The sequence below is a fragment of the Actinospineispora eucalypti genome, assembly GCF_039543365.1.
Lineage (GTDB): Bacteria > Actinomycetota > Actinomycetes > Mycobacteriales > Pseudonocardiaceae > Pseudonocardia > Pseudonocardia eucalypti.
In genome coordinates, this window is the sequence record NZ_BAABJP010000055.1 from 1 (window position 1) to 114,097 (window position 114,097).

Sequence of the window (114,097 nt, forward strand, 5' to 3'; positions counted from 1 at the left end):
GCCGGACCAGAGTGCCCGCGCTGACCAGCTCGGTGGTCAGCCGGCGCCACTCGTCATCCGACCCGTCACACCACACGACCCGGTCCGGGGTGGTCAGCTCGGCCACCTCGCTGACCCAGTCGAGAAGTTCTCGGTGTTCGGTCGGTGCCTGGTCGAGTCCGGAAACAAATGTCGCGGTCATCTCTAAATCTCCTAGTCGCGGCCGCGCCCGGTGCGGTCCGCGCATCTGCTCGATATCCGTGAGGGTAGTCGGTAGGCAAACTTGTGGTCCCTATCCTGTGTGCCCGTTAACGAACGGCGCAAGCATGGGAGACCAGGCTCATCCGTGAGATTGCCCAGGTCGGACCCCTGGCCGACGTCGCGGGTCAGCGCGCTGTGGCGAAGGTCGCCGAATAAACCGGTACTCCTTGTTAGTTAGGTCACGCCGCGTCGCTGTCGTCGATACGGGTGAATGTTTAACGATTCAGTCCCGCTATAGGACGATGCAATTCGCGATGGAATCTAACTAAGAGTTAACGCGATTGTTCCAATGACTGGTTCAGGACACTCATCCGTCGGCGCGGGCCAACCATGGCGAACAGCCGGTCCAGCAGCTCGCCGGGGGCGTCGGGCCGCTGCGCGTCCAGCCAGTGCCGGCACATCACGTCGAACGCGCCGAGCGCGGTCACCACCAGGACGTCGGCCTCCAGCGGTGAGGCGACGCGTTCGCGCAGGGCCTCGCCGAGCAGGCGTCGCCAGTGGTCCTGTTTGTCCTGCTGGCGGGCGCGCAGCGCGGGCGTGCCGTGGATGAGCCGGAGCAGGGCGCGCACGTCGTCCGGCCGGGCGTCGAAGCCGGCCAGCGGCACGGCGAAGGCGGCGCGAAGGGCGGTCCACGGGTCCTCGGCGGCCGGGCGGGCGGCCACCGCGTCGGCCAGCTGCTGACCCAGCTCCAGCACGAACCCGAGGACGGTGTCCTCCTTGGTGGGGAAGTAGCGGAAGAAGCTGCGCCGGGACAGCCCCGCGGCCGCCGCGATCTCGTCCACCGTGGTCCGCTCGAAGCCGTTGCGCAGGAACAGCTCCAGCGCCACGGTGGCGATCTCCGCGCGCACCGCCCGCCGGGTGCGCGACCGCAGGTCCTCCGCGCCACCGGTCGTCATGCCTCCGAGTGTAGGTGAGGGCACATTGCGCTGCACTTGGCACTCAGTGCCATACTCTGGGCAGCCCACTTCCATGGAGGACGACATGGCGCACTGGACGGCAGCGGACATCCCGGACCTGAGCGGCAAGGTCGCCCTGGTCACCGGGGCGAACACCGGGCTCGGGTTCGAGGAATCGCTGGAGCTGGCGAAGCACGGCGCGCGGGTGCTGCTCGCCGCGCGCAACCCGGAGAAGGGCGCGGCGGCGATCGCCCGGCTGCGTGACCGGGTGCCGGGGGCGAACGTGGAGCTGGTCAGCCTGGACCTGGCCGACCTGGACTCGGTGCGCGCGCTGGCCGCCGACCTGACCGGCCGGCTGGACCGGCTGGACCTGCTGCTGAACAACGCCGGGGTGATGGCCCCGCCCCAGCGGCGCACCACCGCGCAGGGCTTCGAGCTGCAGTTCGGCACCAACCACCTGGGCCACTTCGCGCTCACCGGGCTGCTGCTGCCGCTGCTGTCCGCCACCGAGGGCGCCCGCGTGGTGACGCTCAGCAGCTTCATGCACAAGCTGGGCCGGCTCAACTTCGACGACCTGCAGAGCGAGCGGTTCTACACCCCGTACTTCACCTACAGCACCTCCAAGCTGGCCAACGCGGTGTTCACGCTCGAGCTGGACCGGCGGCTGCGCGCGGCCGGCCTCGGCGTGCTCAGCGTCGGCGCCCACCCCGGCTACAGCGCGACCGAGCTGCAGACCAGCGGCCCGAGCCTGGCCGGGGGCGGCCCGCTGGCCCGGCTGAACGGCAAGGTCACCGGGCTGGTCACCCCGTTCGTCGCGCAGTCCGCGCCGCGCGGAGCGGAGCCGGCGCTGCGGGCCGCCACCGACCCCGCCGTGCGCGGGGGCGAGTACTACGGGCCGAACCTGGAGTTCCGGGGACACCCGGTGCGCGCCCGGTACATCTCCCGCGCCCACGACGAGTCGGCCGGTGAACGGCTGTGGGCCGCCTCGGCCCGGCTGACGGCGGTCGAGTACCCGCGGCCGGCGGCTCCCCGGTAGGTCGCTCCATCGGTTGCCGGTGGCCCTCGTACGTTGTACGTTCGGTCCGCCGGAGAAAACAGGCAGCGCTGTATGTGAATGCGCCCGGCCGAACCGAATGGAGCCGCCGACGTGATCGAATGGTCGGAGACCGAGCTGCTGGTGCGGGACAGCGTGCGCGCCTTCGTGGACAAGGAGATCCGGCCCCGCGCCGACGAGCTGGAGCACGGCGACCTGCCGCCGTACGACATCATCCGCAAGCTGGCCAAGAGCTTCGGCCTGGACGCGCTGGCCAAGGACCGCTTCGCCAAGTCGATCGAGCGGCAGAACGCCGGCACCGCCGGTGAACCGGAGAAGGACGACTCGGGCGGGTCGCTCAGTGCCGAGGACGCGGCGACCATGCTGGCCTACATCGAGATCTGCAAGGTGAGCCTGGGCATCACGGCGGCCATGGGGGTCAGCGTCGGCCTGGCCGCGCAGACCATCATGTCCAAGGGCAGCGTCGAGCAGCAGCAGCGCTGGGCGCTGGACCTGCTCACCTTCGACAAGATCGGCGCCTGGGCGATCACCGAGCCGAACTCCGGTTCCGACGCGTTCGGCGGCATGACCACCTCGGTCCGCTCGGTGGACGGCGGGGGGTACGTGCTGAACGGGCAGAAGACGTTCATCACCAACGGGCCGTACGCGGACACCATCGTGGTCTACGCCAAGCTGGACGACGGCTCCGAGCCGGACCGCCGGCGCCGCCAGGTGCTCACCTTCGTGCTGGACACCGGCATGCCCGGGCTGACCCAGACCAAGCCGATGCGCAAGATGGGCATGCACTCGTCGCCCACCGGCGAGCTGTTCTTCGACAACGTGCACCTGGACCCGGACCGCCAGTTGCTCGGCGGCAGCTCGGACGGCCGGGAGAGCGCCCGCTCCAACTTCACCGTGGAGCGCGTGGGCATCGCGGCCATGTCGCTGGGCATCATCGAGGAGTGCCTGCGGCTGTGCGTGGACTACGCGCGCAGCCGTGAGCTGTGGGGCCAGAGGATCGGCTCGTTCCAGCTGATCCAGCTCAAGCTGGCGCAGATGGAGGTGGCCCGGCTGAACGTGCAGAACATGGTGTTCCGGGCCATCGAGATGGGCCGGGCCGGCCGCCAGATGACCCTTGCCGAGGCGTCCGCGCTCAAGCTGTACTCGTCTACGGCGGCGACCGAGGTGGCCATGGAGGCCGTCCAGCTGTTCGGCGGCAACGGGTACATGTCCGAGTACCGGGTCGAGCAGCTGGCCAGGGACGCCAAGTCGCTGATGATCTACGCGGGGAGCAACGAGGTACAGGTCACGCACATCGCGCGCGGCCTGCTCAGCGACTAGGGAGGCGCCGTGCGGGACCGGGGAACGCTGCTCGAGCTGATCGACCGCAACGCCGAGGAATACCCCGGCGTGCTGGCCACGGTGGACGGGGACCGCCGGCTGACCTGGGCGCAGTACCGGGAACGCGCGCGGGCGATCGCGCTGGCCCTGCTGGACCTGGGCGTGCGGCACGGCGAGCTGGTCGGGCTGCACCTGGTCAACCGGGCGGAGCACGTGCTCGCGGATGCCGGCGCGCTGCTCGCCGGGGCCACCACCAGCAGCTACTACTACACGCTCGCGCCCGACCAACTGGCCTACGTGGCCGGTGACTCGGCCGCCGTGGTGGCCGTGGTGGACGCGGAGAAGCTGGACCAGTGGCTGGAGATCCGGGACGAGCTGCCCGCGCTGCGCCACCTGGTGGTGCTCGACCTGCCCGCCGACCAGCAGCCGCCGGCCGGGGTGTCCCGGTTCGAGGAGCTGGTGGAGAAGGCCGCCGCCCAGCTGGCCGACCGGGTCGGCGAGGTGGTCGAGGCGGGCGCGTCGACCACCAGGGACGACACGCTGACCATCGTCTACACCTCCGGCACCACCGGGCCGCCGAAGGGCACCGTGGTCACCCACGGCGGGGCGCGGTGGGTGATGGACGACGTGCGGCGCCAGCTCGAGGAGTCCTCCTGGGAGAGCCCGGTGGGCAAGGTCGCACTGTCCTACCTGCCGCTGGCGCACATGGCCGAGCGGATGTTCAGCCATTACCTGGCGATCGGCCAGGTGATCACCGTGCACTACGTGCGCGACCCCAAGCTGCTGCCCGAGGCGCTGCCGGTGGCCCGGCCGCACGTGTTCCTGGGCGTGCCCCGGATCTGGGAGAAGATCTACGGAACCATCGCCGAGCGGGCCGCCGCCGAGCCGAAGGCGGCGCGCCGGGCACTCGGCCAGCTGGCCATCCGGGTGGCCGTCTCGGTCGGCCGGGCCACCTTCGGCGGGCCGGCGCCGAGCCTGGTTGACCGGCTGCTGCACCCCCTGCTGCACCGGTTGGTCTACCGCCGGATCGCCGCCGTGATCGGCCTGGACCGGGTGGAGTACGCGGTGAGCGGCGCCGCTCCGCTCTCGGCCGAGGTGCTGGCCTTCTGGTCGGGCATCGGCATCGACATCTACGAGGCCTACGGCATGACCGAGACCACCTGCGTGCTGACCACCAACCCGGCCGACGCGCCCCGCCCCGGCACGGTGGGCAAGGCGCTGCCCGGGGTGGAGCTGCGCATCGCGCCGGACGGGGAGATCCTGGCCCGGGGGCCGAACATGACCCCGGGCTACCTGAACAACCCGGCGGCCACCGCCGAGCTGATCGACCGGGACGGCTGGCTGCACACCGGCGACATCGGCGAGCTGGACGCGGACGGCTACCTGCGGCTGACCGGCCGGAAGAAGGAACTGATCATCAACGCGGCCGGCAAGAACATCTCGCCGGCCAACATCGAGCAGGCGTTGTCCGGGGCGTCCGCGCTGCTCGGGCCGGTGTGCGTGTACGGCGACGGGAAGCCGTACCTGGTCGCGCTGCTCACCCTGGACCCGCTGGGCTGGCGGGAGTGGTGCGCCGCGCGCGGCATCGCGGCCGAGACGCCGGCCGAGGCGGTGGCCGACGAACGGGTGCGCGCCGAGGTGGACCGGGCGGTCACCGAGGGCAATGCCGGGCTGTCCCGGGTGGAGCAGGTGAAGCGCTGGACGCTGCTGGACCGGCTGTGGGACGTGCCGACCGGCGAGCTGACCCCCACCCTGAAGCTGAAGCGCCCGGTGGTCAACGAGCGCTACCGCGACGAGATCGAGCGGCTCTACGCGTAGGGCTCTTTTCGGGTGACGCATGTTTGAGCAGGGGTGATCGAGCCCATCGTCGTTCATGACCATTTCTCGTGTGGCAGTCATCGCGGGCGCGGCGCTGGCCCTCACGGCCTGCGCGGGCTCGAGCCCGGTCGCGGTCAACGCGCCGCCCGGCGCCAGCTCGATGAACGTGCGGATCGGCACCGACGGCGACGAGTCGAAGCCGATGAAAGTCAGCTACACCTGCCCGGGCTCCGGGACCGGGTCGGTGTGCGGGCCGGAGACCATCGAGGGGCACTGGGCGAAGACGCTCAACGCGCCGGTAGGCACCGCGCTGTGGATGCAGGTCGAGCGGGCCGATCCGAACTCGTCCGGGACGACACCCAACTGCTGGATCTCCGACGAGTCCGGCGGCAAGGTCTACATCAAGGACGCCAAGGGCACCTGCGTCCTCCGGGTGGAACCGGCCCCGCCTAGCTAGGCGGCTGGGCGAGGACGTGCTCGAACAGCACGCGCAGGTCGGCCTTGGCCCGGCGCCAGCGGGCGTCGTACTCGGCATCCGAACCGGGCAGCGCGAGCTTGCCGAGCATGATGCCCCGGACCGCGTCCCCGGCGGTGTAGACCGCGTGCAGGATGGCCGGGTCGTTGCCCCGGCCGAACAGCCGCCGGGTGAACTCGACCACCGAGCCGGAGGTGCTCTGCTCCATGATCTTCACCCGGCGGCCCAGGTCGGGCTCGGTCCGGGCGGCCACCCACAGCTCCAGTACCGCGGTGAGCACCGGCCCCTGGTGCAGCGACCAGATCAGGTCCAGGCAGGCCTCGATCGGGTCGTCGGCGGCTTGGGCCCGCTCGATCGCGCCGAGCAGCTCCTGGGTACGGGACGCGGCGATGTGGCCGACGGCGGCCACCACCATGTCGGTCTTGGACGCGAAGTGGTGGGCCAGTGCGCCCCTGGTCACCCCGGCCAGCTCGACCACCCGCACGGTGGTGGTCCCCCCGTAACCGTGCTCGGCCAGGCATCTCACCGTCGCGTCCAGGATCAGCCTGCGGGTGGCGGCGCTGCGCTGTTCCTGGGTGCGGCGGGGGGCGCGCGCGGAGGCCGGACTGCTCACCGGGCCAGGATAGCGCCGGCTACCGGCAGGCGTGCAGGTAAGTCTTCAGTGGCTGAAGGTCACCGGGAGCCGCTTGATCCCGTTGATGAACGCCGACTTCAGGCGGTCCGGCTCGGCGGTGGCGTGGATGTCCGGGATCCGGGTGAGCAGCTCGCGGAACATCACGGTGATCTCCCGCCGGGCCAGGTGGGCGCCCAGGCAGAAGTGCGGCCCCGGTCCGCCGAAGCCGATGTGCCGGTTCGGCGAGCGCCGGATGTCGAACTTTTCCGGCGCCTCGAAGTACTTCGGGTCCCGGTTGGCCGCCCAGTAGAACATCAACACCTTGTCGCCGGCCTCCAGGCGCTGCCCGGACAGGTCGGCGGGCTCGGCCAGCGTGCGCCGCATGTAGATCACCGGAGAGGCCCAGCGGACGATCTCCTCGACCGCGCCGGGGGTGTGCCGGTCCAGGTCGGCAAGCCACAGCGCGCGCTGGTCGGGGTGCTCGGTGATCAGCTGGATGCCCCAGCTGATCGCGTTGCGGGTGGTCTCGTTGCCGGCCGCGACCAGCAGGATGAAGAACGAGGCCAGCTCGTCCGGGGTCAGCGCCTCGCCGTCGACGCGGGCGTTCAGCAGCACCGAGGTGAGGTCGTCGGTGGGGTGTTCGGCGCGTTCCGCGGCCAGCTCGCGCATCAGGTTGGCCAGGTCGTTGGCCGCGTTGAAGGCGGCCAGGTAGAGGCCGTCCAGGTTCGGCACGTACTCCGGGTCCTGGGCGCCGAGCAGCAGGTTGGTGCGGTCGAACACCAGCCGGCGCTGGCTGTCCGGGATGCCCATCATGTCGCAGATGATGGTCAGCGGGAGCTTGGCCGCGATGTCCGCGACCGCGTCGCACTCGCCCCGCTCGATGACCTCGTCCACGATCTCGGTGGCCACCCGGGACACGTTCTCGGTCAGTGCGTCCAGCATCTTCGGGGTGAAGCCCCGGGACACGATGCGGCGCAGCCGGCCGTGCCTCGGGTCGTCCATATTGATCATTGACCCGGTGAACTCGAGCAGCTCGGGTGGCATGTCGGTGACCACGGTGCCGCCCTGGCCGGAGGTGTAGAGGGCCGGCGTCCGGCTCGCGGTCAGCACGTCGTCCATCCGGGTCAGCGCGTAGAAGCCGCGACCCGGCGGGAACATCGCGACCTTGGGTTCGGTGAAGAAGGGGAGCCCGGGGCGGTCGCGCAGCTCGGCGAAGCCGGCGTGCCGCCGCTCGATCGGTTCGGCCCAGAAGCTGATGTCCGAGAGATCGGCCGACATCGTTGTCATGGGTCGAGCATCCCCGCATTCAACGGGTGTGGACAATCCGCCGAACGTACGATGTACGTGCCCGGTGCAACAACTCAGCGTTATGACTTTGCGGTGACCGCACTAGGCTGCGGGCGTGCTGCTTCGCCAGCTGGAGTACCTCGCCGCGCTCGCCAAGGAGCGGCACTTCGCGCGCGCGGCGGACGCCTGTCACGTCTCCCAGCCCGCGCTCTCGGCGGGCATCCGGCGGTTGGAGGCGGAGCTGGGCGTGCAGGTGGTGCTGCGCGGCCGGCGGTTCGAGGGGTTCACCCCGGAGGGCGAGCGCGTGGTCGACTGGGCGCACCGCATGCTGGCCGACCAGGACGGCCTGCTGCAGGAACTGTCCGCGCTGCGCGAGGGGCTCACCGGCCAGCTGCGGATCGGGGCCATCCCGACGGCGCTCACGGTGTCCTCGCTGCTCACCGAGCCGTTCCGGCTGCACCACCCCCGGGTGCGGATCAGCCTGGAGTCGCTGTCCTCCCGGGAGATCGTGCGCCGGCTGGCCGAGTTCGAGCTGGACGTCGGGATGACCTACGTGGACGGTGAGCCCCTCGGCGCGGTGCGCACCGTCCCCCTCTACCGGGAGCGCTACCTGCTGCTCACCCCGGAGGACGGCCCGTTCGCCGGCCGGGCCGAGGTGGGCTGGGCGGACCTGGCGGACACCGAGATGTGCCTGCTCGCGCCCAACATGCAGAACCGGCGCATCCTGGACCGCAACTTCGCCGAGGCGGGGGCCAGCGTGCTGCCCTCGGTGGAGGCGGACGCGGTGTCCGTGCTGTACGCGCACGTGGGCACCCGCCGGTGGTCGACGGTCATCGCGCACGCCTGGCTGCACATGTTCGGCGTGCCGGCCGGCATGCGGGTGATCCCGATGGCCGCGCCGCCGCACTCCCACCGGGTCGGCCTGGTCCTCGCCGACCGCGACCCGGAGCCGATGCTGGCCCGGGCGCTGCTGGAGGTGGCGGCGGCGGTCGACGTGCGGGCCGAGCTGAACGCGGTGCTGCGCGGGCACCTGCGCCCGGTCGACCGGCCGGACTGATAAACCGCGTTTATCAACCCATAGCCAAGAGTGCTTTGACGGCGACTGTATACAACGGTCAGAGTTCGGCTATGACAGTTGGCCTCACCGGCGAGACCACCGAGCGGCGGGTGCGAGGGATCGTCGCCGAACACCGCGAAGAGCGGGGCGCGCTGTTGCCCATCCTGCACGCGGTACAGGCCGAGTTCGGCCACGTCGACCCGGCCGTGGTGCCGGTGCTGGCCGAGGAGCTGAACCTGTCGGTCGCCGAGGTGCACGGCGTGGTCACCTTCTACCGGGACTTCCGGCGGGAGCCGGGCGGCCGGACCACGGTGCGCATCTGCCGCGCGGAGGCCTGCCAGGCGGTCGGTGCGAACGAGCTGGCCGACCACGCCCGTGACCGCCTCGGCGTCGGCTTCGGGGAGACCACGGCGGACGGCGCGGTCAGCCTGGACGAGGTGTTCTGCCTGGGCAACTGCGCGCTGGGGCCGGCGGTTCAGGTGGGCGGCCGGCTGCACGGGCGGGTCGGCCCGGCCCGGCTGGACGCGCTGCTCGGGGAGGCCCGGTGAAGCTTTACGTACCGAGGGACTCGGCGGCGCGGTCGGTCGGAGCCGACGAGGTGGCCGAGCGGCTGGCGGCGCTCGTGCCGGACGCCGAGATCGTGCGCACCGGCTCGCGCGGCATGCTCTGGCTGGAACCGCTGGTCGAGGTGGAACTCGCCGGCGGAGCCGGCGCGCTGGGTCGGGCGCCCAGTTCGGCGCCCGACGGAGACACCGCCGGCGGAGCCGGCGCGCTGGGTCGGGCGCCCGACGGAAACATCGCCGGCCGCGTCGGCTACGGGCCGGTGCGGCCCGAGGACGTGGACGGCCTGGTCGCGGCCGGCATGCTGGACGGCGCCCCGCACGAGCTGGGCCACGGCCCGGTCGAGGAGCTGCCGTGGATGCGCGGCCAGCAGCGGGTGACCTTCGCCCGGGTGGGGGTGACCGACCCGCTGTCCGCCCGGGCGTACACCGAGCACGGCGGCATGGCCGGGCTGCGCCGGGCGCTGGAGATGACCCCGGCCGAGGTGGTCGCCGAGGTGACCGAGTCCGGCCTGCGCGGCCGGGGCGGCGCCGGCTTCCCCACCGGCATCAAGTGGAAGACGGTGTTGGGCGCGGCCGCGGACCAGAAGTACGTGTGCTGCAACGCCGACGAGGGCGACTCCGGAACCTTCGCCGACCGCATGCTGATCGAGGGTGACCCGTTCGCGCTGATCGAGGGCATGACCATCGCCGGCTACGCGGTGGGGGCCACCGAGGGCTACGTGTACGTGCGCTCCGAGTACCCGGACGCGGTGGCCACGCTGCGCTCGGCGATCGAGATCGGCTACGCGCACGGCTGGCTGGGGGAGCGGGTGCTCGGCTCGGACGCCCGGTTCGACCTGCACGTGCGGGTGGGCGCCGGGGCGTACATCTGCGGCGAGGAGACCTCCATGCTGGAGAGCCTGGAGGGCAAGCGCGGAATGGTCCGGCCCAAGCCGCCGATCCCGGCGCTGGAGGGCCTGTTCGGCCGGCCGACCGTGGTCAACAACGTGCTCTCGCTGGCCTCGGTGCCGGCGATCATGGCGGATGGTGCGGCGGCCTTCGCGGCGTTGGGCGTCGGCCGATCGAGGGGCACCCAGGTGTTCCAGCTGGGCGGGAACGTGGCCCGGGGCGGCGTGGTGGAGACCGCCTTCGGCGTGACCTTGGGCGAGCTGGTGGACACGTTCGGCGGGGGCACCGCGTCCGGCCGCCCGGTTCGCGCGGTGCAGGTGGGCGGCCCGTTGGGGGCCTACCTGCCGCCTGCGCAGTTCGGCCTCCCGATGGACTACGAGGCGTTCGCCGAGGCCGGGGCGATGGTCGGGCACGGCGGGATCGTGGTGTTCGACGACTCCGTCGACATGGCCGCCATGGCCAGGTTCGCCTTCGAGTTCTGCGCCGAGGAGTCCTGCGGCCGGTGCACCCCGTGCCGGGTCGGCGCGGTGCGCGGGGTGGAGACCATCGACCGCATCCGCTCGGGCGGAAACGATGCGGACCGGAAGAAGAACCTGGTGCTGCTGGACGACCTGTGCGAGCTGATGACCGACGGCTCGCTGTGCGCCATGGGCGGGCTGACGCCCATGCCGGTGCGCAGCGCCGTGCGGCACTTCGCGGAAGACTTCGCTGGAGCCGGTCTCGGCGCCGACCCCGTCGCTGGCCTGGGAGGAACAGTCCAATGAGCCTGCTCAAGGAACCGGACTACGGCACCCCGGCCCGCCCGGGCGCGGCCACCGTCGAGCTCACCGTGGACGGCATGCCGGTGAGCGTGCCGCCCGGCACCTCGGTGATGCGCGCGGCCAAGCACGCCGGCGTGGACATCCCCAAGCTGTGCGCCACGGACAGCCTGGAGGCGTTCGGGTCCTGCCGGCTGTGCGTGGTGGAGATCGACGGCGCGCGGGGCGTGCCGGCCTCCTGCACCACCCCGGTGGCTCCCGGCATGGTCGTGCGCACGCAGACCGAGAAGCTGGCCAAGCTGCGCCGGGGCGTCATGGAGCTGTACATCTCCGATCACCCGCTGGACTGTCTGACCTGCTCGGCCAACGGCGACTGCGAGCTGCAGGACATGGCCGGGGTGACCGGGCTGCGCGAGGTCCGCTACGGCTCCGGCTCCGGTGACGGCTCGGCGCCGGCCCACCATCTCGACGCCCCCAAGGACACCTCCAACCCGTACTTCGACTTCGACGCGTCCAAGTGCATCGTGTGTTCCCGCTGCGTGCGGGCCTGCGACGAGGTGCAGGGCACGCTGGCGCTGACCATCGACGGGCGGGGTTTCGACTCGAAGGTGGCGGCCGGCGCGGGCGTGCCGTTCATGGAGTCGGACTGCGTCTCCTGCGGCGCCTGCGTGCAGGCCTGCCCGACCGCCACGCTGCAGGAGAAGACGGTCGTCGAGCTGGGCATGCCCACCCGGAGCGTGATCACCACCTGCGCGTACTGCGGGGTGGGCTGCTCGTTCAAGGCTGAGCTGCGCGGGGACGAGCTGGTCCGGATGGTGCCGTACAAAGGCGGCGGCGCCAACGAGGGGCACTCCTGCGTCAAGGGCCGGTTCGCCTTCGGCTACGCCTCGCACCCGGACCGGGTGCTGGAGCCGATGGTGCGGGACTCGATCGCCGACGAGTGGCGCAAGGTCTCCTGGGAGGAGGCCATCGGGTTCACCGCCCGCCGCCTGCGGGAGATCCAGGCTTCCTACGGCCGCGACTCGATCGGCGCCATCACCTCGTCCCGGTGCACCAACGAGGAGGTGTACGTCGTCCAGAAGATGGTGCGGGCGGCGTTCGGCAACAACAACGTGGACACCTGCGCGCGGGTCTGCCACTCGCCGACCGGCTACGGCCTGAAGCAGACCTTCGGCACCTCCGCCGGCACCCAGGACTTCAAGTCGGTGGCCGAGGCCGACGTGATCATGGTGATCGGGGCAAACCCCACGGACGGGCACCCGGTCTTCGCCTCCCGGATGAAGCGGCGGCTGCGCGCCGGAGCGAAGCTGATCGTGATCGACCCCCGGCGGATCGACCTGGTCCGCTCGCCGCACATCCGGGCCGAGCACCACCTCTCGCTGGCCCCCGGCACCAACGTGGCCGTGGTGAACGCGCTGGCCCACGTGGTGGTCACCGAGGGCCTGGTGGACCGGGAGTTCGTCGACGCGCGGTGCGAGGGCGTCGCGGAGTGGGAGGCGTTCATCGCCCGCCCGGAGCACAGCCCGGAGGCGGTGGAGCCGATCACCGGCGTGCCGGCGGCCGAGCTGCGCGCGGCGGCCCGGCTGTACGCCACCGGTGGCAACGCGGCGATCTACTACGGCCTCGGGGTCACCGAACACAGCCAGGGCTCGACCATGGTGATGGGCATGGCCAACCTGGCCATGGCCACCGGCAACATCGGCCGGGACGGGGTCGGGGTGAACCCGCTGCGCGGGCAGAACAACGTGCAGGGGTCCTGCGACATGGGCTCGTTCCCGCACGAGCTGCCCGGCTACCGGCACGTGGCGGACGAGTCGGTGCGCGACATCTACGAGTCGCTGTGGGGCACGCCGGTGCTGGACGAGCCGGGCCTGCGCATCCCGAACATGTTCGACTCGGCGCTGGACGGGTCGTTCCGCGCGCTGTTCGTACAGGGTGAGGACATCGCCCAGTCCGACCCGAACACCCAGCACGTGCACGCCGCGCTGGCCGCGCTGGACCTGGTGGTGGTGCAGGACCTGTTCGTCAACGAGACCGCCAAGTTCGCCCACGTGCTGCTGCCCGGCACCTCGTTCCTGGAGAAGGACGGCACCTTCACCAACGCCGAGCGGCGGATCAACCGGGTGCGCCCGGTGATGACCTCGCGCACCGGCAAGCAGGAGTGGGAGATCATCTGCGAGATCGCCCAGGCGATGGGCTACCCGATGAGCTACGAGGACTCGGCGCAGATCATGGACGAGATCGCGCTGACCACGCCCACCTTCGCCGGGGTGTCCTTCGAGCACCTGGACCGGGTGGGCAGCGTGCAGTGGCCGTGCAACGAGAAGGCGCCGAACGGCACGCCGATCATGCACGTGGACGGTTTCGTGCGGGGCAAGGGACGGTTCGTGGAGACCGCCTACGTGCCGACCCGCGAGCGCAGTACCCGGCGCTTCCCGCTGATCCTGACCACCGGCCGGATCCTGAGCCAGTACAACGTGGGCGCGCAGACCCGGCGCACCGCCAACGTGGCCTGGCACCCGGAGGACCTGCTGGAGATCCACCCGCACGACGCCGAGGTGCGGGGCATCGAGGACGGCGACATGGTCACGCTGAGCAGCCGGGTCGGGCACACCACGCTGCGCGCCACGGTGGCCGACCGGATGCCGGTCGGCGTGGTCTACACGACCTTCCACCACCCGGTGACCGGCGCGAACGTGGTGACCACCGACCAGTCCGACTGGGCCACCAACTGCCCCGAGTACAAGGTCACCGCCGTGCAGGTGGCGCTGACCGGGGACCGGGAGGCCGCGCGGGCGGGCCGGGGGAGCAGGCCGATGGCGGTGGCCGGTGACTGAGCACGGCCCCGACCCGGTGCTGCGCCTGATGGACGACATCGCCCGGCACTTCGCGCACAAGCCCGCCGACCAGGCCGGCGCGGCGATCGCCGCGCACATCCGTTCGTTCTGGGACCCGCGAATGCGCCGCGCCCTGGACACCGCGTTCCGCCAGGGCGCCCTCACCGACCCCGGCGCCCGCTACGCCGCCGCCCTTCTCGGGGAGTAGGCCGGCCGCACCGGTGCTCGGTGCCGGTTCTGAAGATCGCTTGGACGGCGCGGCGGGGCATTCTGACGCCGGCGGAGCTCCGCCCGTTGCGTTCAGGCGGGTGGGCCGCTCTGGCGCTGGTGTAGCCCTCGACAAGGGAGTGGCTGTCGAGGAGTCTTCGGTTACCAACCGGTAGTTACCGTCCGTAACTGCTGGCCGTCCGCGCTCTGACCAGCCGCAACAGGCCGTCACCAACGGCGGAAGACCGCCCCGACTGCGCCGTCCAAGCAATCTTTGTAACCGGCCCCGCGCCGGTATTGGCCTCGTCGTCGCACCGCCGAGGTCGCGACCAAAGACGCCTTTCCTTGATCGAACGTCTGTCATCGCGACCTCGGCGCGGAGCCCAGGTGAGAAACAGGTAGACCTGCCGGTAAGTACGGCGTACGCTCGGTTTGATATCAACCGAGGAGGCAGCGTGGCCAATCGGGAGTTCGAGCTGGGCGGGATCAACCACCTTGCGCTGGTCTGTTCGGACATGGAGCGGACGGTCGAGTTCTACACGGGCGTGCTGGGCATGCCGCTGATCAAGACGATCGAGCTGCCCGGCGGGCGCGGCCAGCACTTCTTCTTCGACTGCGGCAACGGGGACTGCGTGGCGTTCTTCTGGTTCCCCGGTGCGCCGGACGGGGTGCCCGGCATTTCGGCGCCGCCCGGCCGGCCGGACCAGGGCGACATCACCAGTGCGGTCGGCTCGATGAACCACGTCTCGTTCAGCGTCCCGCCGGAGCGGTTCGACGAGTACTACACCAAGCTGCGGGGCAAGGGCGTCGCGGTCAGCCCGGTGCTGAACCACGACGACAGCGAGGCCGGGGTGACCAGGGACCTGCACCCCGGCGTGTTCGTCCGGTCGTTCTACTTCACCGACCCGGACGGCATCCTGCTGGAGTTCGCCTGCTGGCTGCGCGAGTTCACCGAGGCGGACGTGGCCCACCGGCCGAAGAAGGCCAGCGACCGAACCCTGCCGGCCGGCGTCTGACCGCCGGATGGCGGACGTCAGCCGGGAGTTCGTCGGGCTGGAGTCGCCGCTGGCGCCGAGGGCCGGGGCGGGTGGCCACCCGTGCCAGGGGCTCTACCACCGGCCGGCCGGGGCCTGGCCGCGCACGGCGGTGATCGCCTGCCACTACAACGTGGACTTCGCCGAGCACTACCTGGCCGAGCACCTGGCCCGGCGGGGCTACGGTTTCCTCGGCTGGAACACCCGGTTCCGGGGCAACGAGGCCTACTTCCTGCTGGACCACGCGCTGGCCGAGATCGGGGTCGGGGTGCGCTGGCTGCGCGAGCGGGCCGGGGTGGAACGGGTGGTGCTGCTGGGCAACTCCGGCGGCGGGTCGCTGATGGCCGCCTACCAGTCGCAGGCGGTGGCGCCGAACGTCACTCCGTCCGGCGACCGGGCGGCGGAGGCCATCGCGGAGCTGGCGCCGGGGGACTTCTACGTCTCCCTGGCCGCGCACCCCGGCCGGCCCGACGTGCTCACCGCGTGGCTGGACCCGTCGGTCACCGACGAGGCCGACCCGCTGTCCGTGGACCCGGCGCTGGACCCCTACGACCCGGCCAACGGCCCGCCGTTCGACGCCGGCTTCCAGGCCGCGTACCGGGCCGCGCAGCTGGCCCGCAACCACCGGATCACCGACTGGGCGGAACGGCGGCTGGCCGCGCTGCGCGGCGGCCGGGCGGCCGACCGGCTGTTCCACACCTACCGGTCCTGGGCCGACCTGAGGATGATCGACCCGGCCATCGAGCCCTCGTCCCGGCCCCCGGGACGCTGCTACGCCGGCGACCCGAAGGCGGCCAACTACGGGGTGTTCGGCATCGGCATGCAGTCCACCCTGCGCACCTGGCTGTCCATGTGGGGCATGCGCACCTCGCAGTGCCGGGCCGCACCGCACCTGGCCCGGATCACCCTGCCGGCGTTGGTCGTTCACGCCAACGGGGACAGCGGGGTGTACGAGAGTGACGCGCGCGGCATCCACGCGGGACTGGCCGGGGAGGACCGGGAGCTGCACCTGCTGGAGGGCGACCACTACTTCCGGCGCCCGGCCGGCGCCCGGGAGGAGCTGGCCGACCTGGTCGCCGGCTGGCTGGGCGCCCGGGGAGCCTGAGCGGGTGCTCAGACCGGTCGCCGCTGGTCGAGCGGTGCGGACCGGCCTTACCTGAGCCGTTATCACTATTTGCTGTCAGTTTCCTGTGCGATCGTGCCACGCTTGCCCCGACCCGCGACCGTGCCGACTGGTTGGGGCGACCAGATGGGTGATCAGCGCTGTGCGAATGAGCGAGACCGTGCCCGGGCCCCGGGTCGGACCGGCGCGCCCGATGCCCCGGCTGGGTGACAGCTGGTCCGATCTGGCGGTGCGCTCCGGGTTGCTGGTGGCGCGGCTGTCCCGCTCGCTCGGCCTCGGCGACGGCTCGAACGTCGGTGGCCGCGTGAGCCTGGCGCTGCATCCCGGCGCCCTGGGCCGGCTGGCCCAGGGCCGGCGGGTGGTGCTGGTCTCCGGCACCAACGGGAAGACCACGACCAGCCACCTGCTGGCCGAGGCGCTGGGCACCCTGGGCGAGGTCGCGCACAACGCCTCCGGCTCCAACATGGCCGAGGGCGTCGCCGCCGCGCTGGCCACCGCTCGCGACGCGGACCGGGCGGTGATGGAGGTGGACGAGCTGCACCTGGCCCGGGTGGCCAGGCAGTCCCACCCGGTGCTGATCGTGCTGCTCAACCTGACCCGGGACCAGCTGGACCGGGCGGCCGAGGTGCGGCGCACCGCCGCCGCGGTCGGCCGGGCGCTGGCCGAGCTGCCGCACACCACCGTGCTGGCCAACGTGGACGACCCGATGACGGTGTGGGCGGCCGGCCACGCCGCCGGGCCGGTGGTCTGGGTGGCGGCGGACACCGGTTGGCGGGCCGACTCGATGACCTGCCCCCGGTGCGGCCGGCCGCTGGCCGAACGGCGGTCCGCGTGGCGCTGCTCCTGCGGCCTGGCCCGCCCGGAGCCGGACTGGCGGCTGGCCGGGTCGGTGGCCATCGGGCAGGACTCGGCCACTCCGCTGACGCTGAACCTGCCCGGCCCGGTGAACCGGGCGAACGCGCTGATGGCGCTGGCCGCCGCCCGCCACGAGGGCGTGGAGCCGGTGCGGGCCGCCGCCGCGATGGGCCGGGTGGAGCAGGTGGCCGGCCGGTACGCCACCTTCGACGTCGGCCCGCACCGGCTGCGCCTGCTCCTGGCCAAGAACCCCGCCGGCTGGGCGGCCACGCTGGGCATGCTCCGTCCCGGCCGGCCGCTGGTGGTCGCGGTGAACGCGCGCGAGGCGGACGGCCGGGACACCTCCTGGCTGTGGGACGTGGACTTCGGCGCGCTGGCCGGCCGGCCGGTGGTGGCCAGCGGGGAGCGGGCCGCCGACATCGGGGTGCGGCTCAGCTACGCCGACCTGCCGCACCGGACCGAAGCGGACCCGCTGGCCGCGGTGGCCGGGCTGCCCGCCGGGGAGGTGGACGTGGTGGCCAACTACACCGCCTTCTTCACCCTGCGCCGTCGCCTGGCGGCGCGGGCATGACCCTGGACTCGTCGGTGCGCATCGGGCTGCTGCTGCCGGATGTGCTCGGTACCTACGCCGACGGCGGGAACGCCACCGTGCTGGCGCAGCGCCTGCGCTGGCGGGGCGTGCCCGCCGAGGTGCTGTCCTGCCCGGCGAGCGAGGAACCGCCGACCGGCTGCGAGATCTACCTGCTCGGCGGCGGCGAGGACGCGGCGCAGCTGTTCGCCGCCGACTGGCTGCGCGAGCGCCCGGCGCTGTGCCGCGCGCTGGCCGGGCCGGCGGTGACGCTGGCGGTGTGCGCCGGGCTGCAGATTCTCGGGCACACGCTGACCGACGCGGCGGGGCAACCCCGGCCCGGGGCCGGCCTGCTCGACCTGGCCACCCGCCCCAGGGCCGGCCGGGCGACCGGCGAGATCACCACGGAATGCCTGCTGCCCGGGGTCGGCCGGCTGAGCGGGTTCGAGAACCACCGGGGCGTGACCACCCTCGGACCCGACGCCCGGCCGCTCGGCCGGGTGCTGCGCGGGGTGGGCAACGGGGACCGGGGCCGGTGGGGCCGGGGCGGCGAGGGTGCCCGGGCCGGCCGGATCTTCGGCACCTACCTGCACGGTCCGGTGCTCGCCCGCAACCCGGCGCTGGCCGACCACCTGCTGACCCTGGCCACCGGCTCGGAGCTGGCCGAGCTGGAGGTGGCGGACCAGGCCGCGCTGCGCCGGCAGTACCTGGGCTAATCTGGACGGGTTCGCGCGGTTCGGCGCGTGGACCCGGACGAGAGCGCTGCCGTACCCGGCCGAGCAAAGACGGCGCGCGCCATCTGATGAACCTTCTGGACGTCGTTGAACTCGCCGGCTCGCTGCTCATCCTGACCGCCTTCGCGGCCGGCCAGATGGGCCGGCTGGACTCGCGCTCGCCGACCTACCTCACGCTGAACCTGGTGGGCTCGGCCGCGCTCGCGGTGATCGCGCTGCTGCACCACTCGTGGGGTTTCCTGCTGCTGGAGGGCACCTGGGCGGTGGTGTCGGCGGTCTCCCTGGCGCTGCTGCTCGGCCGGCGGGTGCGCGCGTAGCCCGGGACCCCGGAAAATGCGAACGGCCGGCCCCCCGGCCGGCCGTTCGGGTCACCCGTGCGCTCAGTGGTGCACGTCGTAGTCGTGGCTGTCCGAGAACCGGTCGCTGTTGTGCGACTCGTAGTCCTCGTGGCTGTCCACGCTCGAGTGGTCCTCGTAGTCGCTGCGTGAGCTGTTGTCGTGGTGGGTCTGGTCGGCGTAGTTGTCGGCGTAGCCGTGGTCGCCGGCCGCGTTCACCGAGGTGTCCCCGTCGCCCGAGTTGTGCACCCGGGTGAGGGTGTCGTCGTCCGAGCTGTGCCCGTAGGAGTCCGCGCCGGCGGACAGGGCGCTGCCGTCCCCGCCGTGGAAGCGCCCGATGTGCGAGCCGGCCGCGTCCCCGGAGCCGAACGCCGTGGAGTTGTCCCCGCCGGTCACGGCCTCGTTGTTGTGCCCGGAGATGTTGCGGTAGCCGGAGGTGACGGTGCTGTCGGTGAGGTCGCCGCCGGTGGCCACCGACTCGTCCCCGGAGGCGACGACCGGGTCGTTGTCCAGGGTCTGGTTGAAGTCGCCGTGGTCGTGCCAGTCGTTCCAGTCGTCGTGCCAGTGGTGGTCCCGGCCGTCGCGGGTCTCGATGTCCTGGTGGACCGAGTTGTCCAGGTCGGTGTCGCTGTCGAACGCGTTCCGGTTGTCGTTGAAGTAGCCGCGCAGGTAGTGCGAGCCGTCCTGGTCGCCGTTGCTCTGCCAGTGCTTGGGTGCCGGATAGTGGAGCCCGTTGCCGAGATGCGCGCCGTTGTCCGCGATCAGGTTCAGCGCATCGTGCACATCGGCGCTGGACAGATGGTCGAACCCGTGTTCCTTGGCGTATTGGTTCGGGTGCTCCAGAAACGCATCGCGCGCATCCGTGTCGCGCATCAGGTGCTCGATCCAGTCCAACAATGGTGTGGCCATGATCGATCAGATCCTTCCAACAAGTCGAAACCGCAAGCCCAGCAGCCACTATGACCCCACTGGCCCCAGTGACATCGAAAACGCGCCGACTTCGGCTCGACACGCATCCCCTTTACCGCATTAGGGGTATGACGGAAGAATTGAGTGCACGACATTCAGTAACGGGTTCTAATGATTCGTTTCCGGTGACGGTCTATGCATTTTAGGAACATATCGGGTGCTCGTACCTTTGGTCTCGGCGCGGGTTTGTCTCGGGCTGAGACGGCGCCGGCCGGGTGGCCTGCCGCGGCTCGGGTGCGGCCCGTTGCGTCGGCCCCCGTCGCGGCCGGCCGGCCCCCGGTTTCATGGTCATCAGGACATGGCGGCCGTTCCGCGGGCCTCCAAGCGACCACCATGCCCTGATGACCATGAAAGCACGGCCCGGGTGATCCAACGCCGGCGTCGACCATCACGCAAGGGCTGCGGACCCCCTTGCCGGTGGGGTCGCTGTTTCTGGCGGTCAAGCTGGGGTTAGGGCCTCCGAGCGGTCAGAAGCCGACGCTCACACAGGCGGCCCGGGCGCCCGCGGTGCCGGCCTTGCCGGGCGCGGTCTGGGTGGTCTCCGAGTGGATCACCACCGAGGCGGCGCGGGCGTTGGTGAACACCCACGGCACGGTGGTGGAGATGGTGGCGTTGCCCTGGGCGTCGGTCCGGAAGTCCAGCCAGATCTCGTTGGCCGGGTTGGCGTAGTTCGGGTCCACCGAAGGCTTCACCGGGTCCGCCTGGTGCTGGAAGTGCGGGCCGGCGTCGTCGCCCTTGGGGCCGCAGGGCTTGGCGTGGGCGTGCGCACCGTAGGCGCGGTTGGGCACCAGGCCGCGCACGTTCAGCGTGACCGTGGTGGAGCCCTCGTACACGTACTCGCCGACCAGCACCTTGGCGCCGTCCGGCACCAGCGCCTTGTCGTAGTTGGTCGCCGCGTCGTCCTTGCCGAAGCTGACGCCAACCACCGCCTGGCCCGGGTTGCTCGCCCCGGACGGCGCCTGCGCGCCGTGCGACTCGTTGTGCGGCTGGTTGGAGGGCTGCTGGTCGCCGGTGCCGCAGGCCGCGGTGGCGACGAGCACCAGACCGGCGAGGCCGAGGGCGGCGAAATGACGACTCAGGTAGTTGTGCGGACGCATAGGCACATCATCTAAGTGCCGCAACCTCGCGCTCGTGTTCTTATCCGAATCCACCGGATCGGGTCATGTGACTTGACGGCGGGGCATCGATCCGGCACCGAAACACGATTGATGCCGGATCGATCACCCACAGTTCGGTCTCAGCCGGTCGGAGGAGACGGGAAACCTCCGACCGCCTCCTCGTACGCGTGCGCCACCTGGAGCACCCGCGCGTCGTCGAAATGCTTCCCGATCAGCATCAACCCGGCCGGCAGGCCGTCCACCAGCTCGGTGGGCACGCTGATCGCCGGGTGCCCGCTGACATCGAACGGCGCGGTGTTGCCGATCATGGACAACGCGCGCGGGGCGTAGTCCTCCAGCGGCGCGTCCAGCGGCAGCAGTTCCTGCGCGGTGAACGGCAGGGTCGGCATGGCCAGCAGGTCGTAGGAGTCCAGTGCCTGGTCGTAGGCCTTGCGCACCTCGAAGACCAGGTTCCGGGCCATCGCGTAGTGCTTGCCCAGGCCGACCTCGAACCCGTGCCGGCCGGTCAGCCCGACCAGCTTGACCGTCTTGGACAGGTCGGCGGCCCGCTCCCGCCGGCGCCGGCCGTAGTGGTCGATCAGCTCCGGGTCGTAGAGGCCCTGGGAGTTCATGCCGAACGCGTTGCCGTCGATCATCTGGAACGCGCCGCCCTCGGTGATCACCACGTTCCACACCGCGAACGCGTCGACGTGCCAGGGGATGGACACCTCCTCGGCGGTGACGCCCCGGCCCCGCAGTACCTCGATCGCGTTGCGCACCGCGGCGTCCACCGCCGGGTCGGACACCGCCGTGCCGAAGCCCTCCCGGACGATCCCCACCCGGATTCCGGCTACTGGTCGGTCCAGGGCGGCCAGGTAGTCCACCTCGGGCAGCACCGACGGCTGGCGGGGGTCCAGCCCGTCCACCCCGGCCATCACGTTCAGCATCAGCGCCGCGTCGGCCACCGTGCGGGTGATCGGGCCGAGGTGGTCCACGGTCTGTTCGATGGGGAACGCCCCGGTGTACGGCACCAGGCCGTGCGTCGGCTTGTGCCCCACCGTGCCGCTGAACGAGCTCGGGATGCGCACCGAGCCGCCCTGGTCACCGCCGGTGGCCATGTCCACCACGCCGGCCGCGACCAGCGCCGCGCTGCCGCTGGACGACCCGCCGGCGTTGCGCGTGGTGTCCCACGGGTTGCGCACCGGCCCCGGCCTAGAGGTGAAGCTGGCGCCGGAGAAGCACAGGTCCTCACAGACCGCCTTGCCGCTGATGGTGGCGCCGGCGGCGAGCAGCCGGGTGATCACCGTGGCGTCCCGGAGCGGGGTGAACCCCTTCACCGTGGCCGACCCGTTCATCATCGGCACCCCGGCGACGCAGGTGTTGTCCTTCACCGCCACGGTCCGCCCGGCCAGCGGGCCGGAGTCGGTCTCGGTGATCGAGGTGGTGACGTACCAGGCGCCGAGCGGGTTCTCCGTGGGCAGCTGCCAGGCGCGGTCCGGCGGCTTCGGAGCGGAGTCGGCGTAGAGCCGCTCCACGGTCGACCAGTGGTCCAGCGAGCCGGCGATCAGCGGGGCGTACTCGGTCAGTTCCGACTCGGTCAGTGCGAAGCCGTAGTGGTCGTTCAGGGCGGCTAGCTGGTCCGGGGTGGGCGGGGGGATGGACACGGCGTGGCCTCCGTCTCGAAGTGAATGCTTGCGAATGAAAATATCCCGCTCGGGTGGCCGCCGATACCCCGGCGGGACGCGGGTTTGCGCCGTCGTGTCCCGCGACCGCCGAAGTGGGCGCACGCTCGGCGAGCGCGTTCCGCGCCGTATGCTCGGACCGTGCTTGCCGGTTCCCTGCTCGGTCGGATCCTGCCGGCGGAGGTGGTCGGCGTCGAGCTGCGGGGCGACGGCCCCTGCCCGGAGATGTTCCCCGAGGAAGCCGCCCAGGTGGCCAACGCGGTGGCCAAGCGCCGGATGGACTACGCCTCGGCGCGGCACTGCGCGCGCAAGGCGCTGGCCGAGCTGGGCATCGCGCCGGTGCCGATCCTGTCCGGGTCGCGCCGCGAGCCGCTCTGGCCGGACGGCGTGGTGGGCAGCATGACCCACACCGCCGGGTACCGGGCGGCCGCCGTGGCCCGGTCCGGCCGGGTGCACACCGTGGGCATCGACGCGGAGCCGGACGGCCCGCTGCCCGACGAGGTGCTGCCGGCGGTGACCCTGGAGGACGAGCGGGCGCACCTGGCCGAGCTGGCCGCCGCCCGCCCGGACATTCACTGGGACAAGCTGCTGTTCTCGGCCAAGGAGTCGGTGTACAAGGCCTGGTACCCGCTGGCCCGGGCGTTCCTGGACTTCGAGCAGGCGCGGCTGCGCTTCGACCCGGAGGGCGGGGAGTTCACCGCCGAGCTGCTGGTGCCGGGCCCGGCGGTGGCCGGCCGGCGGCTGACCGGGTTCACCGGCCGCTGGCTGGTGGCGGACGGCCTGGTCATCACCGCGATCGCCCTACCGGGGTAATCCGAATGTGCCGCGCTCACCGAGGCAACTACGCTGCCCCGACGTGAGACGGTGGTGGATCGGATCGGCGCTGGCCGCCCTGGGGGCGTGCGTGGTGCTGGCCGGCTGTGCCGAGGAACCGGTGGTGCGGCCGCCGGGCGCGGCGGCCGACCTGCCCGCGATCGCTCCCGGGCCGCCGGGCAACCCCGGCGTCGGCGCCCCGACGCCCCAGGCCAACTGCACCAAGTCGGCCAGCGACGCGGCCGGCATGGCCCAAGCGGTCGGCGGGGCCACCCCGGGTGAGCGGATCTGCGTGACCGGCAACATGGGCGCCGAGCGGCTCACCGTGCGCTCCTCCGGCAGCCCGGACCGCCTGATCACCATCCTGGGCGGCGGCAAGGCCACGGTCGCCGGGATCACCGTCGAAGCGGACAACGTGATCGTCGACGGGTTCACCGTGCAACAGCCGAGCGCCCCCGGCGCCTCGCTGACCGGCACCAACGTGATGCTGCGCAACACCGCGATCCGCAGCCCGCGCGGCGGCGACGGGGACGGCATCCGGTTCTGGGGCGACCAGATCCGGATCCTGCACAACACCATCTCGGACACCGTCGGCCAGGACCAGCGGCACGCCGACTGCATGCAGACCTTCGCCACCGACGAGCAGCACCCGGCCAGCACCGACGTGCTGATCGACGGCAACCGGTGCGAGAAGATCGACAACATCTGCCTGATCGCCGAGGGGCCGGCCAGCGAAGCGGGCGATGGCAGCGGGCAGGGCAAGTCGCGGCACATCGTGTTCAGCAACAACTTCTGCGAGAACCGGGCCGGACAGGCGCTGTTCGTGGACGACGTCTCGGACATGCAGGTGGTGGGCAACGAGATCGTCGGCGGCGTCGACAAGGCGTTCGCCTTCCAGAACGGTTCCACCGGCGCGAAGGTGAGCGGCAACCGCCTGGCCCAGGGCATCGACTACGAGGTCGGCATGGACGACTCCTCCCGCCAGGGCTACCAGGGCCCCGAACCCGGCGGCGGCCCCTAACCCCCGCCATGTCGCTGGTTTCACCACGCCATGTCGCTGGTTTCGCCATGCCATGTCGCGCTCTTCAACTGGACGCAATCCGCGACATGCCCTGGTGGAATCCGCGACATGGCTGACTGGCGGTTGGCGGGCGGGGGCGGGGGAGTCGTGGCACTCTGCCGGGCATGGATTTCGAGCTGCCGACAACGTTGACGGAGCGCCTCACCGAGCTTGACGACTTCATCCAGCGGGAGATCGTGCCGCTGCAGGAGCAGGACGACAACCAGCGGTTCTTCGACCACCGCCGGGAGTGGGCGCGCACCGACTTCGAGGCGGGCGGCACGCCCCGGCCCGAGTGGGAGGAACTGCTCGGCGAGATGAAGCGGCGCGCGGACCGCGCCGGCTGGCTGCGCTACGGCCTGCCCAAGGAGGTCGGCGGCTCGGACGGCTCCAACTTCGACATGGCGGTGATCCGCGAGCACCTGGCCCACAAGGGGCTGGGGCTGCACAACGACCTGCAGAACGAGTCCTCCGTGGTGGGCAACTTCCCGGTGGCGCACATGCTGCTCGGCTTCGGCAGCCCCGAACAGCTGGCCGAGTACATGGAGCCCATGCTGGCCGGACAGAAGCGGATCGGTTTCGGCCTGACCGAGCCGGACCACGGCAGCGACGCCACCTGGATGGAGACCACCGCCGTCCGGGACGGTGACGACTGGATCATCAACGGCAAGAAGCGGTTCAACTCGGGCATGCACTCCGCCACCGAGGACGTGGTGTTCGCCCGGACCTCCGGCGAGGACGGCGCCGCCCGGGGGATCACCGCGTTCTTCGTGCCGGTCGACGCGCCCGGGTTCTCGGTGGACTTCCACTGGTGGACGCTGAACATGCCCACCGACCACGCCGAGGTGACCCTGCGCGACGTCCGGGTGCCGAACAGCGCGATCTTCGGCGAGGAGGGCGGCGGGCTGGCGGTGGCGCAGACCTTCGTGCACGAGAACCGCATCCGGCAGGCCGCGTCCGGGGTGGGCGCGGCGCAGTACTGCATCGACCGGAGCGTGGAGTACGCCCGCGAGCGGGTGACCTTCGGCCAGCCGCTGGCCACCCGACAGGCCATCCAGTGGCCGCTGGTGGAGTTGCACACGGAGGCGGAGCTGGTGCGCGGGCTGGTGCGCAAGACCGCCTGGGAGCTGGACCGGGTACCGCACATGCAGATCAGCGACAAGGTCTCCATGTGCAACTACCGAGCCAACCGGCTGGTCTGCGACGCCGCCGACCGGGCGATGCAGGTGCACGGCGGGCTCGGTTACAGCCGACACACCCCGTTCGAGCACATCTACCGGCACCACCGCCGCTACCGGATCACCGAGGGCGCCGAAGAGGTGCAGATCCGCAAGGTGGCGGCGTACCTGTTCCGTTTCGCCGGCCCGGACAAGGCGGGCCGGTGACCTCGGCGCTGGCCGGCATCGACACGGCCCGGGTGGCGGACTGGCTGGCCGCGCACGTGCCGGGCCTGGTGGCGCCGGTGGAGTTCGAGCTGGTGGCGGGCGGCCGGTCCAACCTGACCTACCGGGTGACCGACGCCGCCGGCACCCGGTACGCGCTGCGCCGGCCGCCCACCGGCGGCGTGCTCTCCACCGCGCACGACATGTCCCGGGAGTGGCTGTTCGTCTCCGCGCTGGCCCCCACCGACGTACCGGTGGCGCCGCCGCTGGCCTACTGCGCGGACGAGTCGGTGACCGGCGCGGCGTTCTACGTGATGGGCTTCGTGGACGGGCTGGTGCTGGCCGACCAGGAGGCCGGGTTGGAACTGCCGGTGGCGGCGCGCGAGCGGGCCGGGATGGATGTCGTCGACGTGCTGGTCCGGCTGCACGAGCTGGACCCGGCGGCCGTGGGCCTGGGGGACATCGTGCGGTCCACCGGGTACGTGGAGCGCCAGCTGCGGCGCTGGCACCGGCAGGTGCAGCACTCGTCGGTCTCGTACCTGGACCTGCTGGGAGAGGTGCACGACCTGCTCGCGGCCAAGGTCCCGCCGCAGTCCAGCGGCATCGTGCACGGCGACTACCGGCCGGGGAACATGGCGTTCGACCCGGACGGCCGGGTGGTGGCGATCTTCGACTGGGAGCTGGCCACCTCCGGCGACCCGCTGGCCGACCTCGGCTGGCTGGTCTCCACCTGGCAGGAGCCGGGGGAGCCCACCCCGGGCACCACGGACGGCCCGAGCACCGCGCCCGGCTTCCCGGACCGGGCGGCGCTGGTGGCCCGCTACGCGCAGCGGTCCGGACGGGACGTGTCCGACCTGCCCTACTTCGTCGCGTTCAACCGGTGGCGGGCGGCCTGCATCGTGGCTGGGGTCAGCGCCCGCTACGAGGCCGGCGTGATGGCCGACGACGGCTACCGGGAGTCCGCCCGCGAGCGCGCCGAAGCGGCGCGCGAACTGGTCGAGCTGGCGCGGGAGGGGCTGCGCCCTCGGCGCTCGTGAGTGGCGAGTGTCGCTATGGCGTTACTCGCCACTCACGAGCCCCGCGCGTCCACGACGCGCAGGGCAATGTCGGTGTACCGGGCGATGAGCTCCTCCAGGTCCACCTCGCCGGCCGGGTCGTACCACTGCGCGATGGCGTTGCACGCGGCCACCACGGTGCGCCGGGCGTCCTCCGGGTGGGCGCAGTGGAACACCCCGCGCCGGATGCCGTCGGCGATGATGTCGGTCCACAGCCTGGTCGCGGCGTCGGCCAGTTCGTTCAGCCGCTCCTGGTGCTCCGGCTCCAGGTTGCGCCACTCCTGCGCGATGATCTTGCTCTCCACCCGCCGGCGCACCCGGTAGGCCACCGAGGACCGCACCATCGCGCGCAGCCGCTGGGTGGGGTCGTCGCCGGCCGCCGCCAGCTCCCGCTCGCAGGCCTCGAAGTAGTCGTTCGTGCCCTCCCACAGCAGCGCGGCCAGCAGGTCCTGCTTGCTGGAGTGCCAGTGGTAGAGCGCGGACAGGCTCAGCCCGGCGCGCGCCGCGATGTCCCGGATGGAGGTGCCGTGGTAGCCGCGTTCGGCGAAGATCTCCCTGGCCGCGTTGGTGATCGCGGCACGCCCGGCGCCGCGCGGCGGGCCGCCGGCGGCCGGGCCGCCGTCCGTCGGGGTGGGCTGCTGAGTGGGGGCGCTCACCCGGCAAGCATAGGGCCCATTGTGAACTTAACGAGTGATCGGTAAGTTCGGGCCGTGGACCAACGAGAGGAATACCGGGCCGCCGCGCGGACCTGGTTGCAAGCGCATGCGCCTCGTCCGGCCGACGGGCTGTCCGGTGAGGAGTACCTGCGCCGTGCCCGGGAGTTCCAGGCCGCGCTGTTCGCCGGCGGCTACGCCGGCATCACCTGGCCCAAGGACGCCGGCGGCCAGGGCCTCAGCACCGCCTACCAGCAGATATTCGGCGAGGAGTCCGCCGAGTACGAGCTGCCCACCGATCCGTTCATGATCGGCATGGGTATGTGCGGCCCGACGTTGGTCGACCTGGGCAGCGCCGAGCAGAAGCAGCGCTACCTGCCCAAGCTGCTCTCCGGCGAGGAGATCTGGTGCCAGCTGTTCTCCGAGCCCGGCGCCGGCTCCGACGTGGCCAGCCTGCAGACCAAGGCGGTCCGGGACGGGGACGGCTGGGTGCTCAACGGGCAGAAGGTGTGGACCACCAACGCCCAGTTCGCCGACTTCGGCGCGCTGCTGGCGCGCACCGACCCGGAGCGGTCCAAGCACGCCGGCATCACCATGTTCGTGGTGGACATGCACGCGCCGGGGGTGACCGTGCGCCCGCTGCGGGACATGTCCGGGCGTGCGCCGTTCAACGAGGTCTACTTCGACGACGTGCGCATCCCGGCGGACGCGGTGATCGGCGAGCTGAACCGGGGCTGGCAGGCGGCGGTGACCATGCTCAGCCACGAGCGGGTGTCCATCGGGGCCAGCCGGCGGTCCCGGAACAGCCCGCTGGAGTTCGGCGCGCTGGTCGAGCTGGCCCGGCGCAACGGCACGGACCGCGACCAGGGCGTGCGGGAGGCACTGGCCGAGCAGTACGCGCACGAGCGGGCGCTCGAGCTGTTCAACGTGCGGATGCGGCAGGAGACCGCCGCCGGCAACCCGCCAGGGGCGCGCGGCTCGGTGGCCAAGCTGGCCGGCGCGCTGCTGCTGCGCCGGGCGATCGAGACCGCCGGCCAGGCGGCCGGCGCCGGCGCGGTGGCCTGGGACCCGGAGGACCACGCCACCTCGGAACTGGTCAGGGGGATCAACTCGGTGCCGGCGTCCAACATCGCGGGCGGCACCAATGAGATCCAGCGGGGCATCATCGGCGAGCGCATCCTGGGCCTGCCCAAGGAGCCGCAGGTTGACCGGGACATGCCATTCCGCGAGCTCAAGGTCGGCACCCAACGCACCCCGGCCTGATCCGGAACACCCCTTGAGGAGAGATTCGTGCAGCTCATCCTGACCGGCGAGCAGCAGGAGCTGCGCTCGGCCGTTCGCAAGTTCCTGATCGACCAGGCTCCGCCGGCCAAGGTGCGCGAGGCGATGGCCTCCGACGCCGGCTACGACCGCGACCTGTGGCGCCGGCTCGGCAACGAGCTGGGCCTGCTCGGCCTGGTCGTGCCGGAGGAGCGCGGCGGCGCCGGGGCCGGCCACCTGGAGCGGGCGGTGCTGGCCGAGGAGCTGGGCCGGGCGCTGGTGCCGACACCGTTCCTCGGCTCCTCGGTGCTGGCCGTGGACACGCTGCTCGCGCTGGACGACGACACCGCGCGGGCCGACTACCTGGCCGAGCTGGCCAGCGGCGAGGGCATCGGCGCCGTCGCGGTCGCGGAAGACGCCAGCGGCTGGGGGCGCACCGGCGGGGCGACCACCGCCGCCCAGCGCGACGGCGGCTGGCGGCTGGACGGCACCAAGACCCTGGTGGTCGCCGGGGACGCGGCCGACCTGCTGCTGGTCTACGCCCAGACCCCGGACGGGCCGGGCTGGTTCGCCGTGGACGGTTCCGCCGCCGGGCTGACCCGGACCACCCTGGGCGGCATCGACCCGACCCGGCGGCTGGCCAGGCTGACCTTCGCGGGCACCCCGGCCCGCCCGCTGACCGCCGCCGACCCGGCCGCCGTGCTGGACGTGGTGAGTGACCTGGCCGCCGTGGCGCTGGCCGCCGAGCAGGTCGGCGGGATGGAGCGGGCCATCGAGCTGACCGTGGACTACGCCAAGGTCCGGGTGCAGTTCGGCCGGCCGATCGGTTCGTACCAGGCGGTGAAGCACGGCCTCGCGGACATGTACAGCGCCTGGGAGCACGCCGTCTCGGTGGCGCGCCACGCCGCGTGGGCCGCCGACCACGACCGCTCCGAGCTGCCGCTGGCCGCCGCGCTGGCTCGCACCTACATCGGCCCGGCGTACTTCGAGGCGGCCACCGGAATGGTCCAGTACCACGGCGGCATCGGCTACACCTGGGAACACGATGCGCACCTGTACTACAAGCGGGCCAAGGCCTCCGAGCTGCTGTTCGGCCCGCCCGCCACGCACCGGGCCAAGCTGGCCGACCTCCTCAAGATCTAGCGCGGCACGCGCCTGCCGAGCGCGTGCCCAGTTAGACACGCGCGGAAACGAAGGAATCGGATGACCGACGAGTCGACCCTGCTCTCCGAGCACGACAAGGCCGGCGGGGTGCTCACCCTGACGATCAACCGGCCGCACCGGAAGAACGCCATCGACCTGCCCACCTGGGGCCTGCTGCGCGCCGCGCTGACCGACGCGGCGGACAACCCCGACGTGCGCGCGCTGGTGCTCACCGGGGCCGGCGGCGACTTCTGCTCCGGGGCGGACCTGGGCGCCGACCGGGGGCCGGACCACCCGCTGGAGCGGATGCGCAAGATCAACCAGACCGGCATCGCGCTGCACGAGCTGCCGGTGCCCTCGGTGGCCAAGGTGACCGGCGTCGCGGTCGGGGCCGGGGCCAACCTGGCGCTCGGCTGTGACCTGGTGGTGGCCACGCCGAAGGCGCGGTTCTCCCAGATCTTCGCCAAGCGCGGGCTGTCCCTGGACCTGGGTGGCAGCTACGTGCTGCCCCGGCTGGTGGGCATGCAGCAGGCCAAGCGGCTGGCCCTGCTGGCCGAGATGGTCGGCGCCCAGGAGGCCAAGGAACTGGGCCTGGTCACCTGGGTGGTGCCGGAGGACGAGGTCGACGAGTTCACCGCCGACGTGGCCAGGCGGCTCGCCGCCGCCCCTCCGGTGGCGCTGGCGCAGACCAAGGCCATGCTGAACGCCAGCTTCGGCCGCACCATCCGCGAGGCGCTGGACGCCGAGGCCACGGCGCAGACCGTCAACTTCGGCACCGAGGACGCCAAGCTCGCCTTCCAGGCCTTCGCCGACAAGACCGAGCCGGACTTCACCGGCCGCTGGATGGACGGCAGTCCGAAGGGCTAGTCCCAATGCCGTTGAGTTAGTGGTTTGGGACTTGTCGTCAGCCCAGACGCGCCGGTTCGTCGCGGCTATTCGGCGTTCCAGGGGTCGATGAAGATCGACATCATCCTCACAGACGTTCTACTCGCGGGTAACGTCTCTATCGATGATGTTGATCTCCCACCATGAGCAGACCCCATTCCAGGATGCGCCGACCGATAGCCACAACAGACACGTGAACCACTTTTGACACTTCAGTCACAATAAGTGAACTCCGATTAGCCCAACCGCACCGTTGCCCAACCCCGAACCCGACCAACACCGGCCACGCTCCGCAATCCACACCGCCGGCCGGGCGCGCAAAGGTCGCCACCGCGCCGCCGTCCAGGCCATCTTTCGAAACCAACCCCCGCCGACACCGCACGCCGACATTGACGACGGGCGCGGCGCCTTAACTGAGCAGCACTGGGGCTAGTCCGGCGTGCTCTGGCTCGCCGGCTTGCCCGGGCCGGTGAGCTCGCCCGTGGGGCTGCTCGCCGCCCTGGCGTAGGCGTCCCGCAGCTGCTGCTCGGCGTCGTCCAGGTACTCGTGGAGCAGCCGTTCGGCGAGCAGCCCGTCGCCGTCGCCGAGTGCGGCCAGGATCTCCCGGTTGCGCCTCAGGTACGGCTCGTGGAACCAGCGCACGTCGGTCATCACGTGGAAGACCAGGCGCAGTTCGGCCAGCACGCCGCGCATGAGCTCGTCGATCCGGGGGCTGTCCGCGATGGCCGCGAGCGCCTCGTGGAACTGGATGTTGGCTGTGCCCAGCCCCCGCCAGTCCCGCTCGTCGATCGCGCGCTCACCCAGGCGGACGGCCTCGGTGAGGGCGCCGAGGTTGGCCGGCGGGCCGGTCACCGCGCGCACCACCGAGCACTGCACGTGCTTGCGCACCTTGTACAGGTCGAGCACGTCGACCAGGTCCAGCTTGCGCACGAACATGCCCTGGTTGAGCTGGTGCACGAGCAGCCGCTCGTGGGTGAGCAGCCGGAACGCCTCGCGCAGCGTGTTGCGGGACACCCCGAGGGCCTTGGTGATCTCGTCCTCGGTGAGCCGCTCGCCGGGCGCGAAGTAGCCGGCGCTGATCCGGGCGCGCAGGATCCCCGCCACTCGCTCGGCGGTGCTGGTGCGACCGAGCAGCGCGCGGTCCGCGCTCAGGTCCTCCGTACTGGTCACGAAACGAAGTCTAGCCTGCTTGAGGGATTGTTCAACAATCACCTATGGTGCCCGAATGCACATCCTGCGTTGCGGCGCCGAGGCCGTCCTGGTCGAGCTGGACGACCGGGAGCAGGTGCTCGGGCTGCGTGCGGCGCTGCGCGAGGCCGGGCCGGACGGTCTGCTCGAGGTGGTGCCCGGCGCGCGCACGGTCCTGGTGCGGTTCGACCCGGCGCTCACCGGCCTGGCCCGGCTGCGCGAGCTGCTCGAGAAGCTGCCGCTGTCCGTGCGCGAAGACGCGGAGCCGGACGAGGTCGTCGTGCCGGTCCGCTACGACGGGGCGGACCTGGCCGACGTCGCCGAGCTCACCGGGTTGACCGTGCCCGAGGTCATCGCCCGGCACATCCAGGGCGAGTACAGGGTGGCGTTCTGCGGCTTCGCTCCCGGGTTCGCCTACATCACCGGGCTGGACCGGCGCCTGCACGTGCCCCGCCGCGACAGCCCCCGCACCTCGGTGCCCACCGGCTCCGTCGCCCTGGCCGACGAGTACACCGGGATCTACCCGAGTCCCTCGCCCGGTGGCTGGCGGCTGATCGGCCGCACCGAGCTGCGGCTGTGGGACCTGGACCGAGACCCGCCGACGCTGTTGGTCCCCGGCACCAGGGTGCGCTTCGAGGAGGCCGGGTGACCCTGGCCATCTCGGTGTGCCGGAACCGCCCGGCGCGGTGAGACTGGGAGGGCAAGCTCAGCCAGCGGAAGGCGGTAATCGATGACCCAGGCGGCGAACGGGACGCGCGGGCCACTGGACGGCGTACTGGTCGCCGACTTCTCCCGGGTGCTCGCCGGTCCCTACGCCACCATGCTGCTCGCCGACCTCGGCGCCGACGTGGTGAAGGTGGAGAGCCCGGCCGGCGACGAGACGCGCACCTGGACGCCACCGGACCGCGACGGGGTGGCCACCTACTACCTGAGCATCAACCGGGGCAAGCGCTCCATCGCGCTGGACCTGCGTGACCCGGCCGATGCCGAGCTGGCCCGCGAGCTGGCCCGGCGCGCCGACGTGATGATCCAGAACTTCAAGCCGGGCGGGCTGGCCCGCTACCGGCTGGACTACCCGGGCGTGCGGGAGACCAACCCGAGCGTGGTCTACGCCTCGATCAGCGGCTTCGGCGCCGCCGGGGGAGCCCACGTGGCCGGGTACGACCTGATGGTGCAGGCGGCCTCCGGGTTGATGAGCCTCACCGGTGAGCCGGACGGGCCGCCGATGCGGGCCGGCATCTCGGTGATCGACGTGATCGCGGGCAACCACGCGGCGATCGGCATCCTGGCCGCGCTGCGCCACCGCGACGTCACCGGCGAGGGGCAGCATGTCGAGGTGAACTTGCTCTCATCGGCGCTCACCGGCCTGGTCAACCAGGGGTCGGCGTACCTGGCCGGCGGGGTCGTCCCGTTTCGCATGGGCAACCAGCACCCGAGCGTGTACCCGTACGAGCCGCTGCCCGCCGCCGACCGGCCGATCATCATCGCGGTGGCCAACGACGGGCAGTTCGCCAAGCTGTGCGGCGTGCTGGGCGTACCGGAGCTGGTCGACGACCCCCGGTTCCGGCGCAATGCGGACCGCACCGCGAACCGGGACGAGCTGCGTCCGCTGCTGGTCAAGGCATTGGCGGAGCGCACGGCGGGCGAGTGGTTCGACGCCCTGGTCGCGGTCGGCGTGCCGGCCGGTCCGATCAACACCGTGGACGGCGGGTTCGAGCTGGCCCAGCGGTACGGCCTGGACCCGGTCGCCCAGGCGGGGAAGGGGGACCGCGCCGTGCCCACCACCCGGCACCCCGTCACCTACTCGGCGACGCCGCCGCGCTACCCGCTCCCGCCGCCCGCTCTGGACGAGCACGGCACCGAACTGCGGGAGTGGTTGCAATCGCCGGGCGCCGTAACAGATCGTTCGACTTCGCGGAAGGGATAAACCGCCCGTTCGAGTGTCGGGTAAGTCAATGGTTCTCCGGGGCGAAAGGTGGTACTCGTGAAAGGGGGGCATGTGCGCGGGAGGAGACCAGATGCTCAGTGAGCGGGAACGTCAGGTTCTCGGCGAGATCGAACGGACGGTCACCGCGAGCGATCCCGCGCTGGCCAGTCTGCTCGGCGCCAGCCGCCCGCCCCGCGCGTTCAACTGGAACCGGATCGCGTACGACGCGGTGACGGTGCTCGCCGTGCTCTCCGCGATGCTGTGCATCGCTCTCGGCGCCTTCGGCGCCGGCATGGTGGCGACGTTGTTCGCCATGGTGGTGCTCAGCGTGCGGCGGCTTCGGTTCCCGAAGAACCCGGTGCCCCGGCCGCGTTAGCGGAGCCGGGCAGCCGGCCCAGCGACTCGTCGACCCGCTTGCGCACCTGTTTGAGGGTGACCGGGCAGGTCATCGGGTTGTCGGCCGGGCAGCGCAACATGTGGTCGAGTCGCTCCCGTGCCTCGGTCAGCCGGGCAATGCGTTCGGTCACATCCGCGCGCGCCCTTTCGATCAGCGAGTGCCGCTCCTCCCGGCTGGTGCTCGCCACGGTCGCGGCGGTGTGCTCGAGGCTCATCATCGCGTCCACGCACCACATCTGCACGTAGACCAGCTGCTCCAGCGCGGCGCGGTCGTAGTGGCGCACCCTCGACCGCCGTACCGGCGCGGTAACCAGGCCGATGTCGTCGTAGTAGCGCAGCGTGGACACCGGCAGCCGGAAGGCGGCGGCCACCTCGCCGATCGAATACAAACCTGAGGAACTCACAGCAAAATCCCTTGAACTCAAGCGCACTTGAGGTTCAAGGATAGGCATAGTGAGTTTGGGTAACGACTTGGTGGGTGACGATGACACGCGCGGTTGAGGAAGTACGACCGCCCGAAGGGGCGGCTGCCTCGGTATCTCCATCATCCCCGCCCGCCCGACCCTTCACGCCCCCGCCACCCGCGCCGCGCCCACCGGCCCCGGCCGCCGGGACCAACTGGCTGCTCGCGGTGGCCGTGCTGGTCGTCGGCAACTTCATGGCCGTGCTGGACATCACGATCGTCAACGTCGCGGTGCCGACCATCCAGAAGGAGTTCGGCGGCGGCCTCGACGACGTGCTGTGGATCGCCACGGCGTACACCCTGACCCTGGGTGTCGTGGTGCCGCTGAGCGGCTGGTTGGGTGACCGGTTCGGCCTGGTCAACGTGTACCTGGCGTCGCTGGCGGCGTTCGCGCTGGGTTCCGCGCTGTGCGGTCTGGCGTGGAACCTGGACACGTTGATCGCGTTCCGCATCCTGCAGGCGGTGCCCGGCGGGATCATGCCGGTGGTGGCGATGACCCTGGTGTACCGGATCGTGCCGCCCCAGAAGATCGGCAGCGCGATGGGGCTGTTCGGCCTCGGCGTGATCTTCGCGCCGGCCACCGGCCCGGTGCTCGGCGGCTATCTGGTGCAGTACCTGGACTGGCGGCTGGTGTTCTACATCAACGTGCCGGTCGGCCTGCTCGGCGCGTTGGCCGCGTTCATGGTGTTGCCCAAGCTGCCCGCCGCGATCGCCCGGCCCTTCGACTTCCTGGGCTTCGGCTGCATCGCGTTCGGCCTGTTCGCCATCCTGCTCGCCGCGTCCGAGGGGGAGGACTGGGGCTGGACCGGCTACCGGGTGCTGCTGCTGGCCGCCGGCGGGGTGCTGGCGCTGACGCTGTTCGTGGTGATCGAGCTCGAGGTGGAGCACCCGCTGCTGGACGTGCGGATGTTCGGGATATGGCCGTTCACCAACTCGCTGATCCTGATCTCCATCATCACCGTCAACCTGCTGGCGATCGCGTTCTACATCCCGGTGTTCCTGCAGCAGGGGCAGGGCAAGGAGGCCTTCGACGCCGGCCTGCTGCTGCTGCCGCAGGCGGTGGCGACCGGCATGCTCGCGCCGATCTCCGGCCGGCTGTACGACAAGATCGGGCCGCGCGCGCTGAGCGTGATCGGACTGATCGTCTGCGCCTTCGGGACGTACCTGCTTGCCGGCACCACCGCCGACCTGACCAGGGAACACCTGATCCTGTGGACCTGCGTGCGGGGCTGGGGCCTCGGCCTGGCCATGATGCCGATCATGACGGCGGGCATCGCGGCGGTGCCACCGAGCCGGACCAACCAGGCCAGCGCGCTGAACAACGTGGCCCGCCAGGTGGCCGGGGCACTGGGCCTGGCCGGCCTGGCCGCGCTGGCCAGCATCCAGCAGGCCCAGTTGATGGCCAACCGGGCGGCGCTGACCACGATCGGCCACGCAGGCGTCGACCCGGCCGCGCCCGGCGCCATGACCCAGCTCTACGGGCGCTACCGGGAGCTGTCCCTGCAGGTGCTGGCCACGTCCTACGCCAACATCTTCCTGGTGGTGGCCGGGATAACCGCGGCGGGCGTCGTCCTCGCGCTGGGCATGCGCCCGCCGCCCCGCCGCGGCGGCCCCGCACTACCTGACTAGTGCGACCTACCGGAGCACCCCGACCGCCCGGGCCAGGATCAGCGCCACGGTGACCAGCGAGATCATCGCCTGGGTGAGCGTGGTGAGCTTGGCCCAGCGCGACAGCGGCGCGTCGGCCGGGCTGAACGCGGTGGCGTTGGTGAACGAGACGTACAGGTAGTCCACCAACCGCGGCTCCCAGTTCGGGTCGACCAGGTCGGCGTTGCCCATCTGGGCGAACAGGAAGTCCGGGTTGCGTTTCCGGGCCAGCGCCCGGGCCGCCGGCCCGCCCCGGTCGAACTGCCAGTACCAGAGCGCGAACGCGATCACGTTGGTCAGCCAGATCGCCGCCCCCGCCGCCAGCAGCGGCCCCGCCTCCGAGCCGCCCTGTCCGGTGATCATCGAGGCGGCCAGCAACGCGGCGGACCAGCCGTTGGCCACGCTCAGCACGCCGGTCAGCGTGAGGCTGCCCAGCCGCAGCGCCCGGCTCTCCCGGTCGAACCGACTCGGGTTGGCCACCACCAGCGCAACCAGCAGCACCACCTCGATGCCCGGAAGCAGCCACCAGTGCGGCGGCAGCAGCCGGTCCGGCAGGGCCAGCTGCAGCCCGATGGCCAGCGCGATCATGGCCACCACCGGCCAGTGGCTCTCCCCGCGCGTCACCCGCAGCCAGGCCGGCAGGGTCTCGCCGTCGTTCGAGGTGATCGGCTCGGTGATCAGCCGTTCCAGGCGGTCCAGCTCGGTGCGCACGGTGTGCAGCTGTTGAAGGTGTTCGGTGCTCGTCACGGCGCCGATTTGAACCGTACCCATCAGCGCGCCGGCGGCTTGCCCAGCTCGCCGGCGTACAGGTCGTAGAACCGGGGGATGTCGATGCGCTGGACGATCCGCGCCGGCTGGGCGCCGGCCGGCGCGCGGCCGGGTTCGAAGCCCATCGTGCGGCCGTAGTTGACGCCGTACTGGGTGTACACCTGCACCTGCCGCACCACCGACTGGGTGATCAGGTCCGGCCGCAGGAACACCGCGGCGGCGATCTGGTCCCACAGGTGGGTGCGGCGCCCGGGGTCCTGGTCGAACTTGGGTCCGTGCAGGTCCTTGAACTCCTGCTTGATCGGGGTGTTCTCGCCGGCGACCAGCCGGTCGTACTCCGGCTTGCCGTACCAGACGGTGTCGGTCACATCCAGCGGCACCACCAGCTGGTCCGGGAACGGCGTGCCGAAGGCGATCCGGGCGGCCTCCGGGTCGAACCACACGTTGAACTCGGCGGCTGGCCCCTGGTTGCCCGGCACGTCGAACGCCCCGGCCATGTAGACCACCTGCTTGACCAGCGGCACGATCTCCGGGTTCTTCTTCACCGCCAGCGCCACGTTGGTGGCCGGTCCGAGCGCGAACAGGGTGACCTCGTGCGGGTACCGCTTGACCTGGTCCACGATGAAGTCGACCGCGTTGCCGTCGGCCCTGGCCGCCTTGGCGTAGCCGCCGTAGGGCGGCCGGGGGAGCTGCCGGTAGTCGGCCGGCTGGGGGTGTTCCCAGGCCCCGGCGTAGCTGATGTCCGCACCGAACCGCTGGGCCTCGGCGGCCAGCGTGGCCTGCCGGCTGCCGAACAGCGGATCGGCCGACCCCTGGTACACCGGGACACCCGGTTGGCCCTGCAGCTCCAGCTGGCGCAGGGCGTAAGCGGCGCCCTCCACCGACCAGGTGTTGCCGGACACCGTGGTCACCCCGAGCACGTTCACCCCGGCCTGCTGGAGCAGGAACAGGGCCTGGGAGTCGTCGTTGAGCTCGCCGAAGTCGGTGTCGAAGATGACCTTCGCCCCGGTCGGTGCCGGACCCGGTGCGGCGGGTGCCCGGGTGCCAGGTGGCTGTGCGGCGGACGGTTGGGCGGCGGACGGTTGGGCGGCCGGCGGCAGTGCGGGGCCGGCGCAGGCCGCCAGCGCCACGGCGGCGGCGAGCGCGGCACCCAGTACGGCGGAGGCCCGGCCAAGGGGCATCAGGCGGCCCCGGCGGGCCGGTCGGTGAGGAACATGTGGCCCGGCGCGTGGGTGATGGCGACCTCCGGGCGCACCTCGGCGAACACCGCCTGCGGGGTCACCCCGCAGGCCCAGAACACCGGCACCTCGCCCGGCTCCAGGGGCAGCGGGTCGCCCCAGTCCGGTCGCTCCACGTCCGCGATGCCCAGCTCGGCCGGGTCGCCCGCGTGCAGGGGCGCGCCGTGGGCCAGCGGCAGCCGCCCGGTGACCTCGGTGGCCCGGTCGACCTGGTCGGCGGCGATGGCCCGCATGGAGACCACCACCGGCCCGTGGAACCGGCCGGCCGGCGTGCAGCGCAGCGAGGTGCGGAACATCGGCACGTTGGTACCCAGCTCCAGGTGGCGCAGCCGCACCCCGGCGTCGTGCAGCGCGTCCTCCGCGCTGAAGCTGCACCCGAGCAGGAAGCCCACCGAGTCGTCCCGCCACAGGTCCTCGATGGAGGTCGGCTCGCCGGCCAGCTCGCCGTTCCGGTAGACCCGGTAGCGCGGCAGGTCGGTGCGCAGGTCCGCGCCGGGCGCGGTGGCCAGCCGGTCCGGCACCCCGGGCGGGGTGGCCTCCAGCAGCGGCAGCGGCTTCGGGTTGGCCGCGCAGAACTCGGCGAACTCCCCGGCCAGCTCGGCGGGCAGGATCGCCAGGTTGGCCTGCAGGTAGCCGGCGCACAGTCCGGTGGTGATCCCGGCCCACCGGCCTTCCCGGATGCGGGCCCTCGCCTCGGCGGGCGAGTCGGCCGCGGTGATCACGGGGTTCACTGGATGTCGACCTCCTTGGTCTCCGGGCCGAGCAGCGCGCCGGCCGTGCTCAGCGCACCGCCCAGCACGATGAGCACGATCGGCGTGTACTCGTAGGGCATCAGGTACCCCAACCCCAGCATGTAGAACGCGTAGAAGCCAGGGACGATCACCGCCAGGCTGTAGCCGATGCCGTAGCCGGACGCCCGCACGCCGGTGGCGAACCGCTCCAGGATGTAGGTCGAGACGATGCCCCACGGGGAGACCGTCAACACCAGCGCGGCGGTGGCGAACACCATCACCGGCAGCAGGCTCCCGGCACCGGGTGTCGCCGCGTCAAACCCGGCCCGGACCATGGCGAAGAACACGAACGGCGCCACCAGCACCGTCCACACCCCGGCCAGGACCAGCATCCGGCGCCGGCCGAACCGCTGGCCGAGCAGCGCCATCACCAGGTAGCCGATCGCCACGAACACGTTGGCCACCAGCAGCCCGGTGGTCACCGAGCCGCTGGGCAGCCCGATCACCGTGGTGAGCAGGGCCGGGGTGGCGGAGAGCGTGGCCTGCACGGTGAACCACATGCCGGTCATCAACAGCAGCACCTGCAGCAGCGCGCGCCGGTGGCCGCCGGTCAGCAGGTCCTTCAGCGGTTCGTTCGACGATTTCTCCCGTTGGCGCTGGGCCGCGCGGAACACCGCCGACTCCTCGACCCGGCGGTAGTAGAGCAGGAAGGCCACCGACAGCGCGGCGCCGACGAAGAACGGCACCCGCCAGCCCCACTGCACGTAGGGCGAGTCCAGGCCGCCGGCCGGGGTGAACTGGAACATGGTCGCCACCACCACCGAGATGGCGATGTAGCCGACCGGGTAGGAGGCGGCGATCAGCCCGCCGACCAGGCCGCGCAGCCGCTTCGGGCTGGCCTCCATGGCGAGCGGGTTGGCGCTGGAGTACTCGCCGCCCATGAACACCCCGCCGACGAACCGCAGCAGCAGCACCAGCCCGATCGCCGCCCAGCCGATCGCCTGGTAGCCCGGCAGCAAGCCCATGAGCAGGGTGCACGCCCCCGCGCCGGCCACGCTGATCAGGGTCGCCCGCCGCCGGCCGGTGCGGTCGGCGATCCGGCCGAACACCACGGCGCCGACCGGCCGGCCGATCAGCGTGACGGCCAGCGTGACGTAGGCCAGCGTGGCGGCGGTCGCGGGGGAGGTGTGCGCCGGTTGGAAGTAGGCGATCGCCGGGGTGAGCGCGACCACCGGCAGGTAGATGTCGAAGTAGTCGACGGTGAACCCGAAGCACGCCCCTCGGATGGCCCGTTTCGCGGTCGGCCCCAGCCGCTCCGACTCCACCACCGCACTGGTCATCTCACCCGCACCCCCTCGCCCCAAGGTGATTCAGGACACTAATAGATCGTCCGACGATCCGCCAGCCTTCTCAGGGGGGGTCGATGAAGTTGGTGAGGAGTTCGGTCTCGGCGTCGTGGAGGTACTGGGCGAGCATCTGGGCGGCGGCTTCGGTGTTGCCGGTGCGGAGGGTGTCGGCGATCTCGCCGTTGCGTTTGAGGAACGCGGAGTGGAACAGCTGGGTGTCCCGCATGTAGGCGTAGGCCAGGCGGAACTCGGCCAGCACGCCGGAGATGATGGTGTCCAGCCGTTCGCTGCCGGCCAGCGCGACCACCGCCTCGTGGAACCGGATGCTGGCCGCCGCGACCTCGTCCCAGCGGCCCACCTCGGCGGCCCGCTGGCCATCGGTGATCGCGGCGGCCAGCCGCCGCAGCCCCGGCACGCTCAGGCTCTCGATGCTGCGCACGGCGGCGCACTCGATCACCCGGCGGGCCTGGTAGAGGTCCGCCACGTCGGGCCGGGAGAGCCGGCGCACGAACACCCCTCGGCTGAGCTCGTGCACCAGCAGCCGCTCGCGGATGAGCAGCCGGAACGCCTCGCGCAGCGTGCTGCGGGACACCCCGTGAGCCTGCCGCGCCCGGTCCTCGGAGATCCGGCTGCCGGGCACCAGTTCGCCGGCCAGGATCTGGGCCCGCAGCGCGTCGGCGACCCGGCTGGCCGCCCCGTCGGACGTGGGTTCGGTCATCCGCTGCCCTCGCTCGTTGCTCGGTTGCCGTAGCCGGCCCAGCATACCGCCGATCGTCCGACGATCTGTTGCTCGATCGTCGGACGAAATGTACCGTCCGGGCATGGGCGAAGGCGGCGTGCTGCGGGTCGGCGTGGACATCGGCGGCACGTTCACCGACCTGGCAATCCTGGACGACGAGGGCATTCTGGCCATCGGCAAGACGCTCACCACGCCCCGGGACCCGGCCCAGGCGGTGCACACGGTGCTGCGCCGCGCGCTGGCCGACCACCGGCTGGACCCGGCCCGGGTCGGCCTGGTGGTGCACGGCACCACCCTGGTGACCAACGCCCTGATCGAGCGCCGGGGGGCGCGCACCGCGCTGATCACCACCGAGGGCTTCCGTGACGTGGTGGAGATGGGCCGGGAGCACCGTTACGAGCTGTACGACCTCAACCTGCGGCTGCCCCGCCCGCTGGCCGCGCGCCACCTGCGGTTCGGCGTGCGCGAGCGGCTGCTCGCCGACGGCACCGTGCAGACACCGCTGGACGCCGGCCAGGTGGAGCGGCTGGCCGGGGAGCTGGCCGCCGCCGGGGTCGAGGCGGTCGCGGTGTGCTTTCTGCACAGCCACCTCGACGACCGGCACGAGCGGCGCGCCCGGGAGATCATCAAGGCCGCCGCGCCGGGGCTGCGGGTGGCGCTGTCCAGCGAGGTGAACCCGGAGATCCGGGAGTACGAGCGGGCGTCCACCACGCTGGCCAACGTCTACGTGCAGGGGCTGGTCGAGGATTACCTGGACGACCTGCGCGGGCGGCTGCGCGGCCTGGGAGTGCCGGTGGACCCGCTGGTCATGCTGTCGCACGGCGGGCTGGCCACGGTGGACGTGGCGAAGCGGTTCCCGATCCGCATGCTGGAGTCCGGGCCGGCCGGCGGGGCGCTGGGCGCGGTGGCGTTCGGCCGCACCGGCGGGCGGCCGGACCAGATGTCCTTCGACATGGGCGGCACCACGGCCAAGCTGTGTGTGATCGAGCGGCACCGGCCGCTGGTGACCCACGCGTTCGAGGTGGACCGGGTGTACCGGCTGCGCGCCGGTTCCGGCCTGCCGGTCCGGGCCCCGGTGATCGACATGATCGAGATCGGCACCGGCGGCGGCTCGCTGGCCCGGGTGAACGCGCTCGGCCTGATCACCACCGGGCCGGACTCGGCCGGCGCCGAGCCGGGTCCGGTCTGCTACGGGCGGGGCGGCGAGCGGTGCACGGTCACCGACGCCGACGCGGTGCTCGGCTACCTGGACCCGGAGCGGTTCGGCGGCGGCGAGGTGAAGCTGGACGTGGCGGCGGCCGCCGAGGCGATCCGCGAGCAGATTGCCGGGCGGCTCGGGGTGGGCCTGGCCGAGGCGGCCTGGGGCATCCACGCCTGCGCCAACGAGAGCATGGCCAACGCGGCCAGGGTGCACGCCATCGAACGGGGCCAGGACCCGGCCCGGCTGCCGCTGTTCACGTCCGGCGGCAACGGGCCGCTGCACGGGCCGGGGGTGGCCGCCGCGCTCGGCTCGCCGGCGTTGGTGGTGCCCCCGGCGGCCGGGGTGCTGAGCGCCCTGGGTTTCCTGTCCGCCCCGATGTCCATCGACGTGGTGCGGTCCCGGCACGAGCTGCTGGACGAGCTGGCCCCGGAGGACGCCGAGCGGCTGTTCGCGTCGCTGGAGCGGGAGGGGGCCGAGGTGCTCACCGGCTCCGGGCTGGCCGCCAAGGAGGTCCGCTACGAGCGGAGCATGGAGATGCGGTTCGTGGGCCAGGGCAGTGAGATCGAGGTGCCGGTGCCGGCCGCGGGCCCGGACTGGCGGGCCGAGCTGGCGGAGAGCTTCCACCGGCAGTACGCCCGCCGGTTCGGGGACGTGGCTCCGACCGGGGTGGCCGTCGAGGCGCTCACCTGGCGGGTCACCGCCAGCGGGCCGGCGCCGACCGCCCGGCTGCGCTTCGACGGCGGATCCGGCACGGGGGACGCCCTGCTGGACCACCGCGAGGCCTACTTCCCGGACGGCGGCTACCGCCCGACCCCGGTCTACGACCGCTACCGGCTGGCCGAGGGGGCCGAGCTGACCGGGCCGGCGCTGGTCCAGGAGCGGGAGTCGACGCTCGTGCTGCCGCCGGGGGCGCACTGCCGGGTGGCCCGGGACGGCGGAATCGTGGTGACCCTGTGAGCGACCCGATCGTGGTCGGCCTGGTGGCCGACCGGCTGCACTCGCTGCTCGCCGAGCAGCAGGCCGCACTGGTGAACACCGCGTTCAGCCCGGTGGTCCGGGAGTCGCTGGACCTGGCCTGCGGGGTGTTCACCTCCACCGGCGAGATGGTCGGCCAGTCCACCGGCGGAACCCCCGGGCACATCAACGCGATGGCCACCGGCATGCGCCACATCGTGGCCCGCTACCCGGCTTCAGGGTTGGCCGACGGGGACGTGCTGATCACCAACGACCCGTGGATGACCGCCGGCCAGATCAACGACATCACCATCGCCACCCCGGTGTTCTCGGGCGGCGCACCGGTCGCCTGGTTCGCCAGCTGCTGCCACTCGCCGGACATCGGCGGGCGCATCCTCTCCGCCGCCGCCACCGAGGTGTTCGAGGAGGGTTTGCGGCTGCCGATCCTGAAGCTGCGCACGGCCGCCGGCCCGGACCGGACGCTGGAGGCGCTGATCCGGGCCAACGTGCGCACCCCGGACGAGACGATGGGGGACATCTACGCGCAGGTGGCGGCCAACCAGGTCGGCGGGCGCGGCCTGTTGCGCATGCTGGACGAGTTCGGCCTCGCCGGGATCGACCAGGTGGCCGGGGAGATCATGTCCCGCTCCGAGAACGCGCTGCGCGCGGTGCTGCGCGGGCTGCCGGACGGCGTGTACCGGGCGGAGATGACCTCCGACGGGTTCGGGGGCGCGCCGATCGAGCTGCGGGTGGCGGTCACCATCGACGGGGACGCCATCGGCGTGGACTACGCGGGCTCGTCGCCGCAGTCCCGGCACGGGGTGAACGTGGTGCTCAACTACACGACCGCGTACACCTCGTTCGCGGTCAAGGCGGCGCTGGCGCCGGACGTGCCGCACAACGCCGGCTCCTTCCGTCCGGTCACGGTGACCGCGCCGCGCGGCTCGGTGCTCAACTGCGTGGACCCGGCGCCGGTGGCCTCCCGGCACCTGGTCGGGCACTTCCTGCCCAGCCTGTTGTTCCAGGCACTGCGCGGCGCCGTGCCCGGCGGGCTGCCCGCGACCAGCGCGGATGCGCTGTGGATGACCGTGTGGCGGGGCGCCGACCTCGGCGAGCCGAGGCCGTTCACGCTGACCGTGTTCGGGGCGGGCGGCACCGGCGCCCGCCCGGACGCGGACGGGCTGAACACCACCGGCTTCCCCACCGGCGTGCGAGCCGCGCCGACCGAGGTGCTGGAGACGCTCACCCCGCTGGTGCAGCGCCGCCGCGAGCTGCGCCCGGACTCCGGCGGGCCGGGGCGGCACCGGGGTGGCCTCGGCCAGGAGGTGGAGGTCGGCCGGCGCGGCGGGCACGGCTGGACGGTGAACGCCAACATCGACCGGGTGGACCACCCGGCGACCGGGGCTCTGGGCGGGGGCGCGGGTGCGACCGGCGAGCTGGTGGAACCGGGCAGCGGGCGGGCGTTGCCGCGCAAGCGGCTGGTGCCGCTGGCCGAGGGGGAGCGGGTGCGGCTGCGCTTCCCCGGCGGCGGCGGGTACGGCGACCCGCTGACCCGGCCGGCCGAGTCGGTGCTGGCCGACGTGGTGGACGGCTACGTGAGCATCCCGGCGGCCGCCGAACGGTACGGCGTCGAGATCGAGTACGTGGGCGACCCGGACGCCCTGGTCCGCCCGCCCGAGTCGTACCGGATCAAGAGCGTGTCCCGCTGATCATCCGGCCAGGCCCAGCGTGACGCAGGCGCCGTCCACGGCGGCCGCGCGAAGATCGTCCATGGGCACCTCCGGGAACTGGATGGTGCAGTCCTGCAGCCCGCCCAGGGCGATCACCGCCCGCACCGACTGGTCCAGCGTCGGGTCCGGCCCGACCAGCAGCGTGGCCAGCCGCCCGCGCCAGTTGAGTACCAGCTCGACGAAGCCCAGCTCGGCCAGCGTGGTCAGCTCGGTGAACACCAGCATGATCTGGCCCCGGTGCCGGTAGTGGAAGTCGAAGTACTCCTCCAGCAGCGCGCGGGGCGACACGGTGCCGGCCGCCTCGTGCCGGGCCAGGAACGCCTCACCCTCCTCGATCAGCGGCGCCACGATGCTGCGTACCAGCTCATCGCGGGAGGTGAAGTGGTAGTACAGCGCCGGCTTGGTGATCCCCAGCCGGTCGGCGATCTCCTGCAGGCTGGTTCGCTGCACCCCCTTCTCGGCGAACAGCTCGCGCGCGACGTCCAGGATGCGCCGCTTGGTGTCGGAGGGCCGTTCCATGGCCGTGAGAATAGCTTACTTACCGGAAGGTAAGGTGATACGGTCGCCTTACCTTCCGGTAAGTAAGGAGAGTCGCCATGCGTGTCCTCATCTCCGGCGCCAGCATCTCCGGACCCGTGCTGGCCTACTGGCTGCGCCGCTACGGCTTCACCGTCACCGTCGTCGAGCGCTCACCGACGCCGCGCAAGACCGGCGGCCACGCGGTCGACCTGTTCCGGCCGGCGATGGACATCTCCGAGAAGATGGGCGTGCTGGCGCGCATCGAACAACTGGACGCCGGCATGGGCCGGATGAACCTGGTGCGCGAAGGTGCCCGGCGACCGGTGCCGGTGGACCTGGGCAAGGTGTACCGGGCCACCTCCGACCGGCACGTCGAGATCATGCGCGACGACCTGAGCGAGGTGTACTACGACGCCACCCGCGACGACGTCGAGTACCTCTTCGGCGACTCCATCGCCTCGGTCGACCCCGACGACGGCGCGGTCACCTTCGACCACGCCGCGCCGAGGCGGTTCGACCTGGTGATCGGCGCGGACGGGCTGCGCTCGAACGTGCGCCGCCTGGTCTTCGGCACGCTACCCGGTGACACCGTGTCCCTCGACGGCTACTTCGGCGTGCTCTCCGTGCCGAGGGAGTTTGGTGTCGTGGGCGAGTACATCGGGCACATGGGTCCGCGCCGCACGGTCGGGCTGTACGCGGCGCGGCACCTCCCCGACGCCCGCGCGGTCTTCCTGTTCCGCCCCGAGTCCGGACTGAGCTACCACCACCGCGACGTCTCCCGGCAGAAGCAGCTGGTGCGTGAGGCGTTCACCGGCATGCACCCGCGGGTGGACCGCTGGCTGGGCGAGCTGGACACCAGTCCGACCTTCTACTTCGACCAGATCAGCCAGCTCCGCATGGACACCTGGTCCCGAGGGCGGGTCACCCTCGTCGGCGACGCCGGCTACTGCCCCGGCCCGGTTGTCGGCGGCAGCACCAGCCTGGCCGTGCTCGGCGCCTACACACTGGCCGGCGAGCTCGCCCGGGCCGGCGGCGATCCCGCCCGCGCCTTCCCCGCCTACGAGGCCGCGATGCGCGAGCCCGTGCAGCGCAGCCGGGCCTTCGCGCTCGGCGCCGCGCACGCCATCCACCCCAACACCCGACTCGGGGTCTGGGCTCTGGTCCAGGCGGCCCGGCTGGTCACCGCGTTGCCCACCGCGATCAGCGCGCCACTGGCCCGCCTCAACACCAAAGGCCTGCGCATGCACGACTCGTTCCCGGTCCGCGAGTACCCGGCCCCGGTCCGCTAGCGGCTACGGGGGTGGCGGGGTCCCCTGGTAGATCGTCCTGAGCCAGACCTCGAGCAGGGTGTCCACCAGGTCGGCCTCGGGCAGCGCGGGCTGCTGGCCGGCCAGGACGGCGAACATCGAGCGCTCGTTCATGAGGTTCAGGACCAGCGCGATGTCCCAGGCCGGCGCACCTTGCGGCGCGGCGCCCCGGTCCCGTTCCGCCTGGATCCACTCGGCGGACCGGCGAACCCAGTTGGTCATGACCGCCGACCACAGCTGGGTCACTTCGGGGCTGACCCCGGTGGCCCGGGCGCAGGCCACGGCGACGGCCCGGTGCGCGTTGAACGTCTCGAAGTAGAAGTTGATCGCCTTCCGCCAATGCCGCGCGGTGATCTCGGTGCTGGCGTGGAACACCGCGTCGGCGGCCGTGTCGGCCTGTTGGACCACCTGGTCCAGCAGGGTGAGCAGCACGGCTTCCTTGGACCGGAAGTAGAAGTAGAACGTGGGCCGGGAGATGCCGGCACCCTTGGCCAGGTCGTCGATGGAGATCTCGGCCAGCGGGCGCTGGGCCAGCAGTTCCTCGGCGGTGGCCAGGATGGCCCGCTCCCGGTCGTCGCCGGACGGCCGCGCGCTGCGCCGCCCCCTGGTCGGGCGCGTCTGGTCCGGGGTAGATGCCTGAGCCACGCTGGCAGGGTACTCCTTCGTCGAACTTTTCAACACTACGTTGAGTTCGTCGACACATCGTCGACCGGTCGCGCGGTGAGCGCCCGGATCTCCGGCTCGGTGTAGCCCAGCTCGGCCAGGATCTCCCGGCTGTGCTCGCCCAGCGTCGGCGGGGCGGCGCCGAGCGCCGGGCGGTCGCCACCATAGCTGACCGGGAACCCCACCTGGCGCAGCGCGCCGGCCACCGGGTGCGGCACGGTGCGCACCATGTCCAGTGCGTCGGTGTGCGGGTCGGCGTACACCTCGGCCAGGTCCCGGATCGGCGCGGCGGGCACCCCGGCGGCGCGCAGCCGGGCGTGCCAGTGCGCGGTGTCCGCGCCGGCGAACGCCCCCGCCAGCTGGGCGTCCAGTGCGGCCCGGTTGCGCACCCGGTCGCGGTTGGTGACGTACCGGGGGTCCCCGGCCAGGTCGGGGCGGCCGAGCACCGTGCACAGCCGCTGCCACAGCCCGTCGTTGCCGACGGCCACCACCAGGTGCCCGTCCGAGGTCGGATAGGCCTGGTAGGGCACCAGGTTGGGGTGCCGCGAGCCCAGCCGGCCGGGAACCTCGCCGGTGGCGAACATGCCGGTTGCCCAGTTGATGTGCAGCGCCAGCTGGGACTCGTACAGCGAGGTGGTCAGGTACTGGCCCCGGCCGGTGCGCGTCCGCTCCAGCAGCGCGGAGAGCACGCCGATCACGCCGAACAGCGCCGCGCCCAGGTCGCCCATCGGGTATCCGGCCTTCACCGGCGGGCCGTCCGGCTCCCCGGTCAGCGACATCAGACCGGCGGTGGCCTGCGCGATCATGTCGTAGCCCGGTTCGTCCTTGAGCGGCCCGGTCTCGCCGAACGCGGAGATGTGCAGCACCACCAGCCGGGGGTAGCGCCGGCTGAGCTCGTCGTAGCGGAACACCCGGTGCAGCGAACTGCCGGGCCGGAAGTTCTCCACCACCACATCCGCGCCGGCGATCAGCCGGTGCGCCGCCTCCTGGCCCGCCTCGCTCTTCAGGTCCAGGGTCACCGACCGCTTGCCCCGGTTGGCGGCCAGGTAGTAGGTGGCGTCGCCGCCCTGGAACGGTGGCCCCCAGGCGCGGGTCGGGTCACCGCCGTCGGGGTGCTCCACCTTCACCACGTCCGCGCCGAGGTCGGCCAGCGACATGGTGGCGTACGGCCCGGCCAGGATCTTGGACAGGTCGACGACCCGCACGCCGTCCAGGGGTCGGGGGTCAGGCATGCACGATCTCCTCGTTCGTCACGGGTCCCAGCGCGCGCTGCGCGTCATCGGCCGGCACCGGCCCGCCGTCGGCCAGCGCGCCCAGGTGGCGCAGCGCCTCGGGGGCGGGTTCGCCGTCGCCGAGCAACCCGCGCAGGTAGGCGTGCGCCACCAGCCGCGAGCGGTGGTCGCCGGCCAGCCGCGAGCGGTGGTCGCCGGCGTGCTCGAGCAGCAGCGTGGCCATCACCGCGCGGCACAGCGCGTCGGCGTACCTCGGGGCGGCCACCTCCTGGGCGTCCGCCTCCCGGGCCAGCAGGCGAGCGCCGCGTTCGCGCAGCTCACGCCAGTGCCGGGCGAGTACCTTCGCCGCCGGCCCGGGAACCGCGTCCAGCCGGGCCAGGTAGGTGTCCGCGAGCAGCTCGTGGGCCGCGTCCCGGCGCACGCAGCGCAGCACGTCCAGGGCGATCACGTTGGACGAGCCCTCCCAGATGGACCCGAGGTGCGCGTCGCGCAGCAGCCTCGGGTTCACCCAGTCCTCGATGTAGCCGTTGCCGCCCCGGATCTCCATGGCCTCCCCGGTGACCGCGCGGGCCCGCTTGCACAGGGTGTGCTTGGCCAGCGGGGTGAGCACCCGGACCAGCCGGCGGGCCTCCGCGTCCCCGGCGTCCGCCCGGTCCAACGTGGCGGCCGCGTCCAGCACCATGGCCAGCGCGGCCTCGGCGTCCAGCAGCAGCGGCAGCAGGGTGGCCCGCATCAGCGGCTGGTCGAACAGCGCCTTGCCGAACACCACCCGCTGCCGGGTGTGGGCCACCGACTCGGTGACCGCCCGCCGCATCAGCGCCGCGGCGCGCATCGCGTTGGACAGCCGGGACACGTTGATCATCTCCGCCATCTGGCGGAACCCGTTGCGCGGGTCGCCCACCGGCTGGGCGTAGGCGTCCTCCAGCGTGACCTCCCCGCTGGCCATGGACCGCGCGCCCAGCTTGTCCTTCAGCCGGTCGATGCGCACCGCGTTGCGGGTCCCGTCCGGCCGGCGCCGGGGCACCAGGAACAGGCCCAGGCCCCGGGTTCCCTGGCCCTGCCCGGGCACCCGGGCCAGGGTGAGGACCAGGTCGGCGGCCACGTTGGAGGCGAACCACTTGCGCCCGCGCAACGTCCAGTGGCCGCCGTGGTCGGTGGCCTCGGTCTCGGTGCGGCCGACGTCGGTGCCGGCCTGCCGCTCGGTCATGAACATCGCCCCGGTGGCCCGCCCGGCCGGGTCGGTCGAGGTGAGCGCGGCGATCTCGGCGGCGAACCGGTCCGGGTCGAACAGCCGCAGCACTCGGGCCGCCGAGTCGGTCATCGACACCGGGCAGGCCAGTCCGAACTCGGCCTGCACGAACACGTAGGACAGCGCGTACTTGACCACATGCGGCACCCGGGCCGGCCAGCCGAGCACCCCGGGCCGGTGGGACATGGCGGCCAGCCCGTAGCGCTCGAAGGCCAGCTCGGCCATCCGGTGGTACGCCGGGTGGTGGTCCACCTCGTCGATCCGCTCGCCGGACGGGTCGAACTGGCGCAGGATGGGCGGGTTCGCGTCGGCGACGGCGGCCAGCCGGTCCAGTTCCCCGGCGGCCAGTGCGCCCAGCTCGTCCAGCAGCGGGAACAGCCGGTCCCGGTCCTCGGGCGCCAGCACGCGGTCCAGCATGGGGCGCAGCGCCGGGTCGGCGTGGGTGAAGTTCCCGGTCATGCCGTCACCTCCGTCGCCGCGCCAGGCCTGGGTTCCGACCGGAGCGCGCCCCGGCGCAGCAGCGCGAGCACACAGACCAGCGAGATGAGCACGTAGCCGAGGCCGACCGCGACCACCGACCAGATGGACCCGGTGGTGGCCAGCAGCGTCTGGCACAGCGCGGGCGCGGTGCCGGCGAAAAGCGTGGTGCACAGCTGGTAGCACAGCGACATGCCGGTGTAGCGCACCTGGACCGGGAACAGCTGGGCCAGCATGCCGGCCAGGGCCGCGTAGAACATCGCGTGCGGCACGGTGGCCACGGCCATGCCGAGCACCGCCAGCCCCATCGACCCGGTCTGGATGAGCAGGAACATCGCCGGCAGCAGCACCAGCTCGGGCAGCAGCATGCAGATCACCGCGCGGCGCAGGTCGAACCGGCTGGCCAGCACCGCACCGAACGGCTGGACCAACACCTGCACCACCAGCGCAATGGTGATCACGGTCAGGAACTCGGAGCGGTGGAACCCGAGCTCGGCCGTGGCCCAGGACAGCGCGAACGTGGTCTTCACGTAGGTCACCGCCACCCCGACGGCACCGGCGCCGACGCCCAGCGCCACCGGGACCGGGTACCGGGACAGCACCTCCCGGATCGGCAGCCGGGTCACCTGGTTGCGGGCCAGCAGCCGGTGCATCTCCGGTGTCTCGGCCAGCCGCAGCCGGATGAACAGGCCGATGAACACCAGCACGGCCGACAGCAGGAACGGCACCCGCCACCCCCAGCTGGAGAACGCCGGTTCGGTGAGCTGGGCGATGGCCAGGAAGGCCAGCGTGGCCAGCAGGTTGCCCACCGGAGAGCCCTGCTGCGCGAACGCCCCGTAGAGGATCTTGCGGCCGGGCGGGGCGTACTCGGTGGCGATCAGTACCGCGCCGCCCCACTCGCCGCCCATCGCCACGCCCTGCAGCATGCGCAGCGCGATGAGGATGATCGGCGCGGCCACCCCGATCTGCGCGTAGCCCGGCAGCAGCCCGACGCAGAAGGTCGCCGTTCCCATCATCAACAGGGTGATGACCAGCGCGTTCTTCCGGCCGAAGCGATCCCCGAAGTGGCCGAAGATCAGGCCGCCGAGCGGGCGGGCGAGAAAGCCGACCCAGAAGGTGCCGAACGCGGCGAGGGTGCCCAGGGCCGGCGACATGTCGGGGAAGAAGATCTTGCCGAGCACCAGCGCGGACGCCGAGCCGTAGATGTAGAAGTCGAACCACTCGATGGTCGTGCCGATGAACGCGGCGATGCCGGCACGGCGGGCTTCACGCGGCTCCGCGCTGGTCTCGGGCTCGGTGTCCGGTCCCTGCTGCATGCCGATCACCGTGACAGGTGGCACTGAGACCTGTCCAAGACCCATTTTGTGCTGCGGTGAGACCGGTTCGGGCTCAATCCGCCGGGGTGGGCAGCACCGACTCGGCGATCTCCAGCACGGCGCGCAACGCGGGGGACACCTGGCCGGCCCGCCAGGCCAGCGCGATGTCCATCGCCGGCACCTCGTCCCGGATCGGCCGGAACACCACGTGCTCCATGGTGATACTGCGCGCCGAGCCGACCACGATGGCGATGCCGACCTCGGCGGCCACCAGGGTGAGCAGGTTGTAGGTGTCCGGCGTCTCCTGGGTGATCGACGGCGTGAACCCGGCGTGGTAGCAGGCGCGCATGGTCGCGTCCCGCACCGCCGAGCCCCGCGCCGAGGGGAAGGTGACGAACCGCTCGGCGGAAAGGTCGGCCAGCGCGATGTCCGGCGCGCCGGCCAGCGGGTGCGCGTCGGGCAGCGCCACCATCAGCGGTTCGATGTGCACCACCCGGGTGGCCACACCGTCCCGGGCGGGCAGCGCGACGAAGCCGAGGTCCAGTTCGCCGTCCAGGATCCGGGCCAGCGCCTCGCTGGAGTAAAGCTGTCCGCGCAGGGCCAGCTCGATCCCCGGCAGCCGGGAGGTCACCGCGTGGGTCAGCACCGGGATCGCCCGGTAGCTGCTCGCCCCGGCGAACCCGATGCTGATCCGGCCGACCTCGCCGCGCCCGGCCGCGCCGACCGCCCGCCGGGCCACCGCCGCCTCGGTGAGCACCCGGCGGGCCAGTTCCAGCAGCGCCGCACCGGCCGAGGTCAGCCCCACCGCCCGGGTGTTGCGCTCGAACAGCACGGCCCCCACGTCCCGCTCCAACAGCCTGATCTGCCGGCTGAGCGGCGACTGGGCCATGTGCAACCGGGCCGCCGCCCGCCCGAAGTGCAACTCCTCGGCAACGGCCACGAATGCGGCGAGATGACGCAGCTCCATCCCCGCATCCTGCCCCGCGCCAACCGCGTTCAGCGGAACACTTCGCCCCGCGTTCAGCGGAACGCTTCCGCCCGCGTTCAGCGGAACGCTTCCGCCCGCGTTCAGCGGAACGCTTCCGCCCGCGTTCAGCGGAACGCTCCGCGTCCTGCGTTTCGGCGGTGGTTGCGCTGCAAAGATCGCTTGGACGGCGAGGTTTTCGCTGGTCTGCCGCGGCTCGGGTGCCGCCGTGACGTTTGCCGGGGCCGGCTCGCCGGCCGGATTACGGTGCGTCACGCTTGGGTGCGGATTCGGGCCGGTGTGGTTCGTCGAGATCGACGTGGATCTGGTTCGATCACGATGTTGACCAGACCTGTGTCGATGTCGATGAAAGCGAAGCTCGATCGGCGAGCCCGAGTTGCCGGAGCGGTTACGGTGCGTAGCCGGGGTGGGCTTCCGGCGCTGCTGAGTCCAGCGGAGGCGGCGTGGGCCGCGGGAGACCAGCGAAGGTCGCGCCGTCCAAGCCGTTTTCAGAGCGCAACCACCGCCGAACGGAACGGAGCGCGTTCAGCGGAACGCGCTAACTCGTGCGCAGGACCCGGCCGGGGCGCAGATCGGTCTGCTCGCCGTCCGCCAGCACGGGTTCGCCGGCGAGCAGGGTGTGCCGCACGCCGGAGGAGAGCCGGCAGGGGTCGGCGTAGGTGGCGTGGTCGCGCACCAGGCCCGGGTCGAACACACAGATGTCGGCGACCGCGCCCGGGCGCAGCACACCGCGGTGCGTCCAGCCCAGGCGGGCGGCTGGCAGCGAGGTCATCTTGCGCACCGCCTCGGCCAGCCCGAGCACGCCCTCCTCGCGGGCGTAGTGGCCGAGCACCCTGGTGAAGGTGCCGAAACTGCGCGGGTGTGGCTTTTCGCCGGCCGGCCGGGCGGCCAGCACGTGGCCGTCGCTGGCCACGGCGGTGAGCGGGTGGGCCAGCGCGGCGCGCACGTCCCGTTCGTCCATCGCGTGGTTGATGATCGCCACGCGACCCTCGTGCTCGCGCAGCACCGCGCACACGGCGGCGCCGGTGCCCACGCCGAGGTGGGCCGCCAGGTCGGCGACCGACCGGCCGACGAAATCGGCGTACGGGCCGTCCGGGAGGGCGGCGATGACCACCCCCTCGGGCAGGAAGGTCCGCCCCACCCGGGTGTCCAGGTCCGCCGCGATCTCCCCGCGCGCCGCCGGGTCGGCGAGCCGGCGCAGCAGTTCGGGAACCCCGCCGGCCAGCGCCCACCCGGGCAGCCGGGAGGTGAGTGTGGTGCTCGACGCGGCGTACGGGTAGACGTCGGCTCCCACGTCCAGTGTCCGGGCCGCCGTCTCGATGCGCTCCAGCGCGCGGGCGACGTTTCCCCAGTTGGCCGGGCCGATGGCCTTCAGGTGGGAGATCTCCAGCCGGGCGCCGGCCGAGGTGGCGGTTTCCAGGGCCTCCGCGACCGCCCCCAGCAGCCCGTCCCCCTCGTCGCGGATGTGGCTGGTGTAGAGCTTTCCGGCGTCGGCCACCTCCCGGCACAGCTCGACCAGCTCGGCCGGCCGGGCGAAGCTGCCCGGCGCGTAGATCAGCCCGCTGGACAGGCCGACCGCGCCGTCGGCCAGTGCCTCGCGCAGCAGTTCCCGCATGCGGGCCAGCTCGGCCGGCCCGGCCGGGGCGTCCGCCGTGCCCATCACCCCGATCCGCAGCGCGCCGTGGCCGACCAGGCAGGCGAGGTTCACGCCCAGCGGCAGCCGGTCCACCTCGGCCAGGAACTCCCCGGTGGTGCGCCAGGTCCACGGCAGGTCGGTGCCGCCCAGCGCGGCGTGCCGGCGCAGCGGGGCGGAGTGCTCGGGCACCACCGGGAACGGCGAGAACCCGCAGTTCCCGGTGACCAGTGTGGTGACGCCCTGGGTGGCCTGGGTGGCCGCCTCGGGCGCGCCGAACACCGTGTAGTCGGCGTGCGAGTGCAGGTCGATGAACCCGGGGGCGACCACCGCGCCGGCCGCGTCCAGTACCCGCCGGGCCGGCGCGTCCACCCGGCCGATGGTGGTGATCCAGCCGCCGTCGACGGCAACGTCGGCGGGAACGGCCGGCGTGCCGGTACCGTCCAGTACCCGCCCGCCGCGCAGCACCAGGTCGTGCACCGGGACCTCCGTCTCAGATCAGCAGGCTCAGCAGCACGGCGTACATGATCGATGCCGCGATCATGATCAGCCAGCCGATGGTCAACTGGTTGCGCAGCGAGGTGGACCCGGCGAACCCCATCGGGCCGACCATGTTCGCGTTCGGGAACGGCCCGTAGGTGTCGCCCTTGGACGCCCACAGCAGCACGATCACCCACGGCGCCGCCGTGATGCCCAGCGAGGCGGCCAGCGGGCCGAAGATCCGGTCGATCAACGTCACCTGCGCTGCGGTCGCCCCGGGCACCGCCACCCAGCCGATCAACGCGATCACCAGCGCGAACGTCAACGGCCCGAAGGAGCGCAGCTGGTCGCCGTACTGGGCGAGCACGACGTCGAACGGCTTGGCCAGCTCCTGGGTGGCGAACAGCGCGGCGAGCAGCCAGAACAGCACCAGCATGTGGAACATCCGGCCGGCGCCCGCGTAGACCGCAGCCGCCGTCTCGGTGAGCGTGAGACCGGCGGCCAGCCCGGTGGCCACCGCCAGCACCGGCAGGGCGAGCAGCGGGAAGGCGGTGCCGGCCTGGGTCGCCGCCGCGAAACCGGCGGAGACCACCAGCAGCACCAGGAAGACCCCGGTGGCCCGGCCGGTGGACGGGCGTTCCGAGGACTCGGCCGGCTCGGCGAGCTCCGGCGGATAGTGGTCACCGGCCCGGTCGGTGCGCCGCTGGAGCCAGGGCACCAGGACCAGCGCCAGGGCCAGGGAGAGCAGGGTCAGCGGCAGGGCGCCGACGGCCAGGTATGTGCCGTAACCGACCTCCGCCGCCTCCAGGATGGCGATGTTCGAGCCGGCGAACGGGGCCAGCGCCAGCCCGGCGCAGCCGCCGATGAACAGCATCGCGGCGGTGGCCGAGCGGGTGTAGCCGACCCGGGCGCACACCGGGACCACGATCGGCGCCACGATCGCCACCGACCCGGCCAGCGTGCCGGTGGCGGTGACCAGCACCAGGCTGGCCAGCAGCACGCCGCCCAGCACCGCGGTGCGGTTGCCGTCGCCGGTGGCGCGCATGATCGCCCGCACCATCCGTTCGGCCACCCCGGTGCGCCGCAGCACCTCGCCGAGCCCGGCGCCGAGCACGATGACCATGCCGATCACGGTGATCGTGTCGCCCAGCGCCTCGCCGAGCAGGTTGCCGACCTTCACCGGGGACGCGGCCACCACCAACGCGCCGGCCAGGAACGCCACCGACGTGGCGACCACCAGATCCATGCCCAGGATGGTCAACGCGGCGTACAGCCCGATGGGCAGCAGGCCCCACAGCGTCGGCGGCTCGGTGAGGATTCCGACCAGGAGGCTGGCCAGCAGGCCCGCGGCGGCAACGCCGGTGTTCAGCCGACGCCGCCCGGTGGACACCCCCAGGTCCAGCCCACCGGTGTGCTGCTCGGCTGGCATGAGAATTTAACTTAGTCCTCAGGCACCGACCCGGCCAGCGTGCGGCGGGCCAGCCGCCGGCTCTTCAGGGCCAGGTGCAGCTCGAGGCGGGTCAGGCCGTTGTCCAGGTCGGCGCCGAGCAGCTCGGCGATCCGCCCCAGCCGGTAGTAGAGGCTGGTCCGGTGCAGGCGCAACCGGCCCGCCGTGCGGCCGGCGTCCCCGCCGAGGTCCAGGTAGGTCTCCAGGGTGTCCAGCAGCATGGCCGCCGAGTTGGCCGCGCCGTCCAGCGGCGCCAGCGCGGTGGCCAGCGTGGCGGCCGATGTGCCGGGCAGGTCGAGCAGCGTGCGGTACGGCCCGAGCAGCGCCCAGGGCAGCCGCGCGGGCAGCGTCGGGTCCAGCGCGGACAGCTCGGCGGCGGCCAGCGCCTGCCGGTAGGCCGCCCGCGCGGCGGACACGTCGAACCGGGCCGGTGCGCTGATGCCGACCCGGAACCGGTCTTCCTCCAGGAGCTGCTCCAGCTGCCCGGGCAGCCGTTCGGGCGTTCCGCGCGTCATGGCCACCAGGTGGGTGGCGGTGACGAAGGAGCCGAGGTTGTCGCCGTGGCCGCGCAGCGCCGAGGGCAGCGCACCGCTCAGCCGGCTGAACTCGGCCGCGCTGAGCGGTGCCACGGCCGCCTGGTTGGCCTCCTTCGGCACCGCGACCAGCACCTGGACATCGGTGTTGTAGAGCTCCGGCTGCCGGGCGAGCAGGTTCTCCGGGTCGGCGGTCGGGTCGGTGAGCAGCCGCCGGACCACGGTGTCCCGGTCGTCCGGTGCGGTCACCCCGGCAACCTCGGCGACCAGGCCCGCGACGTCGTTCGCGCACCGGGTGGCGGCGCGCAGTGCCTCCGGGGCGACCGGCTCGTTCGGGCTCAGGATCCACAGGTAGCCGAGGCAGGCTGCGCCGCGCCGGATCGGCACGCAGACCCGTGCGGCGAACTTCAACGCCGGGTTGGCCGCCACGAGCACCGGCTCCACCGCGTCCCGGATGCCGTGGCTGTCCTGCCAGGCGAGCACGTCCTGGGGCACCTGGCGGGCCAGGATGGTGGAGACCCGGGCCGCGTCCACCGCCCCGTCCTGCGAGCTGTAGCCGATCAGGCGGCCGGCCGGGTCGTCGATGGACACGTTGCGTCCGATCCGGACGGCCAACCTGTCCAGTTCGGTGTTGAGCCGCTCATGTGCGTCCACGGTGCCCCCGTGCGTAGCTGGCTTCTACGATTGTAGGAACCAGGACGTGAGTTTCCCGGCATACTCCCGATGTCTCTGGAGTGGCCGGGGCCCTAGTGTCCCGTAACAGGGTTGTCCAACTCACATCACCCGGCCCATCCGTGCGCTCGGTGGTCTGCTAGCCGATCCGCCTGCCATCCCGGAACGGGGGACCCGTCCATGGTTCGTTCGTTAGCCCCCCGCCCGTGGGTCCCTCCGTTGCCGGAGCGGCGGGTCGCCGAGGTGGCGACGGCGGTTGCGGACCGGACGGCGCCCCAGGTGCTGGCCGAGATCGACCGACTGGTCGCGGAGAACCACCGGATCCACGATGTCGACTCGGTCAACCTGAACCCGGCGACCAACGTGATGAACCCGCGCGCGGAGGTGCTGCTGTCCGCCGGACTGGGCTCCCGTCCCTCGCTGGGCTACCCGGGTGAGAAGTACGAGATGGGGCTGGAGGCGATCGAGCAGATCGAGATCATCGCCGCCGAGCTGGCCGCCGAGGTGTTCGGCTGCCGCTACGCGGAGATCCGGGTCGCCTCCGGTGCGATCGCCAACCTGTACGCGTTCATGGCCACCTGCCAGCCGGGGGACGCGGTCATCGTGCCGCCGGCCACCATCGCCGGTCACGTCACGCACCACGAGGCGGGCGCGGCCGGCCTCTACGGGCTGCGTATCGTGCCCGCCCCGGTGGCCGAGGACGGCTACACCGTGGACGTGCCGGCGCTGCGCGCGGTGGCCCGCTGGGTGCGGCCGCGCCTGATCACCATCGGCGGCAGCCTGAACCTGTTCCCGCACCCGGTCGAGGACATCCGCAAGATCGCCGACGAGGTCGGGGCGAGGGTGCTTTTCGACGCCGCGCACCTGTGCGGCATGATCGCCGGGAGGGCTTGGCCCTCGCCGCTCGCGGAGGGCGCGGACATGATCACGATGAGCACGTACAAGAGCCTCGGCGGGCCGGCCGGCGGGCTCATCGTGACCGACGACGCCGAGCTCGCCGAGCGCCTCGACAAGATCGCGCACCCCGGGCTCACCGCCAACTTCGACGCCGGCCGGACGGCCGCACTGGCGGTGACCATGCTCGACTGGAAGGTGGCCGGCGAGGCCTACGCCCGAACCATGCGGGCAACCGCGCGCAGGCTGGCCTCGGAGCTGGAGGCGATGGCCCTGCCGGTGTTCCGGACCGATCGCGGGGTCACCGCCTCGCACCAGTTCGCGATGCGCGCGCACACCTTCGGCGGCGGCCAGCGCGCCGCCCGCCGGTTGCGCGTGGCGAACCTGCTGACCTGCGGCATCGGCCTGCCGGTCGAGTCGGTGGCGGACGACGTGAACGGCCTGCGGATCGGTACGCCCGAGGTGGCGCGGCTGGGCATGCGTGAGGACGACATGCCGGAGCTGGCCGGGTTCATCGCGGGCGGCCTGGACCCGGAACGGGATCCGGCGAGCGTCGGCGCCGACGTCACGGAGTGGCGCAAGGGCTTCTCCGGCGTGCACTTCACCGCCGACAGCCCGGATTTGTAAGAGGTTTGCTACGAGGGGAGTTCGCATGTCCGGCGAGGTAGAAACCACGGTAATAACGCAAGAGGATCTGAAACAGGGGCTGACCCAGCGACACGTGATGATGATCGCCATCGGCGGCGCCATCGGTGTCGGCCTGTTCCTGGGCGCGGGTAAGGCGATCCAGCAGGCCGGTCCGGCGCTGATCGCGGTCTACGCGATCACCGGCGTGTTCATCTTCATCATCATGCGGGCGCTGGGCGAGCTGCTGCTGTACAAGCCCGTCTCCGGCAGCTTCGCGGAGTACGCGAGGGAGTTCTTCGGCCCGCTCTACGGCTTCATCACCGGCTGGGGCTACTGGGTCACCTGGACGGTGATCGGCATGGCCGAGCTGACCGCCGCCGGGATCTACATCCACTACTGGTTCCCGTCCATACCGCAGTACCTGAGCGCGCTGGTGTTCCTGGTTCTGCTGGTGTTGCTCAACCTGGCCGCCGTCGGCGCGTTCGGCGAGGCGGAGTTCTGGTTCGCCTCGATCAAGGTGCTGACCATCCTGGCGCTGGTCATCGGCGGCACAGTGGTGATGGTCTTCGGGGTCGGCAAGGCCGGCCAGGAGGGCACCATCGTGAACCTGTGGGACCACGGCGGCGTGGCGCCCAACGGGCTGTTCGCCGTGCTGCTCACCTTCCAGATCGTGGTGTTCGCCTACCAGGGCGTCGAGCTGGTCGGCATGACCGCCGCCGAGACCAAGAACCCGGGGAAGGTGCTGCCCCGGGCGGTCAACAGCATTCCGGCCCGGATCGGCGTGTTCTACGTCGGCTCGCTGCTGGTGCTGCTCTCGCTGTTCCCGTGGACCGAGTTCAGCAAGGACACGAGCCCGTTCGTGCAGGCGTTCGCCCAGATCGGGGTGCCGGCGGCCGGCGCGCTGATGAACTTCGTGGTGCTCACCGCCGCGCTGTCCTCGTGCAGCTCCGGGCTGTACAGCAACGGGCGGCTGCTGCACCGGCTGTCCAAGGACGGGCTGGCGCCGAGCAAGGCCGGCAAGATCAGTGGTACCGGGGTGCCCGCCGTGGGCGTGCTGGCCTCGGGCGCGGTCATGCTGATCGGCGTCGGGGTGAACTACGTGGTGCCGGAGAAGGCCTTCTCCTACATCACCTCGGTGGCCACCCTGGGCGCCATCTGGTCCTGGGGCATCATCGTGGCCTGTCACCTGGTGTACCGCCGCCGGGTGGCCAGCGGCCAGGCGAAGCCCAGCCCGTTCCGGCTGCCGATGGCCACCGCCGCCTGCTGGGCGGTGCTCGGCTTCCTGGCCTTCGTCACCGTGCTGCTGGCGTTCGACGAGGCCAACCGGGTGGCGCTGTACTCGATCCCGCTCTGGGCGCTCATCTTCATCGGCGGTTACTTCGGCTTCGGCAAGCGGGGCATGCGCCGGGTTGAGATGGAGCGCACTCAACAGTCTGTTGGCTAGGTCGACACACTGTTGATAGCCTGCTGGCGTCGCACTCGCCGGAGAATCGGGAGACGCCAGTGACCGAGCACGTTGATGTGTTGATCGTCGGTGCCGGCCTCTCCGGGGTCGGCGCCGCCTGTCATCTCAAGCGGGAATGCCCGGAGAAGACGGTGGCGATCCTGGAGGCGCGGGAGGCCATCGGCGGCACCTGGGACCTGTTCCGCTACCCGGGTATCCGCTCCGACTCGGACATGTTCACCCTGGGTTACTCGTTCCAGCCGTGGACCGAGGCCAAGGCCATCGCCGACGGGCCGTCCATCCGGGAGTACGTGCGGCGCACCGCGCGCGAGTACGGGGTGGACCGGGAGATCCGGTTCCGGCACAAGGTGCTCAGCGCCGAGTTCTCCTCGGCCGACGCGCGCTGGACGGTCACCGCCGGCCGCGAGGACACCGGGGACACGGTCACGCTGACCTGCTCGTTCCTGTTCGTCTGCTCCGGCTACTACCGCTACGACGAGGGCTACACGCCGAAGTTCGAGGGCCTCGGGGACTACCGCGGCCAGGTGGTTCACCCGCAGCACTGGCCGGAGGACCTGGACTACGCCGGCAAGCGGGTGGTGGTGATCGGCAGCGGGGCCACCGCGGTGACCCTGGTGCCGGCCATGGCCGAGACCGCCGGACACGTCACCATGCTGCAGCGCACGCCCAGCTACGTGCTCTCCCTGCCCGGCAACGATCCGCTGGCCCAGAAGCTGCGCAACCGGCTGCCCGCCGCGCTGGCCTACCCGCTGGTGCGCTGGAAGAACATGCTGCGCGCGTTCGCCGGAGTGCAGCTGTCCCGGCGCCGGCCGGAGGTGATGAAGCGGCTGCTGCGCAAGGGCGTGCTGTCCTGGCTGCCCGGCTACGACGTGGACACCCACTTCAACCCGGGCTACAACCCGTGGGAGCAGCGCATGTGCCTGGTCCCGGACGGGGACTTCTTCAAGGCGCTGCGCGGCGGCCGGGCGGAGATCGTCACCGACCACATCGACACGTTCACCGAGACCGGCATCCGGCTGCGTTCCGGCGCCGAGCTGCCGGCCGACGTGGTGGTCACCGCGACCGGGCTGAACCTGCTGGCCATCGGCGGGATGAAGCTCACCGTGGACGGCACGGCGGTGGACCTGCCGAACACCGTGGCCTACAAGGGCGCGATGCTCTCCGGAGTGCCCAACTTCGCCATGACGCTGGGCTACACCACGGCCTCCTGGACGCTGCGCGCCGACCTGGTGGCCCGCTGGGTGTGCCGGGTGCTCAAGCACATGGACGTGCGCGACTACCGGCTCTGCACACCCGATGCGCCGGACTCCTCGCACCGGCTCGAGCCGTTGCTCGACCTCAAGTCCGGCTACGTCACGCGCAGCGCGCAACACCTGCCCAAGCAGACCGCTCGCGGCCCGTGGCGGATCCGGCAGAACTACCCCAGGGAGTTCCAGCAGTTCCGGCACGGCCCGGTGGCGGACGAGGGACTCCGGTTCGACCGGGTGCCGACCGGCGCCGGCGAGCGGCCGGAGCGGGTCACAGCGGCCTGATCGGCTCCGGGCCGGGCTCCTCCTCGTCGGCGATCGGCTCGGGGGACGGGTGCACCGCCAGGTGCGCCCGTCCGGTGTGCAGCGCCCACCCGAACACCGCCGCCGCGAAGACGGCCACGACCAGCGTGTCGAACGGCGCCGGCAGCACCTCGGTGCCGCCGAAGGCGCCCAGCCAGGAGAACAGGGTCAGCCCGGCCAGGTAGCAGACCAGCCAGCCACCGGTGCGCACCTCGGCGAGCAGCGGCTGCTCCCGGTTGTTGCGCCACATGACCAGGAACAGCGGCACGCCGACCAGCGCCAGCGGCATGGCCAGCCGCAGCTGCGCCCAGCCCGACCAGTAGACGAACTCGGTGGCCACCACGAAGCTGATCGGGGCGATCCAGCGCAGGCCGGGAACCCAGCCGGAGAGCCGGTGCGGCTCGGCGATGGCGAACGTGCCGGCGGCCACCGCCGCCGACATGTACAGCAGCAGGTACATGATGCCCATCACGCTGACAATCTGCTGCCAGCCGCCGAACGGCAGCAGGAAGAACACGACCACCACCAGGTTCAGCGCGAACGCCCGGCGCGGAATGCCGGACGCCTCGTGGACCCGCATGAAGTAGCGGGGGAGCAGCCGGTTCTTCGCGGTGGCATAGGTGTGCCGGGCGTTGATCGCCACGCCCACGTAGGCCGAGCCGCCGGGGGAGACCACCGCGTCCGCGTAGAGCAGCACGGACAGCCACCACAGGTTCAGGATCAGCGCCAGCTGGCCGAACGGGGAGTCGAAGTTGACCCCCTGCCAGCCGCTCGCCAGCTGCTCCTCGGGCACCGCGAACAGGAACGCCGCCTGCAGCCCGATGTACATCAGCACCGCGAGTCCGATGCTGGCCAGCACGGCCAGCGGCACCGTGCGGCGCGGGTTGCGGGCCTCGCCGGAGAAGTCCACCGGAGCCTGGAAGCCACTGATCGAGTAGATGATCCCGCCGGCGGCCAGTGCCGTGAGCACCGCCGAGTACCCGTAGGGCGCGAACCCGCCGTGGTTGGTGAGCCGGCCCGGGTGGAAGCCGGAGGCGATCAGCGCGACGATGGTGAGCACCGGCACCACGATCTTGAAGATCATGATCAGGTTGTTCACCCGGCCGAACAGGCGCACCCCGTACCAGTTCAGCGCGGTCAGCAGGAAGCTCAGGGCGATGCCCACCAGCAGGCCGGGCAGGGTGATCGACTTGTCCCGGTACAGCCAGGGCAGGTAGTGCGCCGCGTACTGCAGGATCGCGGTGATCTCGGCCGAGTTGGCGCCCACCGAGAGCAGCGTGGACCAGCCGATCATCGTGCCGACCAGCCGGCCGTTCGCGTACAGCGGCCAGCGCACCGTGCCGCCGCCCTCCGGCCTGGTGGCGCCCAGCTCGACCAGCACCAGCGCGATCAGTGCGCAGAGCATCCCGGCGGCCAGCCAGGCCAGCAGCGAGGCCGGTCCGGCGCGATTCGCCGCGTGCATCGCGGCGAACAGCCAGCCGGAGCCGACGATATTGGAGAAGCCGATGGCGGTGAGGCTGCCGACGCCGAGGTTGCGCCGCAGGCGCCGTTCCTCGACCAGCACCGATTCGTCGTGTGTTCCCCCCTGAGTCACCCGGCTTACAATTCCGGGGAACGTTCTCCAGAGCAAGAGCGTGTTCTGGTGGGGCTGGGTTTTCAACGACGGCTTGGACGGCGAGGGCGGAGTTTGTGGCGGGTTGGTGTGCCGCCCGTTGCGTTGCGTCCGGTGCGGCAGGCCGCGCTCACACGCTGTAATTGGTGGTGCGCCGCGCCGGCCGGATCGCAAGCGGTGACGTCACCGAGCGGTCGTCCGAGCCGGGCCGAGATCGGTCACGGTGTGTAGTCGTGGCCACCGTTGCCAATGAGGCCCGTATAGGGGGATGAACTCGGCACCGGAATGGCGGATCCGTGGTGCCAAGCCGCGGGGCGATGTCAAGCCGGTGATCGCTGTCCATGGCGGTTCAGCGTCGAAAATCGAGGCTAAACCGCCACAGTCCGCGATCATTCCGCGCGGCCACTGCTGAGCCGCAACAAGAGCGGTCCTGGCCGGGAACAGACACTGCCAGTTCGGCACCAGCCGCACTTTCGAGGCCGAACCGCCAGAGGCGACGATCATGCTCGGCGGATCGCGGCTCAGCCATGCGCTGACCACCGCGTTCAGCGGAACGCGAATCAGCCGCGCAGCCGGGTCATCTTCGGGTCGAACAGCGGCTCCTCGGCGACGGTGGCGGGCAGGCGCTCGTCGAAGTAGCCGATCTCCACCGGGGTGCCCGGTTCGGCCAGCTCCGCCGGCAGCCAGGCGTAGGCGACGCCGGAGCCGACGGTGTACCCGTAGGCGGCGCTGGTCACGTACCCGACGGCGGTGCCGCCGGAGTACACCGGTTCGTTGCCCAGCACGGTCCGGTCCAGGGTGAGGCAGCTGAGCTTGCGGGTGACCCGGTCCCGGCGGCGCAGGGTGGCGTCCCGGCCCAGGAAATCCGGCTTGTCCGGCTTCACCGCGAAGCCGACACCGGCCTCCCAGGGGTCGTGCTCGAAGGTCATGTCGGTGCCGAACGAGCGGTAGCCCTTCTCCAGCCGCAGGCTGTTGAACGCGCCCCGGCCCGCCGCGATCAACCCGTGCGGCTGGCCGGCCGCCCACAGCGTGTCCCACAGCTTCAGCCCGAGGTCGGCGGTGGTGTAGATCTCCCAGCCCAGCTCGCCGACGTAGGACAGCCGCAGCGCGGTCACCGGCACGTTGCCCAGGTAGGCGGCCTTGCCCCGGAAGTAGCGCAGCCCCTCGTTGGAGAAGTCCTCGCTGGTCAGCGGCGCGAGCACGTCCCGGGCCCGGGGACCCCACAGGCCGATGCAGCAGGTGCCGGCGGTGATGTCCCGGACCGAGGCCGAGCCATCCCCGGGAACGTGGCGGCGCAGCCAGTCCAGGTCCAGCGGGCCGTTCACGCCCACCTGGAACTCGGTCGGGCTCAGCCGGGCCACGGTCACGTCGCTGCGCACCCGGCCGGCCTCGTCCAGCAGCAGCGTGTAGGTGACCGAGCCGACCGACTTGTCGATCTTCCCGGTGCACATCCGCTCCAGGAAGGAGGCCGCGCCCGGCCCGCTGACCAGCAGGCGCTTCAGTGCGGTCATGTCGTACATGGCCACGGCCTCGCGGGTGTACTGCGCCTCCGCGCCCACGATCGGCGACCAGTAGCGCGCCGCCCAGTCGTCCGGTTGCGGGATGTCCCGGCCCTCGACCAGGTGCGCGTTGGACTCGTACCAGTGCGGCCGCTCCCAGCCCATGGCCTCCAGGAAGTAGCCGCCCAGCTCGCGCTGCCGCTGGTGGAACGGGCTGGTGCGCAGCGGGCGCGGCTCCTCCATGGGCTGCAGCGGGTGCTTGATGTCGTAGACCTCGACGAAGTTCTGGCAGCCCCGGCCCCGGACGTAGTCCGGCGCCAGCTGGTGCGGGTCGAACCGGCTCAGCTCGCAGCCGTGCAGGTCGAACGACGAGCAGTGGCCGTCGACCAGCCACTCGGCCATCGCGGCGCCCACCCCGGCGGAGTGGGTGACCCAGACCGCCTCGGCCACCCAGAAGCCGCGCACCTCCGGCGACTCGCCGAGCAGGGGCATGTCGTCGGTGGTGAAGGAGAACAGGCCGTTGATGCCCTCCTCGATCTTGGCCTGCCGGGTGGACGGCAGCAGTGACCGAGTGACCCGCCAGGCCTCCTCGAAGTCCGGCGCGGTGAACGGCTGCACCGACGGCATCACCTCGGCGGCCTCCACACCCAGGATCTCCTCCACACCCACCGGCATCGGGCGGTGCCCGTAGTAGCCGATGCCCAGGGTGTCGTGGCGTTCCCGGTAGTAGAGGTCGGCCTCCTGGTGGCGCAGGATGGGGCGCAGCGCCTCCTCCCGCTGGCCGGCCAGCGCCGGCACCTGGCCGGTCCAGGCCAGCTGGTGGGCCAGCGGGACCAGCGGCAGGGTCAGCCCGACCATGCCGGCCACCTTGGGTCCCCAGATGCCGGCACAGCACACCACCACGTCGGCGGACAGTGCGCCGGCGTCGGTGCGCACCCCGGTGACCCGGCCGCCGTGGTGAACGACGTCCAGCACCTCGGTTCGGTCCAGCACGCGCACCCCGCGCGCCCGCGCCCGCTCCACCTGGGCGTTCACCGCGCGGACCGCCTTGGCCAGGCCGTCGGTCGGCACGTGCAGCCCGCCCAGCACCTGTTCCCGGTCCAGCATCGGGACCAGCTCGGTGCACCGGTCCGGGCCGACCACCTCGGCGTCCAGGCCCCACGCGTGCGCCCAGCCCGCCCGGCGGTGCAGCTCGGCCAGCCTCGGCCCGGTGGTGGCCACCTCCAGCCCGCCCACCTGCAGGAAGCACGGGTCGCCCCGGTAGTCCAGGCCGCACAGCTTGTCCACGGTATAGCGCGCCAGGTCGGCCATCGTCTTGCTGGCGTTGGTCTGGAACACCAGGCCGGGGGCGTGCGAGGACGAGCCGCCCGGCTCGGGCAGCCGTCCCTGGTCGACGATCGTGATGTCGTCCCAGCCGCGGGCGGCGAGTTCGTCGGCCAACGCCGCCCCCACCACGCCCGCGCCGATGATGACCACCTTTGGACCGACCATGACCCCGCCTCCGGTGCGTGATTCGCAACAGACTCCATTCTGCGCAACAAGCGTGCTGGTCGGCCCCGAGCCGTGTCAAGGCCTGAACGGTTATGCGCGCCGAGGCCTGGCTTGACTACGGCCCTCCTGGCCGTCATCCTTCCGAAGTGGCTCAGTGGCTGAGCCACTGGCCCTTATAACACTCTAGGAGTCGTCGGATGTCCACGCCGATCCGCCGGGACACGGTGGTGAGCACGCTGGTCACGCGGATCAGCGAGGACGTGCTGAGCGGCCGCTACCCACCGGGCAGCTCGCTGCCGCCGGAACGGGTCCTGGCGGCGAGCTACGGGGTCACCCGCACCTCGTTGAAGCACGCGCTGGTGCAGCTCGCCCAGGCGGGACTGGTGGAGACCAAGCACGGCGTCGGCACCCTGGTGCGCGACTACCAGGAGCTGGGCGGGCTGGAGCTGCTTCCCGCGCTGCTGCGGCTGGACCCGCTGCGCTGGGGCTTCGAGGTCTTCCAGGCCCGCCGGCAGGTCGGGGCGCTGCTGGCGGCCGAGGCGGCCCGGAACGGGACCGTCGCCCAGCGCACCCGGCTGGTGGAGCAGGTGGCCGCCGTGCGGGCGGCCGAGAACGCCGACCAGGCGCAGCTGGCCGAACTGGAGTTCCACCGGGAGCTGGCCAGCGCCACCGGCAACCGCGTGTATCGGCTGCTGTCCAACGCGCTGTTCGCCGCCTACCTGCCGGTGCGGGGCGCGCTGCAGGGGCCGTTCACCAACCCGGCCGAGGCGGCCGACCGGCTGGAGCCGCTGCTGAAAGCGCTGCTCGCCGGGGATGCGAAGGCCGCCCACGCCGCCGCCGAGAGCTACCTGCACGAGACCGAGCGCCTGATGCTGGGCGCCTGAACCGGAGGATCCGCCGTGCACACCACGTTCCGCGAGACCATGAGCGGCACGGTCAACGACCGCCCGCTGGAGCTGCGGCTGGCCGTCGACCAGCCGGGGATCCTGAACCCGGTGGCCGACCGCACCGCGACCCTGACCGGCCGGCTGCGCGCTCCGGGCATCGCCGACGACGTGCCGGTCACCGGCACGCTGCGGATCGCCCCGCTGAACGCCGCCCGGACCATCGGCTACGACTGCTCGTTCAGCCTGCCGGACGGCCGGCGGTTGCGTCTGGCCGGAGCCAAGACCATCGAGCTGGCGCACCCCCTGCGCTCGATGACCACGCTGCCGGTGACCCTCACCGAGGGGGAGAAGCGGCTCGGCGACGGGGTCCTGCGGTTCGACCTGCGCGATCTGCCGAGCTTCCTGGCCGGGTTCCGGCTGCGCCCGGACCAGCCCGAACCGGCCGGTGCCGAGCTCTACCCCTCGCGCTGGCGGGGTCAGCCGGGGCGCCTCGAGGTCTGGTACTCCACGTTCACCGACCCGGCCACCGGGACCGGGGTGTGGCTGCACCACGAACTGGTTGCGCCGGCCGACGGCGGCCTGCCCCGGGTGCACGGCTGGACGGCGGTGTACCCGCCCGGCGAGGCCCCGGTGCACGAGCGGTTCGGGCCGATCCACGGGCCGATGCGGCCGGGTCCGGAGGCGTTCTCCGCCGGGAACGTCGCGGTCCGTCCCGGCGAGCTGCGCGGCGCGGCCGGTGAGCTGTCCTGGAAGCTCACCGAACGCGGCGGCGGCAAGCCCCTTTACACGCTGCCGGCGTGGGCCTGGCGCCGCGAGCTGCTGCCCTCGGCCCACCTGGTCACCGCGCCAGGGGCGACCTTCGACGGGGTGCTGCGGTACGCGGGCCGGGAACTGGTGATCACCGACGCGCCCGGCGCGAGTGCCCGCATCTACGGGCACGGCAACGCGTTGCGCTGGGCCTGGCTGCACGCGGACCTCGGCGACGGCGAGGTACTGGAGGTGGTCACCGCGGTGTCCAAGCGCCCCGTGCTGCGGGCGCTCAAACCGCTCACCTTCCTGCGGCTGCGCCACGCCGGCGCGGACTGGCCGGCCGGCGACCAGCTGGTCAACTCGTTCCGTTACCGCTCGGGGATCGACCTGCCCAGCTGGTGGGTGTCCGGCCGGGTCGGTGACCGGCGGATCCGGGTGCGGGTGCACCAACCGCCGGAGGCGACCCTGGCGCTGGACTACACCGACCCGGACGGGGAGGCCGCGGTCTGCCGCAACTGCGAGTGCGCCGACGCCACCGTACTGCTGGAACGCCGGGTCACCGGCGACTGGCGGACCGAGCGCCGCTGGCGGCTGGACGGCACGGCGCACGCCGAGGTGGGTGGCCGTGGCTGACCGCACGGCGGTCGGCGCGCTGCTCGGTATCGACGAGCCGGCCGAGGTGGCCAGGGTCGCCAACCGGCTGGACACCCTGTTGCGGGACATGCCGGCGACCAGACGGCTGGGCGTCCGCGCCGGGCTGGGCGCGGTGTCCGTCGCCGTGCGGGCCGGGGGAGCCGTGCGGGCCGGAGGAACTGGGCCGGCCGGGGGAGCCGTGCGGGTCGGGGGAGCTGAGCGGGTCGGGGGACCGTGGCGGCCGGCGCCGGTCGGACGGGACGCCGTGCTGCGCCGGCTGGCCGCCCATCCCGGGCTGGCCGGCCCGCTCGACCTGCTGAAGATGCCGGTGCTCCTGGCCGCCGGGCCGAGCGGGCCGGCGCCGGTGCCCGCCGGCGGCCGCGCGGACGCCGAGCTGGACTGCGTGCCGTCGTTCGACTGGCCGGCACGGTGGCGGACGGACGCCGTCGTGATCGGTTCCGGCGCCGGCGGCGCGATGGCGGCCCGCACCCTGGCCCGGGCGGGACTCGACGTGGTCGTGCTCGAGGAGGGCCGCCGGCACACCGTCGCCGAGCTGCGCACCGGCAACCCGATGGACCGGTTCCGTTCGATGTACCGGGACGCCGGCAGCACCGTCGCACTGGGCCGGCCGCCCGTCGTGCTGCCGGTCGGGCGGGGCGTCGGCGGCACCACACTGGTCAACTCGGGCACCTGTTTCCGCACCCCGGACCGCGTGCTGGCCCGCTGGGAGTCCGAGCACGGGGTGCCCACCGACCGCTACGCCGAGCTGCTCGACGAGGTCGAGCGCACCCTCGCCGTCGCGCCGCATCCGGAGCACTCGATCGGCAACAACGGGCTGATCGCGTTGCGTGGGGCCCGGGAGCTGGGCTGGGCGGCGGCGCCGCTGCGCCGCAACGCCACCGGCTGCGCGGGCAGCGGCCAGTGCGCGGTGGGCTGCCCGCGCAATGCCAAGAACGCCGTGCACCTCAATGCCCTGCCCCAGGCCTGCGCCGACGGCGCGTGCATCGTCACCGAGGCCCGGGTGCTGCGCGTGCTGGTGGAGCACGGCCGGGCCGCCGGGGTGCTCGCCCGGCGGCCGGACGGATCCAGCTTCACGCTGCGGGCCCCGCTGGTCGTGGTGGCGGCCGGCGCGACCGAGACGCCGCCGCTGCTGCGCCGCTCCGGCCTGGGCCGCCATCCCGGGCTCGGCCGGGGTATGGCGGTGCACCCGGCGACCAGTGTGGCCGGCCGGTTCGACGAGCCGGTGGTCGCCTGGCGGGGCGTCATGCAGAGCGTGGGCGTCGAGGAGCTGCACGACCAGGGGGTGCTGATCGAGGCGACCGCCGCGCCGAAGGGCCTGAGCACCTTCGTGCTGCCCGGGCTGGGCGCCACGCTGGCCGGCTGGCGCGGCGCCGGCGAACACCTGGCCTTCCTCGGCGCGATGATCGCCGACCAGCCGTCCGGCCGGGTGCGGGGGAGCGGCTCGCCGGTGCTGACCTACCGGCTTGCCCGGCCGGATGCGGTGAAGCTGCGCACCGCGATCGTCGGCATGGGCCGGATCCTGTTCGCCGCCGGCGCCCGCCAGGTTCTGACCGGGCTCACCGCGCGGCCCACCGCCGACACCCCCGGCGAACTGGTGGACATCGTGGCCGCCACCCCGACCAGCGCGCTGCACGTCGCCGCCTTCCACCCCACCGGCTCCGCCCGGATGGGCGCGGATGCGCGGCACGCTCCGGTCGATCCGCGCGGAGCGCTGCGCGGGGTGGACGGGCTCTACCTCGCCGACGCCTCCCTGCTCCCCACCTGCCCGGAGGTGAACCCGCAGCTGACCATCATGGCGGCCGCCCTCGCGGTGGCCGGGAACGCGGTCCGGCGGGAGTCCGGTTAAGGCGTGTCCCGCCCCGGGTTGTGGCAGCATGACCTGCGTGGACCCGGCCGAACTGACGGCGTTCCTGGCCAAGCACCCGCCGTTCGACTCGCTCGGCGACGCCGCGTTGCGCGCCGTCGCGGAGGGCTCGCGGGTGGACCGGTTCGCCGACGGTGAGCTGGTCCTGGACGCTTTCCGCGACCCGAGCGTCGAGGTGTTCGTCGTGCTCGAGGGGCGGGTGCGCCTCTGGAACGACGCCGACGACCGGGGCGGCGGCCCGGACGAAATCGTTCCGCCGGGTGGTGTGTTCGGCTTCTCCGCCATGCTGACCGAGAGCTCGGTCGGACCGCGCGCGGTGGCCGTCGGCGAGGTGCGGGTGGCTCGCATCCCGTCGGCGCTGGCCGGGCCGGTGTTCACCTCGCGGCGCGGGGCGCGGTTCCTGGCCGGCATGGTGTCCGCCGCCCGCCGTCCCGCCGTCGCTCCCACCTACAGCACCGTCGACGAGCTGATCATCAACCCGCCGCTGGTGGTCGAGCCGTCCACTCCGGTCGACGAGGTGGCCCGGCTGATGACCGAGCGCAGGGCGCCGTGCGCGGTGGTCCAGTTCCCCGACGGGGCTCTCGGGCTGATCACCGACTCGTTGCTGCGCACCTGGGTGCTGGTCGAGGGGCGGCCACCGAGCACGCCGGCCCAAGTGGTGGCGGACAGGTCGGTGCCGGTCACCGTGCTCGGCGACTCCGCGGCTGAGGCGCTGCTCCTGCTGCTGGAACGCGACGCCGAGTTCCTGTTGGTGACCGACCGGGCGGGGAAACCACGCGGGGTCATCTGCCCGCGTGACTTCGCGGTCTCGCCGACCACCGCCGGGGTGTCGCTGCACGAACGGCTGCGCCGGGCCGGCTCCGTCGACGACCTGGCCTGCCATGCCAAGGCCATCCCCGCCGTGCTGGCCGACCTGCTGTCGCGCGGCCTGGCCTCCGGCCGGGTCATCGCGGTGTACTCGACGGTGGTGGACACGCTGGTGCGGCGGGCGATCGGCTTCGTCTTCGCCGAGCGGGCGGATCTCTCCGTGGACGCCTTCACCTGGTTGTCGCTGGGCAGCAACGGGCGCCGGGAGGCGGTGCTCAGCTCGGACGTCGACTCGGCGGTGGCCTTCCAGGGGGCGGTCACGCCGGCCGAGATCACCCGTTACCGGGAGGCGTTCGGCGACGTCTACGGGGTGCTCGCGCGGGCCGGGCTCAGCGGCGACGAGCACGGCGCGATCGCGCGGCACCCGCTGTTCGCCCGCACCAACGACGACTGGTGGGCCGCCGGCCTGGAGTGGCGGGCCGCGCCGGAGGAGCACAACGGGGCGATGATGACCTCGTTGATGGTGGACGGCCGGCCGATCCACGGCGACCCCGGGCTACCGGCGGTGACCAGGGTGTTCGGTGACCTCCGGGCCAGCCCGGGGACCATGCGGCTGCTGCTGCGGGAGTCGTTGTCCAAGCGGGCGAAGTCCCGGTCCACGCGGCACCTGCTCACCCGCCAGCCGGACACCTTCGACATCAAGGCACACGCGCTGCTGCCCATCGTGAACATCGCCCGCTGGGCCGCGCTCAGCGTGGGTTCGGCCGCGTTGCCCACCACCGAGCGGCTGCGGGCCGCCGCCGGCTCGACGATGCTGCCGGAGGAGCACGCCAGCACGCTGGTCGAGGTGTTCGGGGTGCTGCAACGGCTCCGGCTGCGCTACCAGCTGATGCAGCAGCAGGCCGGCGACCGGCCGTGCGACCTGATCACCATGAACCGGATGTCCTCCATCGACCGCTGCCTGCTGTCCCAGGCGGTCCGGGAGATCTCGTCGGTCCAGCGGCGGATGGACAACGTCTCCCGGTTCGTGCCGGCCGAGGGGTGGGCCGCCCCGGAACCGGCCCGGTAGTGGTCGGGGTGCCCGCCCACCGGGTCGCGGTCATCGGCGACGTCGGCGGTCACCTGGACGAGCTGCGCGCCGAGCTGCGCCGGCTGGGCGCGGACGCCGAGACCGGCCGGCTGCCGGACGACCTCACCGTGGTCCAGGTCGGTGACCTGGTGCATCGCGGTCCGGCCTCGGCCGCGGTGATTCAACTGGTGGACGGGTACCTGAGGACCCAGCCGGCCCAATGGGTGCAGCTGGTCGGCAACCACGAGGCGCAATACCTGCGGGAGCCGGTGTTCCGCTGGCCCGAGCGGCTGGACGCCCGGTCCGCCCGCACGCTGCGCCGGTGGTGGGCCGACGGGCTGCTGCGGGTGGCCGCCTGGGTGCGGGACGACGCCGGCGAGGAGTTCCTGATCACTCACGCGGGGCTGACGGCGGAGTTCTGGAGGGACACGCTCGGCGCCCCTCGGGGCGCCGAGCGCGCGGCGACGATGCTGAACGGGTTGATCGGTGCGGATGACGGCGCGGACAACCCAGCCCTGTTTCGCGCCGGCAGCATGCTGCACCGGCGGGGACCCGTGCGCGGCGCGGGGCCGCTGTGGGCGTGCACCGCCACCGAGCTGTTGCCCGGCTGGCTGGCCACTCCGCTGCCGTTCAGCCAGGTGCACGGGCACGATTCGCTGTTCGACTGGCGAAAACGCCGGTTCCGGGTGCCCGGCGACCTGGCCCGGCTGACCGTCCTGGAGGACGAGGCGAGGCACGAGACCACCGCGCTGGATGGCGGCCGGATCATCGGCATCGACCCCTGCCACAGCGGCGAGCCGTGTGGCCGGTGGGCCGCCTGGGAGACCCGGACGCGCCCGGCTCAGGCGCATCCTCCGGCTCAGGCGCCTCCCGGGTTCGGCGGCTCGGGGATCGAGTAGCCGGACGGCGCCACGCTGATGTTCAGCGCCCGCCGCCACGACCCGTCGGCGATGTACTGCCGCAGCGCCGCGTTCACCTGGTTTAGCAGCGCGGTGTTGCCCTTGCGCACGCCGACCCCGTAGTGCTCGTCGGAGAAGCCCTTGCCCACCACCTTCAGCACACCCCGGTACTGCGGCTCGGCCGCGTAGCCGGCCAGGATCAGGTCGTCCGTGGTCACCGCGTCGACCTGGCTGTCCGCCAGCGCCTGCACGCAGTCGGACCACCGGGGGAACTCCTTGAGCTGGATCCGGCCCTGGTAGCGGGCCAGCACGTTGGCTGCCGAGGTGGTGCCGGTGACCGCGCACAGGTCACGGCCGTTCAGCGTCTCCGGGCTGGTGATCTCCTCCTCGTTGCGGCGCACCAGCAGGTCCTGGTGCGCGGTGAAGTACGGCCCGGCGAAGTCGATCACCTCCTTGCGCGCGTCGGTGATGGAGAAGGTGGAGAACACCAGGTCCACCTCGCCGTTGGCCAGCATCCGCTCGCGCTCGGAGCCCACGGCCTCCTTCCAGGTGATGTTGGCCTCCGGGACACCGAGTGCCTTGGCCACGTAGGTGGCGGTCTGCACGTCGAAGCCCCGGTAGCTGGTGCCGTCCTTGAGGCCGATGCCGGGCTCGTCGAACGGGATGCCGATGGTCAGCTTCCCGCCGGCGGCTCCGGGCACCGGGGCGGGGGCCGGGTTGGGACCCGGCTCACCGCCGCCTCCACACGCCGCCAGCGTGGTGACCATCAGTCCGGTCAGCGCCACCACGGCCAGCCGGGCCCACCGCCGAATCGTGTTCGCCATGTCAGTTCTCCCCACCCGGCTTGGCCTGGTCCAGGTCGTCCGCGTCGACGCTCGGCCCGTAGGTCGGGCCGTCGTCCGACCAGACCGGTTTGATCCGCCCGTTGGTGTTGGCCATGACGCCGGGCTTCGCCATCTTCCAGCCGATGGCCAGCACCAGGGCGATGATCGGGATCCCGAACACGACCACCAGGAAGTTGACCTTGTGGCTTAAGTACGGGCTGCTCTGCCAGCCGGAAACGGCCATACCGACGACGACCAGGGCGAGGAAGACCAGCCCGGTGATGCTGGACCACGGGTGGCCGGGCATCTGGAAGGGGCTCGGCGGGATGACCCCCCGGTCGGTCAGCCGGCGCAGCCGCAGCTGGCACAGGAAGATGGTGGCCCAGGTGAAGATGATGCCGATGGCCGCCGCTTCCAGGGCGATCTCGAACGCGTCCGGGGCGAGCGCGTTCAGCACCGCGCCGAACACGTAGACCACCGACGTCATCACGATGCCCGCCCACGGCACCCCAGAGTCGCTCATCCTCAACGTGAATGCCGGTGCCTGCTTGGACATGCCCAGGCTGCGAAGCACCCGCCCGGTGGAGTAGAGCCCGGAGTTCAGGCTGGACATGGCGGCCACGATCAGCACGATCTGGATCAGCGCGCCCATCCAGTTCAGGCCCATCCGGTCGAACACCGTGACGAACGGGCTGGTGCCGGACTTGAACTCGGTCGTCGGCAGCATGGAGACCAGCAGCAGGATCGAGCCGCAGTAGAAGACCGCGATCCGGTAGATGACCGCGTTCACCGCCTTGGGCACCTCGCGCTTCGGGTCGGCCATCTCACCGGCGGCGACGCCGACCATCTCGATGGCCGCGTAGGCGAACACGACGCCCGACATCACCAGGATCGGGCCGTACCAGTTGTAGTCCCCGCTGGCCGGCCAGAAGCCGCCCGGGTTGCTCCACAGGTTCGAGAACCCGGCCTTGTGGTCACCGACGGAGAGCCCGCCGACCACCACGACCGCGCCGACGACGAGGAATACGACGATCGCGGCCACCTTGGCGATGGCCGCCCAGAACTCGAACTCGCCGAACGCCCGCGCGGACAGCAGGTTGATCACCAGGACCACGGCCAGCGCGATCAGCACGGTGGCCCACGCGGGCATTTGCGGCCACCAGTACTGGATGTACAGACCGACGGCGGACAGCTCGGCGATCCCGGTCAACGCCCAGTTCAGCCAGTACATCCACCCGGTGACGTAGGCCCACTTCTCGCCGTAGAACTCCCGCATGTACGACACGAAGGCGCCCGAGGTCTGGCGGTGCAGCACCAACTCGCCCAGCGCCCGCATCAGGAAGTACGCGATCAGCCCGACGAAGGCGTAGCTGAACAGCAGCGCCGGCCCGGTGTTGTGCAGCCGGGACGCCGACCCCAGGAACAGCCCGGTGCCGATCGCGCCGCCGATCGCGATCATCTGTACGTGCCTTCGGCCGAGGGTCTGTTTGTAGCCGACCTGCTCGGCGTGCAGGCTGTGATGGGACTCGAGGCTCTGGGTCATTCGTGTCGTCCTTCCCCCTCTGGCGACAAACGCCGGGCGACCGGCGTGTGACTCAGCTCTCATTGTGAGTGGAGACACACTAAAGTCCGGTACGAACCTGAGCAATCACCCGTTCGCTACCGACCGGTATGCGAGCCGGTCAGCCCTGCGCGAACTGTGCGGTGCCGGACGCCCCGGGCGACTTAGAGTCGCGGCGAGAAGATCGGAAAGGACGCCGCGAATGGTTACCGCGAGAGACATCGAGTACCGGGTGAACGGGTCCACCATGCGTGGCCGGCTCGCCCTGCCGGACGGCACCGGGCAGCGGCCGGGTGTGCTGATCGCGCACGAGGGGAACGGGCTGGACGAGTTCCAGCGCACCCGCCCGGAGCGCCTGGCCGAGCTGGGCTACGTCGCCTTCGCACTGGACTACCACGGTGACGGCCGAGTGTTCACCGACTCGGCCCAGATGCTGGCCCGGGTGGAGGTGCTGGGCAACGACCTGGACCTGGTGCGCACGCTGGGGCAGGCCGGCCTGGACGTGCTCACCGCCGAACCGCGCACCGACCCGACTCGGTTGGCCGCGATCGGTTACTGCTTCGGCGGTACCACGGTGCTCGAGCTGGCTCGCTCCGGCGCCGACCTGAAGGCGGTGGTCGGCTTCCACCCCGGCCTCCTCCCGTCCCGCCCGGCGGACAGCCCGAACATCCGGGGCAAGGTGCTGATGTGCATCGGCGCCAACGACCCGATCGTGCCGATGGCGCAGCGGGTGGCGTTCGAGGAGGACATGCGCGCGGCCGGGGTGGACTGGCGGATGAACCTCTACGGCCGCGCCGAGCACAGCTTCACCCACCCGCGGACGCCCGCGCCCGGCACGCTGCCGGGCGTCCGCTACCACCAGCCTTCGGACGAACGATCATGGCGTGCCATGATCGACCTGTTCGATGAGGTGTTCGGGGCCGGATAGAACGACCTTGCCGGCCGGGCTCCGGGGGTTCGGTTGCGTACTTGGCTCGCCGCACTGCTCGCCGTGGTGATGGCCGCGTCCGCGGCCGGCTGCTCGCGTTCCCGCCCGGCGGTCCCGGTCCTCGAGAGCCTTGCGCCGTGTGACGCCGAGGCGCTCGGCGAGATCCCGCCACCGGCCGGGGTCAGCTTCCGGTGCGGCACGCTGAACGTGCCGCTCGACCACGGACTCCTGCCCGGCCCGCGCAACAACGACGACCTGGACCTGGACGTCGCCGTGGCCGACAACCCGTCGGCGCCGCGCGGCGTGCTCGTCTGGCTGGTCGGTGGGCCGGGCTCGCCCGGGGTCCGGCTGGCCGGGGAGATCGCCTCCCAGTTCGACCCGGCGGTCATGCGGGACTACCGGCTGGTCATGTTCAGCTCGCGGGGCACCGGCTCGAACGCGTTGGACTGCGGTGACCTGCAGGCCGAGATGGGCGGCTCCGACCTGGCCGTGCCGTCCGCCGAAGCGGTGCGCGACTGCGCCGAGGGGATCGGCCCGGAGCGCCGCTTCCACAGCACCCTGGACACCGTCGCCGACCTGGACGACCTGCGCCAGGCGCTGGGCGCGCCGAAGCTCACCCTGGCCGGTGCCTCCTACGGCACCCTGGTCGCCGCCCGCTACGCGATCACCCATCCGGACCGGGTGGAGCGCCTGGTGCTGGACTCGGTGGTGCCGCACGACGGGGTGGACCCGCTCAACATCGCCGTGTTCAACCGGGCGGCCGAGGTGCTCCGCGCGGTGTGCGCCCCGGCCGGCTGTGCCACCGACCCGGCCCAGGACCTGGCCGACCAGATCCGCGCCCGGCGCAACGGCCCCGCACTGCTCGACCTGCTCAGCGACCGCACCCACGGCAAGCCCGAGCTCGCCGACCTGCCGGCGGCGCTGCGCGACGCGAACCGGGGCAACCCCGGCGCACTGGACGCCATGCTTGCCGGCCTGCGCAAAGGCTCGCCGCCGCCGGAGGAGGAGTTCAGCGCGGGGTTGCACACCGCCACCGGCTGCCAGGACATGTCCGCGCCGTGGCCCGGGCCGAACGCGCCGGTCGCCGGACGGGAGCAGGCGGCGCGCGCGGCCCTCGCGGCGCTGCCCGACCGGGTGTTCTTCCCGTTCGACCGGGACGCCGCCCTCGGGAACGGCGCCCTGGTCAGCTGCCTGTACTGGCCGGAGACCCCGACGCCGCCGTTCCCCACCGGCCGTGACCTGCCACCCGTGCCGACCCTGTTGCTCGCCGGCGAGCTGGACCTGGTCACTCCGCTCGGCTGGACGCAGGCGGAGGCCGCACGCGCCCCGAAGGGCCGGCTGGTACTGGTACCCGGCGCCGGCCACATCACCCAGGACCGCGCCAACGGCACGGTGGGACGGGATGCGGTGACCGCGTTCCTCACCGCGCCCACCCCCTGACCGGGGACCGCGCGGGCGTGCCCGGTGTCGCGCCGCTTGTGTAGGGACGCTACGGTGTAGCCCCCTCCACGAACGCTCCCCAAGGGGGTCCGATGTTCGATGAGCTCAGGGCCCGGTGGCGGGCACTGCTGAACCCGCTGCAACGAGACGACATCGGCTGGCCCCTGGACTCGGTCGACATCGAACGGGACGTCGACGAGCCGGAGCCGGTGCAGCCGCGAGCGTTCCGCTGAACGCCGCCGGTCGGTTCCGCCGAGCGTTCCGCTGAACGCCCGGGTACACATTCGGGCAGCTCAGCCGAGCCGCACCAGCTCCTGGCCACCTGTACCGACCAGTGCGCGGAGCAGCGGTCCGGCGAGCCGGTCGTGCTGGGCGTTCAGCGGCGTTCCGGTGGCGAGGTCCCTTCGGTACCGGGCGCGCGCGTCGGCGTCGGGATAGGGGAGCGCGGACATCGCCGCGACCACCAGGGTCTCCGCGTGGCCGCCCGCCTCGAGTTCGGCGATGGCCACCACGTGGGTGCGCAACCAGGCCTCGTCGGTGTGCCCGAACCAGCCGGCCTTCACCGCGACCCTGGCCGGGTCGACTCCGGCCGCCTCGGCCATCGCGGCCGGCGCGCCCATGGCCTGGTCGGTGGGCACGGCCCGCATCCAGTCGAGCACGGTGGCGGCCGCCGGGTCGCCCGGCGCGGCGGCCGCCAGTGCGCCGTAGGCGGTGACCACCTCGGCCGAGGTGACCTCCACACCGCCGAACCAGCGGGGGTCGGAACCGGCCGGCCGCCAGTGCACGCCGGTCGCTTCGGCCAGCCAGTCCAGGATGCGCGGGGGAGGCCCACCGAGCCAGATCCGGTTGGTCGCGGCGTTGTCGGACAGGGTGACGGCGCTTTCCCCGTCGACCGCCCAGCGCGCCGGGTCACGTCGGTAGGCGTCGGCGGCGTGCCCGGCCGCCCACACGAACAGTGGCTTGAGCAGCGAGGCGCACCGCAGCCGGTGCGCGCCCACCCGCGCGCCCGAGGAGCGCAGCGGCGGCCCGCCGTACTGCGGCGTACCGAAGGCCTCCGCACTCACCTGCGCCGACGCGCCGGCCGGCAGGCCCCGCAGCGCATCGCTCGGCCCGGTCACGTGTACACCGCGAGCAGGATCGCGTAGAGGACCAGCACCGGCACCAGCACCAGGTACGAGGTGAGCAGCTGCCAGCGCAGCGAGCGCGACTCGGCCAGGCCCATCTGGCCGATCATGTCGGGGTTGGGGAACGGCCCGAGCCCGTCGGTCTGCGCGGTGGACAGCAGGACCACGGTCCAGGCCGCCGGCGGTATGCCGAGCGTCGCCGCGAGCGGGCCGAACACCTGGTTCACCAGTACGACCTGCGCGGCGGCCGCGCCCGCGATCCCCAGCCAGCCGATCACGGCGACCACCACGCAGAACAGGTACGGGGCGAGGGTGGACAGCTGGAACAGTTCGGCCACCCCGTCGTACACCCCGAGGCCGTCGATCAGCGTGAACAGCACCGCGAGCAGGAAGAACAGGAAGAAGATGCCGAGCAGGCGGCTGGCTCCGGCATAGACGGCGGCGAGCAGCTCACCCACCGGGAGTCGGGCGGCGGCGCCGGTGGCCACGACCAGGATGATCAGCGCGATGGGCACGAAGGTGGCGCCCGCCTTGGTCAGCCCGCTGTACACCACCAACACGGCGAACGTGGCCAGGAACGCGGCCGCCGCGCGGCCGGAGCCGTCGGGCGGGCGCACCGTGTCGAAGTCCACCGCCCGCTCCGGCGGGTAGGCGTGTGTCTCGGCGGTGCGGCGCTGGTTCCACCGGGCGGCGAAGAAGCCGACGCCGAACATGACGGCCGCGGTCGGCCCGCCCGCCGTGAGCACGTAGTCCAGCCAGCTCACCTTGGCGGCGCCGTAGATGCTCGCGGTGATCGGCGCGAACGGGCTGAGGGTCAGTCCTGCCAGGCCGCTGAAGAAGAACATCGCGGCGGTGGCCGGCGCGGAGAACCCCAAGGCGGCGAGCAGCGGGATGACGATCGGGGCCACGATGGCCACCGAGCCGGCGAGCGTGCCCAACGCGGTGGCCAGCAGCGTGCACGCCAGCATCACGCCCAGCTGCGCGCGGGTCGGCGTGCGGACGCCCACCCGGCGCACCACGTTCACCACCAGGTAGTCGGCCACGCCGGTGCGTTTGAGTACCTCGCCGAGCCCCGCCCCGAGCAGAATGATCACCCCGAGCAGCGCGATCAGCGTGCCCATCGACTTCATCACCACGGGGCCCATTGCGGCGGGCGTGAGGTGGGCCAGTACCGCCGCCGTGACCACCGCGCCCAGCGTGGCGAGCACGATGTCCACGCCGAGCAGCGCGAGCCCGGCGTAGACCACGATCGGGATCAGCCCCCAGAGGCCCGGTCTCGCGGTGTCGACGGCCACCGCCACGCTGGCGACCAGCGCGGCGGCGTACAGCGTGCCGGCCAGCCATCGTTGCCGGCGGGACATGTCCAGGGTGTAGATGTTGCGCGCTTCGGCGGCCTGCTCGGTCGACACGGGTCCCCTCCCAGTGGCTCCTCCTGGATCTTCACACCGGTCCGGGCAAGGGCGCTACCGCGAGGAACTCCCCGGCAGCGCGCGCAGGTCCGCCAGCGGACCCAGGTGGCGGAGCTTGTCCGGGTTGATCACCGAGCGCACCGCCTGCACCCGGCCGTCCGCGATGTCCAGGGCGAGCACGTTGATCAGCTGCCCGTTCGCGTTGCGCACCAGCGCTCCGGCCTGGCCGTTGACCTCGCGCGGCTCGATGACCAGGCCGAAGTTGCGAATCGTGCGGCCGAGGTTGCCGAGCAGCTTGGCCACCTTCGACGCCCCGGCGATCGGCACGCTCCACTGCGGGGCCTTGCCGCCGCCGTCCCCGTAGACGACCACGTCGGCGGCCAGCAGCTCCACCAGCTCGTCCACCTCGCCCTCCGCGACCGCGGCGAAGAACCGGGACGCCAGCTGCTCGCGTTCGGCGCGTTCGGCCTCGAACCGGGGTTTGCCCTCGGCCAGGTGGCGGCGGGCCCGGGTGGCCAGCTGCCGGCAGTTCGCCTCGCTCTTGCCGACGATCGCCGCGATCTCGCCGTACTCGTAGTCGAACACGTCGCGCAGCAGGAACACCGCCCGTTCCACCGGACTCAACCGCTCCAGCACCAGCAGGAACGCCATGGACAGCGAGTCGGCCAGCTCGGCGTGCTCGGCCGGGTCCGCCGCGCTCTCGTCGGCCCAGGCGCCGACCCCGCCGTCGGTGAGCAGCGGCTCCGGCAGCCACTGGCCGACGTAGGACTCGCGGCGCACCCGGGCGGAGCGCAGCTGGTCGATGGCCAGCCGGGTCACGGTGGCGGAGAGGTAGGCCTTCAGGTCGTCGATCCGAGTCCCCGCGGTGACCGCCCGCTGGTGCCGCACGAACGCCTCCTGCACCAGGTCCTCGGCGTCACCGACCGAGCCCAGCATCCGGTACGCGATGGAGAACAGCAGCGGGCGCAGCGTCTCGGTGGTCTCCTCCGGCATGGCGTTCCCCCTCCGTCTGATCAGATCGCCTCGCGCACCGACTGCTCGAACTCGTCCACGTGCCGCACCGCCAGCCGATGGGCACGCTCCGGGTCGCCGGCCAGGATCGCCTCGATCAGCGGCGACATGTGACCGGTGTGGTCGACCTCGGGCAATCGCTCCAGGAACAGGTACCAGATGCGCAGCGACAGGTTGTAGTAGTGCTCCAGTGTCGCCTCGAGGTACCGGTTGTGCGCGCACGCGTAGACCGCCCGGTGGATCTCGGTGTCCAGCCGCATGCCGCCCGCCCGGTCCAGCGTTCCGGCCCGATCGCGCACGGTTTCCAGCAGCTCGGCCAGCCGTGCCCGGTCGGCGGCGGTGAGTCGCTCCGCCGCCCGCCGGGCGGCGTGCCCCTCCAGCTGCCGGCGGACGTCGGCGATCAGCCCGTGGTCGGTGATGTTCACCTCGGTGACGAAGGTGCCGCGTCGTGGGTAGATCAGTACCAGACTCTCCGCCTCGAGCCGTTTCAGCGCGTCCCGCAGGGGGGTCCGCCCGACGCCCAGCTCGGCCGACAGGCGTTCCTCGTTGATCGGTGTCCCGGGTGGCAGGCGCAACGTGACGATCATGTCGCGCAGCGCGTCGTAGGCCCGGTCGGCCAGTAGCGGGGTGCGCCCGGGAAATGAGTGGTTGACGCCGCCGGTCATGCTTCCTAGCCTAAACCACAACTGATACATCAGAAGTACTGCCAGTGAGATATTAAGCGAGGCCCGATGCCCGGAACGACCCCGACGCTGCCCGAGCAGCCGGACTGGCTGTGGCGCAACCCGGAACCGAAGCGCTCCTACGACGTGATCGTGGTCGGTGCCGGGGGACACGGCCTGGCCACCGCGTACTACCTGGCCGGCCGGCACGGCCTGACCAACGTGGCGGTGCTGGAGAAGGGCTGGTTGGCCGGCGGCAACATGGCCCGCAACACCACGATCATCCGGTCCAACTACCTCTGGGATGAGAGCGCGGCCATCTACGAGCACGCGCTCAAGCTCTGGGAGGGGTTGCCCGACGAGCTGGACTACGACTTCCTGTTCAGCCAGCGGGGCGTGCTGAACCTGGCGCACACCCCGCAGGACGTGCGGGACAGCATGCGCCGGGTGTACGCCAACCGGCTCAACGGGGTGGACAGCGAGTGGCTGGACCCCAAGGGGGCGGCCAAGGTGTGCGGGATCCTCAGCGTCTCCCCGGATGCGCGGTACCCGGTGCTCGGCGGCACCTGGCAGCCCCGCGCCGGGATCGCCAAGCACGACCACGTGGCCTGGGCGTTCGCCCGTCGCGCCGACGCGCTCGGGGTGGACCTGATCCAGGGCTGCGAGGTGACCGGTTTCCTCCGGGACGGCGAGCGCATCACCGGCGTGCGGACCACCCGGGGGCCGATCAACGCCGGCCGGGTGGGGTTGGCCGCCGCCGGGCACTCCAGCGTGCTGGCCGACCTGGCCGGGTTCCGGCTGCCGGTGCAGAGCCACCCGCTGCAGGCGCTGGTGTCCGAGCTGCTGGAACCCGTGCACCCCACCGTGGTGATGTCCAACCACGTGCACGTCTACGTCAGCCAGGCGCACAAGGGCGAGCTGGTGATGGGCGCCGGCATCGACCCGTACAACTCGTACGCCCAGCGCGGCTCGGTGCACGTCATCGAGCAGCAGATGGCCGCCGCCGTCGAGCTGTTCCCGGTCTTCAGCCGGGCCCGCATGATCCGGTCCTGGGCGGGCATCGTGGACGTCACGCCGGACGCCTCACCGATCATCGGCCCGACCCCGGCGGAGAACCTGTTCGTCAACTGCGGCTGGGGCACCGGGGGCTTCAAGGCCACCCCAGCCGCCGGCTGGGTGTTCGCGCACCTGCTCGCGCACGGGTCACCCGAGGCGCTGGCCGCGCCGTTCGGCCTCGACCGCTTCACCACCGGCGCACTGATCGACGAGCACGGCGCCGCCGCCGTCGCGCACTGAAAGGGCTTCGCATGTTGTTGATCAGCTGTCCGTGGTGCGGGCCGCGTGAGGAGACCGAGTTCCACTACGGCGGGCAGGCGCACGTGCCGTACCCGGAGGCCCCGTTGGAGACCTCGGACGCGGAGTGGGGCGAGTACCTGTTCGTGAGGGACAACCCGAAGGGGCCGTTCGCCGAGCGCTGGGTGCACTCGGTCGGCTGCCGCCGCTGGTTCAACGTTCAGCGGAACACCGCGACCGACGAGGTGCTCGCCATCTACCGGCAGGGTGAGCGGCCGTGACCCGCCTCCCGGAGGGCGGCCGGATCGACCGCTCGCGGCCGCTGCGCTTCACCCTGGACGGCGCCCCGCTCACGGGTTTCGCCGGCGACACCGTGGCCTCGGCGATGATCGCCAACGGGTTGCTCGAGGTCGCCCCCTCGATCTACCGGATGCGCCCGCGCGGGATCTTCAGCGCCGGCGTGGAGGAACCGAACGCGCTGGTCCGGGTGGCCGGACCGTGCGCGGACCCGATGCTGCCCGCCACCACGGTGGAGCTTTACGACGGGCTGCGGGCGGAGACCCTGTCCGGGGTGGGCCGGCTGGACCCGAACCCCGACCCGGACGTGTACGACAAGAAGTACACCCACGTCGACGTGCTGGTCATCGGGGGCGGCCCGGCGGGAGTCGCCGCCGCGGTGGAGGCCTCGGCGGACGGCGCGCGAGTGCTTCTGCTGGACGACCAGCCCGAGCTGGGCGGCGGATTGCTCGCCGACTCCGACCAGGCCGCGCTGGACCGGCTGGCCGAGGCGACCGAAACCCTCGCCGCCCGGCCGGAGGTGCGGGTGCTCACCCGGACCACCGCGCTGCGCCGGGACGGCGGATACGTGCTGGCGGTCGAGCGGCGGAGCCTGCGTTCCGCTGAACGCTCGGGCCCGCTCGGGCGTGTGTCCAGGCAGCGGCTGTGGCACATCAGGGCCGGCCGGGTGGTGCTGGCCACCGGGGCGCACGAGCGGCCGGTCGCGTTCGCGGACAACGACCGGCCCGGGGTGATGCTGGCCGGCGCCGTGCGCGCGTACGTGAACCGCTATGCGGCCCTTCCCGGCAGTCGAGCGGTGGTGTTCACGACCAACGACAGTGCCTACCACACGGCGTTCGACCTGGTCGCGGCCGGCGCCGAGGTCGCGGCGCTGGTCGACGCGCGGCCGGAACCGCCGGCCGAACTGGTCGAACGGGCCCGCGCCGAGGGCATCCCGGTGCGCCACGGGCTGATCGTGGGCACCGAAGGGGAGCGGCGGATCACCGCCGTGCGGCTGGACGACGGCGACTCGGTGGCCTGCGATCTGCTGGCCGTCTCGGGCGGCTGGAACCCCACCGTCGCGCTGCTCGCCCGTGCTCCGGGAGACCTGCGCTGGGACGCCCGGCTCGCGGCGTACGTGCCGGCCGGCGAGCACGCCGGCCTGACCGTGGTGGGAGCGGCCGCCGGGGAGATCGACCCGGCCGGCGAAACTCCGGTCTGGGCGGTGCCGGGCGAGCCCGGTAACCAGTTCGTGGACCTGCAACGCGACGCCACGGTGGCGGACATCCGGCGCGCGGTCGGGGCGGGCATGCGCTCGCCCGAGCACGTCAAGCGGTACACCACGATCGGCACCGGCGCCGACCAGGGCCGCACGTCCGGGGTGCTGGCCAACGGTGTGATCGCGGCCGAGCTCGGCCTGGGCTCGCCCGGCGAGCTGGGCGTCACCACCTTCCGCCCGCCGTACGTGCCGGTGTCGTTCGGCCTGCTCGCCGGGCAGGACCGGGGCGACCTGCTCGACCCGGTCCGGGTCACCTCGATCCACCCGTGGCACGCGGCGCACACGTCCGCGTTCGAGAACGTCGGCCAGTGGAAACGGCCGTGGTACTACCCACAACTCGGCGAGGACATGCACGCTGCCGTGCTGCGCGAGTGCGCCGCCGCGCGCACCGGGGTGGCCATGATGGACGCGTCCACCCTGGGCAAGATCGACGTGATCGGCCCGGACGCCGGCGAGTTCCTGAACCGCATCTACACCAACGCGTTCGCCAAGCTGAAGGTCGGATCCGCCCGCTACGGGATCATGTGCAAGGCCGACGGCATGGTGTTCGACGACGGCGTGGTGATCAGGCTGGCCGAGGACCACTACTACCTGACCACCACCACCGGGGGCGCCGCCGCCGTGCTGGACTGGCTGGAGGAGTGGCTGCAGACCGAGTGGCCGGAGCTGGACGTCACCTGCACCTCGGTCACCGAGCAGTGGGCCACCATCGCCGTGGTCGGCCCGCGTTCGCGCGCCGTGGTCGCGGCAGTGGCGCCCGCGCTGGACCGCGGCAACGAGGCGTTCCCGTTCATGACCGTGCGGCACACCGAGCTGGCCGGAGACGCCGAGGGCATCCCGGCGCGGATCGCCAGGGTGTCCTTCTCCGGTGAGCTGGCCTTCGAGGTCAACGTGGCCAGCTGGCACGGGCCGGCCACCTGGGAGGCGTTGCTGGCGGCCGGCGCGGACCACGGGATCACTCCCTACGGCACGGAGACCATGCACGTGCTGCGCGCGGAGAAGGGCTTCCCGATCGTCGGCCAGGACACCGACGGCACGGTCACGCCCGTGGACCTGGGCATGAGCTGGATCGTGTCCACCAAGAAGGACTTCGTCGGCCGCCGCTCGCTGGCTCGCCCCGACACCGCGCGCGCCGACCGCAAGCACCTGGTCGGGTTGCTGCCCACCGACCCGGCCGAGTTGCTCCCGGAGGGTGCGCAGCTGGTCGCGCCGGGGGTTTCGATGACCCCGCCGGTGCCCATGCTCGGCCACGTGACGTCCAGCTACCACAGCGCCGCGCTGCGTCGCACGTTCGCATTGGCCCTGGTCAAGGACGGGCGGAACCGCATGGGGGAGACGGTGCTCGCCCCGCTCGGCGACCGGACCATCACCGCCACGGTGACCGAGCCGGTGTTCTACGACCCCGAGGGAGCCCGCCGTGACGGCTGACCAACTACGCCGCGCCCCGCTGGACGGCCTGCGCCGGGACTACCCGGGCGTCCGGCTCACGGAGGTGCCCTTCCGTGCGGCGGTGAACCTGCGGGCGGATCCGACATCGTCATCCGTGCCGTCATCCGTGCCGTCATCCGTGTCGTCGTCCGTGTCGGAGCTGCTCGGCGGCCAACCGCCGACCGAACCGAACACGGAGACCGTGCTCGGGGACTGGTCCGTGCTCTGGCTCGGCCCCGACGAATGGCTGCTGCTCGGGCCGGACGGGGCGGCGCCCGGCCTGGTCGATCGGCTGCGCGCCTCGGGTATCCCGGCGGTCGACGTGTCCGCGAACCGGACGACGATCGAGCTGACCGGTGAGCACGCCCGGGACCTCCTGGAGTCCGGCTGCGCCCTCGACCTGCATCCGCGCGCGTTCGCTCCCGGCCGGTGCGCGCAGACCATGGTGGCCAAGGCCCAGGTGATACTGCGGCAGACCGGCGAGCAGGGCTACGAGCTGCTGGTCCGCGGTTCCTTCGCCGGGTATCTGGCGACGTGGCTGGACGACGCCGCCCAGGAGTACGTCACCTAGCGTCCGTTGTGTCGCGCAGTACGGTCGGCCAGTGAGTTTCGCCGTCCGCCCCGCGACGTCCTTCGCCGACGTGGCCACCATCCTGGGCCCCAAGAAGCCGACGGCCTCGGTGTGCTGGTGCCTGAGCCACCGGGTCGACGCGAAGACCAACAGGTCGCTGGCCGGCCCCGCGCGCGGTGAGTACGTGAGGGAACTGATGCGGCGGCCGGTCCCCCCGGGCGTGCTCGCCTACGACGGCGTGGACGTGGTGGGCTGGGCGGCGGTGGCGCCGAGGGCGGATCTGCCGTTCGCGCGCTCGCGCAAGATCCCGCACGTCGACGACCTGCCGGTGTGGTCGGTGTGGTGCTTCCGGGTCCGGGCCGGGCACCGCGGTCGCGGCATCGCCCACGCGCTGCTGGACGGTGCGGTCGACTTCGCCCGTGAGCACGGCGCGCCGGCGATCGAGGGCTACCCGGTCGACAACCAGGGCCGGAAGGTCGACCTGACGATGGCCTACGTCGGCACGCGCGGGCTCTTCGACGCCGCCGGTTTCACGCTCGCCAGCCGCACCGACTCGGTGTCCGGCGGCTTCCTGCGGGTGATCATGCGCCGGACGCTCTGAGCTCCGGCGGCAAAGTGTCGGACCTCGGCGCTATCTTGCGAACAATTGTTCGAATAGCGTGTGGAGGTGGCGACATGAGCCTGAGCACCGCGCAAGTGGCCGGCACGAGGTCGGGCGCATCCCCGCCGGCCGGGCTTTCCACGCCGGAGCTGGAGTCCGAGTTGCTCACATTGGCCGGTCATCTGGCGGCCGCGCACTGTCGGTGGTTGCTGTTGCTGGCCGAGTTCGACGGCCGCGAGGCCTGGGCCGGACCGGGCCTGCGGTCGTGTGCCCACTGGCTTTCCTGGCGCGCCGGGATGAACCTGCGCACCGCGCACGACCAGGTGCGGGTGGCCAAGGCGCTGCCTTCCCTGCCGCTCATTACGGCGGCGTTCGGCGCCGGGCGGATCTCGTACTCGAAGGTCAGGGCGATCACCCGCATTGCCACCCCGGCCAACGAGCGGGAGTTGCTCGACCTCGCCCTCGCGGGCACGGCCAGCCACGTCGAGCGGGTGGTCCGGCTGACCAGGCAGGTGCAGGCTGATCCGGACGAGGTGGCCGCGCATCGCGCTGTGAGCTGGACCTGGCAGGACGACGGGTCGCTGCGGCTGTCGGCGCGTCTGACGGCGGAGCAGGGCGCGCTCCTGGTCGCCGCGCTGGAGCGGCGGGTGCCCAGGCCGGACCCGCTGACCTCGTCGGCCGCCGGTCCGGTCGCCGAGGAGCGTTCAGCGGAACGCGGCGAGGAGCCGCTCCGTGCGGGTGACGGCGCGACCCAACCTGTGGTGTCACTCGAGTCCCTGGCTGCCCGGCGCGCCGACGCGCTGGTGGAGCTGGTGGCCGGGGCTGAGAAGCCGAAGGCGCGCCTGGTGGTGCACCTGAACGCGGAAACCGGCACGGCGGCCATCGAGAACGGGCCGGCCCTTCCGGCGGAGACGGTCGGGCAGCTGTGCTGTGCCGGTGAGGCTCGGGCGCTGGTCAGCGACAAGCGGGGTACCCGCTCTACCTCGGTCGTACGCATCGGCTGGTGAAGAAGAAGCTGATGAACGTGTTGCTGCACCGTGACCAGCATCGATGCCGGTTCCCGGGGTGCACGGCCAGCCGCGGTTTGGAGGCGCACCACATACGGTTCTGGCTGCACGGCGGTCGCACCGACGTCACCAACCTGCTGGTGTTGTGCGAGCGCCACCACCGGCTGGTGCACAAGCGAGGCTTCCGGATCACCGGGACGGCCACCGAGCCGCGTTTCTACCAGCCCGGTGGCATCCTGATCCCGGAGGCGGGCCCGCCGACGGAAGGTACTGCCACGGCGCTCAACTCGATAAACGCCGCCCTGGTGATCGACGAGAACAGCCTCACGCCCACCTGGGGCGGCGAACGCCTCGATCCGACGCCGTTACTGCTCCGGTTGCTTCCCGAGCCGGCGCCGCCCCAGCCGGCCGATGAAGCCGCCTGACCTGGCTCAGACCGGGTCGATGCGGGCGCTGACCCAGTCGTGGAAGGCGCCGATGTGGTGTTCGCTGGGTACCAGGACGCCGCCCCCGGCGTAGCCCCGCGACGCCATCGCCGGCTGGCAGCGCTCGCACGCCTCGAAGTCCTGCTGGTTCACCCGGTGGAACAGCTCCACCGAGCTGGTCAGGTCGGCGCTGCCGGCGATCACCTCGGGCGCGTACAGCCAGTCGCACTCGATCACCGTGCGGTCCACCGCCATCGGGTACATCCGATGGAAGATCACGTGATCGGGCACCAGGTTGATGAACACCTGGGGGTTGACCGTGATCGCGTAGTAGCGGCGGTCGTGCTCCTCGGTGACGCCGGAGAGGCGGTCGAAGCCGGCCGAGCCGTCGACGGTGAAGCCCCGGGCGCCGTCGGCGAAGGCCGCGCCGTGGCCGACGAAGTACTGCGCCGCGAAGCCGTCGGCGAACTCGGGCAGCACCTCGGTGAGCTCGGGGTGGATCGTCGCGCAGTGGTAGCACTCCATGAAGTTCTCGACGATGAGCTTCCAGTTGGCCCGCACGTCGTAGACGATCCGTTTGCCCAGCTCGAGCCGGTCGAGATCCCAGTGGTCGATGGCCTCTGTCGAACCGAGGCGGGCCGTGACCGCGCCCGTCACCGTGTCCTCGAAGGACGGGGGCACGGGGGCCAGGCACACCCAGGCGGTGCCCAGCCACTCGCGCAGTGCCACCCGGTGCAGGCCGTACTCGGCGCGGTCCACGTCGGCCATCTCGGCCAGGTTGGGAGCCGCGACGAGCTTGCCGTCGAGGCCGTACGACCAGGCGTGGTACGGGCAGCGCAGTGCGTTGCGGACCTGGCCGGCCGGCTCGGTGCACAGCTGGGCGCCCCGGTGCCGGCACAGGTTCAGGAACGCACCCAGCTGGCCTCGCCGGTCCCGGACCAGCAGGACACTCTCCCGGCCCACGGTCACCGTGCGGAAGGTGCCCGGGGTGGCCAGCTCGCCGGTGCGGGCGGCGGCGAACCAGCATTGCTCGAAGATCTCGGCCTGCTCGCGGGCGAAGATCTCCGGCGCGGCGTAGTAACTCCCCGGCAGCGTGGCGCGCAGGCTGGCCGAGTGGGTGCGGTCCGGGCCGGTGAGGGTCACGCGACGCCGATCTCCGGGTCCCCGGCGGGGGTCCAGGCGGGCGCGCCTTCGGTGGCCGGTCGCACGTAGACCTGGCCGTCGGCGACCACCACCTGGTGGGTGCGCACCGGCTTCCTGATCAGCGGGCTGTCCGACTCGCCGGTGCGCAGGTCGAAGCAGGCGGCGTGCAGCGGGCATTCCACCCGGCAGTCTTCCACCCAGCCGTCGGCCAGCGAGGCCTTCTGGTGCGTGCAGGTGTCATCGATCGCGTACACCGTGTCGCCCGGGCCGCCATCCGACTCCACACGAAAGACCGCGATCGGGACGTCCGCCATCACGCGGACCGCCTCGCCGAGCGGGATGGCGGCGAGTGCACCCACATGGATCATCGGCAACCTCTCAGTCTCGTGCCGGTCATTGTTTCGTAATGCGAAACGTGCTGTACTATCCGAAACAAGCATGCCTGGACGGTCGAGACGACGTCAATGGGGTGCGCGGGAATCGGTGCGCAGAATGTTTAGAGTTGCGTTATGAACAACACGAAGCCGGGGAAACGCGGCGATGCGGAGGCGTCCGGCACTCAGGTCCAGTCGGTGGACCGGGCGTTGACCATCCTCGAGTACCTGGCGCAGCACGGCAGTTCGGGGGTGACCGAGATCGCCAGGAGCCTGGACGTGCACAAGTCGACGGCGTTCCGTCTGGTCACCGCGCTGGAGAACCGCCAGCTGGTGGAGCAGGAGGAGGAGCGCGGCAAGTACCGCCTCGGCTTCGGGCTGATCAGGCTGGCCGGCGCGACGAGCGCGCAGCTGGACCTGACCAAGGAGGGCCGCCCGGTCTGTGTGCGGCTGGCCGGCGAGTTCGGTGAGACGGTGAACATCGCGCTGCTGGACTCCGGGTCGGCGGTCAACATCACCCAGGAACACGGCGCCAGCGTGGTGGGCACGCGCAACTGGTTGGGCAAGCGGACCCCGCTGCACGCCACCTCCAGCGGCAAGGTGCTGCTCGCGTGGGCACCCGACGGGACCACCGCCGAGCTGATGCGCGACGGGCTCGAGGTGTACACCGAACGCACGGTCACCGACGGCACCGCCCTGTTCGCCGAGCTGGACGAGGTACGGGACCGGGGCTGGGCCAGCTGCAGCGAGGAGCTGGAGCTTGGGCTGAACTCGGTGGCCGCGCCGATCTTCGGTGCGGACGGCGAGGTGGTGGCCGCGGTGAGCGTGTCCGGCCCGTCCTACCGGCTCACCACGGAGGACTTCGGCGAGGTGGCCGTGCGGCTGCTGGCCGGGGCGAGCGAGATCAGCACTCGGGTGGGCTATTTCCCGAGGACGTGAACCTGGCCAGGATGCGCTGAGCGGTGCAAAGTGTCCTGGGTCACACCCACGACGAGGGGGTTGAAAGGTGCCGAGCCTGTACATCGACGGGGCCTGGACCGAGGGCGCCGGGCAACCCGCCGCCTTTGACGTGATCAACCCGTTCGACCAGAGTGTGGTCCGCACCGTGGACCAGGCCGGGGAACGGGACGTGCATGCCGCAGTGAGTGCCGCCCGGGCCGCGTTCACCGGCGGTGAGTGGCCGGGCCGCTCGGCGGTCGAGCGCGGCGCACTGCTCACCCGGGTGGCCGAGCTGCTGGTCCGGGACAAGGAGAGCATCGCCCGCACGGAGACCCTGGACACCGGCAAGACCCTGGCGGAGAGCCGGATCGACGTGGACGACGTGGTCGCGGTGTTCCGCTACTACGCCGCGCTGGCCGGCCAGGACGCCGGGCGGGTCGTGGACACCGGCAACCCGACCGTGCTGAGCCGGATCAGCTACGAACCGGTCGGCGTGTGCGCACTGATCACCCCCTGGAACTACCCGCTGCTGCAGCTGTCCTGGAAGGTCGCGCCCGCGCTGGCCGCCGGGAACACCGTGGTGATCAAGCCCAGCGAGGTGACGCCGCTCAGCTCGATCAAGCTGGTGGCCCTGCTGGAGGAGGCCGGCGCGCCGCGCGGCGTGGTGAACCTGCTGCTCGGCGACGGTCCGTCGGCGGGCGCGCCGCTGGTCTCGCATCCCGGGGTGGACATGGTCTCGTTCACCGGCGGGCTGGCCACCGGGCAGGCGATCATCCGGGCCAGCGCGGACACGGTGAAGAAGCTGGCCGTGGAGCTGGGCGGGAAGAACCCGAACATCGTGTTCGACGACGTGGACCTGGACACCGCGGTGGACTACGCGCTGACCGCCGTGTTCCTGCACTCCGGGCAGGTGTGCTCGGCCGGTGCCCGGCTGATCCTGCACGACGCCATCCACGACGAGTTCGTCGCCGAGCTGGCCGCCCGGGCGGAACGGATCCGGCTGGGCAACGGGCTCGACCCGGACAGCGAGGTCGGGCCGCTGGTCTCGGCGGCGCACCTGGCCAAGGTGGAGGCCTACGTGGCCTCGGCGGTCGACGAGGGCGCGCGCCTGCTGACCGGCGGGCACCGGCCGGACGACCCGGCGCTGGCCAAGGGCTTCTTCTACCGGCCGACGGTGTTCACCGAGTGCCGGCGGGACATGCGGGTCATCCGGGAGGAGACGTTCGGGCCGATCCTCACCGTCGAGCGCTTCACCGACGAAGCGCGGGCCGTCGAGCTGGGCAACGACACCGAGTACGGCCTGGCCGGCGCGGTGTGGACCAACGACATCGGCCGGGCGCACCGGGTGTCCGCCGCGCTGCGGCACGGCACGGTGTGGATCAACGACTACCACCCGTACGTCCCGGGGGCCGAGTGGGGCGGGTTCAAGCGCTCCGGGAACGGCCGCGAGCTGGGGCCGACCGGCCTGGCCGAGTACCGGGAGGCCAAGCACATCTGGCACAACACGGCGCCGGCGCCGATGCGGTGGTTCAAGGGCTGAGTCTGTACCAACGGAGGTGGGGACACATGACCGCGACACAGGATGGATCGGGTACCACGGGATCCGATCACGGACTGTCGGAGTTCGGCTACAGCCAGTCGCTGGAGCGCAGTATCGGGAAGTTCGCCAGCTTTGCCGCCGGCGTCAGCTACATCTCTATCCTGACCGGCACCTTCCAACTGTTCTACTTCGGTTTCAAGTTCGGCGGGCCGGCGTACTGGTGGTCATGGCCGATGGTGTTCGTCGGCCAGCTGATGGTGGCGCTGTGCTTCGCCGAACTCGCCGGGCGCTACCCGGTGGCCGGCTCGGTCTACAACTGGTCGAAGCGGCTGGGCAGCCAGACCACGGCGTGGCTGGCCGGTTGGATCATGTTCACCGCCTCGGTGGTCACTCTGACCGCCGTGGTGCTGGCCTACCAGATCACGCTGCCGCAGATCTGGTCCGGGTTCCAGCTGGTCGGTGACGGGACCGGGCCGACCGACTTCGCGGTCAGCGCGGTGATCTGGGGCGCCATCCTGATCACGTTCACCACCGCGGTCAACGCGTTCGGGGTCAAGCTGATGTCCCGGATCAACAGTTCCGGCGTGTTCATCGAGCTGATCGCCGCGGTGCTGCTGGCCGTGCTGCTCGCGGTGAACATCGTGAACCCGCCGACCGTGCTGGTGGACACCCAGAACCTCGGCTCGGGCCACTCGATGGGCTACCTCGGCGCGTTCTTGATCGCCGCGCTGGCCAGCGGCTACGTGATGTACGGGTTCGACACGGCCAGCTCGCTGGGCGAGGAGACGGTGGACCCCAGGCGCACGGCGCCACGGGCCATCCTGCGCGCGGTGATCGCCTCGTTCATCATCGGCGGCGCGATCCTGCTGTTCGGCATCCTGGCCGCGCGCGATCTCACCGACCCACAGCTGAGCAGCAGCAGCGGTGGGCTGCAGCTGATCGTGCTGCAGGTGCTGGGCAGCGGCCTGGGGAAGGTGTTCCTGGTCTGCATCGTGGTGGCGATCACCGTGTGCGCGCTGGCCGTGCACACCGCCGGCATCCGGCTGATGTTCGCCATGGCCCGGGACAACGCGCTGCCGGCCGGTGCCCGCCTGGCCCGGATCGACCCCAAGCACAAGACGCCGGTGGTGCCGGCCGTGGTGATCGGCCTGGCCTCGGTGCTCATCCTGGTGGTCAACATCGGCTCGCCGGAGATCTTCACCGCCGTCACCAGCGTGGCGGTGATCATGATCTACCTGGCCTACCTGCTGGTCACCGTGCCGATGCTGCGCAAGCGGCTGCGCGGGGAATGGCCCGGCGAGGACGCGCCGACCGGCTACTTCTCGCTGGGCAAGCTGGGGCTGCCGGTGAACATCCTGGCCGTGCTGTGGGGCGCGGGCATGGCGCTCAACCTGGCCTGGCCGCGCGCCGAGGTCTACGGCGGCGGGCTGCTCAGCTGGGTGGCCTTCCTGTTCATCGGTGCCCTGGTGGTGCTCGGTCTGGCGTGGTACCTGCTGCGCGGCCGGCACCAGCTGGGCTGCCTGCCCGAACACATGGCGGCGAAGATGGACCGGGAGGCCCCGTGAGCTTCGACTACGTGGTCGTGGGCGGCGGTTCGGCCGGGTGCGCGCTGGCCGCGCGCCTCTCCGAGGACCCCTCGGTGAGCGTGTGCCTCCTGGAGGCCGGCCCTTCCGACGTCGGTGACCAGGCCATCCTGCGCCTGGAGGACTGGATGGCGCTGCTCGACTCCGGTTACGACTGGGACTACCCGGTGGAGCCGCAGCAGCGGGGCAACTCGTTCCTCCGGCACGCCCGCGCCCGCGTGCTGGGCGGCTGCTCCTCCCACAACTCGTGCATCGCCTTCTGGCCGCCCCGCGAGGACCTGGACGAATGGGCCGCGTCCGGCTGCACCGGATGGAGCGCCGACGAGTGCTGGCCGTTGGTGCGGCGGCTGGAGACGAACGACGGCGAGTGGTCCGGGCACGGGCGGTCCGGGCCGGTGAACCTGCGGCAGGTCCCGCCGGACGACCCGTGCGGCGTCGCCGTGCTGGCGGCGGCCGCCGCCGTCGGCCTGCCCACCGTCCGGTTCAACGAGGGCGTCACGGTGTGCGAGGGCGCCGGCTTCTTCCAGATCAACGCGGCCGCCGACAACACCCGGATGTCCTCCTCGCACGCCTATCTGCACCCGATCCTGGACCGCCGGGGCAACCTGGAGGTTCGCACCGAGGCGTGGGCGTCGCGGGTGCTCTTCGACGAGTCCCGCCGGGCCGTCGGCGTGGAGTACCAGGCCGGCATCGGCCCCGCCCGGGTGCGGGTGGACGCGCGCCGCGAGGTGATCCTGTCCGGCGGGGCGATCAACACCCCGCAGCTGCTCATGCTTTCCGGCATCGGGCCGGGCGGGCACCTGCGGGAGCACGGCGTGGACGTGCTGGTGGACGCGCCGGGTGTGGGGGAGAACCTGGACGACCACGTGGAGGGCCTGGTCATGTGGGAGGCCGCCCGCCCGATGGTCGGCAAGTCCACGCAGTGGTGGGAGATCGGGCTGTTCACCCGCACCGAGCCCGGCCTGGACCGGCCGGACCTGATGATGCACTACGGCTCGGTGCCGTTCGACCTGAACACGGTGCGCTGGGGCTACCCGACCACGGACAACGGGTTCTGCCTGACGCCCAACGTGACCAGGGGACGCTCGCGGGGCACCGTGCGGCTGCGCAGCCGGGACTTCTGGGACCGCCCCCGGGTGGACCCCCGGTACTTCACCGACCCCGAGGGCCACGACATGCGCGTCATGCTGGCCGGGGTGAAGCTGGCCCGCCGGATCGCCGCGCGGCCCGAGCTGGCCGAGTGGGTGGCCCGCGAGCTGGCGCCGGGCCCCGGGGCGACCACCGACGAGGAGCTGATGGACTACATCGGCAAGACGCACAACACCGTCTACCACCCGGCCTGCACGGCCAAGATGGGACCGGACAGCGACCCGATGGCGGTGGTGGACCCCGCGCTGCGGGTGCGCGGCGTGCGGGGCCTGCGGGTGGCCGACGCCTCGGTCATGCCGTTCCTGCCGGCGATCAACCCCAACATCACGTGTTTCATGGTCGGGGAGAAGTGTGCCGACCTGATCAGGGCGACATAGCCTAGGGGGCATGGCAGCTGAATCTCCCGCGCGCGCCGAACTGGGCGCGCGCTCGGCTGGCGCGTTCCGCGCTCGCTATCGCATCGCGTTGATTCCCGGGGACGGCATCGGGCAGGAGGTGTGTCCGGCGGCGCGCGCGGTGCTCGACGCGGCGGGTCGGCGGCACGGCATCCGGTTCGACTACGACGAGTTCGACTGGTCGTGTGCCCGCTACCTGAGCGAGGGCGCGATGATGCCGGCCGACGGGCTGGACCGGGTGCGTGGGCATGATGCGCTGCTGCTCGGCGCGGTCGGCGACCCTTCGGTGGCCGACCACGTCTCGCTCTGGGGCCTGCTCATCCCGATTCGCCGGCAGTTCCAGCAGTACGTCAACCTGCGCCCGATCAAGATCTTCGAAGGGGCGCCGGGGCCGCTGCGGAACGCGGCGGCCGGCGAGGTCGACCTGGTGGTCGTCCGGGAGAACACCGAGGGCGAGTACAGCGAGATCGGCGGCCGGTTCGGCCGGGGGACCGCCGCCGAGACGGCGGTGCAGGAGGCGGTGTTCACCCGGGCCGGGGTGAGCCGGATCGCCGACTTCGCCTTCCGGCTGGCCGCCCGCCGCGGCGGCGGGGTGACGTCGGCGACCAAGTCCAACGGCATCGTGCACACCATGCCGTTCTGGGACGAGGTGGTCGGCGAGCGGGCGGCCGCGTACCCCGAGGTGTCCTGGCGGTCCGAGCACATCGATGCGCTGTGCGCCAAGCTGGTGCTGGACCCGGCCCGGTTCGACGTGATCGTGGCCTCGAACCTGTTCGGCGACATCCTGAGCGACCTGGCCGCCGCCGTGGCCGGCAGCATCGGCATGGCGCCCTCGGCCAACCTGAACCCGGAACGCGAGTTCCCGTCCCTGTTCGAGCCGGTGCACGGGTCCGCGCCGGACATCGCCGGCCGCGGCGTGGCGAACCCCATCGGCGCCATCTGGACCGCCGCGATGATGCTGGAGCACCTGGACCACGCCGAGGCGGCGACCGAGGTCACCGACGCGATCGCCCAGGTACTGCGGGACGGCGAGGTGCGCACCCCGGACCTGGGCGGCAAGTCGACCACGGCCGAGTTCACCGCCGCCGTGGTCGACGCGGTCAGCGGGCCGACCGGTCCTTGATCATGGACGGGATGGTGCGGGCCAGGATGGACAGGTCGCCGCCCAGGGTGCGGGTGTGGACGTAGGCCAGGTCCAGGTTGAGCATTTCCAGCGTGCCCATGGTGGAGCGGCCGGAGACCTGCCACAGCCCGGTCAACCCGGGCCGCACGGCGAACCGGGGGCGGAAGCGGGCCGGGAACATGCGCGCCTCCCACTCCAGGCAGGGCCGGGGGCCGACCAGTGCCATCTCGCCCCGCACCACGTTGATCAGCTGGGGCAGCTCGTCCAGGCTGGTCTTGCGCAGGAAGTGGCCGATCCTCGTGATCCGGGGGTCGGCGTCCAGCTTGTGACTGCCGCCGCGTGTGGTGTCCTCGCCGCGAAGTTCGGCGGCGATCAGTTCGCGCAGCAGCTCGTCGCTGGCGCCGGTGCGCATGGTGCGGAACTTGTACATGGTGAAGGTGCGGCCGCCGAGGCCCACCCGGCGCTGGCGGAACAGGGCGGGGCCGTCGCCGGAGAGCCGGATCACCAGTCCGATCAGCAGCATCGGCAGGGCCAGCGCGAGCAGCCCCAGCAGGGCCAGGCTGAGGTCGATGACCCGGCGCGCCACGGAGGGCCAGGAGATCGCGGAGGGTGACAGCCCGAGGCCGACGTGCCCGTCATCGCGGCCGGCGTAGAGCATCGCACCTCCTCCTGTCACCTACCACGGTGACATAGAGTACGCCGCGTTCCCACGTGAGATACCAGACATCGCTTAAAACCTGATGGCGCTATCAGATCACACAGGGCGTGCCGGCGGCCGGGGAATACCCTCGGCTGGGTACGTTCGGACGGTGGCGACCAATCCGGCGACCAGCGTGGCGACCAACACCGGGGGGCGGCTGGACGGGCGGGTCGCCGTGGTCACCGGGGCCGCGCGGGGTATCGGCGCGGCGACGGCCGAGCGGCTGGCCGGGGACGGCGCCGCCGTGGCCCTGCTGGACCTGCGGGACGCGGGGGAAGCCGCGGCGCGGGTCACCGCCGCCGGCGGCCGGGCCATCTCGGTCTCCTGCGACGTGGCCGACCAGCGGTCCTGGGCGGACGCGGTCGCGCGCTGCCGCGCCGAGCTGGGGCCGGTGGACATCCTGGTGAGCAACGCCTACACGGTGGACGTGCGACCCCTGCACGAGGTGGACGCGGCCTCCTGGCAGCGGCAGCTCGCGGTGAACCTCACCGGCGCCTTCCACGGCGTGCGGGCCTGCCTGGCCGACCTGCGCGCGAGCGGTCACGGGTCGGTGGTGCTGACCTCGTCCGTGCACGCGCTGATCGGCCTGCCCGGGCGGGCGGCCTACGCCACCACCAAGGCCGGGCTCACCGGGCTGGCCCGGCAGCTCGCCGCCGAGTACGGCCCGGTGCTGCGGGTGAACTCGGTGCTGCCCGGGCCGGTGCTGACCGCCGCCTGGGACGAGATCGACGAGACCGACCGGCGGCGCAGCGCCGAGCAGACCATGCTGGGCCGGCTGGGCGACCCGGCCGAGGTTGCCGCCGTGATCGCGTTCCTGGCCAGCGACGACGCCTCGTTCGTCACCGGTGCCGCACTGGTGGTGGACGGTGGCTGGAGCGTGTACAAGACATCCTCCTGAGGGGAACGACGATGGGTGACTGGACGGCGCTGGCCGGCGAGCGGTTCGCGCTCGGCGAGGGTCTGCGGCTGCTCGAGACCGGCGGCGTGGTGATGGTGGACATCCTCAGCGGCCGGCTGCTGAGACTGCCGGCCGACCTGGCCGGCCAGCCGGAGGTGCTGACCGAACTGGCCGAACCGCTGGGCGCGGTGGCCCCGTTGGACGCCACCACAGCGGGCGGCGCCGGCTGGCTGGCCGCCGCCGGCACCGGCGTCGCGGTGCTGCGCCCGGGCCGGCCGGCGCACTGGTTGGCCCGCCCGGAGGACGGCCGGACGCCGGCGATGCGGATGAACGACGGCACCGCCGACCCGGCCGGCCGGTTCTGGGCCGGCTCGATGAGCTACGACGGGGTGGACGGCGCCGGGGCGCTCTACCGGGTGGACCGCGACGGTGCGGTGCACCGGGTACTGGAGGGGCTGGCCATCCCGAACGGCCCGGCGTTCTCGGCCGACGGTCGGCTGATGTACCTGGCGGACAGCGCGCGCGGGGTGATCTACCGGTTCGGCGTGGCCCCTGGGTCCGGCGAGCTGGGCGAGCGCACCGAGTTCGCCCGCATGGCCGAAGGCAGCCCGGACGGCATGACGGTGGACGCCGAGGGGTTCCTCTGGTCGGCCGTCTGGGGTGCCGGGGAGGTGCGGCGGTTCGCGCCGACCGGCGCGGTGGACCGCGTGTTGCCGGTCCCGGCCCGGCAGCCGACCAGCGTGTGCCTGGTCGGGACGAGGCTGGTGGTCAGCTCGGCGGCGGTCGGGCTGACCGAACCGGGGGAGTACGACGGCGCGGTGCTGCACACCGAGGTTGGTGTGGCCGGGGTGCCGGCGTCCATCGCCCGGGTGCGGTGGGACGGCGCGGTTTAGGCGGCACGGAATAAACCGGGCCGGTTGGCGGGTCGCACAGTCTGGGAGGCTTAACGTGCGGATCTTGGTGGTGGGTGCCGGCGCGACCGGCGGGTTCTTCGGCGGTCGGTTGGCGGAGGCGGGCCGGGACGTGACCTTCCTGGTGCGCCCCGGACGGGCGGCGGTGCTGCGGGAGCGCGGGCTGCGCATCGTCGGCCGGGGCGAGCCGTCGGTCATCCGGCCGAGGCTGGTGCTGGCCGACCAGCTGGCCGACCCGTACGACCTGATCCTGCTGGGGGTGAAGGCCACCGGGCTGCGCGGTGCGCTGGAGGACCTGGCGCCCGCCGTCGGGCCGGACACCCGGATCGTGCCGATGCTCAACGGGATGCGACACATCGACGATCTGGTGGAGTGCTTCGGCGACACCTCGGTGCTGGGCGGCGTGGCCATGGTTCAGGCCACCGTCGACGAGCACGGGGACATCCAGCGCCTCGGTGACCTGCGCAGCCTGTTCTACGGCAACCTGAACGGACAACCGGACGCCCGGCTGGAGGACGTGCACACCGCGCTCGGTGGCGCCGGGTTCAACACGGACATCTCGCCGGACATCCTCGGCGACATGTGGGCCAAGTGGGTGTTCATCGCCAGCGTCGGCGCGGTGACCTGCCTGATGCGCGGCACCGTCGGTGACGTGGCGTCCACCCCGGGCGGCGTGGAGTTCGCCGAGGCGGTGGTGGCCGAGTGCGCCTCGGTGGCAACGGCCGCCGGCCACCCGGTGCCGGAGGCGAACCTGCGCACCACGCTGGCCACGGTCACCGACGTGGACTCGGTGCACGCCTCGTCCACCTACCGCGACCTGGTGGCCGGCAACCCGGTCGAGGTGGAGCAGATCTTCGGCGACCTGGTGCGCCGGGCGGACGAGCTGGACGTCCCGGTGCCGGTGATCCGGCTGACCACCCTGCACCTGCGGGTGCACCAACAGCGAATCAGCGCCGGGGGACCGGCCGGGAGAGGAGCCGCATGACCCGGCCGAGGATCGCCCCCAAGGTCGCCGTGGTCTTCTACAGCGCCACCGGGAACGTGGCCGCGCTGGCCGAGGCGCTCGCCGAGGGCGCGCGCAAGGAGGGCGCCGAGGTGCGGGTGCGGCCGGTGCGCGAGCTGGCGCCGGCGGAGGCGGTGGCCGGCAACCCGCGCTGGCAGGCCTGGGTCGACGGCAACCCCTACGACACCAGCGCGACGCTGGACGACCTGGACTGGGCGGACGGCATCGCGCTGGGCAGCCCGACCCGGTTCGGCGGGCCGGCCGGTCAGCTGAAGGAGTTCCTGGACAGCACCGGCGGCCTGTGGGCCAAGGGCAAGCTGGTCGACAAGGTAGGCACGGCGTTCACCAGCTCGTCCACCAAGCACGGTGGGCTGGAGTCCACCATCCTGGCCATGAACAACATCTTCTACCACTGGGGTTCGATCGTGCTGCCGCTCGGCTACACCGACCCCTCGGTGATGGAGTCGGGCAACCCGTACGGCGGTTCCTTCGTGTCCCGGCGCTCCGCCGCGCCGGACGAGGAGGCGCTGGGGGCCTGCCGGGTTCAGGGTGCCCGGCTGGCCCGGATCACCGGACAACTGGTCGCCGGACGAGAGGTTTAGGAGTTCGCCATGCGGTTCGCCATCTCCATCCCGCAGTTCTTCGCCGACGGCGAGTTCGACCCGGCCGCGCAGCGGGCCTACCTGGCCCGGGCCGAGGAGCTCGGCTTCGACAGCGGCTGGACGCAGGAACAGATCCTCGGCTCCATGCCCCAGCTCAGCCCGCTGGAGACGCTCACCTTCGCGGCGGCGCACACCGAGCGGCTGCGGCTGGGGTGCGTGGTGTTCGTGACCCCGCTGCACAACCCGCTGCACCTGGCCAAGTACCTGAGCACGCTGGACCAGATCAGCCGGGGGCGGTTGGAGATCGGCGTGGGCATCGGCGGCGGGTTCCGAGACTTCGCCGCGTTCGGCATCGACGGCAGCCGGCTGGTGGCCCGGTTCAACGAGGGCCTGCGGCTGATGAAGGCGCTGTGGACCGAGCCCAAGGTCGACTTCGACGGCGACTACTGGAAGCTGGAGGGCGCCGGCATGGAGCCCAAGCCGTTCCAGAAGCCGCACCCGCCGGTGTGGTTCGGCGCCAGCGCGCCGGCGGCGCTGCGCCGGGCGGCCCGGCTGGGCGACGGGTTCTTCGGCGCCGGCTCGTCCACCACCGAGCAGTTCGCCCAGCAGGTCCCGGTGGTGCGCGAGGCGCTGGCCGAGGCGGGCCGAGATGTGGACTCGTTCCCGATCGCCAAGCGGGTGTACGTCGCGGTGGACGACGACGCCGACCGGGCCCAGCGGCGCATGGCCGAGGCCCTGATCGGCATCTACGGCCCGGAGTACGGGCGGAAGCTGGCACCCGTCGCGGTGACCGGGCGGCCCGAGGACTGTGCCCAGGGGCTGCGCGCGGTCACCGACGCGGGTGCCGAGCTGATCCTGCTCACCACGCTGTTCGAGCCGGCCGAGCAGATGGAGCGGCTGGCCGCCGAGGTGATCCCGCTAGCTCAGGTGTGAGACCGTGGCCCGGTCCTGCTCGGCGATCGGGACGACGCCGAGCGGGGCCTGCGGGTCGATCTTGTAGCTCATCGTCCGCTTGTAACCCTGCTTCTTCTGCATGCCGCTCTTGCGCCAGGCGGCGGTGAGGCCGGCCTTGGCCCAGAACGCCGGGCCGTCCAGCGAGCTGGAACGGGGCTTCCAGTGCAGCACGTTGCGCAGGATGCCGTTGCCGTAGTGACGGGCGTAGGAGCGGCGCACGTGGTCGGTCCAGTGCTCGGTGGTGAGCGAGATGGAGAAGTCGTCCAGGTTCTGGACCCGGTGCGGGCCGTTCAGGCCCCAGTGCAGCATCTGGCCCGGCTCGAGGTCGTAGACCTCGGCGTGCTCGTCGTACCACGGCTCGTACGGGAGGTCCTCCATGGCCAGGCTGCGGACCACGTTCTCCACCGAGGTGGCCGGCAGGAACGGCTCGGTGTTGGGGTAGATCCAGATGCGCTTGCGGCCCTTGATCTGCCACAGCGACTGGCCGGGCACGTCGAAGTGGTAGAACACCCGGGCCGTCGGGGACGAGATGAGCAGGCACATCTTGCGCTTGAAGGTCTTGAAGTCCGGCATGGTGTCGCCCAGCTCGCGGTACATCTGCTCGAGCAGCTCGGCGAACCGGGGGTCGGCCTTCTCCACCGCGATGGCGTTGATCCAGACCCGGCCGCCGCGCACCGCGTCGAGCACCTTCGAACCGGGCTGTCCGGCGCGGTCCACGTGGCCCCAGGTGGACACGTCATCACCCATGGTGGTGATGTCCAGGTCCCTCGGGTCCATGGTCTCGATCAGCTTGGCCAGCGACTCGTCGCTGAACAGGTCCTCGCGTTCGGCCAGGAGGTGCCGCAACCTCACGGTGTGGTTGCCCCACAGCTTGATGTCCCGAGGCGTGATGTTGTCGAAAACGCGTGGCACGGCGAACTCTCTCTCCAGTAGGGGGTGGCCCACTAGGTCCAACGTACGCGGGTTGGAAATGTTACCTAGGGTGCCCTTTGCCTCAGCGACCACCTCTCACCCGGTTCTCAGCGGCCGACGAAAATTCCGTTCTGCGGCCGGGGCGAGTCGAGTAGGGCGACCTCGGTGAAGCCGGCTCCGGCGAGCAGCTCCATGGCCCGCTCCCGGCCCCACACGGCCCCCAGCGCCGGGCCGCCGGAGGCCCGCGTGGTGGGTACGCAGAACATCAGGCTGATCGCGTAGCCCAGCGGGGCGTGCGGGTTGTCCAGGTTCCGCTCCAGGTGGCTGGAGAAGTTGGTGTCCACCATGACGAACGTGCCGCCGGGGCGAAGCGCCGCCCGCACCCTGGCCAGCACCGCCTCCGGGGCGCGCTGGTCGTGGATGGCGTCGAACGCGGTGATCACGTCGAAGCCGGGGTCGGTGGGCAGCAGCTCCGCGTCGGCGACCAGGAACTCGGCGTTGCGCAGGGCCATCCGCTCCCGCTCGGCCTCGGCCAGCGCGATCGCCTCGGGGGCGATGTCCAGCCCGAAGAACTCGGAACCGGGGAAGGCGGCGGCCATCAGGTTCACCGCGTGACCACTGCCGCAGCCCAGGTCGAGCACCCGCGCCCCGGAGCGCAGCCGGTCGGTGAGCCCGGGCACCGCGCCGAGGAACCCGTCGACCAGGTGGTCGTCGTACACGTGCCGCCAGGTCTCGCCCAGCGAATCGCCGGCCACGGCGGCGTACTCGGCGTACGGAACCCCGCCGCCCTCGGTGAAGCAGCGCTCCACGGCGGGCAGCACCGCGCCGAGGGTGCGCAGCGTGCTGGCCGCCGGCCCGACGTTGGCGGCGGTGGCCCCGGTGAGCAGGGCCGCGTGCTCGGCCGGGAGGACGTATTCGCCGGGCCCGGGGCGGTATTCGAGGATGCCGCCGGTGACCATGGCGCCCAGCCACTCGCGCACGTACCGCTCGTCCAGCCCGGCCCGGTCGGCCAGCCGCCCGCTGGTCGCCGGGCCGGCGGCGGCCGCCTCGAACAGCCCGGTCCGGTGGCCGATGCCGATCATCATGGTGAGTGCGCCGCCGGTCATCAGCTCGAGCAGCCGACCGCCGAACGCCTGGGTGCGTTGAAGATCCACGGACCTACCGTGCCATCCTCCGCTCGGCGCGCCGACCTGATTTCCCGGAGGTAGCGTCCGGGAGATGGCGAGCACGCGGGACTCACCCGGCCCGGAGTTCCCGTCCACCTGGGCCCGGCTCGACCCGGACAAGCCCGCGGTCGTGGTGCTGGAGGACGGGGGCGAACCGGCCCGGACCCTGACCTACGCGGAGCTGGATCAGCGGTCGCTTCGGCTGGCCCGGCTGCTGCACGCCGACGGGCTGGCCCCCGGGCGGCACATCGCGGTGCTGATGGAGAACCGGGCCGAGCTGTTCGAGGTGTGCTGGGCGGCGAAGCGTTCCGGGCTGTACGTGACCGTGGTGAACACCCGGCTGAACCCGGCCGAGGCGGCCTACGTGGTGCGCGACTGCGGCGCCGAGGCGCTGGTCACCTCGGCCGCCCTGGGCGAGCTGGCCGCCGCGATCGTGGACGGCACGCCCGGGGTTCGCCGGCGGCTGGTGGTGGGCGGCGAGCTGGCCGGTCACGAGGACTACCTCGGCGCGCTGACCGCGGTGTCGGACGGCCCGGCGCCGCCCGAGTGCGAGGGCGACACGATGCTCTACTCCTCGGGTACCACCGGGCTGCCGAAGGGCGTGAAGCGGCCGTTGACGCTGGCCCCACCGGGCGGGGAGTTCCGGCTGCGCCCGCTGCTGGCCGCGATGGGCTACGGGCGGGACACCGTCTACCTGAGCCCGGCGCCGCTCTACCACGCCGCCCCGCTGGGCTACAGCATGGCGGTGCACCGGTTCGGGGGCACCGTGGTGGTCATGCCCCGGTTCGACGCTGAGGGCGCGCTGCGGGCCATCCAGCGGCACCGGGTGACCCACGCCCAGTTCGTGCCGACCATGTTCATCCGGATGCTCAAGCTGCCCGAGCCGGTGCGCGCGGGCTACGACCACTCCGGCCTGCGCTCCGTGGTGCACGCGGCCGCGCCCTGCCCGGTGGAGGTCAAGCGCGCCATGATCGACTGGTGGGGGCCGGTCATCTGGGAGTACTACGCGGGCACCGAGGGCAATGGGATCACCTGCATCGACTCGGCGGACTGGCTGGCCCACCCCGGCTCGGTCGGGCGGGCGCTGGTCGGCCAGGTGCACGTGCTGGGCGAGCGGGACCGCGAGCTGCCGGCCGGCGAGACCGGCACGGTGTACTTCTCCGGCGGCGGCAGTTTCGAGTACCACAACGACCCGGAGAAGACCGCCGGCAGCCACAACGCGCGCGGCTGGAGCACCCTGGGCGACGTCGGGCACCTGGACGAGCAGGGCTACCTGTACCTCACCGACCGGCTGTCCCACATGATCATTTCAGGCGGGGTGAACATCTACCCGCAGGAGACGGAGAACGTGCTGGTGCTGCACCCGGCGGTGGCCGACGCCGCCGTGTTCGGCATTCCGGACCCGGAGATGGGTGAGCAGGTCAAGGCGGTGGTGCAGCTGGTCGACCCGGCCACGGCCTCGGCCGAGCTGGGCGCCGAGCTGATCGAGTACTGCCGAACCCGGCTGGCGCACTACAAGTGCCCGCGCAGCGTGGACTTCACCGAGCAGCTGCCCCGGCACGACAACGGCAAGCTGTACAAGCGCCTGCTGCGGGACGCCTATTCCGGCGGTGCGCCGGGGTCTACTGCCACCACTCGGTGACCAGCTCCAGGTGCCGGCGCATCCGGTGCCTGGCCAGGCCGCCGTCGCCGGCCAGCAGCGCGTCCACGATGCCCTGGTGCGCCTCGGTGGTCGCCCGCTCCTCCCCGGAGCTGGCGTCCGGGGTGGGCCGGCCGCTGTGCGCCTCGCCCTGCCGGGACCACAGCGTGATGATGATGCGCAGGAACAGCCCGAGCACCGGGTTGCCGGACAGCTCGGCCAGCTCCAGGTGCAGCTGGTGGGCCGGGGCCGGGGTGCGCTCCTGGCCGCCGCCGAACGGGTTGATCGGCTCGTCGGCGTGCAGCACGGTGCGCAGCCGCCGGGCCACCTCGGGCCGGTCGGCGCGCGCGGCCACCCGGTCCATGCAGGCCAGTTCCACGGCCTCGCGGACCACCCGCAGGTCCTCGGTCTTGATGCCCTGGAAGCCCAGGTACAGCGACATCGCCTCGATGCTGGCCGACGGGTCCGGCTTGGCCACCACCAGCCCGCCGCCGGGTCCTCGGCGCATGCGGGCCACCGAGTGGTACTCCAGCAGCCGCACCGCCTCGCGCAGCACGGCCCGGCTGACCTCGAACTTGGCCAGCAGCGCCGCCTCGGAGCCGATCACCGCGCCGACTTCCCAGCCGCTGCTGGTGATCTCGTTCAGGATGCGCTGGGCGACCACCTCGGCCAGCTTGCGGTCCTGGCCGGCGCCCCGCGTGGGCATGGACCAGATGGAGCCGGCGGCGTCGCTCGCGGCGGGCCGCCAGTAGCGCAGGAACTCGGTGCCGGCCTCCAGGTGCTGGACCGTGCGGAACTCCGCCCGCGCGCTCTCGCCGGCGATCACCGCCGCCACGATCGCCTGGTGGGCGTCGTCGGCCTCGGTCACCGCCGGGTGCGAGACGTCCGGCAGCTGGTGCATCGCGCCCTGGGTGTACTGCCAGGTCAGCCGGAGCAGCACGTCGACGAACAGGCGCAGCGTGGGGTTGCCGGACAGCTCGGCGATGACCAGGTGCAGCCGTTCCCTGACCTGCCCGTCGCGGCGGGCCACCGGGTCCGACTCGACCTCCAGCACCTCGCGCAGGCGGCTGATCCCGGCCTCGGTGACCTGCTCGGCGGCCAGCACCACGGACAGCGGTTCGAGGATCATCCGCGCGGCCAGCAGGTGTTCCAGGGTGGTGCCGACGAACTCCAGGTAGACCATCATGGCGCCGGTGGCGGCGCCCGCGTCCGGCGCCTTCACCACCAGTCCGCCGGCCGGTCCCCGGCGCATCGCGGCCACCTGGTGGTGCTCGACCAGACGGATCGCTTCGCGCAGCACCGCCCGGCTGACCTGGTAGCGCTCGCGCAGTTCGGTCTCGGAGCCGAGCATCTGGCCCACCGGCCAGCCCCGGCGCACGATGTCCTGCTCGATCTTGGTGGCCACTCGGGCGGCCAGCTTGCCGCTGCCGGCCAGATCCACATTTGCGGTGCCCGCGGTCGAAGAGCGTCCGGGGCGCGCGTTCGGCTCGGCGGTCGGACGCGCGTCATAGTAGGCGATCAACGAGGCTCCTCAGCACTACCGGGGCGGTCATTCTACGCAACGTGTATCCGTGTTTACTGAGCGTTCCGGTGGCCATCTCCCCCAAACGGATGTAGAACGGGCACAAATCAGTAACGATGATGACACTTGCCGGTCTCTAACGAGTGAGCGGCGAGCAGGTCGAGCGAGGTTAATTGAGGACTTAATAAAGAAGGTTAGTCGGTCCGCCGCCGGTAACCGGCACCGCACCGGGCGGACGCGCCGGAAATGTTGCGTGGACAAGATCCGGTATCGATACAGTCAACCAGAGTGGGGCACTCAAAGGAGGGCTAGCGCATGCCAGTTCACCCGGAAGCGGAGCAACTGTTGGCCGCGATCGCCGAGGCCGGGCTTCCGCCGACGGAGGAGCTGACGGTGCCGGCCGCCCGCGCGTCCACGGCCGGCTTCCTCGAGCTGCAGGGTGAGCCCACGGCGCTGGCCTCGGTGGATGCGCGCACGGTGCCGGGTCCGGCCGGGGCGATCCCGGTGCGGGTGTACACGCCGGCCGGCGACGGCCCGCTGCCCGTGGTGGTCTACCTCCACGGGGGCGGGTGGGTGATCGGCGACCTGGACGTCGTGGACAAGCCGTGCCGGCAGATCGCCGCGTCCACCGGCGCGATCGTGGTGTCGGTGGACTACCGGCTGGCCCCGGAGCACCCGTACCCGGCGCCCTTCGACGACTGCTACGCGGCCACCGCCTGGGTGGCCGAGCACGCCGGCGAGCTGGGCGGTGACCCCGCGCGGCTGGCCGTCGCCGGGGACAGCGCGGGCGGCAATCTGGCCGCCGCCGTCGCCCTGGCCGCCCGGGACCGGGGCGGCCCGGCGCTGAGCGCCCAGCTGCTGCTCTACCCGGTGATCGACTTCAACTTCGGCACCCCGTCCTACTCGGAGAACGCCGAGGGCTACCTGCTGAACAGGGCGTCCATGCAGTGGTTCTGGGCGCACTACCTCGGCGCCCAGGAGCTGGGCGCGGACCCGTACATCTGCCCCGGCCGCGCGGCCTCGCTGGCCGACCTGCCGCCGGCGTACGTGGCCACCTGCGAGTACGACCCGCTGCGCGACGAGGGGGAGTCCTACGCCCAGCGCCTGGCCGCCGACGGGGTGACGGTCACCGCCCGCCGCTACGAGGGCATGCCGCACGGCTTCCTCTGGATGCAGGCCGCGCTGCCGAGCACCGCGACCGTGTTCGAGGAGATGGCCGGCGTGCTGGAGGCCGCCTGGGCCGGCGTCGCCGCGGTACGGCCATGAGCCTCGGCGCCGACCAGAGCAGGGCCGACCAGGGCGAGCTGACCAGGCGCGCGGTGGCCAAGGCCGGCCGCCGGCTGGTCTGGGTGCTGGTGTTGATGTACGTGATCAACTACCTGGACCGGGTGAACGTGGGCTTCGCCGCGCTCACCATGAACCGTGACCTGGGCCTCTCCAACGCCGCCTACGGGCTGGGCGCCGGGCTGTTCTTCATCGGCTACTTCCTGTTCGAGGTGCCGAGCAACCTGATCCTGCACAAGGTCGGCGCCCGGCTCTGGATGGCCCGGATCATGATCTCCTGGGGCATCCTGGCCAGCGCGATGGCCTTCATCCAGGGTCCGGGGACGTTCTACCTGGTGCGGTTCCTCCTCGGCTTCGCCGAGGCCGGCTTCTTCCCCGGCATCGTGCTGTACCTGACCTACTGGTTCCCCAGGGCCAACCGGGCCAAGGTGATGTCGCTGTTCATGCTGGGGGTGCCGCTGGCCTCGGTGTTCGGTGCGCCGGTGTCCACCTGGCTGATCCAGAACGGGTCGGGCGTCCTCGGCTTCGAACAGGGCTGGCGGACCATGTACTTCATCGAGGGGCTGCCGGCCATCGTGCTCGGTTGCCTGGTCTTCGCGCTGCTGCCCAGCCGGCCGGACAAGGCCCGCTGGCTCAGCGAGGACGAGGCGCGCGCGTTGAGCGCGACCATCGCCGCCGAGGACGCCGCGCGGGTGCCGCACCAGCCGACGGTGTGGCGGGCGATGCGGCACCCGAAGGTGGTCGCCCTGTCCGCCGTGTACTTCGGCGTGGTGTTCGGGCTGTACGGGCTCGGCTTCTTCCTGCCGAAGATCATCTCGGGAATGCAGCAGCAGTACGGGGTGAAGTTCTCCCTGGTGCAGGTCGGCCTGATCACCGCGATCCCGTACGCGGTCGGCGCGGTGGTCATGCTGCTCAACGCGCGGCACTCGGACCGCTCCGGGGACCGGGTCTGGCACACCGCGGTTCCGGCGTTCGTCGGCGCCGCCGGGGTCGCCACCGCGCTGTACATGAACTCGCCCGTGCTGGCCATCGCCGCGCTCACCGTGTGCACGGCGGGCGTGCTCGCGGCGATCCCCGTGGTGTGGCAGCTGCCGACCGCCTTCCTCGGCGGGTTCGGCGCGGCGGCGGGTATCGCGCTGATCAACTCGTTCGGCAACCTGAGCGGGTTCCTCGGTCCGTACCTGACCGGCAAGCTGAGCGACCTGACCGGCAGCTTCCAGGCCGGCATGTGGGTGATCGCCGGCTTCATGGCGGCGGCCGGGGTGATCGTGCTGTCCCTGCGCCGGGAAGCCGCGTCGGAAGCCGCGTCGGACGTCGGGCCGGACCAGGGTGGCTGATCGCCCGGTCGCCGTGGTGGGCATCGGCGCGGACGGCCTGGCCGGGCTCGCCAAGGCCGCCCGGGACGCGGTCGCCGCCGCCGAGGTGGTGCTCGGCGGCCGCCGGCAGCTGGCGCTGCTGGGTGACCACCCCGGCCGGCTGGTCGAATGGCCGAGCCCGATGCTGCCCGCCCTGCCCGGGCTGTTCGAGCGGTTCTCCGGTGCCCGGGTCTGCGCACTGGCCAGCGGGGACCCGATGTTCTACGGGCTGGGCGCCACGCTGGCCAGGGTGCTCGGGCCGGACCGCATCGAGGTGCACCCGCACCCGTCCTCGCTGTCCCTGGCCTGCGCGCGGCTGCGCTGGGCGCAGCAGGACGTGGCCGTGCTGAGCGCCGTGGGCCGGCCGCTGGACCGGTTGCGTGCGCGGCTGGCGCCCGGCCGGCGGCTGCTGGTGCTGGTGCCGGACGCCTCCGGCCCGGCATCGGTGGCCCGGCTGCTCGCCGAGGAGGGCTACGAGGCCAGCGAGCTGACCGTGCTGGAGCAGTTGGGCGGGCCGGAGGAACGGATCTACGCCGGCAAGGCGGGCGCCTGGGCACACGCGCCGGGGGACGCGCTGGCCGTGGTCGCGGTGCATTGCGACGCCGAGGCGGCCGGGCGTTCACCCCTGCCCGGCCTCCCGGACGAGGCGTTCGAGCACGACGGGCAGCTGACCAAGCGGGAGATCCGCGCGCTCACCCTGGCCAACCTGGCGCCGCTGCCCGACCGGCTGCTCTGGGACGTCGGCGCGGGCGCGGGCAGCGTGGCGATCGAATGGCTGCGCGCCCAGCCGGCCGGCCGGGCCATCGCGGTGGAGCGGGACCCGGAACGGGCCGACCGCATCGGCCGCAACGCCGCCCGGCTGGGCGTGCCGGAGCTGCGCGTGGTGCGCGCATCGGCGCCGGAGGGGCTGCGCGACCTGGAACAACCGGACGTGGTGTTCGTCGGCGGCGGGGTCACCGGGCCCGGCGTGCTGGAGACCTGCTGGGCGGCGCTCCGCCCGGGCGGGCGGCTGGTGGCCAACGCGGTGACCGTTCAGTCCGAGGCGCTGCTCGGCGCCTGGCACGCCGACCGGGGCGGCTCGCTGACCCGGCTGTCGGTGCAGCGGGCCGTGCCGGTCGGCCGGTTCACCGGCTGGCGGCCCGCGCTCCCGGTGACCCAGTGGGTGGCCGACAAGCCGTGACCGGCTACCAGGGAACCGGGCCGGAGCGGTCGAAGAAGCCGCCGGTGGGGCCGTCCGGGCCGACGGCGGCCAGCTGGACGATCGCGTCGGTGCCCTCCTCGACGGTCTGCGGGCCGGAGTTGCCGTTCAGGTCGGTGGCCGTGTAGCCGGGGTCGACCGCGTTCACCCGGAACCCGGGCAGCGCCTTCGCGTACTGGGTGGTGAGCATGTTCAGCGCCGACTTGGAGGAGGGGTAGGTCAGGGAAATGACCGTGGACTCCACCCGGTCCCGGTCACCGGTGACCGCCAGGGAACCCATCCCGCTGGACACCATGACGATCCGGGGCCGGGCCGAGCGGCGCAGCAGCGGCAGGAACGCCCTGGTCACCCGGACCGGGCCGAACACGTTCGTCTCGTAGCAGGCGCGCATCTCGTCCGGCCCGGTCTCCAGGGGCGGTACCCGTGACCCGATGACGCCGGCGTTGTTGATCAGCACGTCCAGGCGGCCGTGCGCCCGCCCGACCTGGTCGGCCGCGGCCGCCACCGACTCGTCCGAGGTGACGTCCAGCGCCACCAGCTCGGCGGACAGGCCGTCCGCCGCCAGCTCGGCCACCGCCTTCGCACCCCGCTCGGCGTCCCGGGCACCGATCAGCACGGTCCAGCCGGATCGGGCGAGCCGGCGCGCCGAGGTCAGCCCCAGGCCCTTGTTCGCGCCGGTGACCAGCGCAATCGTCGTCTCTGTCATGCCTCCACGCTGCACCGGCCGCCGCCGCGCCGGGTAGCCCAGTCAGTACCAGGCTGAGCGGCTGCGCCGACCGCCCGACCGGGCCATGCTGGACGTATGGACCGGGCCGAGATGGGCGCCACCCTGCGTGGTTGGCGGGAACGCCTCACCCCCGCCGAGGTCGGGATGCCCGCCGGCATCCGCCGCCGCACGCCGGGGCTGCGCCGCGCCGAGGTGGCCCAGCTGGCCGGCATCTCGGTGGACTACCTGACCCGGCTGGAGCAGGGCCGGGGCGCGCACCCGTCGGACGCGGTGCTGGCCGCGCTGGCCAGGGCGCTGCGATTGGCCGAGGCGGAACGGGACCACCTGTTCCACCTGGCCGGTGCTAGCCCACCGGGGCCGGGGCGGATCAGCGACCGGGTGCGGCCCAGCGTGCTGCGGCTGATGGACCGGTTCACCGATCTGCCGGCCATGCTGATCAGCGCCAAGCTGGACCTGCTGGCCTGGAACGCCATGGCCAGTGCGCTCATCGGCGACTTCTCCGCGCTGGTCCCGGCGGAGCGCAACCTGGCCTGGCAGCGGTTCGTCACCGGGGCCGGCCGGATGGTGGTCACCCCGGACGAACGCGAGCAGCTGGAGCTGGCCGTGGTGGCCGACCTGTGGGAGGCCACGGCCCGCTACCCGCGCGACCGGTCGCTGAGCCAACTGGTCCGCCGGCTGTGCGACGCCTCACCGCGGTTCGCCGGACTCTGGGCGACGCGGCCCGTGGGTGTCCCGCACCAGGGCCGGAAACGGTTCGCCCACCCCGAGCTCGGCGTGCTGGAACTGGACTGCGACCCGCTGCACGTGCCCGGGGACGACCAGACGCTGGTCGTCTACTCGGCGGCGGAGGGGAGCCGGGAGGCCGAGGCGCTGGCGCTGCTTCGCGTGCTGGGCACCCAGCGCCTCGGCGCGGCGAACTTGCTGGACCGGGCCTAGCTAGATCAGGCCCAGCTAGATCAGGCCCAGCTGGCTGACCGCGTCGCGCTCCTCGGCCAGTTCGGCGACCGAGGCGTCGATGCGCTCGCGGGAGAACGCGTCGATCTCCAGGCCCTGCACGATCTCGTAGCGACCGTCCCGGCAGACCACCGGGAACGAGGAGATCAGGCCCTCCGGCACGCCGTACGACCCGTCCGAGGGGATACCCATGGAGGTCCAGTCGCCCTCGGGAGTGCCGTTGACCCAGTCGTGGATGTGGTCGATCGCGGCGTTGGCGGCGGACGCCGCGCTGGAGGCGCCCCGCGCCTCGATGATCGCCGCGCCGCGCTTGGCCACGGTCGGGATGAAGGTGTCCCGCAGCCACTGGTCGTCGCCGACCGCCTCGGCGGCGATCCGGCCGCCCACCTCGGTGCGGAACAGGTCCGGGTACTGGGTGGCCGAGTGGTTGCCCCAGATGGTCATCTTCTTGATCTCGGTGACCGGCACGCCCAGCTTGGTGGCCAGCTGGGAGATCGCCCGGTTGTGGTCCAGCCGGGTCATCGCGGTGAACCGCTCGGCCGGCACGTCCGGGGCGTGCGCCTTGGCGATCAGCGCGTTGGTGTTGGCCGGGTTGCCGACCACCAGCACCCGCACGT

At 72.1% G+C, this 114,097-nt stretch carries 101 protein-coding genes and 1 riboswitch (1 of these 102 cut by a window edge); of the genes, 61 read left to right on the forward strand and 40 right to left on the reverse strand.

Annotated features, from left to right (window positions below; genetic code table 11):
• Positions 1-181: hypothetical protein (locus tag ABEB12_RS35980; protein ID WP_345703444.1), on the reverse strand; the 181-nt coding region annotated here is incomplete at its 3' end.
• Positions 182-512: 331 nt separating this feature from the next.
• Positions 513-1,136, reverse strand: coding sequence for a TetR family transcriptional regulator (locus tag ABEB12_RS35985; protein WP_185065486.1), 624 nt, complete (start codon positions 1,134-1,136; stop codon positions 513-515).
• 85 nt (positions 1,137-1,221) lie between these two features.
• Here ABEB12_RS35985 and ABEB12_RS35990 point away from each other — a divergent pair, with 85 nt between their 5' ends.
• From ABEB12_RS35990 to ABEB12_RS36005, 4 genes are all read left to right on the forward strand, one after another.
• The gene (locus ABEB12_RS35990; RefSeq protein ID WP_185065487.1) at positions 1,222-2,172 is read left to right on the forward strand and encodes an oxidoreductase; all 951 of its coding nucleotides are present in this window, start codon (positions 1,222-1,224) and stop codon (positions 2,170-2,172) included.
• A gap of 111 nt (positions 2,173-2,283) precedes the next feature.
• Complete coding sequence (locus tag ABEB12_RS35995) at positions 2,284-3,510, forward strand: acyl-CoA dehydrogenase family protein (RefSeq protein WP_185065488.1); 1,227 nt, start codon at positions 2,284-2,286, stop codon at positions 3,508-3,510.
• Positions 3,511-3,519: 9 nt separating this feature from the next.
• Positions 3,520-5,328 carry an AMP-binding protein gene (locus ABEB12_RS36000; RefSeq protein ID WP_185065489.1) on the forward strand — a complete coding sequence of 603 codons (1,809 nt, stop codon included), beginning with the start codon at positions 3,520-3,522 and terminating at the stop codon, positions 5,326-5,328.
• A 70-nt stretch (positions 5,329-5,398) separates the two neighbouring features.
• Entirely contained in the window at positions 5,399-5,785 is a 387-nt protein-coding gene (locus tag ABEB12_RS36005; protein ID WP_185065490.1) for a hypothetical protein, read from the forward strand.
• Here the strand turns inward: ABEB12_RS36005 and ABEB12_RS36010 are convergent.
• The gene (locus ABEB12_RS36010; RefSeq protein ID WP_185065491.1) at positions 5,778-6,416 is read right to left on the reverse strand and encodes a TetR family transcriptional regulator; all 639 of its coding nucleotides are present in this window, start codon (positions 6,414-6,416) and stop codon (positions 5,778-5,780) included. The genes ABEB12_RS36005 and ABEB12_RS36010 overlap by 8 nt on opposite strands.
• 45 nt (positions 6,417-6,461) lie before the next feature.
• Positions 6,462-7,703: a cytochrome P450 gene (locus tag ABEB12_RS36015; RefSeq protein ID WP_185065492.1), complete on the reverse strand. Its 1,242-nt coding sequence runs from the start codon at positions 7,701-7,703 to the stop codon at positions 6,462-6,464.
• A 115-nt stretch (positions 7,704-7,818) separates the two neighbouring features.
• Between ABEB12_RS36015 and ABEB12_RS36020 the strand changes: the two genes are divergently transcribed.
• The 10 genes from ABEB12_RS36020 (at position 7,819) to ABEB12_RS36065 (ending at position 18,644) form a co-directional block, all read left to right on the forward strand.
• Positions 7,819-8,760 (forward strand): LysR substrate-binding domain-containing protein, encoded by a 942-nt coding sequence (locus tag ABEB12_RS36020; protein WP_185065493.1) that lies wholly within the window; start codon positions 7,819-7,821, stop codon positions 8,758-8,760.
• 71 nt (positions 8,761-8,831) lie between these two features.
• Complete coding sequence (locus ABEB12_RS36025; protein ID WP_185065494.1) at positions 8,832-9,308, forward strand: formate dehydrogenase subunit gamma; 477 nt, start codon at positions 8,832-8,834, stop codon at positions 9,306-9,308.
• Positions 9,305-10,975, forward strand: coding sequence for an NADH-ubiquinone oxidoreductase-F iron-sulfur binding region domain-containing protein (locus tag ABEB12_RS36030; protein WP_185065495.1), 1,671 nt, complete (start codon positions 9,305-9,307; stop codon positions 10,973-10,975). Before ABEB12_RS36025 ends, ABEB12_RS36030 begins: the two co-directional genes overlap by 4 nt.
• Positions 10,972-13,806, forward strand: a complete 2,835-nt coding sequence (fdhF, locus tag ABEB12_RS36035) for a formate dehydrogenase subunit alpha (protein ID WP_185065496.1) — start codon at positions 10,972-10,974, stop codon at positions 13,804-13,806. Before ABEB12_RS36030 ends, fdhF begins: the two co-directional genes overlap by 4 nt.
• The gene (locus ABEB12_RS36040; RefSeq protein ID WP_345703445.1) at positions 13,799-14,014 is read left to right on the forward strand and encodes a formate dehydrogenase subunit delta; all 216 of its coding nucleotides are present in this window, start codon (positions 13,799-13,801) and stop codon (positions 14,012-14,014) included. The genes fdhF and ABEB12_RS36040 overlap by 8 nt, the downstream gene beginning before the upstream one ends.
• Positions 14,015-14,468: 454 nt before the next feature.
• Positions 14,469-15,029: a VOC family protein gene (locus ABEB12_RS36045; RefSeq protein WP_221498774.1), complete on the forward strand. Its 561-nt coding sequence runs from the start codon at positions 14,469-14,471 to the stop codon at positions 15,027-15,029.
• A gap of 7 nt (positions 15,030-15,036) precedes the next feature.
• Positions 15,037-16,152: an alpha/beta hydrolase gene (locus ABEB12_RS36050; RefSeq protein ID WP_185065497.1), complete on the forward strand. Its 1,116-nt coding sequence runs from the start codon at positions 15,037-15,039 to the stop codon at positions 16,150-16,152.
• Positions 16,153-16,318: 166 nt separating this feature from the next.
• Positions 16,319-17,596, forward strand: a complete 1,278-nt coding sequence (locus tag ABEB12_RS36055) for a MurT ligase domain-containing protein (protein WP_345703446.1) — start codon at positions 16,319-16,321, stop codon at positions 17,594-17,596.
• The gene (locus ABEB12_RS36060) at positions 17,593-18,309 is read left to right on the forward strand and encodes a glutamine amidotransferase (protein WP_185065498.1); all 717 of its coding nucleotides are present in this window, start codon (positions 17,593-17,595) and stop codon (positions 18,307-18,309) included. Before ABEB12_RS36055 ends, ABEB12_RS36060 begins: the two co-directional genes overlap by 4 nt.
• Before the next feature lie 7 nt (positions 18,310-18,316).
• Positions 18,317-18,388, forward strand: a riboswitch (guanidine-III (ykkC-III) riboswitch).
• Positions 18,389-18,395: 7 nt separating this feature from the next.
• Positions 18,396-18,644, forward strand: coding sequence for a CBU_0592 family membrane protein (locus tag ABEB12_RS36065; RefSeq protein ID WP_185065499.1), 249 nt, complete (start codon positions 18,396-18,398; stop codon positions 18,642-18,644).
• Between the two features lie 63 nt (positions 18,645-18,707).
• Here the strand turns inward: ABEB12_RS36065 and ABEB12_RS36070 are convergent, their stop codons facing one another.
• From ABEB12_RS36070 to ABEB12_RS36080, 3 genes are all read right to left on the reverse strand, one after another.
• On the reverse strand, positions 18,708-19,571 hold the full coding sequence (locus ABEB12_RS36070; RefSeq protein WP_185065500.1) for a hypothetical protein: 864 nt from the start codon (positions 19,569-19,571) through the stop codon (positions 18,708-18,710).
• Positions 19,572-20,098: 527 nt separating this feature from the next.
• The gene (locus ABEB12_RS36075; protein ID WP_185065501.1) at positions 20,099-20,728 is read right to left on the reverse strand and encodes a superoxide dismutase family protein; all 630 of its coding nucleotides are present in this window, start codon (positions 20,726-20,728) and stop codon (positions 20,099-20,101) included.
• 140 nt (positions 20,729-20,868) lie between these two features.
• Positions 20,869-22,392, reverse strand: a complete 1,524-nt coding sequence (locus ABEB12_RS36080) for an amidase (protein WP_185065502.1) — start codon at positions 22,390-22,392, stop codon at positions 20,869-20,871.
• Positions 22,393-22,551: 159 nt separating this feature from the next.
• Between ABEB12_RS36080 and ABEB12_RS36085 the strand changes: the two genes are divergently transcribed.
• The 4 genes from ABEB12_RS36085 to ABEB12_RS36100 all read left to right on the forward strand — a co-directional run bounded on the left by ABEB12_RS36085 (position 22,552) and on the right by ABEB12_RS36100 (position 26,702).
• Positions 22,552-23,223: a 4'-phosphopantetheinyl transferase family protein gene (locus ABEB12_RS36085; protein WP_345703447.1), complete on the forward strand. Its 672-nt coding sequence runs from the start codon at positions 22,552-22,554 to the stop codon at positions 23,221-23,223.
• A gap of 43 nt (positions 23,224-23,266) precedes the next feature.
• Positions 23,267-24,244 (forward strand): right-handed parallel beta-helix repeat-containing protein, encoded by a 978-nt coding sequence (locus tag ABEB12_RS36090; protein ID WP_185065503.1) that lies wholly within the window; start codon positions 23,267-23,269, stop codon positions 24,242-24,244.
• A gap of 164 nt (positions 24,245-24,408) precedes the next feature.
• Positions 24,409-25,668, forward strand: a complete 1,260-nt coding sequence (locus tag ABEB12_RS36095) for an acyl-CoA dehydrogenase family protein (RefSeq protein WP_185065504.1) — start codon at positions 24,409-24,411, stop codon at positions 25,666-25,668.
• Positions 25,665-26,702, forward strand: a complete 1,038-nt coding sequence (locus tag ABEB12_RS36100; RefSeq protein WP_185065505.1) for a phosphotransferase — start codon at positions 25,665-25,667, stop codon at positions 26,700-26,702. The genes ABEB12_RS36095 and ABEB12_RS36100 overlap by 4 nt, the downstream gene beginning before the upstream one ends.
• A gap of 32 nt (positions 26,703-26,734) precedes the next feature.
• Here the strand turns inward: ABEB12_RS36100 and ABEB12_RS36105 are convergent, their stop codons facing one another.
• Positions 26,735-27,376, reverse strand: coding sequence for a TetR family transcriptional regulator (locus tag ABEB12_RS36105; protein ID WP_185065506.1), 642 nt, complete (start codon positions 27,374-27,376; stop codon positions 26,735-26,737).
• Positions 27,377-27,430: 54 nt separating this feature from the next.
• Between ABEB12_RS36105 and ABEB12_RS36110 the strand changes: the two genes are divergently transcribed.
• The 3 genes from ABEB12_RS36110 to ABEB12_RS36120 are packed head-to-tail and all read left to right on the forward strand — an operon-like array spanning position 27,431 to position 30,643.
• Positions 27,431-28,636 (forward strand): acyl-CoA dehydrogenase family protein, encoded by a 1,206-nt coding sequence (locus ABEB12_RS36110; protein ID WP_185065507.1) that lies wholly within the window; start codon positions 27,431-27,433, stop codon positions 28,634-28,636.
• Positions 28,637-28,663: 27 nt separating this feature from the next.
• Positions 28,664-29,776 (forward strand): acyl-CoA dehydrogenase family protein, encoded by a 1,113-nt coding sequence (locus ABEB12_RS36115; RefSeq protein WP_185065508.1) that lies wholly within the window; start codon positions 28,664-28,666, stop codon positions 29,774-29,776.
• Positions 29,777-29,836: 60 nt separating this feature from the next.
• Positions 29,837-30,643 (forward strand): enoyl-CoA hydratase-related protein, encoded by an 807-nt coding sequence (locus ABEB12_RS36120; protein ID WP_185065509.1) that lies wholly within the window; start codon positions 29,837-29,839, stop codon positions 30,641-30,643.
• Between the two features lie 447 nt (positions 30,644-31,090).
• Here ABEB12_RS36120 and ABEB12_RS36125 read toward each other — a convergent pair whose 3' ends face one another.
• Positions 31,091-31,831 (reverse strand): FCD domain-containing protein, encoded by a 741-nt coding sequence (locus tag ABEB12_RS36125; RefSeq protein ID WP_185065510.1) that lies wholly within the window; start codon positions 31,829-31,831, stop codon positions 31,091-31,093.
• Between the two features lie 55 nt (positions 31,832-31,886).
• Here ABEB12_RS36125 and ABEB12_RS36130 point away from each other — a divergent pair, with 55 nt between their 5' ends.
• From ABEB12_RS36130 to ABEB12_RS36140, 3 genes are all read left to right on the forward strand, one after another.
• Positions 31,887-32,498 (forward strand): carboxyltransferase domain-containing protein, encoded by a 612-nt coding sequence (locus ABEB12_RS36130; RefSeq protein WP_185065511.1) that lies wholly within the window; start codon positions 31,887-31,889, stop codon positions 32,496-32,498.
• Positions 32,499-32,579: 81 nt separating this feature from the next.
• Entirely contained in the window at positions 32,580-33,776 is a 1,197-nt protein-coding gene (locus ABEB12_RS36135) for a CoA transferase (RefSeq protein ID WP_185065512.1), read from the forward strand.
• A 91-nt stretch (positions 33,777-33,867) separates the two neighbouring features.
• Positions 33,868-34,152, forward strand: a complete 285-nt coding sequence (locus tag ABEB12_RS36140; RefSeq protein WP_185065513.1) for a DUF3040 domain-containing protein — start codon at positions 33,868-33,870, stop codon at positions 34,150-34,152.
• On the opposite strand, the gene ABEB12_RS36145 is transcribed toward ABEB12_RS36140, so the two are convergent.
• Positions 34,100-34,576, reverse strand: coding sequence for a MerR family DNA-binding transcriptional regulator (locus ABEB12_RS36145; protein WP_221498776.1), 477 nt, complete (start codon positions 34,574-34,576; stop codon positions 34,100-34,102). The two genes, ABEB12_RS36140 and ABEB12_RS36145, sit on opposite strands and share 53 nt — an antisense overlap.
• Before the next feature lie 227 nt (positions 34,577-34,803).
• Between ABEB12_RS36145 and ABEB12_RS36150 the strand changes: the two genes are divergently transcribed.
• Positions 34,804-36,264, forward strand: coding sequence for a DHA2 family efflux MFS transporter permease subunit (locus ABEB12_RS36150; protein ID WP_185065515.1), 1,461 nt, complete (start codon positions 34,804-34,806; stop codon positions 36,262-36,264).
• A gap of 6 nt (positions 36,265-36,270) precedes the next feature.
• On the opposite strand, the gene ABEB12_RS36155 is transcribed toward ABEB12_RS36150, so the two are convergent.
• The 5 genes from ABEB12_RS36155 to ABEB12_RS36175 all read right to left on the reverse strand — a co-directional run bounded on the left by ABEB12_RS36155 (position 36,271) and on the right by ABEB12_RS36175 (position 41,083).
• Complete coding sequence (locus ABEB12_RS36155) at positions 36,271-37,029, reverse strand: hypothetical protein (RefSeq protein WP_345703448.1); 759 nt, start codon at positions 37,027-37,029, stop codon at positions 36,271-36,273.
• Between the two features lie 23 nt (positions 37,030-37,052).
• The gene (locus ABEB12_RS36160) at positions 37,053-38,231 is read right to left on the reverse strand and encodes a nucleoside hydrolase (protein WP_185065516.1); all 1,179 of its coding nucleotides are present in this window, start codon (positions 38,229-38,231) and stop codon (positions 37,053-37,055) included.
• Positions 38,231-39,019: a putative hydro-lyase gene (locus tag ABEB12_RS36165; protein ID WP_345703449.1), complete on the reverse strand. Its 789-nt coding sequence runs from the start codon at positions 39,017-39,019 to the stop codon at positions 38,231-38,233. Before ABEB12_RS36165 ends, ABEB12_RS36160 begins: the two co-directional genes overlap by 1 nt.
• Positions 39,016-40,359 carry an MFS transporter gene (locus ABEB12_RS36170; protein WP_185065517.1) on the reverse strand — a complete coding sequence of 448 codons (1,344 nt, stop codon included), beginning with the start codon at positions 40,357-40,359 and terminating at the stop codon, positions 39,016-39,018. The genes ABEB12_RS36165 and ABEB12_RS36170 overlap by 4 nt, the downstream gene beginning before the upstream one ends.
• Positions 40,360-40,429: 70 nt before the next feature.
• Positions 40,430-41,083, reverse strand: a complete 654-nt coding sequence (locus ABEB12_RS36175; protein ID WP_221498777.1) for an FCD domain-containing protein — start codon at positions 41,081-41,083, stop codon at positions 40,430-40,432.
• Positions 41,084-41,186: 103 nt separating this feature from the next.
• Here ABEB12_RS36175 and ABEB12_RS36180 point away from each other — a divergent pair, with 103 nt between their 5' ends.
• Entirely contained in the window at positions 41,187-43,262 is a 2,076-nt protein-coding gene (locus ABEB12_RS36180) for a hydantoinase/oxoprolinase family protein (protein ID WP_185065519.1), read from the forward strand.
• Positions 43,259-44,968: a hydantoinase B/oxoprolinase family protein gene (locus ABEB12_RS36185; protein WP_185065520.1), complete on the forward strand. Its 1,710-nt coding sequence runs from the start codon at positions 43,259-43,261 to the stop codon at positions 44,966-44,968. Before ABEB12_RS36180 ends, ABEB12_RS36185 begins: the two co-directional genes overlap by 4 nt.
• Here ABEB12_RS36185 and ABEB12_RS36190 read toward each other — a convergent pair whose 3' ends face one another.
• Positions 44,969-45,508 (reverse strand): TetR family transcriptional regulator, encoded by a 540-nt coding sequence (locus ABEB12_RS36190; RefSeq protein WP_185065521.1) that lies wholly within the window; start codon positions 45,506-45,508, stop codon positions 44,969-44,971.
• Between the two features lie 77 nt (positions 45,509-45,585).
• On the opposite strand from ABEB12_RS36190, the gene ABEB12_RS36195 reads away from it, so the two are divergent.
• Complete coding sequence (locus ABEB12_RS36195) at positions 45,586-46,797, forward strand: FAD-dependent monooxygenase (RefSeq protein WP_185065522.1); 1,212 nt, start codon at positions 45,586-45,588, stop codon at positions 46,795-46,797.
• A gap of 3 nt (positions 46,798-46,800) precedes the next feature.
• On the opposite strand, the gene ABEB12_RS36200 is transcribed toward ABEB12_RS36195, so the two are convergent.
• The 8 genes from ABEB12_RS36200 to ABEB12_RS36235 all read right to left on the reverse strand — a co-directional run bounded on the left by ABEB12_RS36200 (position 46,801) and on the right by ABEB12_RS36235 (position 57,484).
• Entirely contained in the window at positions 46,801-47,460 is a 660-nt protein-coding gene (locus ABEB12_RS36200; RefSeq protein WP_185065523.1) for a TetR family transcriptional regulator, read from the reverse strand.
• Positions 47,461-47,495: 35 nt separating this feature from the next.
• A complete protein-coding gene (locus tag ABEB12_RS36205) occupies positions 47,496-48,710 on the reverse strand; it encodes a CoA transferase (protein WP_185065524.1) in 1,215 nt (404 codons plus the stop codon).
• Complete coding sequence (locus ABEB12_RS36210; RefSeq protein ID WP_185065525.1) at positions 48,703-50,418, reverse strand: acyl-CoA dehydrogenase family protein; 1,716 nt, start codon at positions 50,416-50,418, stop codon at positions 48,703-48,705. Before ABEB12_RS36210 ends, ABEB12_RS36205 begins: the two co-directional genes overlap by 8 nt.
• A complete protein-coding gene (locus ABEB12_RS36215; protein WP_185065526.1) occupies positions 50,415-51,752 on the reverse strand; it encodes an MFS transporter in 1,338 nt (445 codons plus the stop codon). The genes ABEB12_RS36210 and ABEB12_RS36215 overlap by 4 nt, the downstream gene beginning before the upstream one ends.
• 73 nt (positions 51,753-51,825) lie before the next feature.
• Positions 51,826-52,719, reverse strand: a complete 894-nt coding sequence (locus ABEB12_RS36220) for a LysR substrate-binding domain-containing protein (protein WP_185065527.1) — start codon at positions 52,717-52,719, stop codon at positions 51,826-51,828.
• Between the two features lie 556 nt (positions 52,720-53,275).
• Positions 53,276-54,850: an amidohydrolase family protein gene (locus ABEB12_RS36225; protein ID WP_185065528.1), complete on the reverse strand. Its 1,575-nt coding sequence runs from the start codon at positions 54,848-54,850 to the stop codon at positions 53,276-53,278.
• 13 nt (positions 54,851-54,863) lie between these two features.
• Entirely contained in the window at positions 54,864-56,279 is a 1,416-nt protein-coding gene (locus ABEB12_RS36230) for a Na+/H+ antiporter NhaC family protein (RefSeq protein ID WP_185065529.1), read from the reverse strand.
• 11 nt (positions 56,280-56,290) lie between these two features.
• Positions 56,291-57,484: a helix-turn-helix domain-containing protein gene (locus tag ABEB12_RS36235; protein WP_185065530.1), complete on the reverse strand. Its 1,194-nt coding sequence runs from the start codon at positions 57,482-57,484 to the stop codon at positions 56,291-56,293.
• A gap of 237 nt (positions 57,485-57,721) precedes the next feature.
• Between ABEB12_RS36235 and ABEB12_RS36240 the strand changes: the two genes are divergently transcribed.
• The 3 genes from ABEB12_RS36240 to ABEB12_RS36250 are packed head-to-tail and all read left to right on the forward strand — an operon-like array spanning position 57,722 to position 62,020.
• Entirely contained in the window at positions 57,722-59,023 is a 1,302-nt protein-coding gene (locus ABEB12_RS36240) for a serine hydroxymethyltransferase (protein ID WP_345703450.1), read from the forward strand.
• 25 nt (positions 59,024-59,048) lie between these two features.
• The gene (locus tag ABEB12_RS36245) at positions 59,049-60,467 is read left to right on the forward strand and encodes an amino acid permease (protein WP_185065532.1); all 1,419 of its coding nucleotides are present in this window, start codon (positions 59,049-59,051) and stop codon (positions 60,465-60,467) included.
• A gap of 59 nt (positions 60,468-60,526) precedes the next feature.
• Positions 60,527-62,020: an NAD(P)-binding protein gene (locus ABEB12_RS36250; RefSeq protein WP_185065533.1), complete on the forward strand. Its 1,494-nt coding sequence runs from the start codon at positions 60,527-60,529 to the stop codon at positions 62,018-62,020.
• Here the strand turns inward: ABEB12_RS36250 and ABEB12_RS36255 are convergent.
• Together ABEB12_RS36255 and ABEB12_RS36260 are read right to left on the reverse strand one after the other, a co-directional pair.
• Complete coding sequence (locus ABEB12_RS36255) at positions 62,007-63,632, reverse strand: amino acid permease (protein WP_221498778.1); 1,626 nt, start codon at positions 63,630-63,632, stop codon at positions 62,007-62,009. The two genes, ABEB12_RS36250 and ABEB12_RS36255, sit on opposite strands and share 14 nt — an antisense overlap.
• A 578-nt stretch (positions 63,633-64,210) precedes the next feature.
• Entirely contained in the window at positions 64,211-66,640 is a 2,430-nt protein-coding gene (locus ABEB12_RS36260) for an FAD-dependent oxidoreductase (RefSeq protein WP_185065534.1), read from the reverse strand.
• Between the two features lie 197 nt (positions 66,641-66,837).
• On the opposite strand from ABEB12_RS36260, the gene ABEB12_RS36265 reads away from it, so the two are divergent.
• Genes ABEB12_RS36265 through ABEB12_RS36285 form a run of 5 tightly spaced genes read left to right on the forward strand, consistent with a single transcriptional unit; the run spans position 66,838 to position 73,570 of the window.
• Positions 66,838-67,524 (forward strand): GntR family transcriptional regulator, encoded by a 687-nt coding sequence (locus ABEB12_RS36265; RefSeq protein ID WP_185065535.1) that lies wholly within the window; start codon positions 66,838-66,840, stop codon positions 67,522-67,524.
• Between the two features lie 15 nt (positions 67,525-67,539).
• A complete protein-coding gene (locus ABEB12_RS36270) occupies positions 67,540-68,910 on the forward strand; it encodes a hypothetical protein (protein WP_221498779.1) in 1,371 nt (456 codons plus the stop codon).
• Positions 68,903-70,777, forward strand: coding sequence for a GMC family oxidoreductase N-terminal domain-containing protein (locus ABEB12_RS36275; RefSeq protein ID WP_221498780.1), 1,875 nt, complete (start codon positions 68,903-68,905; stop codon positions 70,775-70,777). Before ABEB12_RS36270 ends, ABEB12_RS36275 begins: the two co-directional genes overlap by 8 nt.
• A gap of 37 nt (positions 70,778-70,814) precedes the next feature.
• The gene (locus ABEB12_RS36280) at positions 70,815-72,671 is read left to right on the forward strand and encodes a putative nucleotidyltransferase substrate binding domain-containing protein (RefSeq protein ID WP_185065536.1); all 1,857 of its coding nucleotides are present in this window, start codon (positions 70,815-70,817) and stop codon (positions 72,669-72,671) included.
• Positions 72,672-72,679: 8 nt separating this feature from the next.
• The gene (locus ABEB12_RS36285) at positions 72,680-73,570 is read left to right on the forward strand and encodes a metallophosphoesterase (protein WP_185065537.1); all 891 of its coding nucleotides are present in this window, start codon (positions 72,680-72,682) and stop codon (positions 73,568-73,570) included.
• On the opposite strand, the gene ABEB12_RS36290 is transcribed toward ABEB12_RS36285, so the two are convergent.
• Positions 73,531-74,394 (reverse strand): transporter substrate-binding domain-containing protein, encoded by an 864-nt coding sequence (locus ABEB12_RS36290; RefSeq protein ID WP_221498781.1) that lies wholly within the window; start codon positions 74,392-74,394, stop codon positions 73,531-73,533. The two genes, ABEB12_RS36285 and ABEB12_RS36290, sit on opposite strands and share 40 nt — an antisense overlap.
• 1 nt (position 74,395) lies before the next feature.
• The gene (locus ABEB12_RS36295; protein ID WP_185065538.1) at positions 74,396-75,937 is read right to left on the reverse strand and encodes an amino acid permease; all 1,542 of its coding nucleotides are present in this window, start codon (positions 75,935-75,937) and stop codon (positions 74,396-74,398) included.
• 220 nt (positions 75,938-76,157) lie between these two features.
• On the opposite strand from ABEB12_RS36295, the gene ABEB12_RS36300 reads away from it, so the two are divergent.
• The 3 genes from ABEB12_RS36300 (at position 76,158) to ABEB12_RS36310 (ending at position 78,556) form a co-directional block, all read left to right on the forward strand.
• Positions 76,158-76,883 (forward strand): dienelactone hydrolase family protein, encoded by a 726-nt coding sequence (locus ABEB12_RS36300; RefSeq protein WP_185065539.1) that lies wholly within the window; start codon positions 76,158-76,160, stop codon positions 76,881-76,883.
• 33 nt (positions 76,884-76,916) lie between these two features.
• Entirely contained in the window at positions 76,917-78,323 is a 1,407-nt protein-coding gene (locus ABEB12_RS36305; protein ID WP_185065540.1) for an alpha/beta fold hydrolase, read from the forward strand.
• A gap of 92 nt (positions 78,324-78,415) precedes the next feature.
• Entirely contained in the window at positions 78,416-78,556 is a 141-nt protein-coding gene (locus tag ABEB12_RS36310) for a hypothetical protein (protein WP_185065541.1), read from the forward strand.
• Positions 78,557-78,616: 60 nt separating this feature from the next.
• Here ABEB12_RS36310 and ABEB12_RS36315 read toward each other — a convergent pair whose 3' ends face one another.
• The 4 genes from ABEB12_RS36315 to ABEB12_RS36330 are packed head-to-tail and all read right to left on the reverse strand — an operon-like array spanning position 78,617 to position 82,532.
• Positions 78,617-79,441: a serine hydrolase gene (locus ABEB12_RS36315; protein ID WP_185065542.1), complete on the reverse strand. Its 825-nt coding sequence runs from the start codon at positions 79,439-79,441 to the stop codon at positions 78,617-78,619.
• Complete coding sequence (locus ABEB12_RS36320) at positions 79,438-80,856, reverse strand: Na+/H+ antiporter NhaC family protein (RefSeq protein WP_185065543.1); 1,419 nt, start codon at positions 80,854-80,856, stop codon at positions 79,438-79,440. Before ABEB12_RS36320 ends, ABEB12_RS36315 begins: the two co-directional genes overlap by 4 nt.
• A gap of 54 nt (positions 80,857-80,910) precedes the next feature.
• A complete protein-coding gene (locus tag ABEB12_RS36325) occupies positions 80,911-81,849 on the reverse strand; it encodes an RNA polymerase sigma-70 factor (RefSeq protein ID WP_185065544.1) in 939 nt (312 codons plus the stop codon).
• Between the two features lie 20 nt (positions 81,850-81,869).
• Positions 81,870-82,532, reverse strand: coding sequence for an FCD domain-containing protein (locus tag ABEB12_RS36330; protein WP_185065545.1), 663 nt, complete (start codon positions 82,530-82,532; stop codon positions 81,870-81,872).
• A gap of 66 nt (positions 82,533-82,598) precedes the next feature.
• On the opposite strand from ABEB12_RS36330, the gene ABEB12_RS36335 reads away from it, so the two are divergent.
• The 7 genes from ABEB12_RS36335 to ABEB12_RS36365 all read left to right on the forward strand — a co-directional run bounded on the left by ABEB12_RS36335 (position 82,599) and on the right by ABEB12_RS36365 (position 89,409).
• Positions 82,599-83,825: a sarcosine oxidase subunit beta family protein gene (locus tag ABEB12_RS36335; RefSeq protein ID WP_185065546.1), complete on the forward strand. Its 1,227-nt coding sequence runs from the start codon at positions 82,599-82,601 to the stop codon at positions 83,823-83,825.
• Between the two features lie 11 nt (positions 83,826-83,836).
• Complete coding sequence (locus ABEB12_RS36340; RefSeq protein ID WP_185065547.1) at positions 83,837-84,103, forward strand: sarcosine oxidase subunit delta family protein; 267 nt, start codon at positions 83,837-83,839, stop codon at positions 84,101-84,103.
• Positions 84,100-86,805 (forward strand): 2Fe-2S iron-sulfur cluster-binding protein, encoded by a 2,706-nt coding sequence (locus ABEB12_RS36345; protein WP_185065548.1) that lies wholly within the window; start codon positions 84,100-84,102, stop codon positions 86,803-86,805. The genes ABEB12_RS36340 and ABEB12_RS36345 overlap by 4 nt, the downstream gene beginning before the upstream one ends.
• The gene (locus tag ABEB12_RS36350; RefSeq protein WP_185065549.1) at positions 86,795-87,376 is read left to right on the forward strand and encodes a sarcosine oxidase subunit gamma family protein; all 582 of its coding nucleotides are present in this window, start codon (positions 86,795-86,797) and stop codon (positions 87,374-87,376) included. Before ABEB12_RS36345 ends, ABEB12_RS36350 begins: the two co-directional genes overlap by 11 nt.
• A 31-nt stretch (positions 87,377-87,407) precedes the next feature.
• Positions 87,408-87,977, forward strand: coding sequence for a GNAT family N-acetyltransferase (locus ABEB12_RS36355; protein WP_185065550.1), 570 nt, complete (start codon positions 87,408-87,410; stop codon positions 87,975-87,977).
• A gap of 74 nt (positions 87,978-88,051) precedes the next feature.
• Complete coding sequence (locus ABEB12_RS36360) at positions 88,052-88,984, forward strand: DUF222 domain-containing protein (RefSeq protein ID WP_185065551.1); 933 nt, start codon at positions 88,052-88,054, stop codon at positions 88,982-88,984.
• The gene (locus ABEB12_RS36365; protein ID WP_185065552.1) at positions 88,981-89,409 is read left to right on the forward strand and encodes an HNH endonuclease; all 429 of its coding nucleotides are present in this window, start codon (positions 88,981-88,983) and stop codon (positions 89,407-89,409) included. The genes ABEB12_RS36360 and ABEB12_RS36365 overlap by 4 nt, the downstream gene beginning before the upstream one ends.
• A gap of 6 nt (positions 89,410-89,415) precedes the next feature.
• On the opposite strand, the gene ABEB12_RS36370 is transcribed toward ABEB12_RS36365, so the two are convergent.
• Both ABEB12_RS36370 and ABEB12_RS36375 read right to left on the reverse strand, forming a co-directional pair.
• A complete protein-coding gene (locus tag ABEB12_RS36370) occupies positions 89,416-90,552 on the reverse strand; it encodes an SRPBCC family protein (RefSeq protein ID WP_185065553.1) in 1,137 nt (378 codons plus the stop codon).
• Positions 90,549-90,920, reverse strand: a complete 372-nt coding sequence (locus ABEB12_RS36375; RefSeq protein ID WP_185065554.1) for a bifunctional 3-phenylpropionate/cinnamic acid dioxygenase ferredoxin subunit — start codon at positions 90,918-90,920, stop codon at positions 90,549-90,551. Before ABEB12_RS36375 ends, ABEB12_RS36370 begins: the two co-directional genes overlap by 4 nt.
• 141 nt (positions 90,921-91,061) lie before the next feature.
• Here ABEB12_RS36375 and ABEB12_RS36380 point away from each other — a divergent pair, with 141 nt between their 5' ends.
• The 5 genes from ABEB12_RS36380 to ABEB12_RS36400 all read left to right on the forward strand — a co-directional run bounded on the left by ABEB12_RS36380 (position 91,062) and on the right by ABEB12_RS36400 (position 97,655).
• The gene (locus tag ABEB12_RS36380) at positions 91,062-91,865 is read left to right on the forward strand and encodes an IclR family transcriptional regulator domain-containing protein (protein WP_185065555.1); all 804 of its coding nucleotides are present in this window, start codon (positions 91,062-91,064) and stop codon (positions 91,863-91,865) included.
• Between the two features lie 67 nt (positions 91,866-91,932).
• Positions 91,933-93,405, forward strand: coding sequence for an aldehyde dehydrogenase family protein (locus tag ABEB12_RS36385; protein ID WP_185065556.1), 1,473 nt, complete (start codon positions 91,933-91,935; stop codon positions 93,403-93,405).
• Positions 93,406-93,431: 26 nt separating this feature from the next.
• Entirely contained in the window at positions 93,432-94,970 is a 1,539-nt protein-coding gene (locus ABEB12_RS36390) for an amino acid permease (RefSeq protein WP_185065557.1), read from the forward strand.
• Positions 94,967-96,514, forward strand: coding sequence for a GMC oxidoreductase (locus tag ABEB12_RS36395; RefSeq protein WP_185065558.1), 1,548 nt, complete (start codon positions 94,967-94,969; stop codon positions 96,512-96,514). The genes ABEB12_RS36390 and ABEB12_RS36395 overlap by 4 nt, the downstream gene beginning before the upstream one ends.
• Before the next feature lie 10 nt (positions 96,515-96,524).
• A complete protein-coding gene (locus ABEB12_RS36400) occupies positions 96,525-97,655 on the forward strand; it encodes a tartrate dehydrogenase (RefSeq protein WP_185065559.1) in 1,131 nt (376 codons plus the stop codon).
• On the opposite strand, the gene ABEB12_RS36405 is transcribed toward ABEB12_RS36400, so the two are convergent.
• The gene (locus ABEB12_RS36405; RefSeq protein WP_185065560.1) at positions 97,633-98,313 is read right to left on the reverse strand and encodes a sugar transferase; all 681 of its coding nucleotides are present in this window, start codon (positions 98,311-98,313) and stop codon (positions 97,633-97,635) included. The genes ABEB12_RS36400 and ABEB12_RS36405 overlap by 23 nt on opposite strands.
• Positions 98,314-98,464: 151 nt before the next feature.
• Here ABEB12_RS36405 and ABEB12_RS36410 point away from each other — a divergent pair, with 151 nt between their 5' ends.
• From ABEB12_RS36410 to ABEB12_RS36430, 5 genes are read left to right on the forward strand one after another with little or no spacing between them, the layout of a single operon-like run.
• The gene (locus ABEB12_RS36410; protein ID WP_345703451.1) at positions 98,465-99,253 is read left to right on the forward strand and encodes an SDR family NAD(P)-dependent oxidoreductase; all 789 of its coding nucleotides are present in this window, start codon (positions 98,465-98,467) and stop codon (positions 99,251-99,253) included.
• Positions 99,254-99,264: 11 nt separating this feature from the next.
• Positions 99,265-100,146, forward strand: coding sequence for an SMP-30/gluconolactonase/LRE family protein (locus tag ABEB12_RS36415; RefSeq protein ID WP_185065562.1), 882 nt, complete (start codon positions 99,265-99,267; stop codon positions 100,144-100,146).
• Between the two features lie 55 nt (positions 100,147-100,201).
• Positions 100,202-101,149, forward strand: coding sequence for a 2-dehydropantoate 2-reductase (locus tag ABEB12_RS36420; protein ID WP_185065563.1), 948 nt, complete (start codon positions 100,202-100,204; stop codon positions 101,147-101,149).
• Positions 101,146-101,769 carry an NAD(P)H:quinone oxidoreductase gene (gene wrbA, locus ABEB12_RS36425; protein ID WP_221498782.1) on the forward strand — a complete coding sequence of 208 codons (624 nt, stop codon included), beginning with the start codon at positions 101,146-101,148 and terminating at the stop codon, positions 101,767-101,769. Before ABEB12_RS36420 ends, wrbA begins: the two co-directional genes overlap by 4 nt.
• A 9-nt stretch (positions 101,770-101,778) precedes the next feature.
• Entirely contained in the window at positions 101,779-102,702 is a 924-nt protein-coding gene (locus ABEB12_RS36430; RefSeq protein WP_185065564.1) for an LLM class flavin-dependent oxidoreductase, read from the forward strand.
• Here the strand turns inward: ABEB12_RS36430 and ABEB12_RS36435 are convergent.
• Both ABEB12_RS36435 and ABEB12_RS36440 read right to left on the reverse strand, forming a co-directional pair.
• On the reverse strand, positions 102,688-103,635 hold the full coding sequence (locus tag ABEB12_RS36435; RefSeq protein WP_185065565.1) for a hypothetical protein: 948 nt from the start codon (positions 103,633-103,635) through the stop codon (positions 102,688-102,690). The genes ABEB12_RS36430 and ABEB12_RS36435 overlap by 15 nt on opposite strands.
• A 107-nt stretch (positions 103,636-103,742) precedes the next feature.
• Positions 103,743-104,789, reverse strand: coding sequence for a class I SAM-dependent methyltransferase (locus ABEB12_RS36440; RefSeq protein ID WP_345703452.1), 1,047 nt, complete (start codon positions 104,787-104,789; stop codon positions 103,743-103,745).
• Between the two features lie 64 nt (positions 104,790-104,853).
• On the opposite strand from ABEB12_RS36440, the gene ABEB12_RS36445 reads away from it, so the two are divergent.
• On the forward strand, positions 104,854-106,443 hold the full coding sequence (locus ABEB12_RS36445; protein ID WP_185065566.1) for an AMP-binding protein: 1,590 nt from the start codon (positions 104,854-104,856) through the stop codon (positions 106,441-106,443).
• Here the strand turns inward: ABEB12_RS36445 and ABEB12_RS36450 are convergent.
• Entirely contained in the window at positions 106,424-107,962 is a 1,539-nt protein-coding gene (locus ABEB12_RS36450; protein ID WP_345703453.1) for a FadR/GntR family transcriptional regulator, read from the reverse strand. The genes ABEB12_RS36445 and ABEB12_RS36450 overlap by 20 nt on opposite strands.
• A 315-nt stretch (positions 107,963-108,277) precedes the next feature.
• Between ABEB12_RS36450 and ABEB12_RS36455 the strand changes: the two genes are divergently transcribed.
• From ABEB12_RS36455 to cbiE, 3 genes are read left to right on the forward strand one after another with little or no spacing between them, the layout of a single operon-like run.
• Positions 108,278-109,228 (forward strand): alpha/beta hydrolase fold domain-containing protein, encoded by a 951-nt coding sequence (locus ABEB12_RS36455; protein WP_185065567.1) that lies wholly within the window; start codon positions 108,278-108,280, stop codon positions 109,226-109,228.
• A complete protein-coding gene (locus ABEB12_RS36460; protein WP_185065568.1) occupies positions 109,225-110,583 on the forward strand; it encodes an MFS transporter in 1,359 nt (452 codons plus the stop codon). Before ABEB12_RS36455 ends, ABEB12_RS36460 begins: the two co-directional genes overlap by 4 nt.
• Positions 110,576-111,781, forward strand: coding sequence for a precorrin-6y C5,15-methyltransferase (decarboxylating) subunit CbiE (gene cbiE, locus ABEB12_RS36465; protein WP_185065569.1), 1,206 nt, complete (start codon positions 110,576-110,578; stop codon positions 111,779-111,781). The genes ABEB12_RS36460 and cbiE overlap by 8 nt, the downstream gene beginning before the upstream one ends.
• 4 nt (positions 111,782-111,785) lie before the next feature.
• Here the strand turns inward: cbiE and ABEB12_RS36470 are convergent, their stop codons facing one another.
• Positions 111,786-112,505 (reverse strand): SDR family NAD(P)-dependent oxidoreductase, encoded by a 720-nt coding sequence (locus ABEB12_RS36470; RefSeq protein ID WP_185065570.1) that lies wholly within the window; start codon positions 112,503-112,505, stop codon positions 111,786-111,788.
• Between the two features lie 96 nt (positions 112,506-112,601).
• On the opposite strand from ABEB12_RS36470, the gene ABEB12_RS36475 reads away from it, so the two are divergent.
• Positions 112,602-113,462, forward strand: coding sequence for an MmyB family transcriptional regulator (locus ABEB12_RS36475; protein WP_185065571.1), 861 nt, complete (start codon positions 112,602-112,604; stop codon positions 113,460-113,462).
• A gap of 15 nt (positions 113,463-113,477) precedes the next feature.
• Here the strand turns inward: ABEB12_RS36475 and ABEB12_RS36480 are convergent, their stop codons facing one another.
• Positions 113,478-114,097: the 3' portion of a malate dehydrogenase gene (locus ABEB12_RS36480; RefSeq protein ID WP_185065572.1), read on the reverse strand. 367 nt of this gene lie beyond the right edge of the window; 620 of the gene's 987 nt are visible here — the last part of the coding sequence; its start codon lies beyond the right edge, outside the window — the gene reads right to left on this strand; it ends in the stop codon at positions 113,478-113,480.

What these genes read in the sequence shown, in the direction of transcription:
- ABEB12_RS36120 (WP_185065509.1), top strand. Translation starts at nt 29,837, where the DNA reads ATGACCGACGAGTCGACCCTGCTCTCCGAGCACGACAAGGCCGGCGGG.
- ABEB12_RS36295 (WP_185065538.1), bottom strand. Translation starts at nt 75,937, where the DNA reads ATGACCCAGAGCCTCGAGTCCCATCACAGCCTGCACGCCGAGCAGGTC.
- ABEB12_RS36160 (WP_185065516.1), bottom strand. Translation starts at nt 38,231, where the DNA reads ATGCCCCTTGGCCGGGCCTCCGCCGTACTGGGTGCCGCGCTCGCCGCC.
- ABEB12_RS36190 (WP_185065521.1), bottom strand. Translation starts at nt 45,508, where the DNA reads ATGGAACGGCCCTCCGACACCAAGCGGCGCATCCTGGACGTCGCGCGC.
- ABEB12_RS36360 (WP_185065551.1), top strand. Translation starts at nt 88,052, where the DNA reads ATGAGCCTGAGCACCGCGCAAGTGGCCGGCACGAGGTCGGGCGCATCC.
- ABEB12_RS36055 (WP_345703446.1), top strand. Translation starts at nt 16,319, where the DNA reads ATGAGCGAGACCGTGCCCGGGCCCCGGGTCGGACCGGCGCGCCCGATG.
- wrbA (WP_221498782.1), top strand. Translation starts at nt 101,146, where the DNA reads ATGACCCGGCCGAGGATCGCCCCCAAGGTCGCCGTGGTCTTCTACAGC.
- ABEB12_RS36405 (WP_185065560.1), bottom strand. Translation starts at nt 98,313, where the DNA reads ATGCTCTACGCCGGCCGCGATGACGGGCACGTCGGCCTCGGGCTGTCA.
- ABEB12_RS36135 (WP_185065512.1), top strand. Translation starts at nt 32,580, where the DNA reads ATGACCCAGGCGGCGAACGGGACGCGCGGGCCACTGGACGGCGTACTG.
- ABEB12_RS36065 (WP_185065499.1), top strand. Translation starts at nt 18,396, where the DNA reads ATGAACCTTCTGGACGTCGTTGAACTCGCCGGCTCGCTGCTCATCCTG.
- ABEB12_RS36175 (WP_221498777.1), bottom strand. Translation starts at nt 41,083, where the DNA reads ATGACCGAACCCACGTCCGACGGGGCGGCCAGCCGGGTCGCCGACGCG.
- ABEB12_RS36050 (WP_185065497.1), top strand. Translation starts at nt 15,037, where the DNA reads ATGGCGGACGTCAGCCGGGAGTTCGTCGGGCTGGAGTCGCCGCTGGCG.
- ABEB12_RS36170 (WP_185065517.1), bottom strand. Translation starts at nt 40,359, where the DNA reads ATGACCAGTGCGGTGGTGGAGTCGGAGCGGCTGGGGCCGACCGCGAAA.
- ABEB12_RS36300 (WP_185065539.1), top strand. Translation starts at nt 76,158, where the DNA reads ATGGTTACCGCGAGAGACATCGAGTACCGGGTGAACGGGTCCACCATG.
- ABEB12_RS36460 (WP_185065568.1), top strand. Translation starts at nt 109,225, where the DNA reads ATGAGCCTCGGCGCCGACCAGAGCAGGGCCGACCAGGGCGAGCTGACC.
- fdhF (WP_185065496.1), top strand. Translation starts at nt 10,972, where the DNA reads ATGAGCCTGCTCAAGGAACCGGACTACGGCACCCCGGCCCGCCCGGGC.
- ABEB12_RS36095 (WP_185065504.1), top strand. Translation starts at nt 24,409, where the DNA reads ATGGATTTCGAGCTGCCGACAACGTTGACGGAGCGCCTCACCGAGCTT.
- ABEB12_RS36380 (WP_185065555.1), top strand. Translation starts at nt 91,062, where the DNA reads ATGAACAACACGAAGCCGGGGAAACGCGGCGATGCGGAGGCGTCCGGC.
- ABEB12_RS36330 (WP_185065545.1), bottom strand. Translation starts at nt 82,532, where the DNA reads ATGACCGGCGGCGTCAACCACTCATTTCCCGGGCGCACCCCGCTACTG.
- ABEB12_RS36290 (WP_221498781.1), bottom strand. Translation starts at nt 74,394, where the DNA reads ATGGCGAACACGATTCGGCGGTGGGCCCGGCTGGCCGTGGTGGCGCTG.
- ABEB12_RS36430 (WP_185065564.1), top strand. Translation starts at nt 101,779, where the DNA reads ATGCGGTTCGCCATCTCCATCCCGCAGTTCTTCGCCGACGGCGAGTTC.
- ABEB12_RS35985 (WP_185065486.1), bottom strand. Translation starts at nt 1,136, where the DNA reads ATGACGACCGGTGGCGCGGAGGACCTGCGGTCGCGCACCCGGCGGGCG.
- ABEB12_RS36075 (WP_185065501.1), bottom strand. Translation starts at nt 20,728, where the DNA reads ATGCGTCCGCACAACTACCTGAGTCGTCATTTCGCCGCCCTCGGCCTC.
- ABEB12_RS36265 (WP_185065535.1), top strand. Translation starts at nt 66,838, where the DNA reads ATGTCCACGCCGATCCGCCGGGACACGGTGGTGAGCACGCTGGTCACG.
- ABEB12_RS36400 (WP_185065559.1), top strand. Translation starts at nt 96,525, where the DNA reads ATGGCAGCTGAATCTCCCGCGCGCGCCGAACTGGGCGCGCGCTCGGCT.
- ABEB12_RS36415 (WP_185065562.1), top strand. Translation starts at nt 99,265, where the DNA reads ATGGGTGACTGGACGGCGCTGGCCGGCGAGCGGTTCGCGCTCGGCGAG.
- ABEB12_RS36195 (WP_185065522.1), top strand. Translation starts at nt 45,586, where the DNA reads ATGCGTGTCCTCATCTCCGGCGCCAGCATCTCCGGACCCGTGCTGGCC.
- ABEB12_RS36335 (WP_185065546.1), top strand. Translation starts at nt 82,599, where the DNA reads ATGCCCGGAACGACCCCGACGCTGCCCGAGCAGCCGGACTGGCTGTGG.
- ABEB12_RS36210 (WP_185065525.1), bottom strand. Translation starts at nt 50,418, where the DNA reads ATGACCGGGAACTTCACCCACGCCGACCCGGCGCTGCGCCCCATGCTG.
- ABEB12_RS36390 (WP_185065557.1), top strand. Translation starts at nt 93,432, where the DNA reads ATGACCGCGACACAGGATGGATCGGGTACCACGGGATCCGATCACGGA.
- ABEB12_RS36070 (WP_185065500.1), bottom strand. Translation starts at nt 19,571, where the DNA reads ATGGCCACACCATTGTTGGACTGGATCGAGCACCTGATGCGCGACACG.
- ABEB12_RS36140 (WP_185065513.1), top strand. Translation starts at nt 33,868, where the DNA reads ATGCTCAGTGAGCGGGAACGTCAGGTTCTCGGCGAGATCGAACGGACG.
- ABEB12_RS36130 (WP_185065511.1), top strand. Translation starts at nt 31,887, where the DNA reads ATGCACATCCTGCGTTGCGGCGCCGAGGCCGTCCTGGTCGAGCTGGAC.
- ABEB12_RS36375 (WP_185065554.1), bottom strand. Translation starts at nt 90,920, where the DNA reads ATGATCCATGTGGGTGCACTCGCCGCCATCCCGCTCGGCGAGGCGGTC.
- ABEB12_RS36025 (WP_185065494.1), top strand. Translation starts at nt 8,832, where the DNA reads ATGACAGTTGGCCTCACCGGCGAGACCACCGAGCGGCGGGTGCGAGGG.
- ABEB12_RS36060 (WP_185065498.1), top strand. Translation starts at nt 17,593, where the DNA reads ATGACCCTGGACTCGTCGGTGCGCATCGGGCTGCTGCTGCCGGATGTG.
- ABEB12_RS36470 (WP_185065570.1), bottom strand. Translation starts at nt 112,505, where the DNA reads ATGACAGAGACGACGATTGCGCTGGTCACCGGCGCGAACAAGGGCCTG.
- ABEB12_RS36310 (WP_185065541.1), top strand. Translation starts at nt 78,416, where the DNA reads ATGTTCGATGAGCTCAGGGCCCGGTGGCGGGCACTGCTGAACCCGCTG.
- ABEB12_RS36455 (WP_185065567.1), top strand. Translation starts at nt 108,278, where the DNA reads ATGCCAGTTCACCCGGAAGCGGAGCAACTGTTGGCCGCGATCGCCGAG.
- ABEB12_RS36245 (WP_185065532.1), top strand. Translation starts at nt 59,049, where the DNA reads ATGTCCGGCGAGGTAGAAACCACGGTAATAACGCAAGAGGATCTGAAA.
- ABEB12_RS36445 (WP_185065566.1), top strand. Translation starts at nt 104,854, where the DNA reads ATGGCGAGCACGCGGGACTCACCCGGCCCGGAGTTCCCGTCCACCTGG.
- ABEB12_RS36475 (WP_185065571.1), top strand. Translation starts at nt 112,602, where the DNA reads ATGGACCGGGCCGAGATGGGCGCCACCCTGCGTGGTTGGCGGGAACGC.
- ABEB12_RS36230 (WP_185065529.1), bottom strand. Translation starts at nt 56,279, where the DNA reads ATGCCAGCCGAGCAGCACACCGGTGGGCTGGACCTGGGGGTGTCCACC.
- ABEB12_RS36205 (WP_185065524.1), bottom strand. Translation starts at nt 48,710, where the DNA reads ATGCCTGACCCCCGACCCCTGGACGGCGTGCGGGTCGTCGACCTGTCC.
- ABEB12_RS36260 (WP_185065534.1), bottom strand. Translation starts at nt 66,640, where the DNA reads ATGGTCGGTCCAAAGGTGGTCATCATCGGCGCGGGCGTGGTGGGGGCG.
- ABEB12_RS36220 (WP_185065527.1), bottom strand. Translation starts at nt 52,719, where the DNA reads ATGGAGCTGCGTCATCTCGCCGCATTCGTGGCCGTTGCCGAGGAGTTG.
- ABEB12_RS36340 (WP_185065547.1), top strand. Translation starts at nt 83,837, where the DNA reads ATGTTGTTGATCAGCTGTCCGTGGTGCGGGCCGCGTGAGGAGACCGAG.
- ABEB12_RS35990 (WP_185065487.1), top strand. Translation starts at nt 1,222, where the DNA reads ATGGCGCACTGGACGGCAGCGGACATCCCGGACCTGAGCGGCAAGGTC.
- ABEB12_RS36015 (WP_185065492.1), bottom strand. Translation starts at nt 7,703, where the DNA reads ATGACAACGATGTCGGCCGATCTCTCGGACATCAGCTTCTGGGCCGAA.
- ABEB12_RS36325 (WP_185065544.1), bottom strand. Translation starts at nt 81,849, where the DNA reads ATGCCGGAGGAGACCACCGAGACGCTGCGCCCGCTGCTGTTCTCCATC.
- ABEB12_RS36180 (WP_185065519.1), top strand. Translation starts at nt 41,187, where the DNA reads ATGGGCGAAGGCGGCGTGCTGCGGGTCGGCGTGGACATCGGCGGCACG.
- ABEB12_RS36215 (WP_185065526.1), bottom strand. Translation starts at nt 51,752, where the DNA reads ATGCAGCAGGGACCGGACACCGAGCCCGAGACCAGCGCGGAGCCGCGT.